The 115,343-nt window shown below is 42.7% G+C and carries 106 protein-coding genes and 1 other RNA gene (2 of these 107 only partly in view); 56 read left to right on the forward strand and 51 right to left on the reverse strand.

What is annotated here, in order from left to right; all coding sequences use genetic code 11:
• Window positions 1-425: the 5' portion of a CHASE2 domain-containing protein gene (locus P2W71_RS25930; protein ID WP_276374336.1), read on the reverse strand. It extends 334 nt beyond the left edge of the window; only the first 425 of its 759 coding nucleotides appear in the window; the start codon lies at window positions 423-425; the stop codon falls past the left edge of the window.
• 228 nt (window positions 426-653) lie between these two features.
• Here P2W71_RS25930 and P2W71_RS25935 point away from each other — a divergent pair, with 228 nt between their 5' ends.
• Both P2W71_RS25935 and P2W71_RS25940 read left to right on the forward strand, forming a co-directional pair.
• Window positions 654-1,499 (forward strand): SOS response-associated peptidase, encoded by an 846-nt coding sequence (locus P2W71_RS25935; RefSeq protein ID WP_276374337.1) that lies wholly within the window; start codon window positions 654-656, stop codon window positions 1,497-1,499.
• A gap of 10 nt (window positions 1,500-1,509) precedes the next feature.
• Entirely contained in the window at window positions 1,510-1,812 is a 303-nt protein-coding gene (locus tag P2W71_RS25940; RefSeq protein ID WP_276374338.1) for a hypothetical protein, read from the forward strand.
• Between the two features lie 85 nt (window positions 1,813-1,897).
• On the opposite strand, the gene P2W71_RS25945 is transcribed toward P2W71_RS25940, so the two are convergent.
• Window positions 1,898-2,908, reverse strand: a complete 1,011-nt coding sequence (locus P2W71_RS25945; RefSeq protein WP_276374339.1) for a WYL domain-containing protein — start codon at window positions 2,906-2,908, stop codon at window positions 1,898-1,900.
• Window positions 2,909-3,175: 267 nt separating this feature from the next.
• Here P2W71_RS25945 and P2W71_RS25950 point away from each other — a divergent pair, with 267 nt between their 5' ends.
• The 3 genes from P2W71_RS25950 (at window position 3,176) to P2W71_RS25960 (ending at window position 6,671) form a co-directional block, all read left to right on the forward strand.
• Window positions 3,176-3,745 (forward strand): hypothetical protein, encoded by a 570-nt coding sequence (locus P2W71_RS25950; RefSeq protein ID WP_276374340.1) that lies wholly within the window; start codon window positions 3,176-3,178, stop codon window positions 3,743-3,745.
• 392 nt (window positions 3,746-4,137) lie between these two features.
• The gene (locus P2W71_RS25955; RefSeq protein WP_276374341.1) at window positions 4,138-5,208 is read left to right on the forward strand and encodes a lipid A deacylase LpxR family protein; all 1,071 of its coding nucleotides are present in this window, start codon (window positions 4,138-4,140) and stop codon (window positions 5,206-5,208) included.
• 29 nt (window positions 5,209-5,237) lie between these two features.
• Window positions 5,238-6,671, forward strand: a complete 1,434-nt coding sequence (locus P2W71_RS25960; protein ID WP_276374342.1) for a membrane dipeptidase — start codon at window positions 5,238-5,240, stop codon at window positions 6,669-6,671.
• A gap of 329 nt (window positions 6,672-7,000) precedes the next feature.
• On the opposite strand, the gene metG is transcribed toward P2W71_RS25960, so the two are convergent.
• Both metG and P2W71_RS25970 read right to left on the reverse strand, forming a co-directional pair.
• A complete protein-coding gene (gene metG, locus P2W71_RS25965) occupies window positions 7,001-9,103 on the reverse strand; it encodes a methionine--tRNA ligase (RefSeq protein ID WP_276374343.1) in 2,103 nt (700 codons plus the stop codon).
• Between the two features lie 66 nt (window positions 9,104-9,169).
• Window positions 9,170-11,197 (reverse strand): tetratricopeptide repeat-containing sensor histidine kinase, encoded by a 2,028-nt coding sequence (locus P2W71_RS25970; protein ID WP_276374344.1) that lies wholly within the window; start codon window positions 11,195-11,197, stop codon window positions 9,170-9,172.
• 219 nt (window positions 11,198-11,416) lie between these two features.
• On the opposite strand from P2W71_RS25970, the gene P2W71_RS25975 reads away from it, so the two are divergent.
• Genes P2W71_RS25975 through P2W71_RS25985 form a run of 3 tightly spaced genes read left to right on the forward strand, consistent with a single transcriptional unit; the run spans window position 11,417 to window position 11,960 of the window.
• A complete protein-coding gene (locus P2W71_RS25975; RefSeq protein ID WP_276374346.1) occupies window positions 11,417-11,548 on the forward strand; it encodes a hypothetical protein in 132 nt (43 codons plus the stop codon).
• 54 nt (window positions 11,549-11,602) lie between these two features.
• Complete coding sequence (locus tag P2W71_RS25980; protein WP_276374347.1) at window positions 11,603-11,737, forward strand: hypothetical protein; 135 nt, start codon at window positions 11,603-11,605, stop codon at window positions 11,735-11,737.
• A 49-nt stretch (window positions 11,738-11,786) separates the two neighbouring features.
• Window positions 11,787-11,960 (forward strand): hypothetical protein, encoded by a 174-nt coding sequence (locus tag P2W71_RS25985; protein WP_276374348.1) that lies wholly within the window; start codon window positions 11,787-11,789, stop codon window positions 11,958-11,960.
• Window positions 11,961-12,383: 423 nt separating this feature from the next.
• Here P2W71_RS25985 and bioB read toward each other — a convergent pair whose 3' ends face one another.
• Entirely contained in the window at window positions 12,384-13,370 is a 987-nt protein-coding gene (gene bioB / locus P2W71_RS25990; protein ID WP_276374349.1) for a biotin synthase BioB, read from the reverse strand.
• A 24-nt stretch (window positions 13,371-13,394) separates the two neighbouring features.
• Entirely contained in the window at window positions 13,395-15,152 is a 1,758-nt protein-coding gene (gene sppA / locus P2W71_RS25995) for a signal peptide peptidase SppA (protein ID WP_276374350.1), read from the reverse strand.
• A 75-nt stretch (window positions 15,153-15,227) separates the two neighbouring features.
• Between sppA and folK the strand changes: the two genes are divergently transcribed.
• A complete protein-coding gene (gene folK / locus P2W71_RS26000; protein ID WP_276374351.1) occupies window positions 15,228-15,716 on the forward strand; it encodes a 2-amino-4-hydroxy-6-hydroxymethyldihydropteridine diphosphokinase in 489 nt (162 codons plus the stop codon).
• 137 nt (window positions 15,717-15,853) lie between these two features.
• Here folK and fabD read toward each other — a convergent pair whose 3' ends face one another.
• The 3 genes from fabD to P2W71_RS26015 form a co-directional block, all read right to left on the reverse strand.
• Window positions 15,854-16,726 carry an ACP S-malonyltransferase gene (gene fabD / locus P2W71_RS26005; protein WP_276374353.1) on the reverse strand — a complete coding sequence of 291 codons (873 nt, stop codon included), beginning with the start codon at window positions 16,724-16,726 and terminating at the stop codon, window positions 15,854-15,856.
• A gap of 103 nt (window positions 16,727-16,829) precedes the next feature.
• Window positions 16,830-17,255: a thiol-disulfide oxidoreductase DCC family protein gene (locus tag P2W71_RS26010; RefSeq protein ID WP_276374354.1), complete on the reverse strand. Its 426-nt coding sequence runs from the start codon at window positions 17,253-17,255 to the stop codon at window positions 16,830-16,832.
• On the reverse strand, window positions 17,234-20,143 hold the full coding sequence (locus P2W71_RS26015; protein WP_276374355.1) for a gliding motility-associated C-terminal domain-containing protein: 2,910 nt from the start codon (window positions 20,141-20,143) through the stop codon (window positions 17,234-17,236). Before P2W71_RS26015 ends, P2W71_RS26010 begins: the two co-directional genes overlap by 22 nt.
• A 325-nt stretch (window positions 20,144-20,468) precedes the next feature.
• On the opposite strand from P2W71_RS26015, the gene P2W71_RS26020 reads away from it, so the two are divergent.
• The 4 genes from P2W71_RS26020 to P2W71_RS26035 all read left to right on the forward strand — a co-directional run bounded on the left by P2W71_RS26020 (window position 20,469) and on the right by P2W71_RS26035 (window position 23,737).
• Entirely contained in the window at window positions 20,469-20,639 is a 171-nt protein-coding gene (locus P2W71_RS26020) for a hypothetical protein (protein WP_276374356.1), read from the forward strand.
• A 69-nt stretch (window positions 20,640-20,708) separates the two neighbouring features.
• Complete coding sequence (locus tag P2W71_RS26025; RefSeq protein WP_276374357.1) at window positions 20,709-20,948, forward strand: hypothetical protein; 240 nt, start codon at window positions 20,709-20,711, stop codon at window positions 20,946-20,948.
• 49 nt (window positions 20,949-20,997) lie between these two features.
• A complete protein-coding gene (locus P2W71_RS26030) occupies window positions 20,998-22,692 on the forward strand; it encodes a 1-acyl-sn-glycerol-3-phosphate acyltransferase (RefSeq protein WP_276374358.1) in 1,695 nt (564 codons plus the stop codon).
• On the forward strand, window positions 22,670-23,737 hold the full coding sequence (locus P2W71_RS26035) for an NAD(P)H-dependent glycerol-3-phosphate dehydrogenase (RefSeq protein ID WP_276374359.1): 1,068 nt from the start codon (window positions 22,670-22,672) through the stop codon (window positions 23,735-23,737). Before P2W71_RS26030 ends, P2W71_RS26035 begins: the two co-directional genes overlap by 23 nt.
• A gap of 12 nt (window positions 23,738-23,749) precedes the next feature.
• Here P2W71_RS26035 and P2W71_RS26040 read toward each other — a convergent pair whose 3' ends face one another.
• The gene (locus P2W71_RS26040) at window positions 23,750-24,631 is read right to left on the reverse strand and encodes a bestrophin family ion channel (protein ID WP_276374360.1); all 882 of its coding nucleotides are present in this window, start codon (window positions 24,629-24,631) and stop codon (window positions 23,750-23,752) included.
• 234 nt (window positions 24,632-24,865) lie between these two features.
• Here P2W71_RS26040 and P2W71_RS26045 point away from each other — a divergent pair, with 234 nt between their 5' ends.
• The gene (locus P2W71_RS26045; protein WP_276374361.1) at window positions 24,866-25,639 is read left to right on the forward strand and encodes a hypothetical protein; all 774 of its coding nucleotides are present in this window, start codon (window positions 24,866-24,868) and stop codon (window positions 25,637-25,639) included.
• On the opposite strand, the gene P2W71_RS26050 is transcribed toward P2W71_RS26045, so the two are convergent.
• Both P2W71_RS26050 and P2W71_RS26055 read right to left on the reverse strand, forming a co-directional pair.
• Window positions 25,599-26,066, reverse strand: coding sequence for a DoxX family membrane protein (locus P2W71_RS26050; RefSeq protein ID WP_276374362.1), 468 nt, complete (start codon window positions 26,064-26,066; stop codon window positions 25,599-25,601). The genes P2W71_RS26045 and P2W71_RS26050 overlap by 41 nt on opposite strands.
• Window positions 26,067-26,134: 68 nt before the next feature.
• Window positions 26,135-27,163: an o-succinylbenzoate synthase gene (locus P2W71_RS26055; RefSeq protein ID WP_276374363.1), complete on the reverse strand. Its 1,029-nt coding sequence runs from the start codon at window positions 27,161-27,163 to the stop codon at window positions 26,135-26,137.
• A 128-nt stretch (window positions 27,164-27,291) separates the two neighbouring features.
• On the opposite strand from P2W71_RS26055, the gene P2W71_RS26060 reads away from it, so the two are divergent.
• Window positions 27,292-28,473 carry an S-adenosylmethionine:tRNA ribosyltransferase-isomerase gene (locus P2W71_RS26060; protein ID WP_276374364.1) on the forward strand — a complete coding sequence of 394 codons (1,182 nt, stop codon included), beginning with the start codon at window positions 27,292-27,294 and terminating at the stop codon, window positions 28,471-28,473.
• A 77-nt stretch (window positions 28,474-28,550) separates the two neighbouring features.
• Here P2W71_RS26060 and P2W71_RS26065 read toward each other — a convergent pair whose 3' ends face one another.
• Window positions 28,551-30,875 carry an OmpA family protein gene (locus P2W71_RS26065; protein WP_276374365.1) on the reverse strand — a complete coding sequence of 775 codons (2,325 nt, stop codon included), beginning with the start codon at window positions 30,873-30,875 and terminating at the stop codon, window positions 28,551-28,553.
• A 299-nt stretch (window positions 30,876-31,174) separates the two neighbouring features.
• Here P2W71_RS26065 and P2W71_RS26070 point away from each other — a divergent pair, with 299 nt between their 5' ends.
• The 6 genes from P2W71_RS26070 (at window position 31,175) to P2W71_RS26095 (ending at window position 36,974) form a co-directional block, all read left to right on the forward strand.
• Complete coding sequence (locus P2W71_RS26070; protein WP_276374366.1) at window positions 31,175-32,614, forward strand: DUF4062 domain-containing protein; 1,440 nt, start codon at window positions 31,175-31,177, stop codon at window positions 32,612-32,614.
• Window positions 32,615-32,825: 211 nt separating this feature from the next.
• A complete protein-coding gene (locus P2W71_RS26075) occupies window positions 32,826-33,581 on the forward strand; it encodes a TerC family protein (RefSeq protein ID WP_276374367.1) in 756 nt (251 codons plus the stop codon).
• Complete coding sequence (locus tag P2W71_RS26080; protein ID WP_276374368.1) at window positions 33,574-34,098, forward strand: YfiT family bacillithiol transferase; 525 nt, start codon at window positions 33,574-33,576, stop codon at window positions 34,096-34,098. The genes P2W71_RS26075 and P2W71_RS26080 overlap by 8 nt, the downstream gene beginning before the upstream one ends.
• A 16-nt stretch (window positions 34,099-34,114) precedes the next feature.
• Window positions 34,115-35,047: an alpha/beta fold hydrolase gene (locus P2W71_RS26085; protein WP_276374369.1), complete on the forward strand. Its 933-nt coding sequence runs from the start codon at window positions 34,115-34,117 to the stop codon at window positions 35,045-35,047.
• A gap of 23 nt (window positions 35,048-35,070) precedes the next feature.
• Window positions 35,071-35,769 (forward strand): SOS response-associated peptidase, encoded by a 699-nt coding sequence (locus P2W71_RS26090; protein ID WP_276374371.1) that lies wholly within the window; start codon window positions 35,071-35,073, stop codon window positions 35,767-35,769.
• A gap of 65 nt (window positions 35,770-35,834) precedes the next feature.
• Window positions 35,835-36,974: a VCBS repeat-containing protein gene (locus P2W71_RS26095; RefSeq protein WP_276374372.1), complete on the forward strand. Its 1,140-nt coding sequence runs from the start codon at window positions 35,835-35,837 to the stop codon at window positions 36,972-36,974.
• Window positions 36,975-36,979: 5 nt separating this feature from the next.
• Here P2W71_RS26095 and P2W71_RS26100 read toward each other — a convergent pair whose 3' ends face one another.
• From P2W71_RS26100 to P2W71_RS26125, 6 genes are all read right to left on the reverse strand, one after another.
• A complete protein-coding gene (locus P2W71_RS26100; RefSeq protein WP_276374373.1) occupies window positions 36,980-37,639 on the reverse strand; it encodes a DedA family protein in 660 nt (219 codons plus the stop codon).
• Between the two features lie 158 nt (window positions 37,640-37,797).
• Window positions 37,798-38,850, reverse strand: a complete 1,053-nt coding sequence (locus P2W71_RS26105) for a hypothetical protein (protein ID WP_276374374.1) — start codon at window positions 38,848-38,850, stop codon at window positions 37,798-37,800.
• A gap of 82 nt (window positions 38,851-38,932) precedes the next feature.
• On the reverse strand, window positions 38,933-39,286 hold the full coding sequence (locus P2W71_RS26110; RefSeq protein WP_276374375.1) for an MmcQ/YjbR family DNA-binding protein: 354 nt from the start codon (window positions 39,284-39,286) through the stop codon (window positions 38,933-38,935).
• 2 nt (window positions 39,287-39,288) lie between these two features.
• Window positions 39,289-39,516, reverse strand: coding sequence for a DUF6728 family protein (locus P2W71_RS26115; RefSeq protein ID WP_276374376.1), 228 nt, complete (start codon window positions 39,514-39,516; stop codon window positions 39,289-39,291).
• A gap of 14 nt (window positions 39,517-39,530) precedes the next feature.
• On the reverse strand, window positions 39,531-41,510 hold the full coding sequence (gene ispG / locus P2W71_RS26120) for a (E)-4-hydroxy-3-methylbut-2-enyl-diphosphate synthase (RefSeq protein ID WP_276374377.1): 1,980 nt from the start codon (window positions 41,508-41,510) through the stop codon (window positions 39,531-39,533).
• Window positions 41,511-41,688: 178 nt separating this feature from the next.
• Window positions 41,689-42,396: an SDR family oxidoreductase gene (locus P2W71_RS26125; protein ID WP_276374378.1), complete on the reverse strand. Its 708-nt coding sequence runs from the start codon at window positions 42,394-42,396 to the stop codon at window positions 41,689-41,691.
• A 69-nt stretch (window positions 42,397-42,465) separates the two neighbouring features.
• Here P2W71_RS26125 and P2W71_RS26130 point away from each other — a divergent pair, with 69 nt between their 5' ends.
• Entirely contained in the window at window positions 42,466-43,200 is a 735-nt protein-coding gene (locus P2W71_RS26130; RefSeq protein ID WP_276374657.1) for an ABC transporter permease, read from the forward strand.
• A complete protein-coding gene (locus P2W71_RS26135) occupies window positions 43,197-43,952 on the forward strand; it encodes an ATP-binding cassette domain-containing protein (RefSeq protein ID WP_276374379.1) in 756 nt (251 codons plus the stop codon). The genes P2W71_RS26130 and P2W71_RS26135 overlap by 4 nt, the downstream gene beginning before the upstream one ends.
• Window positions 43,953-44,050: 98 nt before the next feature.
• Here the strand turns inward: P2W71_RS26135 and fabF are convergent, their stop codons facing one another.
• The 3 genes from fabF to P2W71_RS26150 form a co-directional block, all read right to left on the reverse strand.
• Window positions 44,051-45,298, reverse strand: coding sequence for a beta-ketoacyl-ACP synthase II (gene fabF, locus P2W71_RS26140; RefSeq protein ID WP_276374380.1), 1,248 nt, complete (start codon window positions 45,296-45,298; stop codon window positions 44,051-44,053).
• A 5-nt stretch (window positions 45,299-45,303) separates the two neighbouring features.
• Window positions 45,304-45,894, reverse strand: a complete 591-nt coding sequence (locus P2W71_RS26145) for a TetR/AcrR family transcriptional regulator (protein WP_276374381.1) — start codon at window positions 45,892-45,894, stop codon at window positions 45,304-45,306.
• 147 nt (window positions 45,895-46,041) lie between these two features.
• Window positions 46,042-46,242 carry a helix-turn-helix transcriptional regulator gene (locus tag P2W71_RS26150; RefSeq protein ID WP_276374382.1) on the reverse strand — a complete coding sequence of 67 codons (201 nt, stop codon included), beginning with the start codon at window positions 46,240-46,242 and terminating at the stop codon, window positions 46,042-46,044.
• Between the two features lie 315 nt (window positions 46,243-46,557).
• On the opposite strand from P2W71_RS26150, the gene P2W71_RS26155 reads away from it, so the two are divergent.
• The 3 genes from P2W71_RS26155 to P2W71_RS26165 are packed head-to-tail and all read left to right on the forward strand — an operon-like array spanning window position 46,558 to window position 48,328.
• The gene (locus P2W71_RS26155; protein WP_276374383.1) at window positions 46,558-47,154 is read left to right on the forward strand and encodes a sigma-70 family RNA polymerase sigma factor; all 597 of its coding nucleotides are present in this window, start codon (window positions 46,558-46,560) and stop codon (window positions 47,152-47,154) included.
• Window positions 47,141-47,884, forward strand: coding sequence for a tetratricopeptide repeat protein (locus P2W71_RS26160; protein WP_276374384.1), 744 nt, complete (start codon window positions 47,141-47,143; stop codon window positions 47,882-47,884). Before P2W71_RS26155 ends, P2W71_RS26160 begins: the two co-directional genes overlap by 14 nt.
• A 33-nt stretch (window positions 47,885-47,917) precedes the next feature.
• A complete protein-coding gene (locus P2W71_RS26165; protein ID WP_276374385.1) occupies window positions 47,918-48,328 on the forward strand; it encodes a hypothetical protein in 411 nt (136 codons plus the stop codon).
• Between the two features lie 9 nt (window positions 48,329-48,337).
• Here P2W71_RS26165 and P2W71_RS26170 read toward each other — a convergent pair whose 3' ends face one another.
• The 8 genes from P2W71_RS26170 to tsaD form a co-directional block, all read right to left on the reverse strand.
• Window positions 48,338-51,331, reverse strand: coding sequence for a CHAT domain-containing tetratricopeptide repeat protein (locus P2W71_RS26170; RefSeq protein ID WP_276374387.1), 2,994 nt, complete (start codon window positions 51,329-51,331; stop codon window positions 48,338-48,340).
• A 150-nt stretch (window positions 51,332-51,481) separates the two neighbouring features.
• Window positions 51,482-52,741, reverse strand: a complete 1,260-nt coding sequence (gene fucP / locus P2W71_RS26175) for an L-fucose:H+ symporter permease (RefSeq protein WP_276374388.1) — start codon at window positions 52,739-52,741, stop codon at window positions 51,482-51,484.
• A gap of 41 nt (window positions 52,742-52,782) precedes the next feature.
• Complete coding sequence (locus tag P2W71_RS26180) at window positions 52,783-53,628, reverse strand: fumarylacetoacetate hydrolase family protein (RefSeq protein WP_276374389.1); 846 nt, start codon at window positions 53,626-53,628, stop codon at window positions 52,783-52,785.
• 30 nt (window positions 53,629-53,658) lie between these two features.
• Complete coding sequence (locus P2W71_RS26185) at window positions 53,659-54,432, reverse strand: glucose 1-dehydrogenase (RefSeq protein ID WP_276374390.1); 774 nt, start codon at window positions 54,430-54,432, stop codon at window positions 53,659-53,661.
• A 16-nt stretch (window positions 54,433-54,448) separates the two neighbouring features.
• The gene (locus P2W71_RS26190; RefSeq protein WP_276374391.1) at window positions 54,449-54,955 is read right to left on the reverse strand and encodes an HNH endonuclease; all 507 of its coding nucleotides are present in this window, start codon (window positions 54,953-54,955) and stop codon (window positions 54,449-54,451) included.
• 126 nt (window positions 54,956-55,081) lie between these two features.
• On the reverse strand, window positions 55,082-55,873 hold the full coding sequence (locus P2W71_RS26195) for a C40 family peptidase (RefSeq protein WP_276374392.1): 792 nt from the start codon (window positions 55,871-55,873) through the stop codon (window positions 55,082-55,084).
• A gap of 20 nt (window positions 55,874-55,893) precedes the next feature.
• Complete coding sequence (smpB, locus tag P2W71_RS26200) at window positions 55,894-56,355, reverse strand: SsrA-binding protein SmpB (RefSeq protein WP_276374393.1); 462 nt, start codon at window positions 56,353-56,355, stop codon at window positions 55,894-55,896.
• Between the two features lie 148 nt (window positions 56,356-56,503).
• Window positions 56,504-57,508, reverse strand: coding sequence for a tRNA (adenosine(37)-N6)-threonylcarbamoyltransferase complex transferase subunit TsaD (gene tsaD, locus P2W71_RS26205; protein WP_276374394.1), 1,005 nt, complete (start codon window positions 57,506-57,508; stop codon window positions 56,504-56,506).
• Window positions 57,509-57,518: 10 nt separating this feature from the next.
• Here tsaD and P2W71_RS26210 point away from each other — a divergent pair, with 10 nt between their 5' ends.
• From P2W71_RS26210 to P2W71_RS26220, 3 genes are all read left to right on the forward strand, one after another.
• Window positions 57,519-62,099, forward strand: coding sequence for a translocation/assembly module TamB domain-containing protein (locus tag P2W71_RS26210; protein WP_276374395.1), 4,581 nt, complete (start codon window positions 57,519-57,521; stop codon window positions 62,097-62,099).
• Complete coding sequence (locus P2W71_RS26215) at window positions 62,086-62,964, forward strand: DUF2279 domain-containing protein (RefSeq protein WP_276374396.1); 879 nt, start codon at window positions 62,086-62,088, stop codon at window positions 62,962-62,964. Before P2W71_RS26210 ends, P2W71_RS26215 begins: the two co-directional genes overlap by 14 nt.
• Window positions 62,965-63,041: 77 nt before the next feature.
• On the forward strand, window positions 63,042-63,440 hold the full coding sequence (locus P2W71_RS26220; RefSeq protein WP_276374397.1) for a hypothetical protein: 399 nt from the start codon (window positions 63,042-63,044) through the stop codon (window positions 63,438-63,440).
• 161 nt (window positions 63,441-63,601) lie between these two features.
• Here the strand turns inward: P2W71_RS26220 and P2W71_RS26225 are convergent, their stop codons facing one another.
• Together P2W71_RS26225 and P2W71_RS26230 are read right to left on the reverse strand one after the other, a co-directional pair.
• Window positions 63,602-64,354 (reverse strand): AraC family transcriptional regulator, encoded by a 753-nt coding sequence (locus P2W71_RS26225; RefSeq protein WP_276374398.1) that lies wholly within the window; start codon window positions 64,352-64,354, stop codon window positions 63,602-63,604.
• A gap of 96 nt (window positions 64,355-64,450) precedes the next feature.
• Entirely contained in the window at window positions 64,451-65,431 is a 981-nt protein-coding gene (locus tag P2W71_RS26230) for an aldo/keto reductase (RefSeq protein WP_276374399.1), read from the reverse strand.
• Between the two features lie 249 nt (window positions 65,432-65,680).
• On the opposite strand from P2W71_RS26230, the gene rnpB reads away from it, so the two are divergent.
• From rnpB to P2W71_RS26245, 3 genes are all read left to right on the forward strand, one after another.
• Window positions 65,681-66,087: RNase P RNA component class A (gene rnpB, locus P2W71_RS26235), an RNA gene on the forward strand.
• Window positions 66,088-66,153: 66 nt separating this feature from the next.
• A complete protein-coding gene (locus P2W71_RS26240) occupies window positions 66,154-67,305 on the forward strand; it encodes a sigma-54 dependent transcriptional regulator (protein ID WP_276374400.1) in 1,152 nt (383 codons plus the stop codon).
• 123 nt (window positions 67,306-67,428) lie between these two features.
• Window positions 67,429-67,872, forward strand: a complete 444-nt coding sequence (locus P2W71_RS26245; RefSeq protein WP_276374401.1) for a DMT family transporter — start codon at window positions 67,429-67,431, stop codon at window positions 67,870-67,872.
• Window positions 67,873-67,890: 18 nt separating this feature from the next.
• On the opposite strand, the gene P2W71_RS26250 is transcribed toward P2W71_RS26245, so the two are convergent.
• Window positions 67,891-68,886 carry a bile acid:sodium symporter family protein gene (locus tag P2W71_RS26250; protein WP_346659977.1) on the reverse strand — a complete coding sequence of 332 codons (996 nt, stop codon included), beginning with the start codon at window positions 68,884-68,886 and terminating at the stop codon, window positions 67,891-67,893.
• Between the two features lie 377 nt (window positions 68,887-69,263).
• Between P2W71_RS26250 and P2W71_RS26255 the strand changes: the two genes are divergently transcribed.
• The gene (locus tag P2W71_RS26255) at window positions 69,264-69,842 is read left to right on the forward strand and encodes a hypothetical protein (RefSeq protein WP_276374402.1); all 579 of its coding nucleotides are present in this window, start codon (window positions 69,264-69,266) and stop codon (window positions 69,840-69,842) included.
• 119 nt (window positions 69,843-69,961) lie between these two features.
• On the opposite strand, the gene P2W71_RS26260 is transcribed toward P2W71_RS26255, so the two are convergent.
• Together P2W71_RS26260 and rpoN are read right to left on the reverse strand one after the other, a co-directional pair.
• The gene (locus P2W71_RS26260) at window positions 69,962-70,585 is read right to left on the reverse strand and encodes a hypothetical protein (RefSeq protein ID WP_276374403.1); all 624 of its coding nucleotides are present in this window, start codon (window positions 70,583-70,585) and stop codon (window positions 69,962-69,964) included.
• 2 nt (window positions 70,586-70,587) lie between these two features.
• Complete coding sequence (gene rpoN / locus P2W71_RS26265; RefSeq protein WP_276374404.1) at window positions 70,588-72,057, reverse strand: RNA polymerase factor sigma-54; 1,470 nt, start codon at window positions 72,055-72,057, stop codon at window positions 70,588-70,590.
• A gap of 223 nt (window positions 72,058-72,280) precedes the next feature.
• On the opposite strand from rpoN, the gene asnS reads away from it, so the two are divergent.
• Window positions 72,281-73,717, forward strand: a complete 1,437-nt coding sequence (gene asnS / locus P2W71_RS26270; RefSeq protein ID WP_276374405.1) for an asparagine--tRNA ligase — start codon at window positions 72,281-72,283, stop codon at window positions 73,715-73,717.
• A 59-nt stretch (window positions 73,718-73,776) separates the two neighbouring features.
• The gene (locus P2W71_RS26275) at window positions 73,777-74,334 is read left to right on the forward strand and encodes an NUDIX hydrolase (RefSeq protein WP_276374406.1); all 558 of its coding nucleotides are present in this window, start codon (window positions 73,777-73,779) and stop codon (window positions 74,332-74,334) included.
• Between the two features lie 77 nt (window positions 74,335-74,411).
• Here the strand turns inward: P2W71_RS26275 and P2W71_RS26280 are convergent, their stop codons facing one another.
• Entirely contained in the window at window positions 74,412-74,573 is a 162-nt protein-coding gene (locus P2W71_RS26280; protein ID WP_276374407.1) for a hypothetical protein, read from the reverse strand.
• 75 nt (window positions 74,574-74,648) lie between these two features.
• Window positions 74,649-75,554, reverse strand: coding sequence for a serine hydrolase (locus tag P2W71_RS26285; RefSeq protein WP_276374408.1), 906 nt, complete (start codon window positions 75,552-75,554; stop codon window positions 74,649-74,651).
• A 71-nt stretch (window positions 75,555-75,625) separates the two neighbouring features.
• On the opposite strand from P2W71_RS26285, the gene P2W71_RS26290 reads away from it, so the two are divergent.
• From P2W71_RS26290 to P2W71_RS26300, 3 genes are all read left to right on the forward strand, one after another.
• Complete coding sequence (locus tag P2W71_RS26290; RefSeq protein WP_276374409.1) at window positions 75,626-76,570, forward strand: L-threonylcarbamoyladenylate synthase; 945 nt, start codon at window positions 75,626-75,628, stop codon at window positions 76,568-76,570.
• 201 nt (window positions 76,571-76,771) lie between these two features.
• Complete coding sequence (locus P2W71_RS26295) at window positions 76,772-77,863, forward strand: ATP-dependent 6-phosphofructokinase (protein ID WP_276374410.1); 1,092 nt, start codon at window positions 76,772-76,774, stop codon at window positions 77,861-77,863.
• Between the two features lie 146 nt (window positions 77,864-78,009).
• Entirely contained in the window at window positions 78,010-79,194 is a 1,185-nt protein-coding gene (locus tag P2W71_RS26300) for a phosphoglycerate kinase (protein ID WP_276374411.1), read from the forward strand.
• Window positions 79,195-79,218: 24 nt separating this feature from the next.
• Here P2W71_RS26300 and P2W71_RS26305 read toward each other — a convergent pair whose 3' ends face one another.
• The 6 genes from P2W71_RS26305 to rsmA all read right to left on the reverse strand — a co-directional run bounded on the left by P2W71_RS26305 (window position 79,219) and on the right by rsmA (window position 84,274).
• Window positions 79,219-79,614, reverse strand: a complete 396-nt coding sequence (locus tag P2W71_RS26305) for an HIT family protein (RefSeq protein ID WP_276374413.1) — start codon at window positions 79,612-79,614, stop codon at window positions 79,219-79,221.
• Window positions 79,615-79,626: 12 nt separating this feature from the next.
• Window positions 79,627-80,103, reverse strand: coding sequence for a transcription elongation factor GreA (greA, locus tag P2W71_RS26310; protein WP_276374414.1), 477 nt, complete (start codon window positions 80,101-80,103; stop codon window positions 79,627-79,629).
• Between the two features lie 198 nt (window positions 80,104-80,301).
• Window positions 80,302-81,147, reverse strand: a complete 846-nt coding sequence (locus P2W71_RS26315) for a pentapeptide repeat-containing protein (RefSeq protein WP_276374415.1) — start codon at window positions 81,145-81,147, stop codon at window positions 80,302-80,304.
• Window positions 81,148-81,181: 34 nt separating this feature from the next.
• Window positions 81,182-82,123 (reverse strand): NAD(P)-dependent oxidoreductase, encoded by a 942-nt coding sequence (locus P2W71_RS26320; protein ID WP_276374416.1) that lies wholly within the window; start codon window positions 82,121-82,123, stop codon window positions 81,182-81,184.
• Window positions 82,123-83,481: a magnesium transporter gene (mgtE, locus tag P2W71_RS26325; protein ID WP_276374417.1), complete on the reverse strand. Its 1,359-nt coding sequence runs from the start codon at window positions 83,479-83,481 to the stop codon at window positions 82,123-82,125. The genes P2W71_RS26320 and mgtE overlap by 1 nt, the downstream gene beginning before the upstream one ends.
• A complete protein-coding gene (rsmA, locus tag P2W71_RS26330) occupies window positions 83,462-84,274 on the reverse strand; it encodes a 16S rRNA (adenine(1518)-N(6)/adenine(1519)-N(6))-dimethyltransferase RsmA (protein ID WP_276374660.1) in 813 nt (270 codons plus the stop codon). Before rsmA ends, mgtE begins: the two co-directional genes overlap by 20 nt.
• 62 nt (window positions 84,275-84,336) lie before the next feature.
• Here rsmA and pdxA point away from each other — a divergent pair, with 62 nt between their 5' ends.
• The 16 genes from pdxA to P2W71_RS26410 all read left to right on the forward strand — a co-directional run bounded on the left by pdxA (window position 84,337) and on the right by P2W71_RS26410 (window position 101,444).
• Window positions 84,337-85,359: a 4-hydroxythreonine-4-phosphate dehydrogenase PdxA gene (pdxA, locus tag P2W71_RS26335; protein ID WP_276374418.1), complete on the forward strand. Its 1,023-nt coding sequence runs from the start codon at window positions 84,337-84,339 to the stop codon at window positions 85,357-85,359.
• A 92-nt stretch (window positions 85,360-85,451) separates the two neighbouring features.
• A complete protein-coding gene (locus P2W71_RS26340) occupies window positions 85,452-85,838 on the forward strand; it encodes a TerB family tellurite resistance protein (RefSeq protein WP_276374419.1) in 387 nt (128 codons plus the stop codon).
• 75 nt (window positions 85,839-85,913) lie between these two features.
• Entirely contained in the window at window positions 85,914-86,441 is a 528-nt protein-coding gene (locus P2W71_RS26345) for a DUF177 domain-containing protein (RefSeq protein WP_276374420.1), read from the forward strand.
• Window positions 86,442-86,453: 12 nt separating this feature from the next.
• Entirely contained in the window at window positions 86,454-86,645 is a 192-nt protein-coding gene (gene rpmF / locus P2W71_RS26350) for a 50S ribosomal protein L32 (protein WP_276374421.1), read from the forward strand.
• 178 nt (window positions 86,646-86,823) lie between these two features.
• A complete protein-coding gene (locus P2W71_RS26355) occupies window positions 86,824-87,819 on the forward strand; it encodes a beta-ketoacyl-ACP synthase III (protein ID WP_276374422.1) in 996 nt (331 codons plus the stop codon).
• Between the two features lie 107 nt (window positions 87,820-87,926).
• Window positions 87,927-88,493 carry an elongation factor P gene (gene efp, locus P2W71_RS26360; protein ID WP_276374423.1) on the forward strand — a complete coding sequence of 189 codons (567 nt, stop codon included), beginning with the start codon at window positions 87,927-87,929 and terminating at the stop codon, window positions 88,491-88,493.
• A 97-nt stretch (window positions 88,494-88,590) separates the two neighbouring features.
• On the forward strand, window positions 88,591-89,082 hold the full coding sequence (accB, locus tag P2W71_RS26365; RefSeq protein WP_276374661.1) for an acetyl-CoA carboxylase biotin carboxyl carrier protein: 492 nt from the start codon (window positions 88,591-88,593) through the stop codon (window positions 89,080-89,082).
• Between the two features lie 94 nt (window positions 89,083-89,176).
• On the forward strand, window positions 89,177-90,526 hold the full coding sequence (accC, locus tag P2W71_RS26370; protein WP_276374424.1) for an acetyl-CoA carboxylase biotin carboxylase subunit: 1,350 nt from the start codon (window positions 89,177-89,179) through the stop codon (window positions 90,524-90,526).
• Between the two features lie 302 nt (window positions 90,527-90,828).
• On the forward strand, window positions 90,829-92,463 hold the full coding sequence (locus tag P2W71_RS26375; RefSeq protein ID WP_276374425.1) for a TldD/PmbA family protein: 1,635 nt from the start codon (window positions 90,829-90,831) through the stop codon (window positions 92,461-92,463).
• A gap of 32 nt (window positions 92,464-92,495) precedes the next feature.
• Window positions 92,496-93,830, forward strand: a complete 1,335-nt coding sequence (locus tag P2W71_RS26380) for a TldD/PmbA family protein (RefSeq protein WP_276374426.1) — start codon at window positions 92,496-92,498, stop codon at window positions 93,828-93,830.
• A gap of 21 nt (window positions 93,831-93,851) precedes the next feature.
• A complete protein-coding gene (locus P2W71_RS26385) occupies window positions 93,852-95,489 on the forward strand; it encodes a TldD/PmbA family protein (protein WP_276374427.1) in 1,638 nt (545 codons plus the stop codon).
• 1 nt (window position 95,490) lies between these two features.
• Window positions 95,491-96,825, forward strand: a complete 1,335-nt coding sequence (locus P2W71_RS26390; protein ID WP_276374428.1) for a TldD/PmbA family protein — start codon at window positions 95,491-95,493, stop codon at window positions 96,823-96,825.
• 82 nt (window positions 96,826-96,907) lie between these two features.
• Window positions 96,908-97,531, forward strand: a complete 624-nt coding sequence (locus tag P2W71_RS26395; RefSeq protein WP_276374430.1) for a DUF4159 domain-containing protein — start codon at window positions 96,908-96,910, stop codon at window positions 97,529-97,531.
• Window positions 97,532-97,669: 138 nt separating this feature from the next.
• Window positions 97,670-98,740, forward strand: coding sequence for a membrane dipeptidase (locus P2W71_RS26400; RefSeq protein WP_276374431.1), 1,071 nt, complete (start codon window positions 97,670-97,672; stop codon window positions 98,738-98,740).
• Between the two features lie 151 nt (window positions 98,741-98,891).
• The gene (locus tag P2W71_RS26405) at window positions 98,892-100,538 is read left to right on the forward strand and encodes a S41 family peptidase (RefSeq protein WP_276374432.1); all 1,647 of its coding nucleotides are present in this window, start codon (window positions 98,892-98,894) and stop codon (window positions 100,536-100,538) included.
• Window positions 100,539-101,444 carry an alpha/beta hydrolase gene (locus P2W71_RS26410; RefSeq protein WP_276374433.1) on the forward strand — a complete coding sequence of 302 codons (906 nt, stop codon included), beginning with the start codon at window positions 100,539-100,541 and terminating at the stop codon, window positions 101,442-101,444. It begins immediately after the preceding gene.
• A 45-nt stretch (window positions 101,445-101,489) separates the two neighbouring features.
• Here P2W71_RS26410 and P2W71_RS26415 read toward each other — a convergent pair whose 3' ends face one another.
• From P2W71_RS26415 to P2W71_RS26440, 6 genes are all read right to left on the reverse strand, one after another.
• The gene (locus P2W71_RS26415; RefSeq protein WP_276374435.1) at window positions 101,490-102,968 is read right to left on the reverse strand and encodes a M28 family peptidase; all 1,479 of its coding nucleotides are present in this window, start codon (window positions 102,966-102,968) and stop codon (window positions 101,490-101,492) included.
• Between the two features lie 101 nt (window positions 102,969-103,069).
• A complete protein-coding gene (locus P2W71_RS26420) occupies window positions 103,070-105,232 on the reverse strand; it encodes a glutamine synthetase III (RefSeq protein ID WP_276374436.1) in 2,163 nt (720 codons plus the stop codon).
• 189 nt (window positions 105,233-105,421) lie between these two features.
• On the reverse strand, window positions 105,422-107,812 hold the full coding sequence (locus tag P2W71_RS26425) for a TonB-dependent receptor (protein ID WP_276374437.1): 2,391 nt from the start codon (window positions 107,810-107,812) through the stop codon (window positions 105,422-105,424).
• 96 nt (window positions 107,813-107,908) lie between these two features.
• Window positions 107,909-109,174 carry a HAMP domain-containing sensor histidine kinase gene (locus P2W71_RS26430; RefSeq protein ID WP_276374439.1) on the reverse strand — a complete coding sequence of 422 codons (1,266 nt, stop codon included), beginning with the start codon at window positions 109,172-109,174 and terminating at the stop codon, window positions 107,909-107,911.
• A complete protein-coding gene (locus tag P2W71_RS26435) occupies window positions 109,171-109,854 on the reverse strand; it encodes a response regulator transcription factor (protein WP_276374440.1) in 684 nt (227 codons plus the stop codon). The genes P2W71_RS26430 and P2W71_RS26435 overlap by 4 nt, the downstream gene beginning before the upstream one ends.
• Before the next feature lie 68 nt (window positions 109,855-109,922).
• Window positions 109,923-110,609 carry a head GIN domain-containing protein gene (locus P2W71_RS26440; RefSeq protein WP_276374441.1) on the reverse strand — a complete coding sequence of 229 codons (687 nt, stop codon included), beginning with the start codon at window positions 110,607-110,609 and terminating at the stop codon, window positions 109,923-109,925.
• 158 nt (window positions 110,610-110,767) lie between these two features.
• Here P2W71_RS26440 and P2W71_RS26445 point away from each other — a divergent pair, with 158 nt between their 5' ends.
• Window positions 110,768-111,172: a TerB family tellurite resistance protein gene (locus P2W71_RS26445; protein ID WP_276374442.1), complete on the forward strand. Its 405-nt coding sequence runs from the start codon at window positions 110,768-110,770 to the stop codon at window positions 111,170-111,172.
• Between the two features lie 57 nt (window positions 111,173-111,229).
• On the opposite strand, the gene P2W71_RS26450 is transcribed toward P2W71_RS26445, so the two are convergent.
• Complete coding sequence (locus P2W71_RS26450) at window positions 111,230-112,945, reverse strand: amidohydrolase family protein (protein WP_276374443.1); 1,716 nt, start codon at window positions 112,943-112,945, stop codon at window positions 111,230-111,232.
• Between the two features lie 156 nt (window positions 112,946-113,101).
• Here P2W71_RS26450 and P2W71_RS26455 point away from each other — a divergent pair, with 156 nt between their 5' ends.
• Window positions 113,102-113,581 carry a DUF2062 domain-containing protein gene (locus P2W71_RS26455; protein ID WP_276374444.1) on the forward strand — a complete coding sequence of 160 codons (480 nt, stop codon included), beginning with the start codon at window positions 113,102-113,104 and terminating at the stop codon, window positions 113,579-113,581.
• Here the strand turns inward: P2W71_RS26455 and P2W71_RS26460 are convergent.
• A protein-coding gene (locus P2W71_RS26460) for an alkaline phosphatase family protein (protein ID WP_276374445.1) crosses the window boundary here: on the reverse strand, window positions 113,557-115,343 show its 3' portion. It continues 43 nt past the right edge of the window; the window shows 1,787 of its 1,830 coding nt (coding positions 44-1,830); the start codon falls outside the window, past its right edge; it ends in the stop codon at window positions 113,557-113,559. The genes P2W71_RS26455 and P2W71_RS26460 overlap by 25 nt on opposite strands.

Here is a 115,343-nt window from a genome sequence, read left to right on the forward strand (position 1 = left end):
TCTATTTGTCTATAATAGCTGTTAGTTAGCCCATCGTCACGCTGGCTAAGCCCCATAACACCAACCAAATATGCAGCGTCAGAAAACTTTTTGGCCGTTTCAACATGTTTCCCCTCCACAAAACCTTCAGAAAGAATTACATTATCGGCCTCAATCATGGACTGTGTTAAAATTGAGTCACACATAAAATTGTTTTCATTCCTAAGCATCAGATTAATTCCAATAACCTTTGGCTTACATCTCGATAATGTGGCGACAAGTTCTCCAATCCCACACCGGTCTAATTTTCCAACGTTTATAAGGGCAATTTCGTCGGCGTATACAATCGATGAACCGGGATTAATTTGACTTTTTTCACTTAGCCGTTGCGACTTCCCACATCCAGAGGCGATTACTACGCAAATAACACTTATGCTAAATTTCATTGTATGATTTTTAATATTCAGGTGGCCTCACATTCAGCCGATTTTTTTTTGCATAATTTGTGTACTTGCTTATAATTTTTATAAGAGTATCAAGCCTGAATTAACCGCTCTTTTTTTGAAAACTTTATAATTGTGAGGCGGTTATTTCAAAACAATCATTGTTAAATTTGACGATACGGATTCTCTATGTGTAACCACAAATCCCTAGTAGCTCAATACGATAACTTGATGGATCACTATTCCGCTGCATTTAATTCCATTAACGAAGAATTGAATTTAGTAAAAGAACGGTTTTCAATTCTAATGTCAAGGAATGAAAAAGAAGCACCGTATCAAAAGGAGGAAATCAAGGAATTAAAATGGCTTCAAAAAATAATTAACAGTTTTACGGATACGCACTATAAGCGATATCATGAAAATGCGTTCGACTATTTGCCATCTCCGATAATAACAGCTGGCGCGCCTGATGAGTTTAAATTTTTTAAGTGGGGGCTGGTTCCATTTTACTACAAAGACAAAGCTAAGGCAATGGACCTTAGACGTAGCACCGTTAATTGTAAGTCGGAAGAAATGTATAACGACGATAAACCTTCTTTTCGTGATGCTGCAAAAAATGGCCAACGATGTTTAATTCCGATAACAGGGTTTTATGAGTGGCGATGGTTGGACGAAAAAGGAAAAGTGAAAATTCCCTACTACGTTTCTTTTAAGCAAGGAACCATCATGTCTGCCGCCGGTCTGTATAGTCGATGGAAAGATCCAACCACTGGTGAATACTATTATAGCTACACCGTTATTACTACAGCTGCAAATTCTCTGATGGAATACGTTCACAACAACGGAAAACGAATGCCGGTGTTCATACCGAAGGAGTACGAAAAAGATTGGTTGAATAGAAGTCTTTCAAAAGATGATGTGCTAGCATTGTGTCAGCCATTCAAAGCTGACCTTATGAAAGCTAATACAATATCAAAGTTAATCACCACCAAAGAAGCTGAAACAAACGTCGAAGACGTTCTTAAGCTTCATGAATACGAAAAATTAAATACGGACGAAGTTTTGTCAGAGCTATAAAAGTAACTATATGGGTCGCAATCCAAGTGTTGAAAACGTGCTGCAAGAAAAAGATTTCGACAAAATATGGGATTATCTCGAAACCAAGTTTGGCTACTCTAAGGAATGGCGCATCGCTTGTTACCAATATATTTATGAGCGTTCGCGGCCTATCACTTCCAAACCAAAGCCGGTCACAGATTTTCTATCCTTCTGTACACGCGAAATCGATCCACTTTTAAACGCTGCACACTGTCGACATGAATATCATCCTACGTTCATACGAATGATGTATTTGATGTTCCAGGATAGGATAAAAAATGGAAAACAATAGACCTAACCCTAACCGGCCAATACTTTTCATTTCACATGGCACGTTGGAACCTATGCTAAGCTTAGCAGATTCTACTTGAAATGAATCAACTCTGTTCATACAACCTCAGGCTCTTAGCCAACATCTCTTTCAAATCATCTTTTAAGCTCAACGGCTCAAGTACTTTTACCTCCGGACCAAAAGCCAGTAATGTTTGTAATAACTCGTAGTTCGGGATCAATTGCAGCCTGACGGTCATGCCTTGCGGTGTGTCACTCACTATTTCTTGTGTGGCGTGTAGATGCTGTGTTTTAACGTAATTTCCCTGTGATGGCGAAAACCACAGCATTACTTCTTGCACTGGATTGTTGTTTATCGTTACGCCAATCGTATGATAAAAGTATCGTTCGATATCAGCCCCTTTATAGGGTTTGAACGATACCTTAGCGGAGGTAACATCTTCAACGCGATCCAGGGCAAGGATGAGTTTGCCCCTACGGTTTTCACTATAACCAAGAAGATACCAGCGGAATTTATATTCTTTCAATAAATACGGATGAAACGTATGCTCCTTCCCCGTCAAGTGCTCAAATTTTCTATAGCGTATTGTGACAGGTTTCTGGCGGAGAATCGCCTGGTACAGCTTATCGAAATGTTCTATGCCCTTGCAATATGGAATCCTCTCAAAGACAATTGGGGAATAAGGTAACTTGGTTTTTTTCTCCTTTAGTTGGCCCGCGACTTTTCCAAGTTTGTCAAACATACCCTCAAGTTGGTCGAGCACCTGTGCACCTCTAAACCGTTGGAACGATTCTACGATAAGCCCAAAGGTTTCAATGTCATTATCTGAAAGCGGTAATTTTTCAATGGAGTAATCTGGGTCTGAATAGTAGAATCCTTTGTTCCTTTTGCAATAAAGAATGGGCGCGTGGTAATTCAGCCGTTCGTCATAGCGCATTGCCGCAAAATCCATCTCAAAAGTCCGTTTCGATACGATAATATCACGCTTCTCGGCTTTTTCCATGATCTCCTCGATCGTCCAGTATCGCTTTCTTGGATTAGTAAGACATTCATTAATAAGAAGGTAACGGGTAAGGGCATTTTTTACTAGCGGCATATGGGTTGGTTTAAGGTTAGTGATCGTGAGTATACTGACAGCGGAGCTAAGGCGGAGTTAAGGCGGAGCTAGAGTCAGGTTTTTTATATGGTGCGGTCATAATGTCAGGTCTCAAAAAAAGTAAAAAAAATTTAAATAAAAAATCAGCCCGAAAATAGGCTTCGGGCTGCCCACCTACTTTTGAAATATCAATTCAACGATAACACCGCGGGTTGTCTGAGAGGCGATACTAAAATCTATGTTTAACTATTTAAAATTTAAAAATTTATGGCACTTATTAAAGAAAACGACTTAACCGAAGGCATGAGCGGTAAGTTTGGAAAAAAAATCGTGTTCCGTGTAGTCCAAGGCGTTACTGTGGCAACAAGAAGGTCAACAGCTGAAAGGGTTCAGACCGAAAAACAGCTAGCACAGCGCGAACGCTTTCAACGAGCTTCGCAGTATGCTAAAGCAAGGATGGCCGATCCGGTCGCAAAGGCTGAATACAAGCAACTGGCCGGCAAGGGTCCATTTGCCAATGCATTCGCTGCTGCGGTTAAGGATTACCTGGTACCTCCGAAGGTATTGGACGTCAAGGTAAGCGAATTTACCGGTGCGGCTGGAAGTACAATTCCAATTGCAGTCTCCGACAACTTCAAGACCATCAAAATTAAAGTCACCCTAATGGGCCCTGATGGAATTGTTGTGGAATCGGGTGAAGCTTCCTACAAACAAGGGGAGGTAGAATGGAAATACCTCACGGTACAGGCATTGCCCGTATTAGCTGGTTCGAAGATCGTTGTTACTGCGATCGATCGACCGGGTAATGAAACCACCTTCGAGAAACTATTAACGTAGTTTACTAAGGGGAAACTCTTCGGTAGGCACAGCCGCGGCCATTTGGAAGCTTTGCAAAATCTAATATAGAAGGCATTCTCAAATCGGACTGTTCGGCTGTCCCTCTAAGGGGTTTTAAAATGGGTCAATAGGACTTCGGCGTCAGGTAGAAGCTGTGCCTGGCGCTTTAGTACTATGTGATCATGTCAGAACGATTCTCGGTTACGAGGTATGCGGCTCTCGGTCCTTCGCTTAACTAATAAAAACATTCACGTTCTCTATAATCAAGTCCCCTGAAATGGGGATTGAATGGACGCGGTTTTTATTTGTATTTCGGATACCGATTCTAGCAATGGTGTTTTCTATCATCGATCAATACGGCACACGCCGTGGTCTTCAAATAAATATTATTTATGAAACTGATTTTAATCCTGTTACTTTTCTTTCTAACCCAAGTCGCCTATCCGCAGGGTCACTTTAGGCTATATGTTGAAAACGATGTCTTTGCCTGGAAAGAAAAAGGAGATCGCTACTATACTAACGGCATCAAACTCGAGTGGATTAACCCGAAGTATCATATACGATTTCTGGATAAGATATTTCCCGATGTTAAAGAACTTACCTCTGAAACGTATGGTTGGGCGCTCGGGCAAAACATTTACACGTCCAGTGACATTACGGTCTCCGATATCATTCCGGGCGACAGACCGTATGCAGGATGGCTATACATTAATCTAAAGAAATTTTCCAACAGCACCACTGCACGCAGACGCATCAGCTCAGACCTTAGTCTCGGCGTTATTGGCCCAGCCGCTTTGGCTTGCCCGGTTCAAAAGGGGTTCCATCAACTGATCAACTCCGATCGCCCCGAGGGATGGTCTCATCAAATCAAAAATAATCCCGGCATCAATTACAGCATCGAACTAGAACAGGAGTTGTACGACAGTGACAATAAACACATGGACATGATTTGGTTTACCAATGTCGAAGTAGGTACCGTCTTCGATAATTTCGGTATGGGTACCCTGGTGCGCCTTGCACCCTTCCGGGTATTGGATTCATATTTTGAAAGCACCTTCAGCAAGCATACTACCATTCGGAAAATGCGAGAAGGTGTCGAAGGCAAGCATCAAAAAGAAAATGACAGTATTGGCTATCTCATGTCAGAGCAGATTCCTATGAAGGAAAAGAAGAAAGCAGGCATCTATTTCTTTGTGAAGCCCTCTGTTCGATTTGTTGCCTACAACGCCTTACTACAGGGCGGTATCTTCAATGGATCTGGTAATGACTATACAATATCTCCCAACGAACTGGAGCGAATGTATCTAAACTTCGATATGGGGGTGGTCATACCGTTGGGTTACCGTTGGGATGTAGTCTATGGTCAAACGTTCCGTACTACCGAATTCCGGGGCGCTCCTGTGCATTACTGGGGTTTCATTAATATAATCTACAACTCAAAGACTTCAAGACAATCCCGTTAAATAATCCTTTTACTTAACCCACTACCGCTATGTCATACAGTTACATCGACCTCCATTGCCACCCAAGCCTGAAACCTTACGGTAAGAGTTTTAGCATTGAACCAGGTTTAAACAGTCATAACCGTCGCGATAAGCACAGCATCTGGTTTTACGATTCTCCGAACTTCTTTGAAAAAGTAATTCAGCTCTTATGCGGCGTATGCAAATTCACACAAGCTGATTGCACCACGCTCGCCCATGGCAATGTTCGTGTAGTTTGCGCTTCGTTATATCCTATCGAGCGCGGCTTCTTTCGCAACGACTTTGGTACAGGCCTGATTAGCGATCTCGCTGCTTCCTTTGCCACAAGCGTGGGCGATGCGCGCGTAGATTTTATTCAGAATATCAAAAATTACTTTGAAGACCTGGAACGAGAATACAATTATTATGTGCAAGGGGCGGGAAGGACGGCAACTACCGACAGCGGGAAATTTAAATATGTTCTTGCTAAGGATTTTAGTACCATCGAGCAACATCTTGAATCGGAAGAGAAAACTATAATCATTGTTTTCTCAATTGAAGGTCTTCATGTCTTACATAATGATTGGGACAATCCGGATGAGAACATCGCCTTGGCAAACGTAAGAAAAATCAAGGCGTGGGAGCACGCACCATTCTTCGTTACGTTCGCCCACCATTTCAACAATCACCTGTGTGGTCACGCAAAAAGTCTGTTTGACTTGGTAGGCAAAAAAACGGATCAGAGTCATAACATCAATACTTCCTTTTCTGAAATGGGTAAAAAGGTATTGCGTGAGTTGCTTAGTAAGCAGAATGGCCGCCGCATTTATATTGACATGAAACACATGAGTGCTCTCGCACGACGCGATTACATTCAATTGGTAACAACCGGCGAGTTCGCTGGTCAGGAAATTCCCATCATCATCAGTCACGGTGCATCAAATGGTATGCGGTCCATGGACGAAAAAGTGGTCGACATCATGGAAACAGGGAACACCTTCATGAAAGAAGACATCAACTTCTATGACGATGAGATCATCGCTGTAGCAAAATCAAAAGGAATAATAGGCTTGCAGTTGGATGAACGCCGCATTGCCGACAAAGAAACCATCAAGCGATTGAAAAATTCCGCCTGGATCGGCAAGCTTCGGCACTATCGTGCATCACTAGTCTGGAACCAGATCCAGCACATCGTCGAACTACTGGATAAAAACAATCTATTCGCATGGGACTGCATTGCAATAGGAAGTGATTACGATGGCATCATCGATCCTTTGAACGGTTACCTCACGCACGAGACCATCGTGCATTTGGAGGAATACATAGAACGTCATGCCTACAATTACATGCAGGGACGCGCACCAAGCACCATAAAACCCTTCAATCGCATTGAGTCCGATGAAATTGTACAGCGGATTTTTCATTCCAATGCGATGGGATTTATGCGGAGATATTTTAAATGACACAATCATTACACAGATCTATTTAAGCAGTTCGACGTGCAAAAAATGGGTACGCAGCCAATCAGGAAAAAAGATCCATTTTACCACCTTCAAAATTCTCCGAGTCATTATCTTTGAGAATGCATCCGAAGGATAAGGTGATATTGGAACTTCGAAAAATCTATCAAAAGTTAGATCGTCAGACCACAATTCTGAAAATAGTGATCGGTGTATTAGTTCTTATATTGGTATTTTTGATTTTCGTTTCAGTGACAGGTTTGTTAATTACCTAGTAGACAAGTATGCATCGACAGCATCGGCCGTCGATCATTATTAAGCTTGTAAAGCGCTCAACTCACCACCGAGCCCGGAAAAACAGCTTCCGAGGGCTGCAACAATTTCAATTTTCCATCGGCATCCTCCGCCATCAGCACCATGCCTTGCGATTCAATACCCATCATCTTTCTAGGAGCCAGGTTGGCAATCAGCGTTACTTGCTTTCCAATCATTTCCTCCGGAGAGAAATGCTGCGCAATGCCGCTTAACACGGTGCGCTTATCCACCCCGGTATCAATGGTAAGTTTCAACAGCTTGTTTGACTTCTCCATCTTTTCCGCTGCCAAAACTTTCCCGACACGGATGTCGAGTTTTGAGAAATCATCAAAGGTAACCTCTGGTTTTAAAGGTGCTACGTCGACTGTAACAGGTTCCATACTTTTTTTCTTATCGTGAAGCTTTTGCAATTGTTTCGCAATGACGTCGTCTTCAATTTTTTCGAAGAGCAGTGCCGCGGCACCCAGGGGATGCGTGGGATTCAACAAGGCATCCGACCCAGCATCACTCCAGCCTTTAGTCTCCAGGTTCAACATTGCATTGATTTTCTTCGCGCTGAAGGGAAGAAAGACTTCGCCGACAATCGCCAGGTTTGCGGCAATCTGCAAGGCAATGTTTAGAATGGTACCTACCCGTGCCGGGTCTGTTTTATAAACTTTCCAGGGCTCTGTTTCCGCCAGGTATTTATTTCCCAACCGCGCTAGGTCCATCAGCCCTGCCGTTGCTTCACGGAATCTGTATTGTTCTATCGACGCAGCAATAGTTCTTGGATGTTCTTTCAATGCTCTGATAACCTCTTCATCTACAGGCTGCAATGTTCCGCGTGCAGGCACTTTGTTGTCAAAATACTTTTGCGTAAGCACCAACGCCCGGTTAATGAAGTTACCGAGGATAGCAACGAGCTCGTTATTATTTCGCGACTGGAAATCTTTCCAGGTAAATTCGCTGTCTTTGGATTCCGGTAAGTTGGCGAGCAGGCAATAGCGAAGCACATCTGGCTTGTCTGGAAAATCTTCAATGTATTCGTGCATTTCAATCGACCATCCCCTGCTGGTTGACATCTTATCGCCCTCCAGGTTCATAAACTCATTGGCCGGTACATTGTCGGGAAGAATAAATTCACCATGCGCTTTCAGGATGATGGGAAAGATGATACAATGGAAAACGATATTATCCTTGCCAATGAAATGCACCAGTTTTGTTTCGGGATCTTGCCAGTAGGTTTTCCAGTCGTCCGCTTTCGCATTTTTAAACTCGCGCTGGGGCTGTGCGTATTTTATTTTGCCAGACGTGATCTCCTGGAAGAAAGCGCGTGTAGCCGAAACGTAACCAATGGGCGCATCAAACCAGACGTACAATACTTTTCCCTCTGCATCGGGAAGCGGTACTTTTATACCCCAGTCGAGGTCGCGTGTCATGGCGCGGGCTTGAAGGCCTGCATCGATCCATGACTTGCATTGACCATAAACGTTGGCTTTCCAGTCGTCGGCATGCTCTTTCAATATCCACTCCTGCAACCAGCCCTCATAATTTTGCAATGGCAGATACCAGTGCTTCGTTTCGCGCAGCACGGGTGCTTTTCCTGTTAGGGTAGATTTGGGGTTGATCAATTCACGCGGACTTAACGTCGACCCGCACTTTTCACATTGGTCGCCATAGGCGTTGGGGTTGCCACACTTCGGACACGTTCCCACAATATAGCGGTCAGCCAAAAACACATTGGCTTCATCGTCATAGTATTGTTCGGACACTTCTTCCGTTAACAATCCTTTATTATACAGGGTGAGGAAAATTTCCTGGGACGTTTCATGATGAATTTGCTCGCTGGTACGGTGATAAATGTCAAAGGCGATCCCCAGTTTTTTGAAGCAATCGTAAATCAGCTTGTGATATTTATCGATGATGGCCTGAGACGTTGTATTTTCCTTTAAGGCTTGGTTGGGAATGGCCGTGCCATGTTCATCGCTTCCGCAGACGAACAAAACATCTTTGCCCGCGGAACGGAGGTAGCGAACATAAACATCGGAAGGAATGTAGGCCCCGGCCAGGTGACCAATGTGTTTGGGACCATTGGCGTACGGCAGCGCTGCCGTAACGGTATATCGTTTGAAATTCTTCATAAATAAAAACAGACGCTTAATCAGCGCCCAAATATGATAAGAGAAACGGAGGTAAAAAAATTCCGGTTAGAAGGAAGAAGCTCTCAACAGCCTTTCCGATTCATTGTAAGGCGAAGGGGGAAAAATAACATAGAATTCGGTATAGCCTTCGGGGGTGGTCAGCAAGCCTACTTTACCCCCAATTTTTTCAGTAGCAGTTTTCGTGATGTATAAGCCAATGCCGCCAGTCTCCGAACGTTCGGACAACCGGGAAAACATCTGGAACAATTTACCAGGACTGGATTCACTGATACCAATGCCATTGTCGATCACGCGGACTTTGGCGCCAGCGTTTGGCGTGGTTGTGATATGAATCTTAACAAATGATTTTACACGATCCGAGTCGTTATAGAATTTAATGGCATTATCGATCAGGTTTTCTAATACGATACGCACGAGCTCCTTATCTGATTCAACGCTCACGTCCTCGTCAATTTGAGGAATGATAAGCAACTCCTGGGGTACACCTTTTTTTCGTTCCAGTAACAACACATCGCTAACGATACTTTTAAAATCGATGCGTTCAATAGAAAGTTTTGAGTTGTTGATTTGATTGATGATCACCAGTCGTGTAAGGATCGTGTTCAGGCGTTCCGCAGTCGCATCGAGTTTTTTTAAGTAGTCTAATGCAACTTCATCTTTCACATCCATCAGGGCCACGTTGCACATGCCTTTTAAACTCGCCAACGGTCCGCGGATATCGTGAGAGGTTTTGTAAATAAAATTGTCCAGCTCGTCATTAACTTGTTTCAACGATGTATTTGCGCGGGCAAGGTCCGCCGTTTTCTTTTCGACCTGGTAGTCAAGTTCTTTATTCTTGTTTGCAAGCTCCAAGTTCTTTTCCTGGATCACTTCTTTGGCTTCTGAAAGTTTTGCATTAACTCTTTTGATGTTTCGATTACCGAACTGCAACACCAAAACAAGAAGACCTGCAAGAAGCGCGATAACAGCTACCGCAATGTTCAGATTGTGCTGTTGTTTGATTAGAACTTCGTTGGAAGCAATTGTCGCTATGTTTTTTCTCTCTTCATATTGAGTTTGGACCTTTGCAATATTTTTAACAAGGTCTTCTCTGAATAAACTGTCTGTTAACCTAATATATTTGTCCTGGTAAATTGTAGCATTTCTGAAATCATTCGTCTGGCTATACACGAAGGAAAATTGTTTGTATACATCTACTAATAGCTGATTATAACCCGAACGTGAAGCAATGGAGTCAGCTTTGTTTAAATGATTAATTGCCTCATCATATTTCTTTTTTTGAATATCAATCAGTCCAAGGTAAATCAAGTTTTCAGCCTGGAATCTTTTATCGTTAGTCCGTAGTGCTAGATTTAGTGATTCTTTAAACTGATTCTCAGCACGGTCGATTTCTCCCAACCAAAACGAAGATTCTCCTAGACCGAATTTTCCCTGTATTTTGATTTGATCATCACACCTGTCACCGCACAATGACAATCCTTTATTAATATCCTGAATCGCTTCTTCAAACTTTTTTAGATGAACAAAGCATAGGGCTCTGTTTATATAAATCTTTTCTAGTTCGAGCTCGTCACCAACCTGCGCCTTCAAATCCAAGGTTTGGTTATAGTATTTTAACGCTGATTCATAATTTTTTAGTTTGTAATAGATCAAACCAATATTATTCATTGCAATACTCATCTCCGCTTTATCTCCCTCGTTCTCTCTGACGACCAAAGATTGAAAATTATACTCCAATGCTTTGTCATAATTAGCCTGGAACGTGTAAGCCAAAGCAAGTGCATTTAGAATTTTCTTATAGTGTTCGTCATATTTATTTCGCTTAGCAATCGGAAGAATATCAGTGAGAATATCTATTGATTCTTGAAGTCTATCAAATCTTCTTAGCATTTGACCCTTGATCCTTCCTGCCATTACGATTTGTGCCGAATCACCTAACTGTTTCGCAAGAACATATGCCTCGCTAGAATATTCAAGCGATCGAACTTTATCTGTGTCAAAAAACTCATATGCTAATGACACTTTAGCATCTAACTCTTCCTTGTCACTACCTGCATTGTCAAGTGCCTGCATTAAGGAATCTATTCTTCTTTTATCTTGAGATTTCGCATCAAAAAAAATTGATGCGCAAAAGACAAAAGTGACTATAAGTTTCGCGGCATTAAAAAATTTATAATACACGAGTGATTAAGAAAATTTTATTTCTACAAAAAGCTTGATGCAATGCTCCAACTTTGACATATCAATTTAGTTCGAAAAAAAACGAATTCAAAAAACCTAAATATACGAGCCATGAAAAAAACTATCTACTGTCTACTATTCGCTATCGCCGCCTCTCTAACTTTTTCAGCTTGCACTGAAGAAGAAGTATCTCCATCTCCAATTGAAATGAATGGCGGTGGTGGTGGAATCGATCCCAAATAATCAAGCAGACACTTAACTAGCATCTTCAATAAGCCACATCAAAAAACTAAACCTATGAAAAAAATTATTTACCTATTACTGTTCGCAATCGCTGGATCATTGACAATCACTTCATGCACCGAAGAAGAAGTTACTCCAACAACAGAACTTAGTCGAAACGGTGGTGGTGGTGGAATCGATCCTAAATAATTGATCTCAAATAGTTTAAACAAGTTTAAAAATTCTTAAAAACGATAATATGAAAACTAAATCATTAATCCTTATAGCATTCGCGGCCATCATCACTTTATCATTTTCTTTTGCTGCCACAACTCGTTCTGAAAAACTTAGCTCAAAATCAACAACAACTTCTACTGTCAATCAACATGCTGATGCGCCAGCTGGTGGCTTCATCGCTGAAGATAAATTCTGATTCGAAGGTAGGAGCTAATCCATTGACAATCTACTCGTAGCCAAAAGTTTTGGTACTTGAACAAAAGCGTTTTGCAATTGCCTCGAATAGGTTGGAGTTCAAAAAAATACTGCTGTAAAGCGATCGTTTGTGCTACACTAACGACTGATAGTTAAAGTTATCCGAAAGGACCTAAAGTAACACTTTAACTTTTTACAGAATGGATGGAAATCTGATCCTTGCGTTAAAAACGGGGTTACCTGCCCACATTTCAGGGTTACCCCCTAAATTCAGCCTATGAATCGACATAGGCTACCGTTAGCCGGAAAGTTCAAGCGATAAATGAACGTTACCCCCCAAAAAATCCCAATTCGAAAATGTAATAGGGTATGACTTTTGTCAGGTTTGGGGGTAAAAAGTACACATTTTGAGGAAAACCTTACATCAAAAAATCGCTGTTTTCGGGGATTTTTCTTTATAAGCAGCGCGGGGTTTTAGCTCCAATTTTTGGAACATTTCGCGGTCCTGGAGGGTTCCAGGATTGGGTGTAGTAAGCAGTTTATCGCCTGCAAAAATGCTGTTGGCGCCTGCCAAAAAACAGAGGGCCTGCTCTTCTAAATTCATTCGAACACGGCCTGCAGATAACCGTATCATCGTCTTCGGCATAATGATTCTCGCCGTTGCAATCATTCGCACCATCTCCCATACAGAAACCTTTGGCTGATCTTCCAGCGGCGTTCCTTCAACAGGAACCAACGCATTTACCGGCACGGATTCAGGATGCTCTTTCAACGTAGCCAATACCTGCAGCATGCCAATACGATCTTCTTCCTGCTCTCCCATTCCGATAATTCCTCCGGAGCACACGGAGATCTTGGCTTCACGCACGTTCTCCAGCGTCTCCAGGCGATCATCGTAAGTTCGTGTGGAAATGATATCGTTATAAAATTCTTTGCTTGTATCGAGGTTATGATTGTATGCGTATAGCCCGGCGTCTTTTAGCTTCTGTGCCTGCTCCGGTGTAAGCATGCCCAGCGTGCAGCATACTTCCATGCCCATGGTGCTCACACCTTTTACCATCTCAATCACTTTATCGAAGTCACGGTTGTCGCGCACTTCGCGCCATGCTGCACCCATGCAGAAACGTGTGCTGCCACTTTCTTTTGCCTCCATCGCTTTGCTCAGCACTTCTTTTACTTCCATCAGCTTCTCCACCTTTACGTCGGTGTGATAACGGGCGGCCTGTGGGCAGTACGAACAATCTTCCGGACATCCTCCTGTCTTTACCGAAAGCAAGGTGCATACCTGCACTTCCTGCGGGTCATGGAACTCACGGTGCACGGTGGCACCCTGGTAAATTAAATTCAGGATGGGTTGATTGTATATTTCGCTGATCTCTTCACGGGTCCAGTTATTCCGAATGGTGGTCATGTCTAGTGCTCTTGCTGTTAATGATTAATGAATGGTTAATTCGTATGGCATGCGCGCCTGTGTTCCCTGGTAAGTTTTCACCTGGTTCCAGTACTCATACAAATGATAGTGCTCGCCAAGCGTTTCTTTTAAGGTGCTCCCTTTTTCTTCTTCTACTTGGGTGATGATTTGCTCTACCAGGGAAGGGGTGTACTGCGGGTAGTAACGCACTTTATAGTCGTCGGTGAGGCCCGCGCTTTTGGCAGCGATGTTCAAGGCATCATCAAAGTTACCCACTACATCCACGAGCTTTCGCTGCATCGCTTGCGAGCCGGTCCACACTCTTCCTGATGCAACTTTCTTGATGCTGTCGATGGGAATGTCGCGGCCCTCTGCTGCTTTGCCTGTAAAGGTTTCGTATACTTCATTGGTGCGTATCTGCCAGATTTCTTTTTCGAGCGGTGTCAGTGGTCTGGTCACAGTGATGAGTTCGCCGACGTCTCCTGTTTTAATTTCTTCGGTGGTGATGCCGATCTTATTGTTCAAAAATCCGCTGGCATCGAACAGCACACTGAAGACGCCGATCGAGCCGGTGATGGTATGCGGCTGCGCTACGATGGTATCGCATGCCATGGCTAGAAAATATCCGCCGGAGGCTGCGTAGTCGGACATCGAAGCAATCACCGGTTTCTTCTGCGCGGTGAGTTTTATCTCGCGCCACATCGCATCGGAAGCCTGGAAACTGCCGCCAGGAGAATTGATGCGTACAACTACGGCTTTTACTTCGTCATCATCACGCACGCGTTTCATTTCTTTAGTGAAAGATTCTGCGCCTATGATGTTATCTCCTTTCTCTGATTTACCGGGGATAATGGTTCCTTCTGCAACAACAACGGCTACTTCATTCTTCGAAGATTTGTAGGCCGAGAAGCTGCGTTTGTATTTCGAATATTTGATAAACTCAAGCTTCTTATCAGAGTCAATACCCACGCGTTTTTTCAATTCCTGTTCCACCTGGTCTACATACAACAGCGAATCCACCAGGCCATGTTCCATTGCCTGCCTGGCATTTCGCACCAGCATCTTATCGGCAATCTCTTTCAGTTTGTCTCTCGGAATTTTTCTCGCCTCCGATACGCGATCCAAAATATGATTGTAGATAGAATTGATCATTTCATTCAACTGCAACCGGTTCTCGGCGCTCATCTTCTCTAAGAGGAACGGTTCTACTGCACTCTTAAACTCTCCCACGCGAAATACTTCGGGCTTGACTTCAAGCTTGTCAAACAATCGTTTAAAAAAAGCTACCTCTGCTGACAGTCCGTTGAATTCCAGTTCACCTTCGGGATTTAAATAAATTTTGTCTGCAGCCGAAGCGAGATAATAAGCCGACTCTGAAAACATTTCGCTGTATACCACTACCCATTTGCCACTCGTTCTGAAATCGATTAATGCCTGGCGGATTTCCTCCAGCACGGTGTAGCCCGTTTGGGGAAGTGTAACAGTCAGGTAAATGCCTTTGATATTGTCATCATCTTTTGCATGCGCGATAGTTTGCCGGAGTTGTGCCAGGCCGATAGGATGCGGCGCTGATGTGCCGCCCATCAATGACACCATCAGGGGTAATTCCTTCTCAATTTCATTTACCGGTGCATCCAGATCAAGTTGAAGGATACTGCTTTCCTGAACCTTTACTTCGTCGCCGCCTGAGGCCGAAATGATAACGACAATAATGACGCACAATAAAATCATAGCTACCAGTGCACCCAGGCAAGAAGCGAAAAATGCTTTCCAGAAATTCATGTTGCAATTATTTAAGTTTCAAAAGTAAGCAATACTGATTCGAATAAAAAAGTATGTTTGCCGTCAAGTACAAGAATGAAGAACATAAGTTTTCTATTGTTGGGAACTAATCTCGGAGATCGAAAAAAAAATCTCGCGTTAGCACGAACAGCCATCGAAGTTTCCATCGGCCGGGTTGTAAAAGCTTCATCCATTTATCAAACAGCAGCGTGGGGAAAAAAAGATCAACCGGATTTTTTCAACCAGGCATTGGAGGTTGAAACGGAAATGTCTCCTGAAAAGATGCTTGGCGAAATTCTTGACATCGAACATCAACTGGGTCGGAAACGCGAAGAACGATGGGGTGAGCGAACGATGGACATTGATATTTTGCTGTTTGGTGATCTCATATTGAATTCGGCTGATCTTACCATTCCGCATCCGCGGCTCGCGCTGCGGAGATTTGTATTAGCGCCTTTGGCGGAAATCGCCGGGGGTGTTCACCATCCTGTTCTTAATGCCACCATTCGCCAAATACTGGAAGCATGTGACGATGAATTGGCAGTCCATAAAATTGCTGACTAGTGCAGCGAACCATCTTTTAGTTCGTCCGTAATGATGGACACGCACCTGAAGCGTCTATTGCCCTCTAAACAGGAGTTATTCCATGGCTGTCATGGCAGTCTTCAAAATCTCTTTGACAACAGTAAAATACAGGATACCTAAAGGCTCGACACTTCCGCTGCCGGCACGATTTTCTTTACGAGACCTTGCAATACTTTTCCTGGGCCGCACTCAATGAAGATGGTGGCACCATCTTTTGCCATGTTTTGAACCGATTGCGTCCAGCGTACAGGCGCAGTAAGCTGGGCGATCAGGTTCTTTTTTATTTCTTCTACGTCGACCGAAGGCAAAGCATTTACATTTTGATACACCGGACAAATGGGTTTGCTGAACGTGGTTTGTTTAATGGCAGCAGCCAGCTCCTCGCGCGCTGGTTCCATTAAAGGAGAGTGGAAGGCACCGCCTACCTGCAAAGGTAGTGCACGTTTAGCGCCGGCAGCTTTTAGTTTTTCACAGGCCACTTCAATGCCTTTCATCGATCCTGAAATGACGAGTTGGCCGGGGCAGTTATAGTTTGCCGCTACAACAACGTCATCAATAGACGCACAGACCTCCTCGACAGCTTTATCTTCAAGTCCGATGATAGCCGCCATGGTAGACGGGTTGATTTCACACGCATGCTGCATAGCAAGGGCTCGCTTGGAAACCAATTTCAATCCATCTTCAAAGGAAAGTGTTTTATTAGCCACGAGGGCAGAAAATTCTCCCAGCGAATGTCCTGCTACCATGTCTGGTTTGAACGAATCGGAAGTGAGCGCAATGGCCACAGAGTGTAGAAAGATGGCTGGCTGTGTTACGCTCGTTTGCTTTTGTTCATCAGCCGTTCCGTTGAACATCACATCGGTTAATTTAAAACCGAGGATGTCGTCTGCTTGCCTGAACAAGGATGCAGCTTTTGTATTGGCATCAAAAATATCTTTACCCATTCCGGTAAACTGAGCACCTTGCCCGGGAAACACATATGCTTTCATTGGAGCAGCGTTTAAAATGATGCTGCAAAATTAAAGGAAAAGTTGAGATTGTATAGTGAATTGCCCTGCGCTCAATTGCCCTACGCTTCAGCGCAGGTATGGATCAGCCAAGAAACCTTGCCTTCAGATCAGGCGTAGGGATCATGCATTGATCTTGTTTTCCGAAAAGCCGATAACGGTTTTTAGCGATCAGGTTATAACAAGCATCGCGAAAAGATTTCGGGAGGACTTTAAATATCGTAAATGCCTTCCACGGTAGGGCTAAATGTTCAGCGATGAATAGCGCAGCATCGCTTCGTTCATACATCCGGTGGGCATCGATAACAATAAAACTGTAGAGTACATCGGGGTTTAAATTAAACCGGGTAAGCTGTGTTCTGCCTGTCTCCGACTGAAGGGATGCAAATTTAAAGCGTCCTTGAGGATCTCGCTTGATAATGAACTGAACAGTACCGTTACAAAGATTACAAACACCATCAAAGAGAACGAGTATAGGGCTGGCGTTATCTAGCGGATCAGGTGAACCCATCCTTTGATGATTTTAGTTTTATCAGGAGAAACAATATCAAATGTTACTTCCGCTACATAGTAATATACGCCGGTTGACAACTGGTTACCGTTCTTGTCTTTTCCATCCCAATCCACATAGATCGAATTGTCATCGTCGTTGATGGAGCCTTCATAGGCATAAACTTCCTGCCCCCAGCGGTTATAAATTTTTACGTTTACCGCTTCAACAAAGCGTGCACACTTGGTCAATGCTTCCTCGGATATGTTGCAGCCACCTTCTTCTCCGCCGGTATTCCTGTCGCTGTAAGCGCTGAACAAATCGTTGCAACCATCGCCGTTCGGTGTAAATACATTGGGGAGCTCATAATAGGGACAGTTGTCATTACAAATCGGATCACTGAGTTCGCTTTCATTCAACGATCTGTCAACGGCTGAAATTCTATAACAATAAGCAAAGGACGTAACACTTTTGTCAATGAAGAAAGTATCTGCAACAATACCAACATCCTGCAGCAAGGTAAACTCGCCATCGGCGCTTAGTCCCCGATAAATACGGTATCCCAATATGTCTGTATCGCAGTCGTCTTCATTTCTGTTCCAATAAATTGTGTTCTCAAAAATATTTGTTCCGCAGTTATCGGGGTTCTGTAAAAAATCCTCACAATTCAAAGACTGCACCAACAGTGTAGGCTTGCAGGGAGGAATTGTGTCGCCGATCTGCGCACATATAATCTGCGAAAAATTTTCCAGGGGCTCGTCAATGGCAGGATTACCATAGCCACCCCGTGTCATGATGCGGTAGCAGTATGTTTGATCATCGGCCAGTTCACCGTGTTGTCCTTCATCAACGAACATAAATCCATTGGCCAAAACATCTACTTCATCTATGAGTACCAATTCGCTTTCCGTTGCTCCTTCAGGGCCCCGATAAATTAGGTGTTTATTGGGGACTGTCTGAATTTGATTTGACCAGGGCACAAAGGCGCTCCAGTTCAGTTGAATTCGTCCTACCTGCGACTGAGCGGTTAAGCGCACTGAAGAGGCCGGAAATGCTGAGCCAATCAGCGCATCGTTCGCTGCATACGCGGTAACACTATAGTTGTATACATTGTCTTCTGTATTAAGACCTGTGTCCAGAAACGTTGTATCATCGTCATTGATTGTCGCTACCAACACAGAATCCTGGCCACGGGCAAAACCAACAGCGCGATACAAATCATACCGGTAGGGTCGCGGAAAATCGGTGACATTTGCATCAAAAGGACTTCGCCAGCTAACGCGGATTTCACCTGTGGACACATCCGTCTTATCGACTGTAACATGTGTCATGATGGGAACGTCCGCCGGCAGCGGTGCAATACAAGTATCCTTGGAGACATAACTTTCACCACCACCTTGCAGCGGAAAGATGGCCACTAACCGGTAGCAATACTTAGCGCCCGGCGCCAGTCCCATTCCATTATTTGTATCTACATAGCTGGTTACAGGAACCTGGTTATCATCCTTGATAGGCACCTCCCCTAACAATTCATATCCTAAATTGTCGGGCATACCTGTCTCGCAGTTGTCAGGTTCAAAGGGTGATCCATCAACCTTTCGCCAGATCTGCATTCGTTCTGCATTCTGGCAGAAGTATGGATCCCACTCAAGCGAAGTAGAACGATTCGAAGTATTGATCTGGATGTCTTCCCAAACCGGCGGAGGTCCGACGACAGTGATCAGCCACGTTTTGAAAGTAACCAACTTTGGTCCGTTCTCCGGGTTGTCCGTGATTTTAAAAACAACCTGATAGGGCTGTTGCTTCACGTGGATACATTCGGTGTTCCATTGAAATTTTAATTCAGCAGGAGGAACAGAAGGTTGAAAATCATTTACACCTGGAACGGGAGAATACGTAGCCGGCGATTGGCCTGCAGGAAAATTAAAGATCTCTGAGAATGCTTCGATTTTTACATCATCGTTATCAGGATCGATACCCAGGATGGTTTCATTTAAAACAGTTCCGGCTACCACACAAGTATCAGGTGGCAAAATCAAGTCAGGCCGTTCGTTATCACAATCGTCGACAAGGATCTGCATATCACGCCGCACATAACCCAGCTGATAATACTTTCCTCCTCTTTTTCTCCATTCAATAACGTGAAAGGCAATGTTGTACTCACCGACCGCACCAGGCGCGTCCCAGGTAATTGTTCCATCCACCGGGTCGATGGAAAAGGTTGGCTTGCCAGTGCCTTCTTCATTGGCGTTGTTATAATTATTATAGAATTTAGGATCATTAGGATCTCTGTAGTTCAATACTTCTGTTCTTCTGTCACTGAAAGGGACAACTAACGCATAGGATAGGCTGTCCTTGTCGGGATCATATGCCCCCGGATTATGTGTCCAGGCAACGCCGGGGCAGGCATGGTCGATGGGTGGTACCAGCAGCACCGGTGTATCGTTACATCCCAGGAAGGCATCCATTTTTATCACGGTCTCCAGGTAGAAAGTAGTCTGCACTGAAATATCCATGTTCAAAACGCCCTCGTTACGATTGGGCTCGCGGTAGCTGATAACATAAGTTCCCGTTGTGGGATACGTATGAAAAACAGTGTAAGAGGCGGTTGCTACGGTACCCTCTGCATCGAGATCGGGCCGCGGGTTATTTTCGGTTTGAGGAACGAATTCCCAGCTACCATCCCCAAAATTTATGATATCCTGTTCGCCACCGAATCTTACGGTTGAACCAGTGTTGGTATAAACGGTGATTGTTATTTTAAAGGTACGACCGCAATTCACTCTCTCGGCTACGATATCACCGGCTCTTAAGTGGGTCGCCTGAGATTCAGTAAGAACAAAAAAAATGAACAACGTCATGACGGAAATTATACGCCACACATTGCTCACTGCTGTGAAGGGGTTCATGCCGGTGCGGTAAAATCTTTAATAATCAACATTCAAAGGTCGATAAAGTTACAATATATAACCTTGTTTTGTATCCATAAAATTCCATCAAGTAAACGTACAACATCTCGCATTAGTCTTGAAATGACAGAAACTTTTTAGTTTTCCGTGGTATCCCGCAGCGTTCAAGCAAAACGTTATCTTGGTTCTCGTTTTTTTGTAATCATCAATTCGTTACTGAAGACAGAAGCCGTTCAAATAAAATATTTCTTTTAGGCAGTAATGAAGCGTTTCTCATTTCGTTTAATTTCGCAGGGACCCGACCTATACTTTTAACCATCGTTACATGATTCATTCGGACACTAAACTCGATCGTTTTGCCCTTCAAAAAAGGGAGATGGAAATTCAACAACTGCTTCGGCAAATGAAGGCAGATAAACTTCACGATAGTCCCGTTTATCAAAAGCTTAAACAAGAGCTTTCCGATTTAAAAAACAAACTCATTCAATTTCAATAACCCCTCCTCAAATAGTATCAGACTTAACCTCCGGATGCGTACATTTGGTATTTAAATAACCAAAAACGTATGCGTGTTGTAGGGGAAATTCCTCACGAGGTTTGTAAGATTACGCTATTTGCATGGAATAATCGCTATTTAATCAAGTTGGAGCACGGACTCTTAGAGCAAACATATAAAGTCAATCAGTTTGATATAACTTCGGAGGCCGACCTATATAAAATTGTGGACAAGTCCTTCATTGATGACGCCCTGAACCGTTTTGGCGAAATGGATAAGACCCTTCAATTGGCCCTGGAAAGGGTATAAATCATTAGGTTTTCCAGCATGATGGAATTTGTTTTATTTTGCAGCCCCCATGGAAGTAGTAGAGAAGAAAAATAAGAATAAAAGATATAAGCCTATTCTGGAGGGTATACCCGACTGGCCGGTGTATCAATTAAGTAAGAACCGAAAGGAATTTATCGAAGAAGTTGCCCAAAAGACTTTTTCCCAAATAAAAAAAAACCGTCCGACTACCAAGCAGCTGATTGACGAAATTCAGGCTACGGTTTACCGTGAGCAGCAACGGATGAAAAGAAACCGCTGGCGTGTAGACGCAGCAGACGAGCCTAAGTTCTGGGCCACGATAAAAGATGAATTGGTAGCATTGTCCAGCAAGACACCCGAAGAGTCACAGGCAAAAGCGGATGAACTTCTTTATCGCATTGTCTTTCGCTACGCTAACGAGATCGCAGGAAACTTTAAAGCTTCTTCATATCGTGTTACCCGTGAGATTGTAAAATTCTGGTTTGCCCGTCTATTGAATGGCGCACGTGTGAAAAAATTCGGAGCTTTCTTTCGCAATCGATACTCGTTACGCGATAAAATTCACATCGTTGGTAAAGTTGGTCAGCTTCGTAAGTTGGCTAAAGAAGGAACTGTCGTTATGGTTCCAACGCACTTTAGTAATCTCGACTCTATCCTCATCGGATGGATCATTCATTCCCTGGGATTGCCTGCATTTATTTATGGTGCCGGCTTGAATCTTTTTAACATCAAGATATTCGCGTATTTCATGAATAGCCTTGGTGCTTATAAGGTTGACCGCAGGAAAAAAAATGTTCCATACCTCGAGACTCTGAAGTTTTATTCCATGTTGGCCGTACAAAAAGGTGCCCATAGCATTTTTTTCCCTGGCGGTACCCGTTCGCGGTCAGGAAAACTGGAGACCCAGCTGAAGCTGGGGTTACTCAGCTCTACCATCGAGGCGCAACGTAATCTCTACCTGGATACTCCGGAAGGACAACCGGTGAGAAAGATTTTTATCGTACCTGTCACGTTAAATTATCATTTCGTGCTGGAAGCTCCGGACTTGATCGATGAATATCTTTCATCCAAAGGACAAGATCGCTACCTGCCGGAGCAAGACAAATACGGCAGCTTTCAGTTGCTGCGATTCCTTTTTAAATTTTTCACCAAAGGTTCTAACATATCGGTATCGATCGGTCCCGGACTTGATGTCATCGGAAATTATGTAGATGATGGAGGGAACAGTCTCGATGCACACCAAAGGGTCATTGATACACGTGATTATTTTATTTCAGATGGCGCCGTAACGATCGATAAACAGCGTGAGGATGAGTACACCCGCATGTTGAGTCAAAAGATCGTTTCCGAATATCATCGCATCAACAGGGTTTTCGGTAGCCATCTCGTTGCATTTGTTGCGTTCGAACTCTGGCAAAAGAAACATCCGAACCTTGACCTGTTCGGACTCTTGCGTCTCCCTGAAGAAGACCAGGAATTAAGTTATGAAGAATTCCGTGCGTCGTGTAAGCGGGTAAGAAAAGAGATCTACAGGCTGCGGGAGGAAAACAAAATTTACTATGCGACACATTTGACCGGAAAAATTGACCTGGTTATCCGGCATGGATTGGACAACGTTGGCATATTTCACCTGAATCGGCCGTTACTCATGAACAAGGAAGGAAATATCATTACAAAAGATTTCAGTACCCTTTATTATTATCATAACCGGCTTGCAGGCTATGACCTCGAGAAGTTTGTCTGACAAAGATAAACCGGTTGGTGTGATCGGTGCAGGGAACTTCGGTAGCGTTATTGCTAACCTGCTGGCACAGCATCGTAAAGTACTACTCTACGCTCGCGATCCTAAAGTTGTAGCTCACATTCTTGAGAAGAAAGAAAATCGTGGATATAAAATGCACGAGCATATTGTACCGACGAATGATCTTGCATCGGTCGCTGAAGCGTGTGATATCATTTTTCCGATTGTTCCTTCGGCCCACTTTCGCTCCATGATGCGGGAGCTTTCACCCTATCTGCATCCTTACCACCTGCTGATTCATGGTACGAAGGGATTTGACTTAACACTTCCCCAGAACGAAACCATTGCTACTATAAAAGAGCTTAACCGCAGCATGGTTAAAACCATGAGCGAAGTAATATCTGAAGAAAGCGTTGTGGCGCGCGTTGGCTGCCTGGCCGGGCCCAACCTGGCGCGGGAACTTGCCGAAGGTCACCCGGCCGCTACTGTAATTGCCAGTCACTTTAATGAAGTTATCAACGTAGGAAAAAAGCTTTTGCGCAGTGATCATTTCCAGGTGTATGGTAATAATGATCTTGTTGGCGTTGAATTGGCAGGTGTATTGAAGAATGTTATCGCGATTGCCGCTGGCGCACTTAGCGGAATGGGTTATGGTGAAAATGCCAAAGGCTTGCTGATCAGTAGGGGTATGGTTGAGATGGTTTATCTGGGCAGGGCGCTGGGAGGTAATACCAAAGCGTTTTTAGGAATCGCTGGTATCGGCGACTTGGCTACCACCTGTAACAGCTCCCTAAGTCGTAACTTTCATGTAGGCTACCGGTTGGCACAAGGAGAAACACTTCAAGATATCACCTCAAGTATGGATGAAATTGCTGAAGGGATTAACACCGTGCAAATCGCAAAAAAATGCGCCGATTATTATAAGGTGCGGGCCCCGATCACAAAAACACTGTACCATGTTTTGTTTGAGGAAATGACTGTAAAAAAGGCTTTGGAGTATTTAATGCGTTATCCATTAAATGTAGACATTGATTTCCTGGTAGAATAATCAGGGCAACCTCTACAGCAGAATTTCACGAACATTATCTCTTATTTTTCCTGCCAGTTCATCCAAAGGCAAATCATTTATATCTCTGCCGAAAGGGTCTTCAATTTCTTCGGCAATAAGTTCCACGCTAAGGAGGACAAACGAAACAAGTACCACGATTGGAATAGTCATGTATCCGGATTGTGTTACAAATCCAAAAGGCAATGTGATGATGTAAATGAAAATAAATTTTTTAACGTACATCATATACGAATATGGAATAGGTGTATACTTGATGCGTTCGCAGGCACCCAGTATATCAATAAAATCTTTTAACTCTTTATCAAGATTGATCAGGTGATCGCCGCTGAGTTTCTTTTGAATATAAAGCTCATTGACTTTTTGATACATCAATGCTGCAATGCGGTTAGGCTTATGTTTGTATTTTTTTAAGTCGTTAATTAAAGACTCATCCGGTGGCGGATCCAGTTCAGCAAACTGTACGCCACCCCGAAGGCTTTCCTTGGCAGCAAACACAAAATTGGAAATCATTTTAAAGAACCAGTCCCGTTCCTCGTGATTTTCTTTGCTGATATAGGCACTGATCTTCAACGCAAAGTTTCTTGTACTGTTAACCATCCCACCCCATAACCGTCTTCCCTCCCACCAACGGTCATAGGCTGTATTGGTCCGGAACACCAAAAACAAACCCAATACAATCCCAAGCAGGGAGTGCATTGAGACCGTAGGCTGAAATTCAGATTTATGCAACTCGAGATAGTCTATAAAAATATAGCAGGTAATGGAAGTATAAACCGCCATAAATATCAAAGCCGGCATCAGTGTACGCATCACGCGCCGGCTGTAGGCATGAAAAATCAGGGAAAACCACTGCTTGGGGTTATACATTACCATATTTCAGAGTATTTGATGCAATAACTCTATTCATCTAAATATTTGCAATATTAAATGCAGGAAAGCGGTTTTAGGATGATGCCTGACTATTTTATAAGTCATAATTTATTTCTTGATGAATTGAAAATTTTTATCGCTTATCTTTAAACGTCTTTTCCTAAAACCGAATAATGTACTAAGGAAAGCTGATTTAACATGGCGCACCATAATTTAAGCACCTCAACTATACCACCGATGATTAAAAATAGTTTAACTCTATTGTTCGTACTGTCAATAATATTTTCAACAAGTTGTTTAGCGCAGGATTTTCTTGTAACGGTGCAAGGTGACACACTCCGGGGCGATGTAAAAGCGCTGGATTTTGGTGTTGATAAAAAAGTTCAGATTACAGAAACCGGTAAGAAGAAAACCGTTTATCCTTTTTTCAAGGTTAAAGGTTTCTCCATCAACAACGAAGTATATCAGCCCGTCAAAGGACCAAACGGATATGCCTTTATGAAAGTCGTGAAAACCGGTTACTTATCCCTCTATGCTTTTAAGGCTCAGAATCAAACCACGTATGGTGGGTTGTATCTCCTTAAAAAAGACGGCGAGGGTATTGAAGTACCGAATCTGACGTTCAAGAAGAACATGCGAAAGTTTTTAGATGATTGTCCAGTCGTAGCCGATAAAATTGACAGGGATCTTTTAAACAAAAAAGACATTCATAAAATTGTAGACGAATATAATGCATGCGTGGAAAACCGAACCAGCGCTGCGCAGAGCGTTGTAGCAACTGCCACACCCAAAGTAAAAGTCAGCGACGCCTGGGATGTTCTTGAAAACAAAGTGAAAGCGCATGAGGATTTTGAAGGAAAAGCCAATGCGCTGGAAATGATCAGTGAAATAAAATCGAAGATTTCTTCCTCACAAAAGATACCGAACTTTTTGATCGAAGGACTTAAAAGCTCTTTAGCGCAAGAAGAATTTAAAGCAGAACTCGAAAATGCCCTGAAGGAAATCCAATAGTCAATGCCCAGGCGTTAGACTTTTTTTTTTCTTTCTTGAAATACTGTAGCAGTGAAAATATTTTTTCCCTCGTTCGAAGCATTATAAATGCACTGCATAAGGCAACCGTTACGGCAAGAGAGAATAAATAACCACCATCTCCCTGAACTGAAATGCCCAGCAATGTGAGATGCATACCGATTGCACCAATCATTAAACCGAAAGCCAGTGAAGCCCCCAGCCATGCGGTTGCATTAAGAAGCAGCAGTATAGCAGCCGTCAACTCCATAATACCAACACCAATTCTTCCCCACGGTTCCATCCCAACGGTAGTGAAAATGTAAACCGATTCTTCTGATCCAGAAAATTTGAAATATAAGGTTTGCGCTAAGATGATCGCAGCCAATATCCGGGCAAACCAGTAGACAACTCGTGAGACTTTTTCCATGACTTTTTTTTACAAGTCCAAAAGTCGCAATGTTGTCGACGAGAAAATGTCATGTAATTGACAACTGCTTATTTTTCATGAATAAGGTTTTGCACATCCCAACCTTTGTTGGAATTCAGGTAAATATTTCCGTTTTCAACCGTGAGCGGAGAAACAATATTATTTTGATAGATCGCGCCCGTACCTAAGCCGTGCGGCAAATTGATTGGGTAATTAGCGGTAAATTGGCAAATTGCATTCAATCCAATATTTGACTCCAACGCAGAAGTAATCCACCACCCTATTCCTTGTTTTTCCGCAGTAGCAATCCATTCGCGACATCCGGTTAAACCTCCATGAAGTGTAGGTTTGAGGATGATATACTGTGGTCGTAGTCTCCTTAATAACTCGGTTTTTCTTTCTCCTGATTCGTATCCGATCAGCTCTTCATCCAAGGCCACAGGTATCGGTGAATGTCTGCAAATATCCACCATTTCTTCCTGCCCTTGCTTAATGGGCTGTTCAATGGAGTGTATGGCAAATTGATTTAAACGTGTCAGCTTCTCCAACGCTTCATTAGGATGGAAAGCGCCATTTGCATCCAGCCTTAAGGTAATTTGCTCCGGGCCATACTGTCGCCGAATATCTTTCAACACTTGACATTCCTTATCGAAATCAAGTCCGCCAACTTTCAACTTAATACATTTGAATCCCTGTTGAATTTTCTGGTGCACTTGCTGGATCATAAAGTCCACATCTCCCATCCATACCAATCCATTGATGGGAATCGCTTTACCCTCTAAAAAGCTATTCTTAAAAACAATTCGCTTGCCTCCATTGAGGAGATCTAGCCATGCCGTTTCCAATCCAAAGGAGATTGCCGGACAATCTGTCGGAACCATCCGGGCAATATGAGCAAGCATCGCATCCCCGTGTTGGTGAAGGTCACCCGGAAGCTTAATATTCTGAATCTCTTTCAGAACGTCCGCTAAGATATTTTCAAAATCCGGTTTTGCATCGGTGCTTAGTCCTGGCAGCGGTCCACATTCTCCAAGTCCGACAATTTCCGGATTTGATTCGTCCCATAGCTTGATGAACCACGACGTTTTATCTTCCATTAGACCCCGCGACGTTCGGGCATTAAAGTTGAACCGGAAGATTTTCTTTAAAAAAGATGCTTTAATCGTCATAAAAATATCCGCGACGAAAATAATGTTTTAAACTTAACTTTGTTTTTTTATCAGCCATGAAGCTTGACGTTAATGACTACACCTACGACCTGCCGCAAGAGAAAATTGCGTTATACCCGCTGGCACAACGTGATCAATCCAGGCTTCTTGTCTATCATAAAGGTGCCGTAACGCATGAAAAATTTACCAACATCGCCGCGTTCTTACCGCCGGACGCATCTTTGTTTTTTAATGAAACAAAAGTTATTCCTGCCCGTCTGCTTTTTCAAAAAGAAACCGGCGCTGAGATAGAGATATTTCTTCTTCATCCAATCAGACCTTCAACATTGCTTCTGGAAGCTATGCAGGTCACAGGAAGCTGCACGTGGAAATGTGCCATCGGTAATTTAAAACGCTGGACTGATAACATTACGCTAGTAAAAAAAATAAATAATCTCACACTCCAGGCCTCACTTGAAAACAAACAAGAAGGCATTGTCACTTTTACCTGGACCAACAACGTTTCATTTGCCGAAATAATCCAACGTGCGGGTGATACGCCGCTGCCGCCTTACCTCAAAAGGAATTCAGAAGAACTCGACAAAGAACGTTATCAAACGGTTTACTCCAACCAGGAAGGAGCCGTTGCGGCGCCAACGGCTGGCCTGCACTTTACAGCTACCGTATTCGAATCTCTCAAACAAAGAAATGTTGCTGTCGACTTTCTAACGCTGCATGTCAGTGCCGGAACATTTCAACCCATAAAAGTACAAGATCCATTGGACCATGTGATGCACCAGGAGCAAGTGGTTGTAAGCCGTGAGAATATTGAAAATCTTTTGAAAGGAAAAAACATTGTTGCCGTGGGGACCACTTCCCTGAGAACATTGGAGAGCCTTTACTGGTTTGGCGCAAAACTTTTGGTTAACCCTGGCGCAAATTTCACTATATCCCAACAGGATGCCTATACGTACAATGAACCCCCGACATCAACAGCAGCACTTCAAGCTGTATTAAAGTATATGGATGAAAGTGAAAAGCAGAAAATTGTTGGAGAAACTTCAATCTATATTGTTCCCGGCTACACGTTTAGAATCGTCAATGCCCTTATCACAAATTTTCACCAGCCATCCTCAACGTTGATTCTACTGGTGGCAGCTTTAATTGGCGATGACTGGAAAAAAGTATATCACGAAGCTCTTTTAAATGATTATCGATTTTTGAGCTATGGAGATAGTTCACTTTTAATCCCTAAGTGAAAGTACGGCTATGCCAGATTTCTGAAGTCCCAACCCTAATTAGAAGACCTACAAACTTGTTGATTTAGTAGCAATGATTATGGCTTCGCCGCTATTAAGGCACTTAAATCCACAATGTTTACTTCAACACGTCTACCTTCTTCCTTGGAAGCCGACTGATCTTTCGTTGCACCGTACCCTTTTGCTACGATTCTCCGGCGAACGATACCTTTGTGATTGATATAATCGAGTACGGCAATAGCACGTTTATTAGAAAGTTCCCGATTTAACTCCTCTGTTCCTTCGATGGAAGCAAAGCCTAGAATTTCCACGCCGAGTCCTGGGTATTTTTTAAGTTCAGCGAGAATGGCATCGAGCTGACTATTGTATTGGACCTTTAAGTCACTCTTACCGGCATCGAAATAAATTTTTGCTGACTTGGTTAGTGCAGCCCTATCGAATTCCGTTGCCTTGGCTTGCAATTTTTGCTTTTGCACCTCCTCTTTCATTATAAAAGTTGGAAGGGAAAAAATTGTTTTTCCACCAACATTCTTTTGTTCAAATTTGCTCTCGTCACTTTCGTCATAGTAGTAAGTACGAGACGCTACCTCAATGCGCGAATTTTGCTTTTCATCAAAGTTAACATCCTCAATCGGATCTTTCATTTGAATTAAATCCGTCAGGTAAGTCATCCCTTCTTTATCCTGCGATGCAATAAGGTCCAGCATCATATCATAAACGTCCAGGGTACCCCCTTGTACCAATTTAGCCTCGTGTGTTTTGCGTAAGTCCGCTTTCACATCCTGGTCGGTATCGTAAAATGCATTCTTCACCTGAACCTCCTGGCCGACGACAACATCAAACTGGCGAATGGTTTTCAGATTGATCATCTGATACAGTTCATAAAAATAGGTTTGATTTGGAATGTTAATGTTTAAGGTGTATGGTAGAAATCCTTCGGATTCAATAACCATATCATAATCCTTTGCCGGTGGCAGAATAACGAGGTAGTTACCCGTCACTGGATCCGGATTGTAGACGAAGTCAAGTTTTTTATCCGTCTTATTATCGATCAGATAAATTTTTGTTGGCATTGGTTTTCCTGTCTCTGCGTTTAAAATTTTTCCTTTTATCATCGTGAGCGGGATGTCAGCAGATTCAGCAGGCATATCAATATAATAAATGTCTTGGCCACCCATACCTCCTTTGCGGTCCGACGAAAAATAACCACGTGTACCGTCTGCGATCAAAGTAAAATAGTTATCGTTGACGGTAGTGTTGATTGGGTATCCCATGTTCTCCGGATTGCTCCATTTGTTACCGACTAGTCTTGACACGAAGATATCGCGACCACCCATGGTATTGTGACCATCTGAAGTAAAGAATAAGGTTTTTTGATCGGGGTGAATGAATGGCGCATCTTCATTGGCCTTCGTATTCACTTCAGGACCAAGATTCACAGGTGTACTCCAGGACCCGTTAGCCTGCATCGTTGTTTTATAAATATCCAGTCCACCTTGCCCGTTGATACGGTCGCTCGCAAAATAAATTGTTTTACCATCCGGAGTTATACTCGCTGTTGATTCAAGAAACTTTGGTGTATTGATCGTGGGGGTAATTAAGCTTGGTCTGGACCATTCATCTCCTGATTTATTGATCTGGAATAAACTTCCCGGATCTGTGGAGCCGCCCATAAAAATAAGCATTTTCTGACCGTCCGCCGAAAGGCCAGCAGTCCCTACGTTGTAATCATGAGCGATGGGAACAAGTTTTGGTTCAGACCACGCGCCTGAGTTATTAAACGTGATATAAATTTCTTCAATAAACTTATCACCTGTACGGGTCTTGCCGGTATTGGGTCTTAGTGCTGTAAAAGCCATCACACTCTCGTCAGCCGACAACACAGGATTATACTCTGTGTATTTGCTGTTGATGATGGAATTAAAATGATGTACTGTAAAATCGCGCGGCACCGACATTAAAGCTACTGCGTTGTGGCACGTTTGAATGGCTTCATCCGCCATCGCCATAGCTTTCTTATCGGCTTTGCTGCTGGTCTCGCGAAACTTATTAAAATATTCCAGTGCTTTTTGAATGTTTTCATCCTTGAGATAGATCGTGCCCAGGTCATAATTTAATATCGCCGGCATGTCTTTACCATTGGCTAATGCAAATTCGAAATAGGGTATAGCTTTTATTTGTTGATCGGTCTCCGGAGATTTTTGGTAGCAGACGCCGGTCTTATAATGGACCATTGGATCTTTTTCGCCGGCTGCTATGGCTTCCAGATATTTTGCCAACGCCATATCATAGCTTCTCACACTAAAAGACCGGTCCGCATCGGCCAAGGCCTTGCTGCTTTGCGCAAATCCCGAGGTCAGTGAAAAAAGGAATATAAAACACAGTATATGAGCCTTTTTCATTATAGTTTTTGAATTTTAATTCAATACTACAAAAAGATGGGCCATACGAATGTTGAGATTCGCTCCTAAACTTACAAGCGCTTTATGGATTTGAAATTTTGCTCTAGCTTCAAGGTTTATTACTAGATATATTATGCATTTGTGCATTCAATACTGAATTAAGCGGCTTTTTATGACCTGTTTTGATATTTGAACTTTGAACGTCTTTAACTTTTAATTGCCACCATGTTATATCTGTTACGAATGTGACAGATGAGCAGTAAATATTTCTACTATCCTTCTCAACACCATAGTGATTCATGTCTCTCGATATTGATATTTTAATCGTTTTTGCTGACTCTGACAATGCACCCTCAGATGAAAGTAGCGTGGAATGGGTATCACAATTCAAAAAGTTTTTGGAGTTCATGCTTACCCAGGTGACGAATGAGAAACTTAAAATTATGCTCAAAGGTGAGTATGACACGCTAACGTCGCCCCGACTGGATAATGTGGGTGTGCTTGTACCAGTCCTCTCCAAAGATTTTATCAGGTCGACCGCGTGTATGCAACATGTCGAGACTTTTTATAATGCCGTAAATAAAAATTCCAACCGCATTTTTAAAGTAACAAAATCGCCACTGACACAACAGGATCAACCTGACTTTTTGCGCCCATTAATTGGTTACAACATGTATCAGCTTGATCCCGATTCAGGCGAAATCCGCGAGTACTCGGACTATTTCAGTACAGACGCAGAACGCCAATATTGGATGGAACTCGTCGATTTAAGCTATGATCTGGTGGGTGCCCTGCATCGACTGAAAAATGGAACCCCAGAGCCTGCTGTAAAAAATCTTTTCAATCGTAAAATTGTCTACGTCGCTGAAACAAGCCACGATCTGTCGGTCGAACGAAACATTATCACAAGAGAATTACAACGGCATGGATATGCTGTACTTCCCGACAGGGCGCTTTCCTACGACACGCCTAACATCGATGAGATTGTCCGCAAAGATCTGGATGAATGTGCTTTGTCAATTCATATGATCGGAAATTCCTATGGCGAAATTCCAGATGGAAGCGCGCGCTCGTTTGTTGACCTTCAACATAAAATCGCGTCGGATAAAGGTGTGGATGCAAAGCGAAAGAATGAATCGTTTACGCGATTGATCTGGATAGCTCCGAATCTGAAACACATCAATGAACGTCAGAAAAAATTTATTGAAACTATCAAGCGCGACGTAGAAATGCAGGAAGGCGCAGAGTTACTGGAAACACCTCTGGAGGATTTTAAAAACATCATTCGTGAAGAGTTGTTGGAGGCCATCGAACGAAAAGCTGTCAAAGAGACGGGTGGACGCGCCATCTATCTTTTGCATGATCGCGAAGATCAGCAGGTAGTAAAACCGTACATTGATTTAATAGAAAGATGTGGCTACCGTGTGCTGATCCCCATGTTTGAAGGAGAGCTGTTAGAGCAGCGGCAAAAACATATTGAAAACTTACGTGCGCTGGATGCAGCGATTATCTTTAAGGGCAAAGGCCACGACCAATGGGTGCACATGAAAGCATTGGATCTGATGAAAGCTCCTGGATTTGGGCGAAAAAAACCAATAGTCGCTAAAGCAATTTTTGCTGCCCCTGGCGAAATCCCTAATCGAGAATCTTTAAAAAGTCAAAATTTCCGGCTGATTGAAGGTGATCTGCAACACTTTATGGAAGCTCTAAAATTATGGTTGCTTGAATTTGACAATTAGCACTTGCTTCGGCAAAATAAAAATAACAACCGTTTTAAACTTAAACTCCATCCTGACCGTTAGCATTGGGATAACTTGAAAATACCTTGCTTTTAGTCCATCTCCTTCACTCTTTCAGATACGCTGTTAAATACAGATCTGTTATAATTACCGTGAGCTTTGGAGGATAGTATTTCTTATTTTATTTTTAGAGCTTAATCTTCAATGTTTAATGGAAATTTTCCTTCATCCGGAGGCCTGGATCGCTTTACTTACCCTTACGTTTTTTGAAGTAGTTTTAGGTATCGACAATATTATTTTTATTTCCATTGTCTCAAACCGGTTACCCGTCGAGATTCGTTCAAAGACACGCAACTTAGGCTTGTTGCTGGCGATGGTGGTCAGAATTCTTTTGCTGCTCACCATCACATGGGTGATGCGGTTTAAAGAAACACTTTTTACAATTCCTGCTACGCTGATTTTTCAGGAACCATTGCCAATCAGTGGCAGAGATCTGATTTTAATTTTCGGCGGCCTTTTTCTGATTGCTAAAAGTACACGCGAGATCAATCACGAAATGGAAGGTGAAGAGGAAGAAATGGAAGCGGGCAGTGGGAAAGCCAACGTAGTCGGAATAATTGTGCAGATCATTTTACTCGACATTATTTTCTCGTTCGATTCAATACTCACAGCAGTCGGTCTAACGGACCAGGTAATCATCATGATCATTGCGGTAATTCTCTCTATTGCCATCATGATCATTTTCTCAGGCGCAATCAGCCGATTTATCCACAAGCATCCTTCCATGGAAGTGCTGGCGCTGGGATTTTTAATCCTGATAGGATTTATGCTCTTCCTGGAAGGCCTCCACAAGGAAGTCCCGAAAGGTTACATTTATTTTGCTATCGTTTTCTCGATGCTTATCGAAATGGTTAACATTCGCGTTAGAAGTAGACGAAAAAAAGCTAAAGAACAATTCCATGAATAACGAAGAACTCCGTTATCCTATCGGCAAATTTGCCCCGAAAAAAACATATACCGCCGAGGAAGTAAAATCCAATATTTTAAGGATTGAAAAATTACCGGCTGCTCTTGAAAAAGTGATCAGCACCCTGAATGCCAAACAATGGGATACACCTTATCGCGACGGTGGCTGGACCGCCAGGCAGGTCGTGCATCACATGGCTGATAGTCATATGAACGCTTATATCCGTTTTAAATGGACGCTTACAGAGCCAACACCTTTGATCAAAGTCTATGATGAAAAAGCATGGGCAGAGACACCAGAAACAAAGCTTGATCCCATCATCTCCGTGTCTTTGTTAAAAACACTTCATGTGAAATGGACCGCCTTGCTGACTCTTCTGACGGAAAGTGATCTTGACAAAGAATACACCCGCCCCGATAAGAAGGATCCTGTATCACTTGCTAACCTCATTGCGTTGTATGCCTGGCATGGAGAACACCATGTAGGTCATCTTAAGATTGTGGCCGGCAAGTCATAGTGTTAATCTTCTTACGTTGAACTATAAGCGGCCATCGTTTCTTTTTTCCGGACACCTGGAGACAATATACCCTGCCCTCTTACGATCCATAAACATTGCGTACCGACGGGAAAGGATTGCTACTCCAGATGATGATTTTCTAGACCTTGATTGGGTACAAAATAACAACAGCAAGCTTGTTATTATCTCTCACGGGTTAGAAGGAAATTCAACTCGCGCCTATATCAAAGGCATGGCCCGTGCATTGGCTGAGAAAGGATTCGATATACTGGCGTGGAATTTCAGAGGATGCAGTGAAGAAATGAACCGGCAACTTCGTTTTTATCACAGCGGCGCCACAGATGATCTTCATTGCGTAATTGCACATGCCATATCAAAAGGTTATAGTGATATAAACCTGATCGGTTTTAGCCTGGGTGGGAATTTGACATTAAAGTATTTAGGTGAGCGGCCTCCCTACCCGGAACTCAGAAAGGCTGTCGCTTTTTCAACGCCACTGGACCTATATACGAGCTGTGTTAAAATTTCTAAACCCGCGAATCGAATCTACTCAAACCGTTTTCTTACAAGCCTGAAGGACAAGATTATTCGCAAATCGAAAAACGTTTCGGGGCTCGATGTAAAAGACATGGACAAGATCAATAACCTGATTTTGTTTGACGATCGGTACACCGCGCCTTTACATGGATTTAAAAATGCGATAGACTATTACAATAAATGCAGTTCTCTTCAATTTCTGGAGACTATTACTGTTCCTACACTAATCATTAATGCCCAAAACGATCCTTTTTTAAGTGAGCACTGTTATCCTGCTGCCAAACTCCGAAATCATCCCTTAATAAAATTCGAGAATCCTTTGCACGGTGGCCATGTGGGCTTCGCTCAATTCAACAAAAATGGATTATATTGGTCAGAAGAGCGGGCGCTTTCATTTTTAATTTCAGAATAGAGCGAACGCGCTATATTTGCGCTATGATTGAACGCTACAGTATCACAGCATCACCCAAAAAACTCGAACAACGATTTGGCATCGATGTGCTGGATACTTATGCTCCAAATTTTAATGCGGCTCCGACACATTTGCTTCCTGTCATAACCTCGACGTCATCGGAAGGCATCTCGACATTTTATTGGGGCACGTCTCCCGAATGGTCGAAGAACAAAACACTCAGTGAAAAAATCATTAACATTCGTGTTGAATCCATACCAGAGAAACCGGTACTGAGAAAAGGGCTTATGAAGGGCCGGTGCCTGATTCCTGCTGACGGGTTTTATGCATGGAAAAAAGTAGGAAAGAAAACTGCAATCCCCTATCGGCTTGTTACCAATGATCAGGAATTATTTTCCTTCGCGGGAATGTGGGAGGAATTTGAAGACACCGATGGCAATGAGTTTCATACCTTTTCAATCATCACCACACCTTCCGATGGGATTGTTGCAACGATTCACGAGCGAATGCCTGTGATTCTCACACAAGACAACGAAAAAATCTGGTTGGATAATCACAGCAACGAAGGTGACTTAATGCAAGCGTTGATACCTTATCCCTCGGAAAAAATGAATCATTATCCGGTGTCGCCTAGAATCAACAACGCAAGTACCAATGTTCCGTCACTCATCATACCCACTCCTCCTGCCGACCAATTCGGCAATCTGACTTTATTTGACTGATCACCTATCCAAAATTTTCATGAAGTTTAAACTTTCACCATCACGAAAGGTTAATCCATACGATTATGAATATTTCGTTATTCCTGCTTTTGATTAGTGTCATTTTCTTTCAACCTGAAAATGAACCGAAATTTAAACCGCATACCATCGATGACAATGTTGCTATTGGCTACGGTCTTGCTATAGGGGATGTTGATGGAGATCGTAAACCTGATATCCTGCTGGCAGATAAAAAGCAATTTGTATGGTATCGGAATGGTGATTGGAAAAGATTTGTAATGGTCGAAAATCTGACAGCAGCTGATAACGTATGCATTGCAGCCCGGGATATTAATAACGATGGCAAAGTTGAAGTAGCGGTCGGCGCTCAATGGAATCCCGGGGAAACAAGTGACACTGCAAAGTCAGGATCCGTTCACTATCTTATTCGTCCTGAAGATCCCACCAAGTTATGGAAACCAGTAAAGCTGCACCACGAGCCGACTATTCATAGAATGCGCTGGGTAAAAGCGGCAGACAATAATTTTCATTTGATTGTATTGCCCCTGCATGGCGTTGGCAATAAAAACGGAGAAGGAAATCCTGTGAATGTTCTTTGCTATGAAGTGCCAAAGAGCCCTAACACGGCGTGGAAATATTCCGTGATTGATCATTCTATGCATCTAACCCATAACCTTGATGTAGTGGAGAGCGATAACCGGGAATTAATTTATATCGGTGGCAAAGAAGGACTAAAAATAATGGGATTTGAAAATGGTAACTGGTCAGTAAGAGATTGGTTCGTTCAGGGTGAAAGCTTTGGAGAAGTGAGTGTAAACGCAACTGCCAGCCTTGTCGCTGGAGTCCAACCGATGCACGGAAACCAGCTGGCTGTTTATAGTAAAATCAATGATCAGGTCACGCGCAACGTACTGACTACAGCATTAAATCAAGGTCATGCATTAAAATTTGTTGACTTATTAGGCATGGGTCATAGCCAGATTATCGTGGGATGGAGGGAACCTGATGCTTCCAAAAAAACAGGTATTAAAATGTATAGACCCGACAGCACCAATCCCAATTCATGGAAAGAATATTGGATTGATGATAATGGCATAGCCTGTGAAGATTTACAAGTTGCCGATTTGGATGGTGATGGCAAAAAAGAAATCATTGCCGCAGGGCGCGCTACCCACAATTTAAAGATTTATTGGAATAAGAATTAAAAAAATCAGACCTCCGTCTTAACAGATTTTTTCTTTCTGTTCCTAAGCACTTCAATAATTGGAGGCAGAATCGAAACGAGTATGATTCCAAAAATAACGTAAGTAAAATTATCCTTGATGATTGGAATACTTCCAAAGAAATACCCTAGCAAAAGAAAACTGATCACCCATGTCACTCCACCGACTACGTTGTAAGTAGCAAATCGCAGGTAGCTCATCGTTCCTATCCCAGCCACAAAAGGTGCAAAAGTTCTGATGATCGGGATAAAGCGCGCATAAATAATCGTTTTTCCGCCGTGCTTGTAATAAAATTGTTGCGTTCTTTCCAGGTATTCCTTTTTCAATAGCTTGTATTTACCACTAAAAGCTTTCGGTCCGATGTACTTACCTACATGATAATTCACGAGATCGCCCAGGATTGCAGCAACGACAAGGAGAACACAAGCAAGCACAATATTCAGGTTGCTTTCAGGTTTTGCAATGATGGCACCCGCTGCAAATAATAGTGAGTCACCAGGTAAAAATGGGGTGACGACCAAGCCGGTTTCCGCAAAAATGATGAGAAAGAGAATCAGATACGTCCAGGTTTTATAGTTGCTGACAATCTCCACCAGGTGTTGATCGATGTGAAGAATGAAGTCTATGAGCGATTTAATGAGTTCCAAAGTCTAGGGTTCGAGTTATAGTTTGAATTAATTTAAAAACCTGAACGAATTGCGAAAGTTTAAAAAAATTCAGGAAGCTAAAAGCAAACACTGATTTAATTCGATTTTCTGCTGCTAAATAAGATCATGTGATGAACGCTCCTCTTTTGCTGATACGATCAGAAGCCACTATCTGCGTCCGGCTCTTCCTCCACAATTGCGTCATCGACCGGTTCATCTGTAGCTTCCGTTTTAGGTTTCTTTTCTTTTCTTTTTCTTTTGGGCTTTTCTTGAGGAACTGCAACTTCTTCCTCAGCATCATCCGCATCATCTTTATTCTTCTTTTTCAGGAACGATAGGGTTCCTTTTTTCTCAGCAGGTTGGGATGCTTTGATAGAATCTTGCTGAGCCTGTTTGACTGAATCATCTTCAACGAAGTCAAAATCATCTGCAGGTTTAGGCTTGATTTGCTGTTCGGTGGTATCCACAGCTTCTTTCTCTTTCTTCTTGAATAGATTTTTGAAGAATCCAAAAAATCCTTTTTTCTCTTTTGTCTTTTTAGAAGCTTTTGCCTCAGCTTGTTGCTGTGCGTTTTGTTGCAGCTGAGATAACCTCACGTCAGGTAGTACCAGGTTATTCCGAAGATACCACATGTAATTATCCTGTTCTACATTGTACCGAATATCGGTGACAACATATTCAGGAGTTTCAGGAACGTACTTGCCGGTCGCTTCATCAAATTTCAGGCTATCAGGAAAGTTATACTTCAATAACCGGAGTTCTTTGTCTTTAGAAATAACGTAGACGCTATCTGCATAGGTTTGGGTTGTATCTACCGGTACGTCTTCGATGTAAGTGCTATCGATAACAGACCGCGCTGCAAGGTCTAGCTCGGCGCCCGGCACGACACCATCTTCTCCATCCTTTCCTTCTTCAAGATCTTCATCACCGGTGGTAAGTGAATCCGGCAATATAGGGTTCACGGGTTTCATCGCGACCGTCTGCATGAGCCTGATTTTTTTGCGATACGATTTGGGTTCGGCAATCAGGTACTTGTTCTTACTCGCCATCAATATTTTGGGAGTGGAATCCTCCTGGAAATAACTAAACTTCTTTCGAAGCTCATTTTTATCATAGATAAACGCACTTTGATATGCAGGGCATATCATACGCTGTGTGCAGGCGCTAAGGAGCAGGCTAAGGGTTAGTAGAGCAAAAAATGGCCTGGCCATGAAATGGGTAAATCAATCAAAAATAGAGATTAAATAAGAATTAATTCAAAAACGGCGATTTTGTAACCACCTGAATGTCAAATTACATGGATTCTAACGTTCTTTTTGCCGTTTTAGTGAGTCCAGCGGCTACTAAATCATACGAATGGTCAATCCACTGCCGTAAAAGCTTGTCAGGAATAGAGCCATCCATTATCACTGTAATCCAATGCTTTTTATTCATATGATATCCAGGTTGCACCGCCGGGTACTTTTCACGCAATTCTACGCCAATTTCGGGGTCGACCTTTAAATTAATGCTCTCAAAACGCTCAATATCCGTCAAAGCGAACATTTTGCCCATTACTTTGTAAACGAGCACTTCTTTTCCAAAAGGAAATTCTTCTGTAACGCCTTTGTGGGAAAGGCAATAGGTTCTACAGGATTCAATATCCACGCTTAAAAGAATCTACGAAGGATGATGTAAAGAATGCCTAAAATGAAAACAATAATAGAAATTTTATTGATGCCGTGCATCATTCTGATATTGACATCCGAAAAGCGAGAAGGGTCTTTTTTTCGAAAGAAATATCCTCCCACCTCGCCCAACTGAAAAAACTGTTTTACACCAGGCTTTTGTTCAGCACTTTCATTTTGGTCATTTGATGTTTTCTTGTTCTCTTCCATAACTCAACTTCGCTTTACACCACATTATTTTTAGATTCATTTGATGGAGGTTCTATCCAATCTCCATGCTCTCGAATCAGATTGATCAACTCATCCACTGCTTTTGCAGTCGGAACGTTTTTGCGCACCACTTCTTTGCCTTTGTATAAAGTGATGCGTCCGGGGCCTGAACCAACATAGCCATAGTCGGCATCAGCCATTTCACCCGGGCCGTTGACAATACAACCCATAATTCCGATTTTAATTCCTTTTAGGTGACTCGTTCTCGAACGAATTTTTCCAGTGGTTTCCTGCAAGTCAAAAAGGGTTCTTCCGCACGACGGACACGAAATATATTCTGTCTTAGATATCCGCGTCCGGGTCGCCTGCAAAATATTAAACGCTGTTTCGTTAACCATTTTGTCAGCACCACAATTTTCTGCTGCAATAAAAACGCCGTCACCAAGTCCGTCCACCAGTAATCCCCCCATGTCAGTAGCTGCATAAAGCTGGAGCTGCTCCTGGCTGATATCTTTATAGGTCCTTCCAATAATTACAGGTACATCGCACCCATTATTCATCAGCTCTACAAAAAGTCTTCGTTGTTCCGCCATACCATGACGATTGTTGGTGCTGATAAACAAAACAGCTGTCTTATCCTCTTTCAGTTTTTGAATCAGATTGTCAGTTACATTCACCAGCAATGCGTAAACAAAATTTAAAACATTAGATTGTTCAATGCCTTTCAAATATTTGTCAGCGTGAATAAAAGGATATGCTCGCTCCTGGTTTCGCTTTTGCAGCCACGTGCTGTGATTATAAATCAGGCTAAGGGTACCTGGTATCTCAAAGTCAAGATTTCTATCTCCTAAAAAAATATAATCACAAGCAAGATCAGAAATATTCCATTTGTCCAACGGAATTGAATACTGATATCCCAAAGCAAAAAGCGATGCAGGTGTAATTTTTTCCTTTGCTGAAAAGTCTGCGATAACACGTGGTATGTGATGCTCACCCCCGATATTCAATACCTGTCTTGTCTTCCGTCGATTGTATTCAAATGGGTTTATCGGGTAATGCTCGATCGCGGGAATGGGATCGTGTGGTATTCTGTTTTCATACCGTTTCACGAGTTCTTGTGCCACTGGAATTTCCGCTTCCGGTTCTTCAGTCAGGGATACCCGGATGGTATCACCCAATCCATCCTCCAGCAAAGTTCCGATGCCAACGGAAGATTTTATCCTACCATCCTCACCATCGCCTGCTTCCGTCACGCCAAGATGCAGTGGGTAGGGTTTCAATCCCTCTTCATCTAGCTTTTGCACCAACAGTCGGTATGCCTGAACCATAACTTGCGGATTGCTCGACTTCATCGACAACACAATGTTATAATAACCTTCGTCTTCACATATCCTCAAAAACTCTAATGCCGATTCAACCATACCCACTGGGTTATCACCATAACGGCTCATGATTCGGTCGGAAAGTGATCCATGGTTGGTACCAACACGCATGGCCGTACCGTATTCTTTGCAAATTTTTATTAACGGAAGAAATTTTTCACGGATGCGATCCAATTCTGCCTGATAAGACGCCTCCGTGTAGTCAATGGTTTCAAATCTTTTTTTGTCTGCGTAATTGCCTGGATTGATCCGGACTTTTTCCACCAACCTCGCGGCTAGCTCCGCTGCATTTGGCGTGAAGTGGATGTCAGCTATCAACGGAGCATAGTACCCCCGTTTTCTCATCTCTTTTTTTATAACCTCAAGGTTTTGTGCTTCTTTTATGCTGGGCGCTGTTATCCTTACATATTCACATCCAGCTTCGATCATTCTGATAGATTGTTCAACTGATCCGATAGTATCCATTGTATCAATGGTGGTCATGGACTGGATGCGGATAGGATTATCTCCGCCCATGGCAACATCACCGATTTTTACTTCTACCGTTTTCCGGCGGCTATAACTTACCAGACTATTGCAATATTGCTTAACCGAGGCGATTTGAGAGTTCACTGTTTCCAATTTGGCTACAAAATTACGTGAAAAAGTCCACAGTCCGCGGACCACCAGTCGACAGTTTTCTGGATCGTTTTAAGTGCTAAGAATTAGATTTTAAAGGATTAACGGCCAATCAGCGCTATTCATAGTTGACCTGCGTGTCATCAATTTAAGCCTTTATCGCAGACCATAGTTAAATATCGCCAAGCTGCGGCCTGATAATAATTTCTTCAACGACGCTTCGAGGTGATAACACATAGGCAGCGTAAATGGTGTCCGCAACATCTTCAGGTTTCATGAAACGTTCGTCGGGAATATCCACGCCTTCCCAACTGGCTGTCTTGGTGGCACCTGGAAGAACGGCTGTAACGCGTATTCCAAATGCTTTGAGCTCTTCGCGAAGGCACTTGGAGAAACCAAGCAACGCGAATTTCGAAATAGCATAGGAACCACCATTGGGGTATGCTTCAATGCTTGCAATTGAACACATATTGAAGATATGTCCCGATTTTTTTTCCTTCATCGAAGGTACCAATCCTCGGGTAGTGTAGTAGGCGCTGTACATGTTCGCATTGATCATGCTTTCCAATGTCCCTTCGGGTTCAGATATAATTTCTCCCGGTAAAAAATATCCAGCGTTGTTGACAAGAACATCCACCGGGCGGTTAAGTTTGTTTACAAAATCACAAAACGTTTTAACCTGATGTTTTTCGGAAAGGTCAGCTTGTTGTCCAAACACGTTTATCGACGGATTTGATTTCTGTATGTCAGTTTTTAATAATTCAAGATCGCGTTGAGAACGTGAGCAGGTTATGACATCGAAATTATCAGACGAAAATTTTTCTATGATAGCACGTCCAATACCCTTAGTCCCCCCTGTTACGACAATGAGTTTGTTCATGAACTTTATTTGTAAAATTTTTGGGTATCTTTCGCAAGGTAATCATTGCACTCGTTTAATGCATCTATGATCAAGGAGATTGGTAAGTATTTCATATTTCTCGGTAATCTGTTCATCAACCGCGAAACATTCAAAACCTATTACAAACTAATTTTAGATGAATGCCTGAGCATTGGATTGGGTTCGCTTTTTTTAGTTGCCCTTGTTTCTACTTTTATGGGCGCAGTAACAACGGTTCAGACAGCCTATAACATGGTGAGTGATTTCATTCCCAATTATGTGATCTCTCAGGTTGTTCGTGAAATGATCGTCCTTGAACTGGCCCCGACAATCATCGCCGTGATCTACGCAGGTAAAGTTGGTTCCAGCATGGCCGGTGGGTTGGGTACCATGAGAATAACCGAACAAATTGATGCACTGGAAGTGATGGGTATTAATTCAATTTCATATTTGGTGTTGCCTAAGATTGTTGCCTCCATATTGATGTATCCGTTGCTGGTGATCATCGCAGGGGTATGTGGTATGTTGGGTGGCTATCTTGCGGGAACCCTCACCGGTATCATTACACCAAACGACTACGTGTATGGCCTCCGTTCCAGCTATAATGAGTTTACTGTGATCTTTGCGCTCATCAAATCCGTTGTGTTTGCATTTTTGGTGGCGTCCATTTCCTCCTACAGGGGGTACTATACACAAGGTGGTGCACTTGAAGTCGGTGTTTCCACAACGCAGGCGGTAACCACCAGTGTGATTGCTGTGTTGATCGCAGACTATTTATTGGCCCAACTTCTTCTTGCGAAATGATAGAAATTCGGAACATAACAAAATCATTCGGCGACAAGCTGGTATTAAGCGAGGTCAGTGGTGTCTTCGAAAAAGGGAAACCAAATCTTATCATCGGTGCCAGCGGTACTGGAAAAAGTGTTTTACTTAAATGTATTGTAGGTTTGATAAAGCCTGACCATGGACAGGTTTTTTACGACGGCAGGGATTTTTATGAAAGCGATCGGGATACAAAAACTGAAGTGAGGCGTGAGATGGGAATGCTTTTTCAAGGCGGTGCACTTTTCGATTCAAAAACAGTAGAAGAAAATGTACGATTTCCTTTGGATGTTCTCACCAGAATGTCAAGGTCGGAAAAAATGGAGCGTGTAAACTTCTGTTTGAAACGCGTTGGACTTGAAAACGCCAATAAAAAGATGCCCTCGGAAATTAGTGGCGGTATGAAAAAACGTGTAGGCATTGCGAGAGCAATCGTTAATAAACCCAACTACTTGTTTTGCGACGAGCCAAATTCAGGTCTTGATCCGCAAACTTCTATATTGATCGATGAACTTATTCAGGACATTTCTGAGGACTTGGATATCACCACCATTGTTGTTACTCACGACATGAATTCCGTGATGGGTATCGGGGAAAAAATCATGTTTATCTACAAAGGACAAAATGTTTGGGTTGGTAACAACAAAGACATCACGCATTCAGGTGTAAAGGAACTGGATGACTTTGTTTTTGCTAATAAAGTGATGAATAGTTTAAGGGAAAATAATGCCTAGAAGAAAGAGAAATTCTGGTTAACTCCATTCAACATTCTTTTTTAATTCAGCTTTCCGCTATCGGAATAGCGAACGATGGCTGAATAGCTGCTTCGCCATCAAACCTTGACAAAGACGGCTGAAGCATTGTGGCCTCCAAAACCAAAAGTATTGCTCAATGCAACGTTGACGCTATGCTTTCTACTTTCTCCTAAAACAATGTTCAATCCTTCTGGCAGGCCAGGATCAATATGCTGTGTATTAATGGTTGGCGGAATTATTTCTTCACTAATGGATTTGATACTGATGATTGCTTCAATAGCACCGGCTCCTCCTAACAAGTGACCGGTGGCAGACTTCGTTGCACTGATCAATAGTTTCCTTTTATGTTCCCCAAAGAATTTGGAGACAGCTTTCATCTCGCTTTCGTCGCCAACAGGAGTTGATGTGGCGTGAGGATTTAGATAATCCACATCCTCTGGCTTTAAATTGGCGTCTTCCAACGCCCACTTCATTCCCAACATAGCACCGAGCCCTTCCGGATGTGTGGCGGTCAAATGGTATGCATCTGCTGACATTCCTCCACCCGCTACTTCAGCATATATTTTCGCACCCCTCCTTTTTGCATGCTCGTATTCTTCGAGTATCAGGGAACCTGCGCCCTCCCCCATGACAAACCCATCGCGGTCGACATCAAATGGACGAGACGCCGTTTGTGGACTGTCATTCCTGGTCGATAAAGCTTTTAATGCCCCGAAACCACCTACGCCTGCTTCATTAACGGCCGCTTCAGATCCACCGGCAACAATGATATCTGCCTTGTTCCAGCGAATATAATTCATAGCGTCGATGATCGCTGTTGTTGAGGTAGCGCATGCAGACACCGTTGTAAAGTTCAATCCCATGAAACCGTGCTTCATGGCAATCCATCCGGAAGCGATGTCTACGATAACTTTGGGAATAAAGTAAGGATTGATGCGCGGCGTTCCATCACCTCGCGCGTAATCCATGATTTCTTGTTGAAAGGTATAGAATCCGCCGTTTCCTGATCCCCAAATGACCCCTACTCGTGTTTTGTCGATTTGATCCAATTCCAGTCCGGCATCTTTCAAAGCTTCTTCAGTAGAGACAAGCGCATACTGGGTAAAAGGGTCCATTTTTCGTATCTCGGCTTTTTCGAAATAATTTAACGGATTATAGTTTTTTACTTCGCAAGCGAACTTCGTTTTAAACTTAGTGGTATCGAACTTGGTGATCGGCGCGGCACCGCTTTTACCTGCAATGAGATTATTCCAAAATTCAGGAATCGAATTTCCTAATGGCGAAACGGTACCTAATCCTGTTACGACTACTTTGCGTTGTTGCATAAAATTTACTTACTGATTTGGTCTATAATCTTTTTACAATGTTTAATAATAATATCCATGGGCTCTCTTGAGCGTTCGACGCGCGAAAACATCAATGCACCTTCGATTGAACAAAATATGGTGTACGCTATTTCTGCGGGCTGAATATCGGCACGAAACTCTTTTTTTTCTATACCATCTTGAATCAAATCGCGGATAAAGTTAACGGTATTCAAAAGCTCTTTAGTGACTACCCGGCGCATAGATGTACGGTGATCATCAGCCTCAATGGCGGTATTGAGCAACGGACATCCGCCCGGTATGGGTGGCGCAAGAACATAAGTCGAATAAAAATCAAGAAGTGCGAGAAGCTGATTTTTGTACGATGACACTCCTAGCAGTTTCCCGCGCACCATTTCTCTAACCCTCTCAATAGAATACCGAAAGGCTTCCAGCGCAATTTCATCTTTACTAACAAAGTTGCCGTACAGGGCTCCCTTTGTAAGGCCCGTTGCCTCCGTAAGATCAACAAGAGAGGTGCCGTCGAAGCCTTTTCGATTAAATAAAGGCGCAGTGCGCTCAATAATGTGCTGACGGGTCCTGTCTGATTTAGTCACGCACAAAGGTAAACAAAATATACCGATTGGTATATTTTAGCTGGTGATATTTAAAATAAAAAAGACAGACTCGACTTACAGCTCGAGCCTGTCTACCCAACCAAACTATAGACGTATATTAACCTACAACGAAGAGATACTTGAAATTTAAACGGTGATCAATTGCTGCATCAACGCTTTTTGAACTAATTCAACAGAATTTTTCGCTTCGCATTTGCGGAGAAGATTTTTACGATGAGTTTCCACGGTGTGGTGACTGATGTTCAGCCTGGACGCAATTTCTTTTGTCGTTAGCCCGGAAGATACAAGGGCTAGCACTTCTTTTTCTTTAAATGTGAAGGTGTTCATGGGATAGAGGTTATTTTATCTCGCTAATAATTTTGACGTTCTTTATGGATAAGATGGCAGGATGTAACCCATCGTCTAGAATTTTTTTTATTTTTTTTTATGACGACAAAATCAAAGAAGAATTTTACGAATACCTTAAACCGCGGCATGCAAATCTTCAGATTTAAAAAAACAATCAATTCGCTCTTTCTATTTTTCTGATAATTCCCCGTTTTCTATAAAAAAAACTAACTTTAACCGTCTATTGCAGTGGCTTGCAAAAAATAGAAAATCATTGGGTTACAAATCCTGCCCATTTACATTAAGGTCGTTATCATGATAGGTGGTGAAGCCATACAAAGTGAAATCATACAAAGAATTCGGTCAGGCGGACAAACTGAGCTTGGAATGATCTATGAAGAGTACCGTTCAGAATTTCTGCAATGGATAACTAAAGAGTATGATTGCTCGATGGATGATGGTAAGGACATGTATCAGTTAGCGATACTAATCTTTTACGATAACATTCGACAGGGGAAGCTGGAGTATCTGGTAAGTAGTGTAAAAACTTATCTTTTTGGAATCGGAAAAAATCTTGCGAAAGATAATATGCGTAAAGAAAAGAAATTTACACCGATCAACCAGGAAAAGTGGCTTAAGGAGTACCTCATCGATGAACCTGATCAACCTCTTGATGATGGAATTTTTGCATTGGCAAAACGTGCTCTTGAAAAGTTAGGCCAGCCTTGCAAACGGTTGATTGAGCTGTTTTATTATGAAAACAAAAACATGCAGGAGATAACGGAAGCAATGCAATACAAAAATTCGGAGACTGCTAAAAATCAAAAATGTAAGTGCATGGCCCGCTTGCGAAAACTTGTTGACCAGGAAATTGAAAGAAACTCAAACGTTGTAAACCATGAAACCTACTGAACACGATATTACCTTAATGGAAAGATATTTTGATTCGGAATTAAGTGTCACTGAATTGGAACATTTCCATTCGCGCGTAGCAACCGATGCTACGTTCAAGGCTTTGGTTCAACGTGAAAAAATACTCATTGGAGCAATTCGCAACCAAGGATTATTGGACAACCTGCAATATTTAAAGGCCATTGAAGATAAGATTCAGGGAAACCAGGCACATCCTGCATCACCCAAAATACAACGTTGGTATTATTATGCTGCTGCAGCCGTTGTTACCATTCTTCTTTCAGTGACATTTTTGCTGCCAACTCAGAAAAGTTCAGATGAATTGTTTGCGGAATATTTCACCACGTATCCAAATTTCGTCGAACCGACGACAAGGGGTAGCAATGAAGCCACCAACAGAGCAGAAGCATTCCAGGCCTACGAGCAAAAAGACTATCAAAAAGCTGCCGCGTTATTTACAAAAATGCTAAATGAAAACAGAGAGTCAGGTGTGCTGCTTTTGTTGGGCAATTCAAACTTAATGCTCGGCAAGACCAAGGAAGCAAAGGAAAATTTTGTTACTTTAATCGAGGAATTTGATGAACTTGATATCCAGGCTAAATGGTATTTGAGTCTTTGTTACCTTAAAAGTGGTGATACGGAAAATGCACGAAAAATATTGAAAGAATTGGGGGAGACAGAAGTTTCGTATGCATCGAAAGCGAAAGAGTTACTTGAACAAGTAGATTAGCCCAATTTCTAAACTTAATATTTTACATCTCCCATGGCAAATGCGAAAACCCCCTCTACAAAACCTGAAAAAAACGATGTTATTAATTTTGTTTTAAAAGTCAAAGCAAGCAAGAAAAAGCGAGGACCGGTCGAACTCTCTCTTGATTTAAATCCTGAATCACGGTTGATTCACATTGAAGAGACGTTTTCAAGCTACGAACGATTGTCCGAGATCGTAAGCTTTCTTCAAGAAGTGCTTAAGGAAGTAAATGACCGCACCCGTAAGTACAATGAAGTGCTCCAAATTGATCAAAAAAGCAAGCGTGCTTTTTTCAGTGAAGGATATGACCAGAACTTTAAACCGGAGTTTGGAAAGATTGATAAGATCATCCACCGACACAATAGCCCGGGTGAGTCTACTGTGAGTTATGCGCGCAGTTACAACGGCGACAAACGACCATAATAGTTGTTTCTATCGGATAAATCGTTGATAGGCCTTTCGCGATAGAAGCAGGAAAACAAGGAGAGCGATTCCAACTCCAATGTAAATAAACGTCCTGCTCCTATCTTTCTTAAATACTGGTTCTAAATTACCATACGCGACCAGAGGCGACCATGCCTTGGGGTCCGCAGTTAGCTCGTCCGCAGTTTTCAGGTAATCAAGCTTAGCTTCGCGCAATGCATCGTCAATCGAATTACCTTCTAAAAGATGTTTGTAAAAATTATCCATTAACGCTGTAGAAGCCTGATCATTTACTTTCCATAAACTCATCAAAATGTTTTCGCATCCTGAATAAATAAATGCACTTGCCATACTAATCATACCTTCTCCCCTGTAATCCTTTCCTACCCCGGATTCGCAGGAACTTAACACAGCCATTAATGCTTTTAGCCTCAGCCCATATAATTCATATGCGTGAAGTTCCCCGTCATCCTTGTTATCACTTTTTCCAAAATAAAGGCTCGCTGCAAAGTCGCGTTTTACATCTCCCACTCCATGAATTGCCAAATGAAGAATGTCAAAGGCTGGCGCCAACGTTTTGAAATTAGATTCGGTTGCGTCATTGTCTGTCAAAAATCTTCCATCAGCAAATCGCTTCTCTAATGATTTTAATTCTTCCTGCGCGCCCGCAAGCATCTCCAGATCTGAACCACCAGCACGGAAAGATTCACCTCCTGTGAACCCAATAGCTAACAAAGACGGCGTAGTCACTGACCTAACATCTTTACGAACTAGCATGGATGAAGCGTACGCATATCCGATCGTGAATGATTTTATCAAATACTTTAAAGATTGATAATTGACTTGATTATTAATAGGTTGCTCTTCGATCAAAACTTCAAAAGGAATTTGACCGATTAAACCATCAGGAATAATTTGCAGTCGGTTACCACCACCTATCATTTGGTAAAAAGGCTGCACTAAGGTGTGGTACAATTGATAAGAGTTATTTATGAAAGACAAAAACATGTCTGAGTCCATCGTTGCATGTTTATCGGCTAAGTGCAACATCAATTTATTGATCGCGGTCCTAATACTGTCTGATGAGCCGATTCTTCTGAATTGAATTTTATCGCCAGAAATGCCAAGACCATAGACCGCTTTATTTCCCCAGAAATATTCCAATACCACCTTATTGTCATTTCTCAGAACTTGTTGGATTTCATGAACTGGTATTGTTTGATAACCATACTTTACATTAAAATAACCGGGATATTTTTGCTCTATCGCAAGCTTACACGCTTGAATGCTTTGATCAAGATTTACTATGTCGGCCCGGATAGTGCTTATTTTACCTGAATTTTTCCGGTTGTCAAGTTCTTTGTTAATAGCATCTTGAGCCATAAACAATTGCCGCTTTAAGTCAGCATGTAATCTAAAAAGGCTATCCTCATTACTGATTTGTTTTATCTGCTCCGCTTCAGCTAACGCATCGGCTAGGGATCTGGATTTACTTTGTTCAAAATACCGGAAAGCTAGTTCATGAATACTATCCGCGGGAAGATTTTTTAATCCCTGGCAAAGGCTTGAAATTATATTTTCGTAGAGATCGTAATTTTGATCAAGGAATTGCCATTTGGACGCATCCATATCCAGTGTGTTTCGTTGTTTGGATATTAACTTTTCGGCTAGTCTAAGACAAAACAAGGAATTGTTAAAAAAGCCAACGTCTCTTGAGACTGAAAATTTCGAAGTCATGGAGGCAGCCTTCATTGCAAGAATTTCACTCACATAGTATTGATAGCCAATCTGCTCCTCTGTGGGATTATCCAAGACGTTCATGGAATGGAATCCCGTAGAAGAGGCAATCAACGCTTTCTGATAATAAAATAATGCAGAATCATATTTAGCATTCCTCGTATGGTGACCACCTAAAACAAACCAAGTCTGAGCGGCTTCTCTACTATGCAATCTGTCGAGCGACTTCAATTCTCTAAAAAGTTCTGCGATCGTTTTATAAAAATTTTTATGATCGCCGACAATCGAATACGCATCAATCAAATCAATAAGAAGATTCACGAATAAATCCTGATCTCTTACTTCAGGTCTTTTATATAATTCGTAGGCCTTTTTAAAATAGATAAGTGCTTCATTGTTCAAAGAATCAATTCTATAAGTTTCTCCGAGGGATAAGTAGTACCATGCGCGGTTAGACAGATCTTTCGTGCGTTCATTTAATTCAAGTGCCTTTAAATAAAAAACCTTAGCTTCTTCCGTGTTACCCATATCACGATAAATATTGGCGACCATGCCATTGCTTTTTTCGACATCTGTCGGCGTCAATTTACTCGCCATCTCCAATGTTTTACTCCCATAAGAAATCGCTTTTTCAAAATCTCTTTGTGATCTATTGGTAGCTGCAAGGCTGTAATAATTTTTATAAACCACTTTCACATCTTCAAGGTGTATTTGTTCGCGGATCTGTAATGCTTTTTCATAGCATTTTTCAGCTTCATGGAAATCAAACTTATTGTACTTGTATACATCACCCAGCCCATGGAAGCAGTCAGCCACATTTTTATTTAAGTCGCCATGTAAGGCAATCCAAATTGCCTTTGCTTTTTCATAATGTTTGATGGGAAGGTCGATCTCATACGCCAGATTGTATAACTCTGCAATGTTGTAATGGAGTGTAGCGAGTTGATCCGAATTCTTCAAAGTAGTCGTAAGATTAACCGCCTCCTCTAACCACGCTAAAACTTGGTCTTTTTTTTCCGCCTGATCGTCCAGATTAAGAGATGTCAATTTATTTATAGCAGCCAGATAAATTTCCCATTCGCTCTTTTGCCGGGAAAGGTTCATCGCTTGTGCGAACAATCGAAAAGCCCGATCGGGATCTTTTTCTATAACCGCATTTCCAGAGTTATATAGTTGACGCGCAGACGATTGTTCCTGCGAAAATGCATGGACATGCAAAATCGCGGTAAAAAATATTACCAGCAGAAATTTTAAGGTGAGGGTCATTTATCCCTGAATATAGGGAGGTAATCTGAAATGCGGTACTTTCAAATGCTAAGTGATTGTCTTAAAGGGAAATTGATTTAACATCTTGAACTGCCATTCATCTTGAGTTAAGTAGACTCTGTTCGTGTCAATAACTACGTTGGGTCTTAGCTAATGCTTTACAGGATCTGCATTATACCCCTTCCATCCGTAAAAGAACACGGCTAAAAAGCAGATGCAGGGAAGAATAAAAGACTGTTGTATTCCTATCGCTTGCGCCATGTACCCCATCACCGGTGGCAAAATAGCGCCTCCAACAATCGCCATAATAATAAAAGATGATCCCAGTTTAGTGAACTCACCCAAACCTTTCACGCCTAGGGCAAAGATTGTCGGGAACATAATTGACATAAAAAAATTAATGGCTAAAACCGAATACACGGCCGTCAATCCATCTGCGAAAACACCCGCCAGACAAAGCAGTGCCGCAGCGGCTGCGTAAGTGGTTAGAATCTTGTGGTCTTTTACTACCGTCATAAGCATCGTACCCAAAATTCTACCGGCGACAAACAATGAGGTACCGATGACTAAAAATTTCTGTGATGCTACTTCCTTGGAAGTACCAGGCAATATATCGGTTACATAATCTATGGTAATGCCCCAAATTCCAGCTTGAGCACCTACATAAAATAACTGCGCAATAACGGCAAAGGTCAGGTGCCTGTTTTTGAAAATAGCTTTGTCAAATTTTAAAGCTGCACTCTTTGCCGGTTCAGGCATGCGCGTTAAATAAAAGAAAAATGCCACGAGTAACACTACGCCTGCAATCATGGCATAAGGAAGAATTACGGCATCCGCTGCCTGTTGCTTTTCCGCTATTGTCGTCATCGCTCCTTCGTTGCCTGAAAAAATAAAATGTCCGGCGATATAAGGACCAACGACCAATGCGAGGCCATTAAACGATTGAGAGAAATTCAACCGCAGTACAGAAGTCTCCGGCTTACCTAAAATAGTAACGTATGGGTTAGCGGCCGTCTCTAAAAAAGCCAGTCCGCTGGCAATGATATACAAAGCGACAAGAAAGAAACCGAAAGTCAGGAGTTTAGCCGCAGGGATAAACAACAACGCACCGATAGCGTATAAGACCAGTCCCAAAAGAATTCCTTTTTTATAACTATACTTTTCCATGAAAAGTCCTGCCGGTATGGCAATGGTGAAATATCCAAAATAGAATGCCGTTTCCACAAACATTGCTTGTGCCCTGCTGATGGTAAATACAGGTTGGAAATGGGAGATTAACGCGGAGTTCAAAATGTTTGCCATCCCCCACAAGAAGAATAAACTCGTTACCAAAATAAAAGGTACTAAATACGATTTGTTGGTATCGATACTTTCAGATGAACGTACCGCTTCTGTGGTAGGGATAGGCATGATATTAAAATTTGGAAATGCTAAAGTATTGAAATTATTGATTACCGTTTGGCCACTTGCTTTTGTTGACCAAGTCCCTCAATTCCCAACTCTACAATATCTCCGGCTTTTAAATAAATGGGTGGTTTGAAACCAAGGCCTACACCTGCCGGAGTTCCCGTTGAAATAACATCCCCCGGCAGCAACGTCATGAACTGGCTGATGTAACTAACCAGCGTTGGCACTTCGAATATCATGTCATCGGTGTTGTTGTCTTGCATCATTTTGCCATTGACTTTAAGCCACATGTGAAGACTATTATAGTTTGTCAGTTCATCTTTTGTAACAAGGTATGGCCCCATGGGAGCGAATGTATCACAACTTTTGCCCTTTACCCACTGACCATTTCGTTCTAACTGAAACTCACGCTCACTGTAATCATTATGCAGACAAAATCCAGCGACATAATTCATCGCATCTTTTTCTTCCACGTAAGAAGCTTTCTTCCCAATCACAACGGCAAGCTCCACTTCCCAGTCGGTCTTGACGCTATTTTTGGGTATCATCAAATCGTCATTCGGTCCACACAACGCTGTGGTAGCCTTAAAAAATAAAATCGGTTCTTTTGGCAAAGGCATATTTGATTCCAAGGCATGCTTCGTATAGTTCAGTCCCACACAAATGATCTTAGATGGCCTCGTGAACGGGGCGCCTAAGCGTACGCCGGGTTTTACTTTTGGAAGCGTGTTGGCATTTGTCGCAAGCCACTTGTTTAACCTTTGCAACCCATCGGTTTCCAAAAACTTTTCACCAAAGTCTTCACCAAAGGTAGAGACATCCAAAATTTCATCATTCATTAAGACACCTGGTTTTTCTTTGTCAGGCTCACCAAATCGTAGTAGTTTCATAGTTTACTTTTGTTGACACGGCCGAGGCGTTTACCTTAGCTTTATATAACCCCCATCAATGGGATAATCCGTTCCGGTAACAAAGGACGCTTCGTCTGAACACAGGTACAACGCCAAAGCGGCTACCTCGTCAGGTTTACCCATTCGTCCAATAGGTTGTGCGTTAGATAATTTCTCGAACATCTCTTTCTCCCTGCCTGGATAGTTTTTGCTCAGAAATCCATCTACAAACGCGGTATGGATCCGGGCCGGCGAGATACAATTGCATCGGATATTATCCTTCATGTAATCCTGTGCTACAGAGTAAGTCATTGAAAGTATAGCGCCCTTGCTCATGGAATATGCAAAACGATCGGCAATGCCCATGCTCCCAGCGATGGATGCTAAATTCAAAATGACACCTCCACCTTGTTTTTTCATTTGATCAACTACACCAGCCATGGCGTTGTAAACACCTTTTACATTCACCGTGAAGATCCGGTCAAAATCCTGCTCGCTGGTGTTTTCCAGGCGGCCAATATGTGAAATTCCCGCGCAGTTTACTAAAATATCTAATCGGCCCGCATGCTGCACGATGGCAGCCAGCACATTTTTTACCTGTGCCTGGTCCGCTACATTGCACGAATATGATTTTGCTTTTCCACCCTTTGACGTGATCTTATTGACGGTTTCCTCGCCTGTGGTGGCATTTAATTCAAGGATGTGAATTTCCGCACCCTGATCAGCAAAAACTTCAGCAATAGCTTTTCCTATGCCGCTACCACCTCCTGTAATTGCCGCAATTTTCCTATCGAGATTAAACATGAATGAAAGATAAGGATTAGTATGAATGGCTACTTAAGAAACTATCCCACTCGCCTGCCTGACCATTTAAATGGTCTTTTAAAAAAATGGCATACGATGGCTTATATGGTTTTTTTCGAAGCGGCATATTTGCTTCCTCTGGTGTGTAGTCACCTTTTTTTGCATTGCATTTTTTACAAGCGGCAACCAGGTTGATCCAGGTATCCTTACCGCCCTTTGCCCTAGGCACTACGTGGTCGATGGTGAGTTCCCGACGCGTACCGCAATACTGGCATTCAAAATTATCACGCTTAAAAATATTTTGCCTGGTAAGATTAACGCCCTTGTAAGGGGCGTTAACATATCGATTCAGTCGGATGACAGATGGCATCGGAAAGCTTTGGGTCACAGAATGCAATTTGTGACCATTAGCAGACCTTACCAATTCACTTTTCTTTAGGAACACAAGAATGAAGGCACGTTCCACTGAGCAGACCATCAGTGGACTATTATCTTGATTAAGAACCAAAACCCTGCTGTTCATAATGGTAAGATATAACCAATCTTGCTAACTACAAAAAGGTTTCAGATTGAAGGTAGCAGGTTTGGAAATTGGACAAGTACTCGCCAACTTTTACATCCTTTTGACCTCCGTTATGTTTTCTTCGAACTACTCCGTTAGAACCCTTCGGAGATGTGAGAACTGATGCGTGTAACTTTTAGTTTCCTGGTTAAGGATTCCTTGTTCATTCAGGTTATCAACTCTTACACGTCCGGAAGCATGTATGACTTTGTCCTGCTCCAGCAATATTCCAACATGGTGAATTTTTCCTTCCTTATTTTTGAAAAATGCTAAATCACCCGGCTTGGCGTCATGTAAGGAATTGACCGGTTTTCCTTGCGTCGCTTGTTGCGTTGAATCACGTAGCAGTCGATATCCGCAAATCTTGAAGACCATTTGGGTAAGTCCTGAACAGTCAACACCGAAAGTGCTTTTACCGCCCCACATGTAGGGAGAGTTCAGATATTTTATCACCGTGTTCCTCAAGAATTCAAACTCTCTTTTCTGACCCAGGTTTTTTGCTTCACCAATGAATGCAAACTGTTCTTCCATTTTAAAAAGTTCCGAACTGGAAATGGGTATCATACTTCCCATCAAAATTATCTGGCGGCTCTTGTTGTATAAGATGCTGGAAGTAACATCGGTGGTGATTTTAAACTCTGCCTGATTTAAGTATTCGAAGTACTCCCTGGAAATGCCGTGATGTTGTTTTTCATCTATCCAACCTTCGTAGTTGTCAAAATTACTTCTTATGCGGAGCCATTTACGATCGGTTGCCTGGTCGGTTACTTCGTAGTGATCACCAAAAAGAAGCTGTGTTACTTGCTCGGCTTTATCTGATGTTTCCGCACGTACGGGTACAACGCTGAGGCGGCAAACACCATATTCCAAAATTTCCATGTAGGGGAGAAAATTAATAATTATTTCAATTTTAAACGACTAAGTTCTCGTTTCGCGTCTCGGTCTTTAATTGTATTTCTTTTGTCAAAAACCTTCTTTCCCCTCGCAACGGCTATTTCCAATTTTGCTAAACCTCTGTCATTAATAAATAATCTAAGTGGCACCAGCGTCAGACCTTTCTCTTCCACCTTGCCTTCCAGCTTTTTGATCTCCGATCGTTTCAAAAGTAATTTTCTTTCGCGTGTCGCTTCGTGATTATAATGCGTGCCCTGGGCATAGGGTGTAATATTTATTCCCTTTACAAACAATTCACAGTTGTTTAAGTAACAATATCCATCCTGCAGGTTGGCCTTTCCTTCTCTGATAGACTTTATTTCCGTACCTGTCAGCACCATTCCAGCTACATATTTATCCAGCAATTCATACTCAAACCCAGCCTGCCGGTTTTTTATGTTAATGTCATTTGAAAATCGTGGTTTCATTAAAGTGTTGACATGTTGAGAGTTCTGACGTTTAGGTTTTGTTGGCAGGTTTAAGTTTTAAATATCTTATTAATCAAGTCATCCGTCAAACCTTTTGTCATTTTCTATTCTCAGTTCTTTTGTTAAGGCGTTTAAAATCCAGACATTTTTATATGGGCATCCGTGCCAACGGGACCACATCCAAGGAGCAGAAATCCCCTTTGAGAAACTTATGATGTGCTGCAATGGCGATCATAGCAGCGTTGTCGGTGCAGTATTCAAATGCAGGTATAAAAATTTTCCATCCGCGTTTTTCTCCCATCATTTTTAAATTCTTTCGCAGCCCTGAATTTGCAGAAACACCGCCGGCAATAGCAATGTTTTTTATTCCCGTTTTAGCGCTGGCTTCAGCGAGGCGATGGAGTAACATATTCACCAAATGGTGCTGAAGACTTGCACAGATATCCCGAAGGTTATCCTCTACAAAGGTGGGGTTTTTCGCTTTTTCATCACGCAGAAAATACAGGAAAGCGGTCTTGATACCACTAAAGGAAAAATCGAACCCTGGCATGACTGTTTCGGGAAACTTAAAAGCTTGTGGGTTCCCTTCCTGGGCATATTTATCTATTAACGGTCCCCCGGGGTATGGAAGTCCCATAATCTTTGCAGCCTTGTCAAAAGCCTCACCTACTGCATCATCTTGCGTTTGGCCGATGACTTCCATATCTAAATAGTCCCTCACCAGTACGATTTGAGTGTGGCCACCACTGACTGTCAAACATAAAAATGGAAAATCAGGCTTAGGATCTTCAATGAAGTTGGAAAGCACGTGCGCCTGCATATGGTTCACTTCAATGAGCGGTATCTTCAATCCCAAAGCCAGGCCTTTTGCAAACGAGACTCCCACCAACAGGGCGCCCATCAGTCCTGGACCTCGGGTGAACGCAACCGCATTCAAATCTGTTTTTGAGATGCCAGAACTTTCAATGGCTTCGTGCACGGTAGCGACGATATTTTGTTGATGCGCCCTGGAGGCCAACTCAGGGACAACACCCCCGTATTTTCGGTGTATGGCCTGGGTGGCGATAATATTATTAAGTACCTTGCCGTTTGTAATAACAGAAGCAGACGTCTCATCGCACGAAGACTCAATGGCAAGTATAATGGGACCCATGTGTTGACAAATGAACTTGCAAGTTATTAAAAATAGGATACAGAAAGTACTGGCATACACCATTACAGCTGTCCTTTTCCTATTGATATCTGCGTTTCTGTTCCTGCAAATCCCACCGGTCCAAAACTATCTCATCGGCAAATTCCTGAAAGATTTTACGCAAGTCACCGGTTTTCGAACCACTGTAGAAAGTTTTCAGATGTTATGGTTCGACCGCCTCGAACTCCAGAATGTATCGGTTTATGACCCGGCCAATAACCAAATGATCCGGGCCAGAGAGATCCTGGTCAACTTCAAACTCTCCCAACTGTGGGAAAATAAAAACGTGAATATTGACGGTGTATTCCTCGATAGTGCCCATGTATTTGTAACCAAGATCGATGAGTCAGATACCTCCAGGGATCTGAACATGAACGTCTTCATCTACAACATCAACCACGGTTACTCCTCAGGCAAGGGAAGCAAAGGAAACCCACCACGGATCAACATTGGTGAAGCATTTGTCAACCGCAGTCAGTTTACATACGTCAATCAGGATCGCGATTCCGTGTCTTCTGGTTTTGATTATAATCACTTCTCTCTTTCTGTTGATGAAGGACAGTTAAGCAGTTTTGTTATTCTTGGCGATACCACTGAATTCAACGTCAGCACACTGATCGCTCAAGATTTAAAATCTCAATTCAAGGTTAAACAGATTTCAACTTTTTTCCGTGTATGCCAGAAGTCCATGGAGTTTGTCGGCCTCAACGTAGAGGCTGGTGAAAGCACGGTTTCCGACACCGTTATCTTCACTTACGATCGCCTGCCGGATCTGAATGATTTTGTAAACAAGGTAAATATTCATGCAAACCTGAAACGGACATTGATTTATCCTAAAGATCTGTCTTTTTTTATCGACGGGGTTGATGCCATTGAACAACCATTTCGCGTCGATGGAATTTTTAATGGTGGCGTAAACAATTTCAAGTTCACCGAGATGACTGTAGACATCGGTAAAACACACCTTTTAGGATCATTGGCTATGGATGGGCTACCCAACATCACGGAGACGTTCATGAATATCAATTTGAAAAACTCTACGGTGGATCCAAATGACCTTTCGTTCTTGTTCAATGAAAATACCATGACACGGTTACGACCGATGGGCATGCTGTCGATGGATGGACAGTTTTTAGGATACACTACTGACTTTGTAGCTAACGGAAAGTTTACCGGAAAACTCGGCCAGATAGATTCGGATATAAATTTTAAAGTAAATGAAAAGAATTTTGATCGTTCAGAATATAGCGGACGCCTTTCTCTCACCAATTTTGACTTAGGCAGATATTTAAAGGACACCGTTACTTTTCAACATGTGAGCATGGATGGCAGAGTGAAAGGTTTTGGGCTTACCCAACACACCGCCGATTTCCAGTTGAACGGTAAAGTCACTTCGATCGGTATCAAAGGATATAACTACAAGAACATCAATACCAACGCACGCCTGGCATTGGAACGGGTAAATGGGTTTGTTGAAATTGATGATCCAAACCTGCAGTTCAGAGGAAACGGCTTTGTCGATTTGCGCGAGGGAAAAAGTATCATCCAGGTTCAGGCTTCCCTGGATACCGCATACTTGCACAATCTCAAACTTACCCGCGATAACATTTTTATATCGACACAGCTGAACGCAGATATCAAAGGCTTGTCGTTGGATTCCTTAATCGGAACGGCGGATCTCAAAAATTTTAGAATTGATTACAATGATAAATCTCTGAGCCTGGAGACAGTAAGTTTAAATTCACAACACAGACTCAATAACAGGCGACTGCTGCTGGAGACGTCGCTGGCCGACTTCGAAGTAACCGGCGACTATTATTTCTCTGACTTGTTTAATGATATCGGAATGCTGTCGGAAGAAATTTCCTTAAATCTCGAAAATGATGATCGCAAAACTGAATATTATTACAAGAACAAAACTTATAAACCAAAATCATATCAGGCGGCGATCAATGTTACTATAAAAGATATCGAGCCGTTAATGCCCTTGTTGGGACTTGACCTTAAACTGTCTCCTAATATTCAAATCGAAGGAAATTTTACCAGCGGACCAACATCAATCTTTCAAGCTTTTACAGAATTCGATTCTCTGCAATATCAAAATACGTTGTTTTTACAAAGCGAAGTTGAACTCACGGCTTCTAAACTTTCAGATAGCGCCAGTGTACTGGGAATGTTGTCATTTCGTTCGCAAAACCAGTCGGTCGGGCCACATTTGAAAACTGAAAACCTCCTTGCCGAGGGTATTTGGAACCGGAGCCACATTGACTTTGGTCTGGACGCCAACCAGGTAAATCAAACCAATAACGTTCGGCTTAAGGGAACAGTTGACTTTTTATCCGACAGCACAAAAATTACCATGGCGCCGTCAGCCCTGACGTTGTTGGAGCGGGAGTGGAAGTTCCGGGAAGGTAATTTTATAAAAATGAAAAATAGCGGTTGGCGGTTTCACGACCTGGCACTGATCAACAACGAACAATCCATAACTGTCTCGGGTATTATTTCCGAAAACCCGGCCCATCTCATTTCCCTGGACGTCAATGCGCTCGACTTATCGCTACTAAATGTTCTTACCAATAAAAAATTCGTCGGTACAATGGACGCCGCCTTGAAATTGAGCAATTTTTACGGTGACCCCTCTTTAGAAAATGATATTGCTATCCGTAATCTTAACATTAACGAATTCCTGATCGGTGATGTAACCGGTAAAAATCGTTGGGATACCGCTCAAAATAAATTTAACATCAACCTTTTCATTGACCGCACCCAAGAACGCATTTTGGATTTAAGTGGTGACTATATGCCCAGCAGGGAAGAAAGCCCGCTTGATATTACAGCCAATTTAAAGAATGCCAATCTCAAAATTGCTGAACCGTTTCTTGCCGACATCTTTAGTGAGATAGAGGGAACCATTTCAGGCGAATTCAAAATTGCCGGACATTTAGTCGCACCCGATATCAGCGGTGAAGGGAATGTAAAAGAAGCGCAGATCATGATCAATTATCTGCGAACAATGTACAGGTTCACGGGAAGTATCGGTTTGACGCCACAGTCTATTTATTTCAAAGATATCGAACTAACGGATGCTTACCGGAATAAAGGAAAATTGAATGGCATGATTTCGCATCAAAACTTTGGCAGTATGGCCATAACGTTAGATGCGACATTTAGAAACCTCCAGGTATTGAACACAACCATCAAAGACAATGATCTCTTCTATGGACAAGCGTACGCGACGGGAGATGTGAAGTTGAGTGGGCCCTTATCCAATCTGAGAATAACATCCAATGCCCGCACGGAACGAAATACCAGGGTCTATATTCCAATCGGCGGATTGTCGTCCGTGGACCGCAAGGACTTCATCTCGTTTGTTAATTTCACAGACACTACCTTTATTAAAAAGGTTGAAAAAAGTGTTGACAAGAAAGTAAGCCTGACGGGGATTACCTTTGATCTTAATCTTGACGTAACCCCTGATGCATATTGTGAAATTATTCTAGATGTAAAATCGGGTGATATCATCCGCGGGCGCGGAACGGGAGATTTAAAACTCCAAATCGATACCAAAGGCGAATTCAATATGTTTGGTCCTGTGGAATTTACCGAAGGCTGGTATAATTTTACGTTGTACAACATCATCAATAAGGAATTTGAAATTCAGAAAGGCAGCCGCATAACCTGGTACGGCGATCCCTACCAGGCGGTCGTCGATATCAATGCATCCTACAATCAACTTGCATCGTTGCTACCGATCATTACCAATCCCGACATTATAGCAAATCCACCACCACCCGTACGACGCAAGTATCCTGTGCAGGTATTAATGAAGATGGATGGTCAAATGCTCGCTCCCAACATTAATTTCGAAATTGTCGCGCGGGATCTTCCACAAAATATCGCATCAGAATCCGGACCGGTAAACCTTGATTTAACATTTACGGCTTTCAAGAACCGGCTGGATGAACAGGAATTAAAGCGCCAGGTTTTTAGTTTGATCATCCTCAGAAGATTTACATCACTCGACCAATCTATTCAAGCGTCAGGCTCTGTGGTCAGCAGTCTGAGTGAACTGCTGTCCAACCAACTGAGTGCCTGGATGAGCCAGGTAGACGAGAACCTTGAAATTGATGTGGACGTAGCATCGATGGACCAGGAGTCGTTTAATACCTTTCAGCTACGGTTCTCCTATACGTTTATGAATGGTCGTTTGCGTGTAACGGGAGATGGTACATTTAACAATACCAGCCAGAACCCCTCCGGAACACAGCCTAATCCTACGACCGTCGCGGGCGATTGGACGGTTGAGTACAAACTAACAGCGGATGGAAAACTTCGTGTTAAAATGTATAGCCGTACCAATGTAAACCCAATATTAAGTTCGATCAATCAGCAAACAGCGATTACAACCGGCGCCAGCATTATCCACACGCAATCCTTCAACGAACTTCGCGATTTATTCCGTTCATCAAGAGAACGTAATAAAAACAAAAACGAGCCTGCCAAAGTCGATGTCAATGCTGAGGCTTTAAAAGAAGAAGATGGGGGCGAGTAAGCGGTTCCTGATATTGATTTTTTTTCCACTGCTTGGTTACAGTCAGGCTTTCGACTCCACCCTAACGATTAATAAAAAAAGACTTAGGGCCTTTACCATTGGCGGCACCGTTGCCTATGGCGCAACACTCGCAGGACTAAGCTACCTTTGGTACTCCGATGCCGAGCGTCAATCTTTTCAATTCTTTAACGACAACCCGGAATGGAAGCAAGTCGATAAAGTCGGACATTTCTTTTCAAGTTTTTATTTCAGCTATGGAACATCACGGGCATTGCAGTGGTGCAGGGTGCCTCCTGCGAAATCCGACTTGATCGGATCTTTGGTCGGATTTGGTGTTATGCTTCCAATAGAAATACTGGACGGATTTTCCGATGCATATGGCGCGTCGACTGGTGACCTCATTGCGAATGCTGCAGGTTCCGCTTTTTTCTTTGGACAATCGCGGCTTTGGAATGAGATTCGCATCTATCCGAGATTTTCTTTTCACAGGACTAAATACGCGGAATTGCGTTCAGATCTATTGGGTAATGATTTAACCAGTGAAATTCTCAAGGATTACAACGGTCAGACGTTCTGGCTATCTGTTGACATGGATAAGTTTCTTAAGTTTCCCAAATGGCTGAATTTTGCTGTGGGATATGGTGCCGAAGGTATGGTCTATGCACGAGATTATCAGAATACAAATGCAGGTTACCTCAGCCCCTATCGGCAGTATTACTTTTCAGTGGATTTTGATCTCAGTGGAATCAAAACAAAATCAAAAGCTGTAAAAACTTTATTGTTTCTTGCCAACATGATTAAGATCCCTGCGCCTACCATTGAGTTCTCAAACAACTCCGTAAAATTCCGGGCCTTGTATTTTTAAACAAAAATTAAAACAATCCATAGTAACCACAGATACATGTAAATGCTTAAATTCCATTCCCTTAAACCAATTTTTTTATGGACGTCATGCAGTACCTCGAGCAATATGCACAACAAATCGGAGGACAATTTACAGATTACGATAGCGGCAAATCTGTTGTGGTAATACCTATCAGTGGTAGCCGATATCAGACGGTACTTGCTGTGAAACAAACAAGTCCGGTTTCAGGGAGAGATCAAGCCATTTTTACTTCCAAAGTTTGTGAATATACACCAGCCCTTGACCTTAAAGCCCTGCTGGAAAAAAATGCAGACTTCGATTACAGCAAATTTGTTCTGGTCGAAGGATATCTGAAAGTAGAAGCCTCTTGCCTGACCTCAACTGCCTCACAAGATCAGGTTAAAGAAATGGTGCAGGAAGTAGCAAAGCTTGCAGACTTTTATGAGTTGAAGCTCACTGGAAAGGATATCCATTAATAATCAGTACGTTCTTCAGTGCAAAGCTTACGAATCAGCATCGCCTGCGCGCCGCTTTTCCTTCGCCCGAATAAAATCAAAAATTTGTTCTCTACGCTGCCGAATAAATACAGATTGTTGGTGGCGTGCGGGTATGATCAATAAAAAACCTTCGCTCGCTACTATAATGATTCGGTGGGTGTCTTGCCGAACCTTTTCTTAAAAGAATGTGAGAAATGAGAGAGGCTTTCAAATCCTAAGTCCAGATAGATTGCGGATGGCTTCTTATTCTTTTTTTCAATTAGATAGTGCGCCTCCGTTAGTCGTTTTTCCTGCAGCCATTGCCTTGGTGATACACCAAATTTTTTTTGAAAGTCACGCTTAAACCCCGCAAGGCTTCTCCCCGTGAGGTACGCAAATTTTTCGACCGGAATATTGAAATGAAAATTGCTGAGCATGAATCTTTCCAAATCTATTTTGTAGGGATCTGAGAAATCGAATAAAACTTCCTTGAGTGCGGGCATTGTATTGAGGAGTAATTGTACCACCTCTTTTACTTTCAGCATGCCTAGCGCATCCGTTATTTTTCCTTCGGGATGTTGCACATAGGGAATGATGGATTGAAAAAAGCCACGCAGAAAATCGTTTCCTGGAATAAGTATATTGGGGGGACCGCTGTATTTTCCCGCTGTTTCTATTTTCTCCTCCAAGGCAATTGTTCTGAGCATGTCTTCTTGCAGGCAAATGACAATCGTTTGGTAATCCTCACCATCAAGAGGCGTCTTGGTGATTTCTCCTAATTGATTTTTTCGGATCAGCAACATCTCACCCTGCTTCATGGAAATATGTTGGTTCGCTGTCTCCAGTGTAAAACAACCGGACACCTGTAGTACCAGGGTATTATGATTAAAAAATCCCACTTTCTCTTTTCGCATAGACGAGAAATAAGAGTAAAAGAGCACACCGGGGATTATTTCAGTTGGATTCGTCACCGCGTAAAGTTATAAAAAACTTAGTTCAACAAATATCCATTATCTCTGAAGATACGTGCTGCCAACTATTGCACCAGGCGAAAAATGAGAAGTTAAGGCATTCATCTCCTCAGCAGTGAAGACGATTTCCATAGCTTGAATATTTTCTGGCAGCCGTGATCTTTTGCTCATGCTTACCAATGGCATGATATCATCCCCCTGTGAATTTACCCAGGCAATCGCAAGTTGTGCTGGAGTATATCCTTTTTCCTTTGCCATTTTCTTGAGCACTTCAACTTTCTCCAGGTTCTTTATCAGATTCGCTCCCTGAAAACGCGAGAAGTGATTTTGGTAGTCATCTGCCGCAAGGGGAGCTTTCATCTCACCAGTCAATAATCCTTCTGCAGTATTGGCAAAGGCTACAACTCCAATACCCAGTTCTTTTGCCGTCGGCAGCAGGTCGGTTTCGATCTGTCGGTCGGCCAACGAATAGCCTATCTCCAATGCTGTTACAGGATGAACGCTATGGGCTTTGCGAAGTTGGTCTGCGGTAACCTCCGACACGCCAAGGTATCGTACCTTCCCTTCCTGGACGAGGTCAGCAACAGTTCCAATCACATCTTCAACGGGAACACTGTTATCCAGTCTGCACGGTTGATAAAGGTCAATGGTGTCTATACCCAACCTAACTAAGGAATAGCTGATAAAATTCTTAATCGCTATCGGACGAAGGTCCAAACCAACCCATTGACCATTGTAAAAAATCCCACCAAATTTCACACTAATGAATGCATCTTTTCTCCTGTCTTTGATCGCTTTACCTACAAGAAGTTCGTTATGACCGTTACCATAAAAGTCCCCTGTGTTCAGGAAGTTGATGCCATGATCCAGTGCCATCTGAATGGTAGCGACACTTTCATTTTCGTCCTTGCCTGGCCCTCCCCACACGGACGACATGCGCATACAGCCTAATCCTAGTTTGGAAACGAGTGGGCCATTTTTGCCAAGTGATATGTTTGTTATTCCTGTTATTGTTTTCATAGCTGTTATTTGTTGAATTAACAGCACAAAGAACAGGGATTGTGCCCCGTGGCAGATTTCTTCAATAGCTCAATTTGCTTGTCTGCACAGCTCAGTCCACGCGGAGAAAAATTGATTCAACGTTTAGCAACGTGAACTCAGTTTGGTTACGAACGGTTTCTATGTCAATGGTGGCGAATGCCAATGAAGCCTGTTTTTTGAATCTGCAAAATCACTTATTACATATTGCTCATTAACGGTTAACTTTGCAATGCAAGCCGCCTTATCGCTCTGCCGCTCTTCACCGGGCACAGGGAGGAAAGTCCGGGCAACATAGGGCAGCGTACTTCCTAACGGGAAGGTAGTCACGCCTCAAGGCACGGCTAACAGAAAGTGCCACAGAAAACAAACTACCAATCCGCCAACGGCGGATGGAAAAGGTGAAAAGGTGAGGTAAGAGCTCACCGCCCTGGTAGCGATATCAGGGGCATGGTAAACCTTACGCGTTGAAAGGTCAAATAGGTTACGTCCACGAAAGTGGTTAGCGGCTCGTTAACAAAAAAGGCGTAACGGGTAGACTGATTGAGTCAGGTCAGTGATGGCTTGACCAGATAAATGATAAGGGTTGTCCGCCTTGGCGGACAAAACAGAACCCGGCTTATAAGCTTGCATTTTTATTAAAAGCCTGTCAGCTTTAGAAAGCTGGCAGGTTTATTTATTTTTAGCGATTAACCAATAAATACATGTCAAAAATTCTCATCATCGAAGATGATAACAAGATACGGTCTATTCTGAAAGAGATACTGGAAGAGAAGAACCACGAAGTGGATGATGCTGCTGACGGCGTTGAAGGGTTGAAGAAGCTTGAACAAGGAATGTTTGACCTTTGTCTTTGCGACATCAAGATGCCCAAAATGGATGGCATGGAAGTTCTTGAAAAATCAAAAGACGCCGAGATAGGAACAAACTTCATCATGATCTCAGCGCACGGCACCATTGATGTGGCTGTCGAGGCTGTAAAAAAAGGAGCCTTCGATTTCCTTCAGAAACCATTTGATTTAGGACGACTTGAAATAACCCTTCGTAATGCGCTCGACAAATCGATCCTGCAACGCGAAACCAAAACCTTAAAGAAGAAGATCTCGAAAAAGAATGAAATGGTAGGTGAGTCGGAGGCAATCAGTCAAGTGAAAGAGATGATTGAGAAGGTTGCACCCACAGATGCCCGTGTTTTGGTGACGGGCCCCAACGGTTCTGGCAAGGAACTGGTAGCACGGTGGATTCATGAAAGCAGCAAACGTGCGAACGGCCCATTGGTTGAAGTCAACTGTGCGGCTATACCTTCGGAACTGATAGAAAGCGAACTCTTTGGACACGAGAAAGGCTCGTTCACCTCTGCCATAAAACAACGGCTCGGAAAGTTTGAATTGGCGGAAGGCGGTACGCTTTTTCTTGATGAAATAGGAGACATGAGTTTGTCTGCACAAGCAAAAGTGTTGCGGGCTTTACAGGAAAACAAAATTACGCGCGTAGGCGGCGACAAAGAAATTCCGGTTCACGTACGCATCGTGGCGGCGACAAATAAAGACCTTCGAAAAGAAATAGAAGAAAATAAATTTCGCGAAGATTTATATCACCGCTTAAGTGTCATTGTTATTAAAGTACCATCCCTCAACGATCGCAAAGAAGATATTCCATTATTAACCGAAAAGTTCCTTGAGGATATCGCTGAAGAATATGGCGCAAAGAAAAAAAGCATCGCGCCCAAAGCCCTTGAGGCATTAAAGAATTACAACTGGACGGGTAACATTCGTGAATTAAGAAATGTGATTGAGCGTCTCGTGATCATGAGCGCAGGGGATATTACCGAAGAAGACGTGAAGAAATATCTGTAAACTCGTTTCTAAATTATGTTCAAAGCGACAGGCAAACTCAGCGTTTCGAAGCGCTGGATTGTCATGTGCATGAACGTTAACATTAACTCGCCGCTATTTTTTTAAAACTTTTACATATCAACTATGGATAAAATAATTTGGATTGCTTTAGCACTTCTCTCGGGGGCATTTCTACCCATTCAGGCAGGCCTAAATACGAAATTAGGAAAAGCACTGGCAAGTCCTGTTTACGCTTCGATGTTCTCTTTCATCGTTGGAGCAGCAGGATTGATCACTTATATTATATTAACACGCCAAACCATTTCATGGGCGGGCATAAAAGACGCTCCTGGTTATGTTTGGATCGGTGGTTTGTTAGGCGCGTTTTATGTTACCGTCATTATTTTAGCTTTTCCGAAATTAGGACCAGGATTAACTTTTGGTTTGGTGGTAGCCGGACAAATGACAGTTTCAATTTTGCTGGAACATTTCAATATACTGGTTGCTCAGCAAAATTCAATTAGCTTCATGAAAGTATTAGGCGTATTGCTTGTCGTTGCCGGGGTAATAATTATCAGGCAATTCTGAAAGGGATTTTTAAAAACGTTAAGATACATTCCGTGCGAGCCGTTGTGCGAGTATACTTCCTGCAAGCAGCTGAAGTGCATGGTATAACATGAGCGGTAAAAGCACAATTCCAAATGCCGCTGCTCCAGGAAAAAGAACTTGTCCCATAACAGCGCCTTGCACGAGTGACTTTTTCGAGCCGCAGAAAATCACTGTAATGCGGTCTTCGCGACTAAGCCCTAACCAAACCGCAAGTAGCTGCATGAGCAACAGCATGATAAAGAAAAGTCCGAGCATGAACGCAGCGAGGATTGCCACCTCCGCAAACGAATATCCTTCAAACATGCGATTTAAAAAAGAATCACAAAATGCCCGGAATACAATCAACAAGATGATGGCCTGATCAAAGTAGCGCAATTGATTTTTAAAACGTTCTGCCAGAAACCCCATACGACGATGGAGTAAAAGGCCAGCGATAACAGGAAGCAAAACCTGGAGACAAAGGTTTACAATTACACCGGAGAGGTCGCTGATGGGAAGAGCGCTACTGCTCACAAAGAGATTCATCCATAGTGGCGTGAGGAATATTCCAAGAAGGCTTGACACACTCGCATTAAAAATTGCTGCTGAGATATTCCCACCGGAAATCGAAACCATTACAACAGAAGAAGAAACTGTAGAAGGCAGCACAGCGAGATAAAACACACCAAGCCACAATAAGTCGGACTCTGCAGTGTAAAATATGCCGCGAAGAAAAAGAATCAAAAGCGGAAAGATCAGAAACGTCGTAGCTTGAATAAGGATATGCATTTTCCAGTGGCCAAGACTGCTGCGCAATTTCGCTGGATCAAGCTTGAGACCATAAAAGAAAAAAATTAAGGTTACGCCAATGTTGCCAACTTGCCTGAGGTGCAACGGGCTGCTGGTACTCCCGGCTTCAGGATAGAGCCATGCAAGACCAACCATAGCAACCATCAATATAAAGAAACCATTTATGCCGGCGCGGCCTAACAATGAGATCAGTTTGTGCATCATCCGGCCGGCAAACTATGACTGTTGCAATCAGTTTCCAAGTTTCTTTTCGCAGTTGATCGACACCTCTGAAGAAGTTATCATAAGCCATCCCTTGGGATAACTAGGGCCCGTTTCGTACGGCAAATCAAACAATGCACTTTACAAGCCCTGAACAATTCTACCACGAATGTATAACGGGTAGGAAACCTATTCGATTAAATAATGATTGAAAAAACCGATCGGTAGAAACCGTAAAAAGAACGTCGCTGACAGCATTTTTGCATCAGATGACGGTAAAAGTTCCTACACTCTTATTACACATTCTTTATTACCTTCTTATTGATTTTGATGCGAACGGCGGGCTTACTATATTAGACAACCATTATAAAAACACGTTTATGGCCGAAGCTACAAGCACGCTACACAAAAACATCAGAGGTGCTGTCGGAGACCTTATCTTTCGCAACTACAATGGTAAAACCATTGTATCCGCTCGCCCTGTTTATAAAAACGAAACCAATACAGAGGCACGCAGGCAAGCGCGCGCCCGTTTCAGCGACGCCGCCCTTTTTGCTAGCCACGCTATGCAAAATCCAAAGCAGAAAGCGTACTATCAGCAAAAAGCGAGGCAACTAAAGCTTCCGAATGCCTATACGGCAGCGATAACAGATTACCTGCGAAAAGCAAAGGCCACAGTGATTACCCCCTCCAGCTTTAGTGCACGAAAGGGAGATATCATCGTCATCAGGGTGTCTAAATCGGTTTTTAAGATTGCCAGCATCAAGGTCATGGCATGTGATCAGCAGGGTAAAGTACTAAGCGAACAGGCGCTGACCGGAACACAAGATCAGAAGATATTTCATTTCACATTCGCGGAGGACTTCCCCGATTTCGACAAGCTTAAGATCACAACGGATGAGCCAGGCGACCAGGAGTACACCATTCATCGTTCAGCATTCCGTCGAAGTTTAATTTGATAACCAACTGACGAAAGAAGCCTGGATTTCTGAACTTGGTGCAGTAGAAAAATTGCTCTGAACGGAAGCACAAAATCCGGTGCTGTAATTTTGCTGTGAAACTTTGCTTGGTAGGTCGCTTAAAACAAAAAAAACATGAGCGCAAAACTCGTTGAAAATCCGAGCACGCTCCCGATCATTACTTCCCTGGGCGTGTGTACGTTCAGTTGTAATCGCGCGGACATCACTACGCCTGCCAGCACAATCGTCGCGATTGTAGGGTAGAAAATCGCGCCGTCTTCCGAGATTTTATTCAACGGTAATAGGATTCCGATCAATCCACATATTCCCAGGCTATGCATGCTGACTCTGTAAAAGTAAGTCACCACCGTTCCAACCAGCACCAGTGCGTCGATAATAATTAAGAATTTCAAAAGATTGTCATTCAATCCAATCCGCGTACGGGTATAAAACAAATAAGTGATGACGATGTAGAGTATTGTAATAAAAGAAAAGGGGATGATCCTTTCCTGCCGTTCCTTCATGGCGAAAGTTTTGATCGATCCGAAGGTCTTAAAGATGCCGATGTTCAATGCGGGGAACAAAAATGTAACGCAGAAAATCAAAAAAATAAAATTGAGATGCCCTTCCTCCTTAAGCGGGTCAAGTGCTGCAGGTAGGGTATACGTTAGCAAGGCAAAGAGATATGTAGCTAACAATAACGGATGAAAAATTACCGAAATAATCCGAGCCGCAAGTGTCACCGCTAAATCTCCTTTCTTAGTCGTGCCACTGGAATATTAAGTTGCTCGCGGTATTTAGCAACCGTTCGTCTCGCGATATTATATCCTTTGTCATTCAGAATTTTTTCAAGCTTATCATCCGAATACGGTTTATCCTTGTCTTCGCTTTCAATGATATCTTTGATGATTTGTTTCACTTCACGGCTGCTCACTTCCTCTCCTGAGTCGGTAGAGATTCCTTCGGAGAAAAAATATTTCAACGGAAAAATTCCGAAATCAGTTTGTATAGCCTTGCTGCTCGCCACCCGCGATACCGTCGAAATATCCATGTTAATCATCGTAGCGATATCTTTCAGAATCATTGGTTTGAGTTTTGTCTCATCCCCTTCCAGGAAGAAGTCATACTGAAAATCGATGATCGCTTTCATCGTACGAAGCAAGGTATGTTGTCTTTGTTTGATTGCGTCTATAAACCATTTAGCCGCATCCAGTTTTTGCTTGACGAACGTTACAGCTTCCTTTAATTTTTTATCCTTCTTGTTACTCTTGTCGTAAGCTTTAAACATATCCGTATACGACCGGCTGATTCTTAATTCAGGGGCATTTCTGCTGTTCAGTGCAAGCTCGAGCTTGCCATTATTGTTCGTCAGAATAAAATCAGGAATGATGTACTGATTTTTCGTTGCTGTTGGTCCTCCTCCACCTCCTGGTTTTGGATTCAACTTGATGATAACCTCCATCGCATCGCGCACGAAATTCTCATCTTCGGTATCGAGCTTCTTTTGTATTTTCTGATAATGTTTCTTTGTGAATTCTTCGAAACACTCAGAGATTATTTTCTTAGCCACGGCTACATCGATATCATGGCCATTGTCCATGCGATCGAGCTGAATGTATAAACACTCCTGAAGGTTTCGCGCAGCGATTCCCGGAGGATCAAAAGTTTGAATTTTTTTCAGAACAGCTTCAACTTCTTCGGCTGTTGTTTCAATACCTTGTGAGAAAGCCAGGTCATTCACAATGGCTTCCAGGTCACGTCGTATATAGCCGTCACTTTCAATACTTCCCACCAGTTGTTTTCCTATCGCAAGTTCCTTCTCACCCAACCCCAGGAAATCCAGTTGATTCATCAGCTGTTCATGAAGGGATGATGCCATTGGAATGGGCATCTCCCGGTTATCTTCATCCTCATCACCATCGCCTTGCATCTTATAACCGCTGTAATCATCATCGCGCAAATAATCCTTAATATCAACATCTTCGTCACTGCTGGCAGTGGTCGATTCAGGAAATTCATCAGGCTCATTTTCAGCAGCCGGCTGCTCTTCGGGTTTCTCTTGCTCCTCGCCTTCCTCCAGGGCAGGATTTATTTCGAGTTCTTCCTCAATTCTACCCTCAAGCTCGGCAGTAGGCACCTGCAACAGCTTTATAAACTGAATCTGTTGCGGGGATAATTTCTGTTGTAATGACTGGCTTAAACCAAGCTTTTGCATGTATCGAAATCTTTATTAATCAATTAAGTAGTTACAAAGTTAAAAAAATACTCCACAGGTTCATGGGCTGGTTAACCGCCCGTATAACATTTCATGGGCCTTTTTAATATCCCGCACTAAGAACCATTAACTCCTGATGAAGTTATGAAAATCTCTAAGTTTTTTCGTTTTTTGCGAACCCTTATCAAAGGGGTAAATAATCAGACTAAACTATTTTACGGAAATGAAGCGGACTAAAATTAAAGCGTTACTGGCGACTTCACCCTCAAATCAATTGGTTACTGTTAATGGCTGGGTCAGAACGTTCCGCAATAATCAATTCATTTCTATTAACGATGGTTCCACCATTCAAAATCTCCAGGCTGTAGTGGAACTGAACAGCGTTGATGAGAGCCTGTTGAAACGGTTGACGCCAGGGGCATGCTTGTCTGTGATTGGCGAATTGGTTGCATCCCTGGGAAAGGGTCAGGCAGTTGAAGTAAAGGTTAAGCAGTTGGAAATTCTTGGAGATTGTGATGCTGAAAAGTATCCGCTTCAATTAAAAAATCGGCCAAGTCTCGAATATTTGCGGGAGGTGGCACACCTTCGGTCACGCACCAATACCTTCAGCGCAGTGATGCGTGTTCGTCACGCTATGGCTTTTGCCGTCCATAACTTTTTTAACGAACGTGGTTTCTTTTACATCCATACCCCGGTCATCACTGGATCGGATGCGGAAGGAGCCGGAGCCATGTTCAGGGTCACGACATTAGATCCAAACAATCCTCCACGTAACGAACAAGGTCATATAGATTTTAAAGAAGATTTTTTTGGGCGCGAAACCAACCTGACGGTTTCCGGACAACTGGAAGGCGAAACTTACGCATTAGCCTTGAGTGAAATCTATACTTTCGGTCCTACGTTTCGAGCTGAAAACTCGAACACCACACGACATCTCGCCGAGTTCTGGATGATAGAACCGGAGATGGCTTTCTATGATATTCAGGACAACATGCAACTGGCACAGGATTTCCTGCAATACCTGGTGCGGTACGCCTTGAAAAACTGTACAGAAGATCTGGAGTTTTTAAACAAACGCGCGCAGGAAGAAGAGGACGCCAAACCAAAAGAGCAGCGGAGTGAATTAGGCCTAATGGATCGCCTCAAGTTTGTTTCTGAAAATGACTTCCAACGTCTATCCTATACGGAGGCTATTGATATATTAAAAAACTCTAACCCGAATAAGAAAAAGAAATTTCAATATCTGATTGATGAGTGGGGCGTGGATCTCCAATCGGAACACGAAAGATTTTTAGTGGAAAAACATTTTAAAAAACCCGTCATTCTTTACAACTATCCCGCCGAAATTAAAGCATTTTACATGCGGCAAAATGAAGACGGAAAAACAGTTGCGGCAATGGATGTTTTGTTTCCTGGCATCGGAGAAATTATCGGTGGATCTCAGCGTGAAGAACGTTATGATCGAATATTAAAACGGATACACGAACTAAAGCTACCCGAAAAAGACCTGTGGTGGTATCTTGAACTGCGCAAGTTTGGTTCCGCTCCTCATAGTGGCTTTGGGTTAGGGTTCGAACGGCTTATCCAGTTTGTTACAGGCATGACCAACATCCGGGATGTTATTCCTTTCCCAAGGTATCCGGGAAATGCGGAGTTTTAATGAATGAATGCAAACGGCTTGACCGGCGAAGACGTCGAAGCTAAACGTTTACAAAATAAATGATCGTGAATCGTGATTGGGTAATCAGTGCCCTTACAAATTACTCTTCAGCGTTTAACGAGGAGCAAGTATTCGTTAAACAGTTCCTGAATTTATTAGAGCATCCGGATGCATTTCAACGGCATCATTTACCCGGACATATCACAGGCTCATCCTGGATACTCGATTCGTCTAGAAAGTTTGTGCTACTCGTTCATCACGGTACGTTGAACAAATGGTTACAGCCTGGTGGCCATGCCGACGGCGAAGAAAATATACTGAACGTTGCTTTAAGAGAAGCACAGGAAGAGACGGGTGTAAATCATTTCCAACTATTGTATCCAACTATTTTTGATTTGGATATCCACCCGATCCCGGCACGCGCCAATTTTCCCGATCACTTGCATTATGATATTCGATTTCTTTTGGAAGCCGATAAGCACGAAAAAATAATTGTATCAGAAGAATCGCACGATGTTGCCTGGATGCCGATTGATGAGTTGAAAAAATTGACGGAAGATAATCGATCGGTTATGAGAATGGCAGAGAAAGCGAGAAGATTAACAGCAAAAAGTTAAAGACATACTTGCCAGCGCGATGCCGCGAGAACTGTGATCAATGAAAATGAGTTGCAATTCCTATTAGACCTTCATGATCATTTGGAGCTGATCAACAACATGCCAAACGCAATCACTACGAACCAAAATTTGTAAACAGAAATGCTGGGGATGATAACCCAACCTAACTGCATGACTACAGCAAGCAGCACCAGCACGACTGCAATTCCCTTTAGAATAGATCTAGTTTTATTACTCATGCGACGTTATCTTTAATCGTTACCAGTTAATCATAAAAGCTTGCAATTCGTAACCAAGACCAAACTGGAATTCAATCATCGCCATGCTTCCATACCAGCCGCGGGTTTCCACTTTGAATCCGGTTCAAAATGTTGCCACAATATCCTGGAAACATTTCTTAGCAACACATACCCTTCATTTTCTCTTACCCATCTTTGGTCTTCTTGATTTTTTGTGATCACGCAAAAGACGTAATCACCATGAGGCGCATTTACCAGCACGACCTCTGACTTCGAACGATCGACGGCCCCTTGCTTGGAAGCAGCTTGTATGTAAGGAGGAATTTGTGACAATGATTCACCATCCCAGTAGATCCTGATAAGATTTCGATAGATGCGTTCGCTGGCGCGTGCACTGACAACTTTTCCCTCGCGAATACTAACCAGTAATTCACCCATCTCTCTCGGCGTCGTTTGTCCCCAACCATAATTGGATCGATTCGTCTCCCTCCCGGGTGTCCTCGAATTAACACGGGTGTGATGATAGCCGTTTTTCTCCAGCCATGCATTTATATCAGCACCTGTTCCTGCTAACTGTTGGCACCATAAGCTAGCGGTATTGTCACTGGTGGTGATCATTAACATCAGCGTCTTTGACAATGAGATTTTTTCACCATTCTTAAAAGAACCCAGAATGTCCTCTCCCGGATACAACAAAGAATCATAGTACGTCAGAATGGAGTCATAGGCCAACAAACCGTTTTCAATTTTCTCGAATACGCCGATCGTTATCGGAATCTTAACCATGCTCGCTGTTGGGAAAATGCTATCGGCGTTTATTGTAACCGTCTTTCCCGTCTTCAGATTCCGGACGTAAATACCAACGTCGCCTTTGAAACCAGAGACCAACGACTGCAGTTTTTGTGTTAAAACTTTATCCTCGCGTTGTGCTTGCAACTGAATTTGAAGGAAAAGAGAAAAGACAATAAAACAAGTTCGCATGAAAGTTATCTCCTCACGCAACTTAAGGCCTTTACTTGTAGGTGACAAATAAATTTTAGCTTTGCAGCCACATGGCACAAACGGGAACTGATATTGAAAAAGCAAAAGCGCTGCTGATAAAAGGTGAACTTGTCGCTATCCCTACAGAAACGGTTTATGGCTTAGCCGGTAATGCTCTTGAGCCTTCCAGCGTGGCAAAAATTTTTGAAGTAAAAGGCCGCCCACAATTCGATCCCCTTATAGTTCATGTTCCTGATTTTGAATCGGCACAAAAATATGCTTTAGATATTCCGGAACAGGCAGCAATATTAGCGCAACATTTCTGGCCTGGTCCCCTTACTTTATTATTACCGAAGAAAGATATTATTCCAGATCTCGTAACCTCGGGCTTGGATACGGTTGGATTACGCTGTCCGGATCATCCATTAACCCACAAACTTTTAGAGACACTCCCCTTTCCCCTTGCTGCGCCGAGCGCCAATCCATTTGGATACGTAAGCCCTACCTGCGCAGAACATGTGGAAGAACAGCTGGGTGATAAGATAGCGTATATCCTGGACGGTGGACCGTGCAAGATCGGTGTTGAATCTACGATAGCAGGTTTTGAAAATTCGCTGCCCATTATATACAGACTTGGCGGTATTACGCAGGAACAAATTGAATTGGTAGTCGGAAAAGTTAATGTAAGAACACACTCGACCTCCAACCCAAAAGCACCTGGCCAATTGCAAAGTCATTATGCCCCGCGCAAGAAAGTTATTTTGGGAAACATCGATGACCTTCTCAAGCAATATGGAACGAAAGAAACGGGTATTCTTTCATTCCAGCACGACTTTAATTCATCGCTGCAATTTATACTTTCGCCATCGGGCCAACTTACCGAAGCTGCACAAAACTTATTCCTGGCGTTACGCATGCTTGATAAAATGCCTATCAAATATATCCTTGCAGAACCCGTTCCTGATGTTGGTCTGGGCAAAGCAATTAATGATCGGCTGAGGAGAGCAGCAGGCTGAGGGGAGTGTTGAAGTGTTGGGGTTCGAAGTGTTGAAGTGAGAGACCGAGCGTGTGCGACGTGAAGATGTTTTGTAATGCATAATACCTGATCTGATTGACACTAAAATTGTGAAGGCAACTTCAACACTTAGAACTTCAACACCCCAACACTTCGCCACTCCAACACTTTTTTCCTATCTTCAAACCCTTAATCGATACAGATGAAAAAAATTTTAATTCTAACAGGAGGTGGTGATTGTCCTGGCCTTAATGCGGTGATTCGTGGCGTAGCAAAGCGTGCCCGTAAAGAGAAAGACTGGGAAGTTTTTGGTTGTATTGAAGGTTTTAATGGCGTGTACAATACCCCGCATGAATTTATCAGATTGACCAGAAGCAAGACAGCAGGAATTCATGTGAAGGGTGGGACTATATTAAGAACCACTAACAAATCAAACCCAATTAACTTTCCAGTTCTACAACCCGACGGCACCACGAAGTTCGTTGACCGGTCGGACGAGTTGGTGGCACGTCTAAAAGAATTGAAGTTCGACGCCATCATCAACATTGGTGGAGATGGTTCACAACGTATCTCTAAAGTTTTATGTGATAAAGGTGTTCCAATTATTGGCGTACCGAAGACGATCGACAATGATCTGTCTGCGACTGATATGACCTTTGGATTTTCTACAGCAGTACAGATTGCAACAGATAGTTTTGATAAACTGGTAACTACTGCTGAAAGCCATAACCGTGTTATCATCATGGAAGTGATGGGCCGTGATGCAGGTTGGATTGCACTGCATTCTGCTATAGCAGGGGGTGCAGAAATTTGTCTTATTCCCGAGATACCTTATGACGTAAAAAAATTAGTAAAGCGAATTGAGCTACGTTATAAAAAGGGACGAGGATTTGTGAACATTGTTGTAGCAGAAGGTGCGAAGCCAAAAGCCGGAACTGTTACTGCCACAAAAGGAGAAATGGGATCTGAACATGTTCGTTTAGGAGGCATAGCATTTCAACTTTCAAAGGAATTAAAAGATGCCGGCTGTAAAGCAGAGATACGCGAAACGGTATTAGGTCACGTTCAACGTGGTGGTAGTCCTGTGGCATTTGACAGAATATTGGCAACCCTCTTTGGCGTTAAAGCATTCGAGTTGGCGCTGGAGAAAAAATTCGGGCGAATGGTAGCCTTCAGGAATAATGAAATCACATCTGTTACATTGGAGGAGGCTACTAAAAAACCAAACCTTGTAAACAAGAATTCTTATCTGGTACAGGCGGCCAAAGGCTTGAATATTAGTTTTGGAGATTGAACATAACCACTACGAAATCAGAGCCTGGCGATTGAACCAAAAAGTGTATAAAGACGCAATCGTTTTCTGAAAAATACGCTTTGGAGCTGCTCAAGACAGTAGACTTTTCCTAAATTCGCCCCCATTACATTTTTACCAGACTTCCCATGAAAACTATCAACGACATCAATTTTAAAGGAAAGCGCGCACTGATCCGTGTAGACTTTAATGTTCCATTAGATAAAAGTTTTAATGTTACAGATGATAACCGTATTCGAGCTACTATTCCAACGTTAAAAAAAATACTGAACGATGGTGGAAGTTGCATCCTGATGTCACATCTGGGACGTCCGAAAGAAGGACCCGAAGATAAATTCTCGCTCCGTCATACCATTAAGACAACAGAAGAACTTTTAGGCAAGAAGGTGCAATTTGGTGGCGATTGTATTGGTGAGGAAGCTTTCAAACTTTCTGCCGGCCTGAAACCTGGTGAAGTGCTTTTACTTGAGAATCTCCGGTTCTATAAACAAGAAGAAAAAGGTGATGTTGGTTTCGCTGAAAAATTATCCAAACACGGTGATATTTATGTTAATGATGCGTTTGGTACTGCGCATCGTGCACACGCCTCAACAACTATTGTAGCACAATTCTTTAAAGACAAATGCGCCGGCTTTGTTATGGCAGCGGAACTCGACAACGCTAAAAAAGTAACGGAGAAAGCAGCGAAACCATTCACTGCAATTATGGGTGGTGCAAAGATCAGTGATAAAATTTTAATCATTGAGAATCTTCTCGACAAAGTAAACAATCTTATCATTGGTGGTGGTATGGCCTATACTTTCTTTAAAGCGTTAGGAGGTTCCATCGGCAATTCGCTTGTTGAAGAAGATAAGTTGGATCTTGCGAAAGAACTTATCCAAAAAGCAAAAACGAAGGGTGTCGAATTGATTTTGCCTATCGATTCCGTTGTGGCAGACAAATTTGCGCCTGATGCGAATGCCCAGGTAACAAACAACAACGCCATTCCCAACGGATGGATGGGGTTGGATATCGGGCCCCAGGCAATTAGTGTGTTTAAGAAGGCCATTGAAGGATCAAAAACCATTTTGTGGAATGGACCGATGGGTGTTTTTGAAATGGAGAAGTTTGCAGACGGTACAAAAGCTGTAGCGCAAGCCGTGGTAAATGCAACGGAAAAAGGCGCATTCTCTCTCATCGGTGGCGGAGATTCAGCCGCTGCCGTTGCTCAACTAGGTTTTAGTGAAAAAGTAAGTTATGTATCAACCGGCGGTGGTGCGTTGTTGGAATATTTTGAAGGGAAGGTACTCCCCGGTGTAAAAGCGCTGGAATAAGATATTTTTCAAATGCCCTAGGCTTCAGCCCAGGGCTTCTTGTATTTTCTTTGCCACACCTTCCAATTCAGGCTTAGAAGGAGACAATTTCGTTCGCGTAAAATTCAAATCTCCCATGGAATTCATCGGCACGAGGTGCACATGGGTATGAGGCACTTCCAAACCTATAACCGCTACACCAATTCTTTTACAAGGGACCGCTTTCCTGATGGCATGGGCTACCCTTTTAGCAAAAACATGTAAGCCTGCAAGGGTATCATCATCCAAATCAAAAATAAAATCCACTTCCTGTTTGGGTACAACCAACGTATGGCCTAGTACCAAAGGATTAATATCCAGGAACGCAATGTAGCGGTCATCTTCCGCTACAATATAACCCGGAATTTCGCGATTGATAATCTTCGTAAAAATGCTTGGCATAGGGACAAAACGTTAGCAGGTAATTTCCACGATCTCAAATGACATTTGACCCGCCGGTGTAGTGATGTTGGCAACTTCACCAATCTTTTTTCCTAAAAGCCCTTTCCCTATCGGTGACATGGTCGAGATTTTTCCTGCCTTTAAATCAGCTTCTTCTTCAGACACTAAAGTATACGTTACTGAAGCGCCATTCTTTTTATTCTTGATGGTGACCCTGGAGAGTATCGACACTTTAGAAGTATCAATATTATTTTCATCCAATAACCTCGCATTGGACACAAGGTCTTCAAGTTGTGCAATTTTTGCTTCAAGATGTCCTTGTGCATCTTTTGCTGCATCGTACTCCGCATTTTCACTTAGATCGCCTTTATCACGTGCCTCTGCTATCTGGCGCGCAATATCCTGACGTCCTTTCGACTTGAGCGTACTCAATTCACTCTGCAATTTTTCCAGACCCTCTTTCGTGTAGTATGAAATTTTTTTACTCATAACAATCATTTGCTTCAACCTCATAAAACCCATGTTGACCCAAGTGGTTCATGAGCTGCGTTGTTTATTTTTTTAAAATTAAATGTGGCACTTATTTAGATCGACAGCAGTCGCTTCGCCGTGATCAAAAAAAGAAACAACGGCCTCGTCGGAGACCGTTGCTTTAACAAAGGTAATATTTTATTGGTCAATCCAAAATCACGCTCCTACCAGTTCGGGGACATTTGTTTTGAGCTGTTCGAGGATTTCATCGTCAAAGCGCGCTAAATAGAGTGTTTTAACTTTTGAAAGTTGTTCGACGGTAAGTCCTTTGGCGCCGCGCAAATCTGCTTTGTATAAACTTGCATTTTCAAAATCGGCACCCATCAGATAACAACCCTTGAGATCGGCCTCCATTAAAAAAGCGTTACAAAAATTCGCTTTAATCAAAAAAGCATTTTCGAAATAAGCTTTGATTAAAAAAGCATCTTTAAAGTTTGCACCACTAGCGTAGGCACTTCTCAGGTTGGCCTGGTTAAGATTAGAGTTTTCAAAATTCGTTTGATTCAAACGTGCACTTTCAAGATTCGATTCAATAAGAGATGATTGTGATATGTTGGCCGAATTTAAATTCGAACCGGTAAGATTTACATAGTTAAGATTTGTACGGGGCAAATAGCAATTCACAAGATTAATCTCATGAATCTTATGCCTGTTAAGTCGTTTTATATTACCGACCGTACGGAAGGCCGCTTCTTCAGATTCCCACAACCGGAAGTCGTCAATTTCATCTTTGTACGTTCTGATTCTCTGACGTGTCTCCCCATTCTTATTAAGCCAGAAAATCAAAATACCAATAACCGCGATATCGAAGATCATTCCGTGTGCTTCAGCAAGGACTTGAGGAATGAAGGAATCAAAATCCTTCACGTAGTAAGGCATACTCAGGGCCAACACAAGTATGGTTACAAACACCAAAACGATCGTTGAGGTCAGAAGCGGCTTTTCAATAATAGAATTGAAAAACTCGCTCGCTTTTTTTAATCGCTTTTGTAGAATACCCATGAAACGGTTGGACTACTATTATTTTTAGATTGATTTAAGCAAATGTCAAGGTGCTTATTTTACGCACCAAAGCTACATTTATTTTCACATGCGATTCAAACGTCCAGCCCGCAATGTGGGGGGTGAATATTACATTTGACCTTTCACGCAACGAATTGAATGCCTCCTTCTGAGAATCCGTTAATTTATTCAACTTTTCATTCTCAAGGACATCCAGGGCAGCTCCTTTCAAGTAACCTTCAACCAATGCCTGATATACATCGGCAAGGCTAACTATCTCACCTCTTGCCGTATTTAAAAGTATAATAGGTTTTTTAAACTTTCTAAAGTAGTTGATATCTACCAACATCCTTGTTTCGCCTGTGAGTGGAATATGGAGGCTTACAATATCCGCTTCTTCGAAGATGGATTCCATTTTGACTTCTTTACAAAAGGCATCCGAAAAATTGCTTTTATACTTATCGTACCCTAAAACATTACATCCAAAACCCGATAAACGTTTGGCAAAGGCCTGGCCCGTATTTCCATATCCTATGATCCCTACCGTCTTGCCCATGATCTCACTTCCACGGTTTTCTTCCCTCGCCCATACGAAATTTTTAACCTCTTCATTCGCTCTGGGGATGTTACGCATCAACGAAAGCAAAAGTCCTACGGCATGCTCGCCAACTGCATCCCTGTTTCCCTCAGAAGCATGGACGACTTGAATATTCTTTTCTAACAAATAAGGAAGGTCAAGGTTATCAAGTCCCGCGCCTGCACGTCCGATAACTTTAATGGTGGGATTTGGTCCCAACAGTTCGCGGTCGATCGTTGTCTTACTTCTTACGATCAACCCCTGGTAGCCAATGTGCTTTGATTTAATTTCCTCACGAGTGATCTCCGGCTGGTAATCAGCTTCCCATCCAATGTCTTTCAGCATGGAGAAAAGGCTATTATGCATGGGATCAATTATTAAACATTTGGGTGCAGCCATCAGAGCAAAAGATGAACAGTGAAAAAATAAATTGTCAGTCCCAGTAAATCATTCATGGTGGTAATAAAGGGACCTGCTGCGAGCGCAGGGTTATAGTCAAATCGATTTAGCACAAGAGGCGTTATCGTTCCTATAAAAGACGCGAACACTACTACGCTAAACAATGCGAGCGACACCACCATGGATAACTGGTATTCGCCGAACAGCAAAACATTCGCACCAAAAACCAAAACCGCCAACACAACGCCATTGAGGATGGCTACGAAAAATACTTTAACCAAACGCGTCCATAAGCCTTCGTCTACAAAATCGGGATTAGCAAGACTTTGAACAATAAGGGACGATGATTGAATTCCAACATTTCCCCCGGTTGCCTGAATCAGCGGCGTAAAAAACGCGATAGCAGTTACACGGGCGAGCTCAGCTTCGAACAGTCCCATGAATTTTGCATTCATCAGGCCACCAAAAATTCCGATTAACAACCATGGCAGACGTGCCCGCGTATTGCGCCATACGCTGTCATCTTCTTCCACATCTTCGCTGATACCGGCCATGATTTGACGTTCTTCGTCAGCCTGTTCAGTGATCACATCCACAACGTCATCGATAGTAATTCTTCCAACCAGCTGTCCCTGCACGTTAACGACAGGTACAGACTCGAGGTCATACTTCTTCATCATCTCAGCAACCTCCCAGTCCTCCAAGTAAGTTTCAACGGAGACAATATCTTTTTCACAAATATCAGCCACGATGGTGCGCGCATCTGATACAATAAGGTCTTGCAGTGCGACCCGCCCTAAAAGTTTATCGTAATCATCAACAACGTATACCGTATAAAACTTATTAACCGTTTCAGCCTGTTTACGAATCTCGTCGACGCATTGGACTACCGTCCAGTTATAACGTGCCTTAATGAGTTCTTTAGCCATTAAACCGCCCGCCACGTTTTCTTCATAGCGAAGCAGCTCTGTCACCTGCGCCTTAAGCTCTGCCTCCAACCCCGATAAAACTTCTTCCCGTTCTTTAATGGGAAGCTCATTCAAGATATCGGCGGTATCGTCGGAAGGAAGTTGGTTGAGGAAGTTAGTAATCTCGGAAGGCGGGTATACCTTTAAAAATTTCTTGCGTGTATCCCGGTCGAGATCACTGATAATTTCAGCTTGTATTTCGATGTCGAGAAGATCCATGACATACTTGGACTCTTCTGCTGTAAACTCGTATAAAAGCGAAGCTATATCGGCTGCCTTAACGTGCGATAAGGAGGTGCGAACAAATTGTTCATCACGCGCGTCCAACGCTTGTTGAAAGCGATCACGAAATTCCTTCGTCAACTCAAAATCAACTGCCAACTGCTCCACGGCTCTTTTCGATTAATAAAGTAAGATTTTCAAAATCCTTAACCGACAATTGTTCAGCGCGCTTGTCAAGCAGCGGAAGGGCTACAATTTCGGCTGCCAAATTTAGATTTTTTAATGCGTTGCGCAAGGTCTTGCGTCTCGTATTGAAACCTTGCTTTACCACTTGTACAAAAAGTTTTTCATCACATGCTAAGGATGCGACCTGATTGCGTTCGAGCCTGATAACACCAGATATCACTTTCGGCGGCGGGGTAAATACTCCGGGAGGCACCTTGAATAAAAAATGAATATCATAGTAAGCCTGGAGCAGCACGCTTAGGATTCCGTACGTTTTACTTCCAGGTGGCGCTGCAATCCGATCGGCTACTTCTTTCTGAAGCATACAAACAACCTGGTCCACCCGGTCGTGGTTTTCTAAAACTTTAAAAAATATTTGTGAAGAAATATTGTATGGAAAATTGCCGATGATTGAAAAAATCCCATCAAAGATTTCTGCCGGCTGAATCGCCAAAAAATCTCCTTCAATAATTTTTCCATGCAGCATGGAGAAGTTGGTCTTTAAGTAAGCAACGGAGTCGCGGTCAATCTCAATAACCTTCAAATTGGTATGATTACGGTTGATTAAGAATTGTGTGAGCACCCCCATGCCGGGTCCAATCTCAAGGACGTTTTGTTGAGACGAACCACTTTTCAATGCATCAACTATGCGTTTAGCAATGCCCAAATCATGCAAGAAATGTTGACCTAAAGATTTCTTTGGTCTTACTTTATTCGTTTTTCTAAAAGCACACATCCGCCAATCTACAAGGAACAAATAGATATTTTTGTTAAATCGCAAAGAATTGAACGCTATCCATGACCCAAATACAGAAACCTCGTATCGGAATAACCCTCGGTGATTATAATGGTGTCGGCCCTGAAGTAGTTATAAAAGCTTTAGCTGATAATCGGTTACTAAACCTTGTTACGCCGGTACTCTATGGATCCGGGAAAGTTATTTCATTTTATAAAAAACTTCTCAACGTTGATGAGTTTAACTTTAGCCAGGTACGGAACAAAGGACAGTTTGCACCCAAGAGCATTAATGTGGTAAATAGCTGGGGCGACGATGCAGGCGAAATTATCCCGGGGAAAGCTTCAAAAGAAAGTGGTAAAGCTTCGTTTATAGCATTAAAGCAAGCATCAGAAGAATTAAAGGAAGGAATAATTGATGCTCTGGTAACAGCTCCCATCGACAAACACACCATCCATAGTGATGAGTTTCCATTTAAGGGTCACACGGAATTTTTGACTCAGTTCTTTGAGGCATCCGAAAGCCTGATGTTTATGATCAGTGAAAAACTGCGTGTAGGCCTCGTTACTGAACATATTCCAGTGAAAGACATCGCCGCAGCAATCACCAAGGAAAAGATCGAGGCAAAGTTGAAAGTGATGGACGCCTCGTTGCGAAAAGACTTTGGGATTATCAAGCCGAAGATCGCTGTACTGGGACTAAATCCGCATGCCGGCGACAATGGATTGCTGGGTCTTGAGGAAGAACAAATTATCCGGCCTTTGATCAGTGACCAAAAAAATAAGGGCCGATTGGTATTTGGACCGTTTCCCGCCGACGGATTTTTTGCTGCCGGCACATATTTAAAGTATGATGGTGTTCTGGCGATGTATCATGACCAGGGTCTGGTCCCTTTTAAATCTGTAGCGTTTGAAGATGGGGTCAACTTTACGGCTGGACTACCGGTTGTCCGTACCTCCCCCGACCATGGCACCGGTTATGCCATTGCAGGTAAAAACCAGGCTCACGAAGGGTCGATGCGGGAGGCAATCTACAAGGCTGCTGAAATATTTAAACACCGTAACGAACCATCTAAAGAAAAATAACATTATTTAAGTCCTTCATTTCCACCTTTTAACCGGAGGGTAGCGGTAATTTTTTTTTATTACATATATTTGGCCTTGAAGTATCAGTTGAAATGGACATAGTCACTAAGAAGCAGTTGAACATACTTATCCAATTGGCGGAAGCGGATAAACATTTTGCCAAAATCGAGCGCGATTTAATCTTTAAAATTGCCCGGGAACGCAACTTTTCAGACGAGGAAGTCAATGAGCTCATCCGCAATCCGCAACCTATTGATTCGTTAGGAGCGCTTTCGCTGGAACAGAAGTTCGACTACCTCATGTCGGCCATCGACCTGGTATTTGTGGACCAGAATGTTTTTGAGAGTGAGATCATTTTTTGCAAAAACATTGCCATTAAACTGGGCTTTAAGAAGGGCGTAATCGATTATTTTATTGAAAATTACGAATTGAAGACCCGCCAGGAATTTAGGGAAATAGCCCTAAATGATTACATTTAGCCATTATCGAGGCTAATTTTTACTTTTCTCATTAATTGTTCTAAATTTGCCGACTAATTTTTAAACGACACGGCTTTGGGGGTTGCGGCGTACAACATTAACATTGTTGGCCTGAGCAATAAAGAGCATCGGTTTCAATTTGAAATTGGTGACGAATTCTTCAGGAGATTTGGAACGGATATCGTTTCAGAGGGAACATTTCAGGTAGAATTGTTGCTTGACAAGCACGAGACCTTCATTGAAGTCGCGTTTAAAATTGATGGTAAAGCCCATTTGATTTGTGATCGAAGCCTGGAACCCTTTGATTTCCCGATTAACAGCAATAACAAAATTGTTTTTAAGTACGGGGACGCATACCAGGAAATGACGGATGAGATTGTAATCATCCCCAGGGAGACGGCTACCCTTGAACTTGGACAGTATATTTATGAGTTCATTGCATTAGGTATACCGTTAAAGAAGCTCCATCCACGCTTTCAGGATGAAGTGAACGATGAAGATGATTCTGAAGGAAAAATTGTTTATTCCTCCGAAACATCAGAAGAAAAGAAAGACGACGAGGAAATAGATCCTCGATGGGATATTCTAAAGAAATTAAAATAAACTTGATACGCCATGCCGAATCCAAAACGAAAAACCTCGAAAACCCGCAGAGATAAAAGAAGAACACATTATAAGGCGCATGCCAAACAGTTAACTGTATGCCCAACAACAGGTGAACATCACCTCCCTCATCGCGGTTTCTGGCATGAAGGAAAACTCTACTACAATGGCAAAGTAGTAATGGAAAAAGAAGTTCTGGCTTAGTTCATGAGTTCCATCAGCCTCGCCAACATTCGGTTGACAAAGACCATTAAGAATAGCATAATCGAGGAAGCGAATTCTAAAAAACTTTTTTAAAGTAAAATACTTTATATGCTCGGCCTATGCCGGGCTTTTTCTTTTTATAGGATAATGATCAACACACCGTTGAAAAATAAATAGTATGACCAATATCAGAGCTGCCATTACAGGTGTAGGTGGATACGTTCCAGATTATATTCTGACCAACCAGGAACTTGAAACCATGGTAGACACCAGCGATGAGTGGATAACATCAAGAACGGGAATTAAGGAACGCAGAATTTTAAAAGGCGAAGGGCGAGGAGTTTCAGTTTTAGGGATAGAAGCCGTAAAAGATCTGATTGCTAAAACCAAGATCGACCCAAAAGAAATTGACTTGGTAATTTTCGCCACCGTTACCGCCGATATGACATTTCCGGCTACCGCTAACCTGGTAGCTACTGCCGTGGGAGCCACCAATGCATTTAGTTTTGACATGAGTGCGGCGTGCTCGGGATTTATCTTCGCCCTCACAACAGGTGCCAGTTACATTCAATCGGGTATGTATAAGAAAGTAGTTGTTATCGGTGGGGATAAAATGTCGGCCATTATGGACTACACAGACCGCACGACCTGTATTATTTTTGGTGATGGCGCAGGCTGTGTTCTCCTGGAACCTGCTACGGAAGATGTCGGGGTGATCGATTATATTTTAAAAAGTGATGGATCGGGTGAATCATACCTTCACATGAAGGCAGGGGGAAGCCGTTACCCGGCCAGCCTGGAGACAATAAACGCGCGTCATCATTTTGTTTACCAGGAGGGCGCGGCAGTTTTTAAGTTTGCTGTTACCCACATGGCTGAAGTCTCAGCACAACTTGCCGAGCGTAATCATTTAAAAGCAGACGATATAGCCTGGCTTGTACCCCACCAGGCCAATAAACGAATCATCGATGCGACTGCCCAACGTGTAGGCATTACTGAAGATAAAGTGATGATGAACATTGAGCGGTATGGAAATACAACAGGCGGTACTATTCCGCTGCTTTTATGGGATTATGAGAAGAAACTCAAAAAAGGTGATAACCTGATCATCTCAGCCTTTGGTGGTGGCTTTACCTGGGGAGCAGTATATGTGAAGTGGGCTTATAACAGTTAACCACGATTATTCTTCCGGAATTGCATACAACAGGAATTAAAATCCGGCAGATGCTGATTTCTTGCAATTATTCAATTCATTTGTAAATTAAAGTTTTTAAATTTTTTATGGCTACCGTTTCGGATCTAAGTAAAGGTAATTTTATACGTCACAATGGCGAAGTGATGCAAATCGAAGAGCTACAACATCGGACTCCAGGAAATCTTCGGGCATTTTATCAGGTAAAGATGCGTAATGTACGCAACGGTAAAGTGGCTGAAAATCGTTTCCGCCCCGGTGATGAAGTCGAGATCCTTCGCGTCGAAACAAAAGAGTATCAGTATTTGTACAATGATGGTGACAGCCTGGTATGCATGGATAATGTGACTTTCGATCAGGTGTACATTGATAAAAAATTGTTGGGCAATGCCGTAAACTACATCAAAGAAGGTGTGACTTTGTTAATCGCTTTCGAAAATGGAGACAGTGCAATTACTGCTGAGCCACCAACCCATGTAGTGATGGAGGTGCAATATACTGAACCCGGCATGCAAGGCGATACGGCTACACGCACGCTGAAGCCTGCTACGTTAGAGAATGGCACTGAAATACGCGTACCGCTTTTTGTTAACACAGGCGACAAGATTAAAATACACACCGGCACCGGTGACTATGTTGAACGTGTAAAAGAATAAATATCATTCCATGAGTAAAACCCGAGCATCAAAACCTGCTGCCAAAAAACAAGAATCTTCAACACGAGCCACAGCCGATTCTGCCAGCTCACCTTCAATGAAGACCTCTGAAATACGCGACCTGATCGACTTCATCTCTAAATCAGGCTTAAATGAAGTAAACATTGAAACAAAGGAGCTGAAACTCAGTGTTAAAAGAGAACCCGATCAAAAAATATTTAAATCTTCTCCTGCTCTCTCAGCGCCTGTTCAGACCGTTGCCTCTCCTGTTTCCGCTCCGGTAGCGCCTCCCGTGATCGCAGCTGTTAAACCCGACACACCTCCTGCTAGTGCGGGTTCTGGAAAGAAGACAATCGATATTAAATCTCCAATGATTGGCACTTTCTACAGATCTTCGACCCCCGATACACCTCCGTTTGTTTCTGTCGGCGATAAGATCACCAAAGGACAAACCGTATGTATCATTGAAGCGATGAAGCTTTTTAATGAAATTGAATCGGAAGTATCAGGCACTATTGTCAAAATACCGATAGAAAATTCTACTCCGGTAGAATATGATCAAGTACTCTTTGTAGTAGAACCTGATTAACAAACATTTTTTCAAATCATAAGCAAACCAAATTTCCTGTATCAAACGGCAACGCTGTTGTAATTTGATATTGGTCAATCCATAAGTGGAAATTATGTTCAAGAAAATATTGATTGCTAACCGCGGGGAAATTGCCTTACGAGTAATTCGTACGTGCCGCGAGATGGACATTAAAACAGTAGCCATCTATTCAACGGCCGATCGTGAAAGTCTTCATGTACGCTTTGCCGATGAAGCTGTTTGCATTGGTGATGCGCCGAGCAAAGATTCGTATCTCAATATTCCGCGCATCATCTCTGCTGCTGAAATAACCAATGCGGACTCAATTCATCCCGGTTATGGTTTTCTTTCAGAACGTGCCGAGTTTTCTGCCATCTGTCATGAATACGGTATTAAATTTATCGGGCCAACGCCTGCCATGATTGAAGCGATGGGCGATAAGTCAACCGCTAAGGATACCATGAAGAAAGCAGGTGTTCCTACTATTCCGGGCTCCGAAGGTTTATTAGAGTCAATCGAAGAGGGTATTAAGCTGGCGAAGGGAATTGGCTACCCGGTGATTGTCAAAGCAACCGCCGGTGGTGGCGGAAAAGGCATGCGGATCATTAACAACGAATCAGAATTTAAGAAAGCCTGGGATGATGCAAAACGGGAAGCTGCTGCTTCGTTTGGTAATGATGGCCTGTACCTTGAAAAGTTTATTGAAGAACCGCGTCACATTGAAATTCAATTGGTAGGCGATCAATATGGGAAAGTATGCCACCTTTCAGAACGCGACTGTTCCATTCAACGCAGGCATCAGAAACTGGTCGAAGAAACTCCTTCTCCCATCATCAATCAGGAACTTCGTGAAAAAATGGGCGAGGCTGCCGTTCGTGGTGCCAAAGCCATAAATTACGAAGGTGCCGGAACTATTGAATTTTTGGTAGACAAACACGGCAACTTTTATTTCATGGAAATGAACACCCGGATACAGGTGGAACATCCCATCACAGAAGAAGTTACCGACTACGATTTGATAAAAGAACAAATAAAAGTTGCTGCAGGTGTACCAATCTCTGGTACAAACTATTTCCCCAAGATGTTCGCGATGGAATGCCGCATCAATGCAGAAGATCCTGCGAATGGTTTTCGCCCATCACCAGGAAAGATTACAAACCTTCACATGCCTGGCGGGCACGGCGTAAGAATCGATAGCCATGTGTATGCTGGTTATACCATTCCTCCGAATTACGATTCCATGATTGCCAAACTTATTACAACAGGGCAATCGAGAGAAGAAGTGATTACACGGATGAAACGGGCATTGCAGGAATTTGTGATCGAAGGAATCAAAACAACCATTCCGTTTCACATTAAGCTGATGGACAATCCCACGTTCCGTTCAGGAAAATTTAATACCAAGTTTTTAGAAACTTCATTCGATTTCAGCTCGCTAAAGTAAGGAGCAGCTTTTGATGTTGCGTGAGCTTTCATGTCTCTATTGAAGTGACCTACCAAAATCATGAATCAAACATTCACACATGACAACACAAGGCACACCAAAAGAGACAACGACGAAGGTTAAGCCATTCATATAATATTCAAACTGTATAGGACACATAAGCCTGTGTCCTTTTTTTATTTTTAAGTATTTTACAAATAAGCATTCAGATGAATTGCTTGTTATCTGTTAATCACAGATGAAAACATGAGAACCTGCATGACGTTTTAACATTAAAAAAAACTTTTCAAAAACCCAATATTTTGAAACGAAGAGAATTTATTCAACTGAGCGGACTAGGCATCGGAGGCATGCTTATTCCGGTGATGGGTAATAGCATACCCATACCGTTATCTCTCGAGGAACGGCTCGATATTACACAAAAAAAGAAACTGGCAGATGTTGCGCTCAATACTGCCAGGTCGATGGGTGCCACCTATACCGATGTGCGGATTGGCCGATACCTGAATCAGTTTTTAACGACGCGGGAAAACAAAGTTCAAAACATAGTCAATACAGAATCTTTCGGCGTGGGGATACGTGTAATTGTGAATAATACGTGGGGATTTGCATCAACGAATATTGTGACTGAGGATGGAATAAAAAAATCTGCCGAAAAAGCTGTCGCCATTGCAAAAGCGAATTCAAAATTTCAAAGCGAACCCGTAAAACTTGCGCCAGTTAAAGCCTACGGTGAAGTGGTGTGGAAAACACCCATTGAAAAAAACCCATTCGCTGTTCCTGTATCAGAGAAAGTTGATTTGTTGCTGCGGGCTAATGCAGCGGCACTGGAAAACGGTGCCAATTTTATCAGCTCAAATCTGTTCCAGGTTAACGAGCAAAAGTATTTTGCCTCAACAGATGGTTCTTATATCGACCAGGATGTTCACCGCATATGGCCGACGTTCACCGTAACGACTACTGATAAAACTACTGGCATGTTTAAAACACGCCAGGCGCTCAGTGCGCCGATGGGCATGGGCTACGAATACATGATACCGAAAGCAGAAGACAAAGTGCAGGGGCCCGAAGGTATTATTTTATACAGGAACAGTTATGATATCATTGAAGACGCGATGGCTGCAGCGCGTCAAACGAAGGAGATGCTGCGTGCCAAATCAATAGAACCTGGGAAATATGATCTTGTGCTTGAACCCAACCACCTCGGCCTGACGATACACGAATCCGTGGGCCATCCACTTGAACTGGACAGGGTACTCGGTTATGAGGCAAATTATGCGGGAACAAGCTTCGCGACCATGGAGAAATGGAAGTCCGGACATTTCAATTATGGCAGTAACATCGTAAACATCTTTGCCGATAAAATTCAACCGGGGTCTCTAGGCGCCGTTGGTTATGACGATGAAGGTGTCAAGTGTAAACAGTGGGATCTTATCAAAGACGGTGTACTGGTAAACTATCAGGCAATTCGTGATCAGGCTCATATCTTAAATCAAAACGAATCGCATGGATGCTGTTATGCACAAAGCTGGAGCGATGTACAGTTTCAGCGCATGCCGAATGTATCGCTTTCACCGGGTAAAGATCCTTATAGCATCAATGAAATGATCAGGGATGTGGAAAAGGGAATTTACATCGCGGGACGTGGCTCCTACTCCATCGATCAGCAACGGTACAATTTTCAATTTGGTGGAACCGTATTTTATGAGATAAAAAATGGCGCCATTGCCGGGATGGTTAATGATGTCGCTTATCAATCCAATACCCAGGAGTTCTGGAATAGTTGTGTTAAAATATGCGATGAAAAGGACTATAGGCTTTTCGGATCCTTCTTCGATGGAAAAGGACAACCTTCGCAGGTAAGTGCAGTTTCTCACGGCAGTTCGACCGCGAGATTTAATGGTATCAACGTGATCAATACTGGCCGCACACTTTAATAAAATTGTCCAACCTACAATTGTCAATCACCATGTCTTTATATTCAGAAGAAGAAGCAAAAAAAATACTAGAGAAAGTTGTTCGGTTCTCAAAAGCAGATGGTTGCGAGGTAAATCTTACCGGCGCTGAGGGCGGAAATATCCGTTACGCACGAAACAGCGTGTCCACCGCCGGCGAAAACAGCGATGCGATTCTGGTAGTTCAATCGTATTTTGGAAAAAAAGCAGGAACCGCCACGATCAACGAATTTGATGATGCTTCCTTAGAAAAGGTGGTGCGACGTTCCGAGGAGCTGGCTCAACTTGCACCTGAAAACCCAGAATTCATGGAGCCATTACCTCCACAATCGTATGGAGAATCCCGAACGTTTTCAGAAGCAACAGCTAAAATAAATCCTGACTTCAGGGCCCAAGCCGCCGCCAACAGTATCAGGCTGGCAAAAGAAAAAGAAGTTACCTCTGCGGGATTTCTAGAAGATAGTAATACCGTTGCCGCGATGATGAATAGTAAGGGGCTGTTCGCCTACAATCGGGCAACCAATGTAACCTACACGGTAACGATGCGAACCAATGATGGCACAGGTTCAGGATGGGTTACCCGTGATTTTAATGACGTCAGCAAACTCGATACCTCTGAAGCGTCGAAGGTTGCTATTGATAAAGCTTTACAATCGAAAAACGCAAAGGCGATAGAACCAGGGAAGTATACGGTTATTCTTGAACCCGCGGCATCCGCTGAGTTATTGCGAAATATGCTTTTCAACATGAACGCCCGACCCGCAGATGAAGGGAGAAGTTTTCTTTCAAAAAAAGGAGGCGGCACCAGGCTGGGCGACAAGTTATTCGATGAGCGGATCAATTTTTACACAGATCCCTGGCATAAAGAAGTTCCAGCAGCCCCCTGGACACCGGACGGCCAGGCCAGAAAAAAAATGGATATCATCCGAAATGGGGTAGTGAAAAATATCTTCTATGACCGATATTGGGCTTCACAAAAAAACGTGGAGTCAGTGCCGTTTCCCGGAAATGCAATTCTGGACGGTGGAACGGCTTCCATAGAAGACATGATCAGAGACACGAAAAAAGGAATTCTGGTGACCCGATTTTGGTATATCCGTACCGTTGATCCCCAGACATTGCTGTATACCGGATTAACGCGCGATGGAACATTCTATATTGAGAACGGAAAAATCAAACACCCGATCAAGAACTTCCGTTTTAATGAAAGCCCTGTGATTATGCTCAATAATGTAGAGACACTTGGCAGGCAAGTTCGCGTTAGCGCCGGTGGCGGAGGTGTGAATTTCTTTTTACCTTATATGAAAATACGAGATTTCACATTCACCAGTTTGTCAGACGCAGTTTAAAAAAACCAAAACTCATACAACTTGAAAAGGCGAGATTTTATTTACCTCACGGGGCTTGGAGCAACAGCAGCGATGTTGCCGGGGATTCCGGTTATGGGTCACGATATCCATCCGGAACGCGCGCTGGAAAAAGTCGACACGACGACGAAAAAAAGAATGGCCGATGTAGCCTTAAACGCCGCGCGCTCCAAAGGTGCCACCTATACCGATGTCAGAATAGGCCGATATCTCAATCAATATGTCATCACGCGTGAAGACAAGGTAGAGAACATCGTAAACACCGAATCTTACGGCATGGGTATACGCGTTATTGCCAATGGCGGCTGGGGATTTGCTGCTACCGACAAAACAGATAATGACAGCATAGCCAAAGCTGCAGATTTAGCAGTTGCTATCGCAAAAGAAAACTCGCGACTTCTTACCGAGCCGGTAAGATTGGCACCGCAGAAAGGATACGGCGAGGTGGCATGGAAAGCACCTATCGAAAAAAATGCTTTTGAAGTTCCCATCAAAGAAAAGGTGGATTTGCTTTTGAGTGTAAATGATGCCGCCATGAAAGGGGGAGCAAACTTCATCAACTCCTATTTGTTCATGGTGAACGAACAAAAATATTTTGCCTCAACCGACGGCTCTTATATTGACCAGGACGTTCACCGGATATGGCCTACATTTTTTATCACGAAAATAGACGCCACCAGCGGCAAGTTTGAAACGCGAAATGCCTTAAGTGCGCCTATGGGTATGGGATATGAATATTTGTATGCGCGGCCACAAGATAAGATTCAAGGTATAACAACCCTTTACAAAAACAGGTATGACATGCTGGAGGATGCTAAAGCTGCTGCCGGTCAAGCCACTGAAAAACTTACTGCCAAATCGGTTGAGCCAGGAAAATACGATCTTATCCTAGATCCCTCGCACCTGTGGTTGACAATACATGAGTCTACCGGCCATCCTACCGAATTGGATCGTGTTCTTGGTTATGAGGCTAACTTCGCCGGCACAAGTTTCCTGACGCTCGACAAATGGGAATCAAAGAAATTCAACTATGGAAGCAAGCTTGTCAATATTTTTGCTGATAAAACCCAAGTCGGCTCATTGGGCGCAGTGGGTTATGATGATGAAGGCGTGAAGTGCGGCCAGTGGGATATTATCAAAGACGGCGTGTTGGTGAACTATCAGGCTACACGCGACCAGGCACACATTGTTGGACTCAACGCATCTCAGGGTTGTTGTTATGCCGACAATTGGAGCAGCGTCCAGTTCCAGCGGATGCCGAATATTTCACTCATGGCAGGTAAAGAGAAAAAGAGCATCGATGATCTAATCAAGGGTGTAGAAAAAGGAATCTACATCATCGGCGATGGATCGTTTTCTATTGACCAGCAACGCTACAATTTTCAATTTGGCGGACAGTTATATTATGAGATTAAGAATGGAAAAATTGCTGGTATGCTGAAAGATGTAGCTTATCAATCCAACACCCAGGAGTTTTGGAATTCCTGCGTAGGTATCGCCGATGAAAGTGATTATCGACTGGGTGGATCTTTCTTTGATGGCAAAGGTCAGCCGATGCAAACGAGCTCTGTATCCCACGGATCGTCTACTGCACGGTTTAACGGAGTCAATGTAATTAATACAGCGAGAAAATTAGGTTAATATGGCTATACTTACCAAAGATGAAGCCCAGGCTTTACTAAAAAAGGTGTTGAGCTATTCAAAAGCCGACGAATGTGAGGTGAATCTTAACGGATCGAATAACGGAAACATTCGTTACGCCCGCAACGCGGTGTCTACCAGCGGCGGCGTGAGCCAGACCAATCTTGTCGTTTCTTCTGCTTTTGGAAAAAAACTTGGCGTTGCGACCATCAATGAATTAGATGATGCTTCTCTGGAAAAAGTAGTTCGAAGATCGGAGGAGCTTGCACAATTAGCGCCAGAAAATCCAGAGTTCGTTTCATTCCTCGGACCGCAAAAATATGCAGAATCTGTTACGTTCGTTCCTGCAACAGCCGCAATAACGCCAAAGCTACGCGCCGATGCCGTAGCCCAAAGTTTACAGGTTGCAAAAGAAGGCAAATTGGTGGCCGCAGGATACCTGGAAGATAACAACGGTTTTGCCGCCATGATGAATTCGAAGGGGCTGTTCGCCTACAATACTTCTACAAATGTAAACTTCTCGGTCACCATGCGTACCACCGATGGCAAAGGCTCGGGGTATGCAACGCGTGGATATAACGATATCACAAAACTTGATACAAAAGCTGTAACGAAAATCGCTGCCGAGAAAGGATTGAAGTCGGCCGCAGCGCAAGCCATAGAACCCGGCAAATACACCGTCATCCTTGAACCAGCAGCAGCGGCCGTACTTATAGAAAATATTTTCTTCGGGTTAGACGCAAGACAAGCTGATGAAGGAAGAAGTTTTTTAAGTAAACCTGGCGGAAAAACGAGCTTAGGTGAAAAACTAGTGGATGAACGTGTTACCATGTATTCGGATCCATTAAATCCAGAACTTCCCACAAGCCCATGGGCTGGCGATGGCCGGCCACAGGAGAAGGTAACATGGATCGACAAAGGGGTGGTTAAGAACTTAACGTATTCAAGGTATTGGGCAGCAAAAAAAGGCGTGAAGGCAATTCCTTCACCCGACGGCGTCATTATGGAAGGCGGAACCAAGTCGCTGGATGAACTTATCAAAAGCACCAAAAAAGGAATCCTGGTTACAAGATTGTGGTACATCCGAAATGTGGATCCTCAAACATTATTACTTACTGGCTTAACCCGCGACGGTACCTTTTACATCGAAAATGGTGTCATCAAGTACCCGATTAAGAATTTCAGGTTTAATGAAAGTCCTGTGATCATGTTGAACAACCTAGAAGAATTGGGTAGGCCGGAACGCACGGTGAGTGTTGAAACAAACACCAACTATTTATTGCCGCCCATGAAGATCCGGGATTTTAATTTCACAAGTTTATCCGACGCGGTATAAAATTTCAGCGGCACAAAAAAAATAAGTCCCCGGTAAATCGTCGGGGATTTTTATTTTAGCATAACATCTGATTGCAAGCTTATTGGTGGCCTCAAACAAATTCTTCTTCACACGACTTCAGTATGAATCCGGCGATTGGGACGTTGATCAGCGCATGCCCTCCAACGTACTTAATTCGCTCATCGAGTACACTACCCTACCCGTTGATACACAGGAAAATATTGTCGCTCTCAGCAGCAATGATATTTTTCGTTGTCCGTTTTGCTACCTCAGTGGCCATAAGCTGGTAGAGTTCACACAACAGGAGCGCGACAACTTTGAAAAATATGTCCGGAACGGAGGTTTTGTGTTTGTTGATGATTGCAACCATGATATTGATGGCCTCTTCGCAAAATCATTCGAGGAGCAAATGAAAAAAATCTTTGGCAGTGAAGCATTAAAAAAAATTTCCTCCAGTCATCCGTTATACTCATCGTTTTTCAAATTCGACGGCCCGCCAACAACCGCACAAGAGCTGAATGGATGGGGCGACGACATTGTTCATGAATATCTCAAAGCGATTGAAATAAACAATAAGATCGGTGTACTCTACAGCAACAAAGATTATGGATGCGAGTGGGATTACGATTTCCGAAACAAACGATTTTATAAAATTGACAATACAAGGTTCAGTATAAATATTGTGATGTATGCATTGACAAGATAAAACAAGAATCGTCCGTCTTACGTGGCGTTTCAGTTGTCGATTCTCGATTCGAAGTAAAATGTATATTTGCCATAACTTAAAAACTGCGGGCGCAGCCTTCAAACCGTAAACCTTCTCTAACTTTTTGTAACAACCACCATGTTTACTATCGACGCACACCTGGACCTTAGCATGAATGCGATGGAATGGAATCGTGACTTACGAAGACCCATTCAAGAAATCAGAGATCGCGAAAAAGGAATGAGCGATAAACCTGATCGAGGCAATGGCGTTGTTAGTTTTCCTGAATTGCGGAAAGGTGATGTAGGACTTGTGGTTGCAACACAAATTGCCAGGTATGTTGCGCCTGATAATCCGTTGCCCGGGTGGCATTCACCTGAGCAAGCATGGGCACATACTCAAGCACAACTTGCTTGGTACCAAGCTATGGTGGAAGCCGGCGAGTTGACTCAAGTTGTGGATCTTAAGACGTTAGAAACACAGGTTCAACGATGGAATGATGATCAACCTAAAACGTCAAAAGCCATTGGTTATATTTTAAGCCTGGAAGGTGCTGATTCCATTGTTTCCATAAAGTACCTTGAAAAAGCGTATGCCTATGGACTTAGGGCACTCGGGCCGGCGCACTATGGACCGGGGCGATATGCGCAAGGAACAAATGCAACGGGGGGTTTAGGCAAAGATGGCAAAGCTTTGCTGCAGGAGATGGAGAGATTAAATATTATCCTGGATGCAACCCATTTATGCGACGATAGTTTCTGGGAGGCGATGGAAAACTTCCACGGACATGTATGGGCAAGTCATCATAATTGCCGGGCATTGGTTAACCACAATCGGCAGTTTAGCGATGATCAATTGAAAGAATTGATCAGCAGAGGTGCGGTTATTGGCGGCGTATTCGATGCGTGGATGGTTGTACCAAACTGGGTAAGAAAAGAATCCACTCCACAAGGCATGAACTGCAATCTGGAAAAAGTAATTGATCACATGGATCACATTTGCCAGCTGGCAGGAAATGCCCTGCATATTGGAATTGGCTCAGACCTCGACGGTGCTTTCGGTAAGGAACAAAGTCCTTATGACCTGGAAACCATTGCCGACCTGCAAAAACTGCCGGGTTTACTTTTAAAAAGAGGATACAAAAAAGAAGATATTGAGAACGTTATGCACGGAAATTGGCTGCGATTTCTTCGAAAAGCCTGGATTTAAAGGGTTTTTATGGCCGCCACATTGCTTTTGAGCAGTTCAACCCCAGGTGCTTTCTTCTATAAAATTTAATCTAAAAATTTGTCCTTTTACGGTAAATTGCTTTTTCAAACTATTTGTGGTGTTGTTTCGTTTTCTTCTGAGATCCTACGGTATGAACAAGAAATTTTTTTGGTTTGCATCAATCGTCGCACTTGTTGCCACGCTTTCCTATACAAAACCGGCAGAACGTTATTTCGAAATTGCCAAGAACCTTGACATCTTCGCAACCCTATTTAAGGAAGTTAATGCGTTGTACGTAGAGGAAGTTAATCCCAATAAACTTGTGCGTACGGGCATTGATGCCATGCTCAGCTCTTTGGATCCTTACACCAATTACATACCTGAAGATGAAGTAGAAGATTTCAGAACGGTTAATACAGGTCAATACGGGGGAATTGGTGCGATTACCCGCGAAATTGGAAACAGAACCGTTGTGACGATGCTAATGGAGGGTTATGGCGCGCAGAAAGGCGGACTAAAAATTGGCGATGAAATTATTAAGATCGATGACATCAGCCTGGCCAAACTAACGCGGGAAGAGTCAAGCCAGATTATGAAAGGCCAGGTAGGCACACCCGTTTCTTTAACCGTGAAACGTGTTGGTGTTGAGGAACCCATAAAGCTTGAATTTAAAAGAGAACGGATTAAACTGACTAATGTCCCTTATTCGGGAATGGTCGACAAGGATATTGCTTATATACAACTTTCTGATTTTACACCTGATGCTGCGAAAGAAGTAAAAAATGCTTTGGTCCAATTAAAAGAAAAAGGTGCAAAAGCAGTTATCCTTGACCTTCGCGGAAATCCAGGTGGGCTGCTTATCGAAGCTGTAAACATTACAAACCTTTTCATTCCAAAAGGGAAGTTGGTTGTGAGTACCAAGGGTAAAATCCCTGAAAACAATTTAAGTTATGAAACACTGAATCTCCCTATTGACACCGAGATACCTGTAACCGTTCTCATCAACCGTGGCAGTGCGTCGGCTTCTGAAATTGTAGCCGGTACATTGCAGGATTATGACAGGGCTATTGTCATCGGTGAAAAATCTTATGGGAAGGGACTTGTACAGGTAAGCCGCCCGTTGTCTTACAATTCTCAACTGAAGGTAACGACGGCCAAATACTATACCCCAACCGGTCGATGCATTCAAGTTTTGGATTATGGACATCGTCGCGACGACGGAAGTGTAGGCTCTATTCCTGATTCGTTGAAGAAAGCTTTTAAAACAACCAATGGCCGTCAGGTATTTGACGGTGGTGGTATTGACCCTGATATTAAAACTGAAAATCCTGAAGCACACATGCTAACACAAGTGCTTTTTGAAAAAGGCTTTCTATTTGATTATGCCACCCAATATGTCCTTAAACATCCTGAACCAGTCGATCCGAAGACTTTTTCGTTGGACGATGAAGCGTATCAACAATTCTTGAGTTGGATGAAGACCAAAAATTATTCCTATAAGTCTTACATGGAATACCAGTTACAACAGTTCACTGAAGAAGCTAAGAAAGAAAAGTACTATGCTGATCTGAAGAGCCAGCTCGATTTGGTTTCCGCGCGAATAGCTGAGAGCAAAAAGAATGAGTTGGTTTTGCACAAAGATGAAATCAAAATGTTGTTAGAAGAAGATATCGTTTCCCGATATCACCTTGAAAAAGGAAGTGTCGAATCCGGTTTTAAATACGATAAGGATATAAAAACGGCGACTGAAATTCTCCGGAATACGACGCAATACAAAAAGCTGCTCAATATTCAATAAATGACTTTCAGGATCGGAAGGAAGATCCGTTGGACCATGCTTTCTTTCATTCCTATCACAGGAATATTGCTGCACTCATGCATTTCCTTCCGCATGAACCCGAGGCAAATTGACGATTTCTTTAGAAAGAATAACGTCACGGCGACACAGCATAGCTACCAGGTTGGCTTTCGCGAACTGCACTATGTAAAGGCTGGGGATCCATCAAAACCCTTGATCCTTTTTCTTCACGGCTCACCAGGGTCTTTAAGCGCTTTCATTGGCTTTCTTACCGACAGTACCTTGTTAAAAAACGCTCTTTTGGTCACAGCAGACCGACCCGGTTTTGGATATTCAAACTTTGGTAATGGCGAGCCTTCTTTAAAGAAGCAGGGCGAAATATTGAAACCTATTCTGGAACGGTATAAGATGAATCGCCCGATAATACTGGTAGGCCATTCGTTGGCGGGAGCTTTAATAGTTCGTATGGCAGCTGAATACCCTGAGTTGGTGGATGGTTTGATCATTGTTGCTGGCTCGGTGGATCCTGAACTGGAGCCGAATGAAACGTGGTTTCGCGCTCCACTGGCAACGCCCTTCCTAAGCTGGCTTCTTCCCAATTCGTTCCGCGCCTCCAATGAAGAAATTTATCAACTTAAACCTGAGTTGGAGAGAATGCTTCCACTATGGAAAAATGTACGATGTCCGGTCATTGTAATCCAGGGAAAAAAAGATGTGCTCGTTCCTGCAGCAAACGCCGACTTCGCGAAGAAGATGTTGGTAAATGCGCCTGTCTTCTTAAAGCTGGAAGAAGACATGAATCATTTTGTCCCATGGAGTCACCCTCATCTTATCGATAATGCTATTCTGGAAATGATTCAGCGAATTGCTGAAACTGATACTTCTAAGGAATTATCAGCTCATTGAGTTCCGCATACCGCCTTCTCCGGCTTCAGCGCATGTGTGGTAGTTTTATTTAGTTCCGTATAGTTTCTTTCCGACCTCTTCAAACTTATCACCCTTCACCCATGTAGGTCGTTCTTTTTCGTTGGCAATTAAATATCCACCATAAACAAATGATCGATGGAACTTTTCGATATAGCTCATGTCAAGAGAATGCACTTCATCTGATGGTTGATGATAGTATTTAAAAAGTTCCTTATCAAATGTTTTGATTCCGGGGGCAATGTCAACGGCAGGAACGCCTTTCGCCGCAAAATTTAGATTGTCTGATCGCTCGTATAGATTCTGTTCAGGCGCGGGGTCGCCCTTTAATTCTAGGCCAAACGTTGCACAGGCTTTCTTCAACAGCTCATCAACTGAAGTTCTTTTCAAATCTATCAGCGTTGCAATAGTCTTATCGTTATATCCAGCGCCATCGCAGTTGTAATTAAAGACTGTTTGGTTCAGAGGGATTAAAGGATGAGTTGAATACCATTCACTTCCTAACAATCCTTTCTCCTCTCCTGTTACTGCCAAAAATAATATGGATCGTTTAGGAGAATGTTGACCAAAAAATTTCGCAGCCTGCAGCAATGCTACTGTACCGACAGCATTATCGCGTGCGCCGTTAAATATTGAATCAGGGCTTGCATTTTTCTTTACGCCGACGTGATCATAATGCGCAGAAATAACGATCCATTCTTTTTTTAAAACGGGATCTTTACCTTCAATCATTCCCGCAACATTTTTTGCTGGGATTGATTCAGGTGCCTTTGCTTCTACCTGAAGCCTTCCAATACCTTTTTTGCTTTCGATAAATGCCGAAATACTTGCCGCGTCACTTTTTTTCATATATAAATGCGGCATCGTGGTTTGAGATTGTTTCTGTGTCATCATCCGCTCAGCGGAAAGAAAGTTGACCAAGGATTGCCACGGCAATCCCGGTAGCATCATGATCTCTATAAATGCAGCGGCGCCATGCGATGCTGCAACTTTTCCTTTTGCGGGCGAGTCGGTGAGCAGCGCCTGAACGGCATTTGTGGTTGCATTACTTCCTGCTAATGCCACCACTATTTTTCCTTTTACATCGGCTTTTTCAAAGTCGGAAGGTAATCCATATCCGACGTAAACCATTTCTCCATTCAGCGAGGTACTGCCTCCACTAATGTATAGCAGATCGTCCTTCAGCTTAAAAACATCCGCTCCTATCGTCAGCGATGCTGCTGAAGCTGCCACAATTTTTTCAAGCTGCACGGGTTGAAAATAGGTTGTGTCGCCTGGAACGGGTTTGGCACCATAAATCTTCAATTGCGTCTTAATGTAATTTGCAGCAATGTCGATTTCGGGCGAGCCGGTATCACGGCCTCTCATTTCATCGGAGGCAAGAAAAGAAAGATGCGCTTCTGATTCCCTTGCCGTAACGGAGGACTGTATACTTTCAACAATTTTTCGTTGGGCTATCGTGCTTCCTGCACTAATGATTAGCAATATCAGAAAGATGCTTCGCATGTTAAATGGAGATGTTTTATGCAAGATAAAAATTGTATAAAATAAAAGCGGATTCCCGGTTAAAGGAACCCGCTTTTATTTACAGGGTTGGATACGTCAGATTAACGCAGGAATAAAAGTTCTCTATATTTCACCAATGGCCAGTCTTCGTTGTCTACCAATAATTCCAGTTTATCGACAGAATCACGGATAACTTCAAAATACTTTTCTTTGATATCGTCGCAATATCCAATCGCACGCTTATGTGTATCAGTCAATTTATTGAGTCGTTTACGCTCTTCAATCATTGCGCGGACATTTGTCTTGATTGCTTCAATGTGTCCGGAAATTTCCTTGATAGTTTGTACTACTGCATTGTTATCAACCCCCAGGCCCTTTAATCCATTTGCATTAACAATCAATTTGTTCTGGTATGCAATGGCTGTTGGCACGATATGATTCATAGCTAGATCACCCATTACTCTGGCTTCTATCTGAACACGTTTAATGTAAGATTCGAGTTTGATCTCTACGCGTGCTTCCACTTCTTTCTCAGACATCACTTCGTGCTTAGCAAAAAGCGCTTTCGATTCTTTTGTGAGATAAGCATCTAATGCACGAACCATGTTCTTTACATTTCCAAGCTTGCGTTTCTCAGCTTCTTTTACCCACTCTTCAGAATAACCATCACCTTCGAATCTAACATCTTTAGATTCTTTGATATATTTCCTTAACACGTTAACAATGGCAAGGCGTTTTTCTTCACCTTTTTCAACTTCCTTATTAACCGCATCGTAGAATTGTTCGAGTTGTTCAGCTACAATCGTGTTAAGCGCGGCCATTGCTCCGGCACAATTATCGCTGCCTCCCACTGCCCGGAACTCAAATTTATTTCCAGTAAATGCAAAAGGAGAAGTACGGTTACGATCAGTAGCATCCAAAATGATTTCGGGAATTTGATCAATTCCTAATTTCATGTACATGTTATCACCTTTCTCTATTTTAACATTTCCTTTTTTCTCCAGCTCATCCAATACTGCAGTCATCTGAGACCCGATGAACACAGACATGATTGCAGGAGGTGCCTCATTAGCACCCAGACGGAAATCATTTCCAGGTGTAGCAATGCTCGCCCGTAAAAGATCTGCGTAGGAATGAACAGCTTTAATGGTGGTAACAAAAAATGTTAAGAACATCAGGTTATCACGAGCGCTGCTGGTTGGTGCATAAAGGTTCACACCGGTATCTGTAATTAACGACCAGTTATTGTGTTTACCAGTACCATTCAATCCCGCAAAAGGTTTTTCATGGAATATCACTTGAAGGTTATGGCGGTCCGCTACGCGGCTCATTACATCCATCATCAACTGATTATGATCGTTTGCCACGTTCACTTCTTCAAAAAGCGGCGCTACTTCAAATTGACTTGGGGCCACTTCATTGTGACGTGTACGAACGGGTATACCCAACTTCCACGCTTCGATTTCAAAGTCCTTCATAAAGTCATATACCCGTGGAGGAATAGACCCAAAGTAGTGATCTTCCATTTGTTGTCCACGTGCAGGAGCATGGCCAAACACAGTGCGTCCTGCCATTACCAAATCTGGTCTTGCGTTAAACAACGCTTTGTCGACAACGAAATATTCCTGTTCAGGGCCGAGCGATGCAACTACATGCTGAATGTCTTTATCGAAAAGCTGGCAAACCTGGGTTGCTGCTTTATCAACAGCTTTTAAAGCTTTCAATAATGGTGCTTTTGTATCTAGGGTTTCGCCAGTATAGGAAACGAAAATAGTAGGAATACAAAGTGTTTTGCCATAAAGGAACATGGGAGACGTAGGATCCCATGCCGTATATCCACGCGCTTCAAATGTGCTGCGAATACCTCCACTTGGAAATGACGATGCATCCGGCTCTTGCTGTACTAATTCACTTCCTTTAAACTTTTCAATTCCTGAGAGTGCATCAAAAAATGAGTCATGTTTTTCTGCAGTACCACCTGTCATTGGTTGAAACCAGTGCGTGAAATGTGATGCACCTTTTGCCATGGCCCACGATTTTGCGGCAGATGCAACAGCATCAGCAGTAGTTTCATCAATTTTCTCGTGATTTTTAATTGACTGGCTTACTTTTTTATAGACAGCCGGTGCGAGGGTACCGCGCATCTGTTCCATTCCAAAGACATTTTCTCCGAAAAATTTGGAGACATTTGGGCTGGGCAGATCGACATGTACTCGGGAACGTTCGCTCAATTTTTTTAGAGCTTCAAATCGTAGGTGGGCCATAGATGATTTTGATTTAGACTTATTTTGCGCCCAAATCTATTAGAATTTTCGAAACGCCCTTAAAAATTAATCTACAATTTTAATTTTTTATTAAGAATACGTTTGCGATGGGTAGATTTTACACGACTGGCTATAAATTTCGTTTAAAAACACAGCAACGATAGAGGCTTTCGGAAACGAATGAAGTCACTATTCTTCCTCTTCTCCCCGTTCCTCCTGGTTGTTGCGCTGTCTTTCTTTTGCCTTATTTAAGCGGTAAGTGAAAGTAACCGTGAATTGCCTTGATCTCCACTGAAACTCAGAATTAGAATAGTATCCATCGCGATCAATGATTGCACGCCGCTTACGCGAGTTCATCAGGTCACGCACATTCGCCGTAATGGTACCCTTGCCTTTTAACACATCACGGGATAATCCAAGATCAATTGAATAAATAGATAGATCTTTTCCCTGCGTGGTCAGACGAGGTGCGCGATAATTAAACGAAGCCTGAAAATCCCATTTTTCAAAAAGCGTCATTTTGGATGTTGTGCGTGTTGTCCATGTGTAGGTATCGCTTTCAAGAACCTCGCCTTCGTAAACTCCCTTCATAATAGACCGATAAAAGTTGGCACTGGTATTTACACGCCACCAATCTTGAATATTCAATGAAAGGTTAAATTCCACACCATAAGAATTTTCGTCGGCCAAGTTTATAGGCATAACTCTTGAACGGCCCGCAGAATCGGGCTCCGTAATGATTCGCTGTATCACATTCTTTCTGTGCCGATAATAAACATTTGAAAGAATGGAGCCATAGTCCCAATCCAACAGATAGCCGGTCTCAATAGAGTTGGTGAAAACGGGGCGCAAATTTGGATTTCCTCCGAAGAGCACGCGTGGATCCCGAAAATCAGAGAATGGTAATAAGTTACGAAAGTCCGGGCGGTTGATACGATAACTGTAGCTGAGTTGAAGCGTCTTATTCTCCTGAACTTTGTACGACAAGCTGGCACTTGGGAAAAGGTTAAAATAGTTTTGAGGTATTGATGTAAATGGTTCTTTCAGCTCGGTTGAAATGTCTGTTAGTTCTGCGCGAAGACCTCCTTGCATCGATAATCTTCCGAATGTATTACTACCCATCATATATGCGGCGTGGATGCGTTCTGTGTAAACCAATTCGTTAGTATACTGCGGAATATTGATCCATTCCATTGAATTATCCAGTGCATCTAAGCCATAGTCATTATTGATGATGCGGGTTGCTGTTTTTACCCCGGCTTCCAATTTACCTTGCTTGCCGAAAGGGTGAATATAATCAGCTTGGAAAAGCCAATTGATTTCGTCGGCAAAATTGATTGAGTTTTGAAGGGAATCCAGTCCGTCGTTAACTGACTCGTTGTAGTCTGTACTTTCGTCGTCTACACTTTTTATCCATTTAAAATCAGCAGTAAAGATTTGGCCCTTTCTTTCAAAATTCTTTTTTAGGCTGAGCGAAGTTTCAATATTCTCTTCATCTTCTTTCTCTCGTTCATTCCTTCGTACGGTACGGGCTATCAAACCAGCTTCATCGAAGTCTTCGTATACGGTTTCAGCTTTGCTCAGGCCATCGCCGGTGTTATACAAGATTGACGCCGTCAATGTAGTGTTATCATTAAGAAAGTAATCCGCGCCAACCGTAAAATTGTGCGAGAACTCACTTTGCGTCCGGTCGTTCCGTTGCGTGTAGCTGAAACTTGTGTCTGCACTCGTATATTGCTGAAACGAATTTCCATATCCGGGCCGCTTATCGTACTCAATGCCATAACTGGAAAAGAGATTGACCTTCTTCCTTCGTATATTGATGCTGTATGAACCGCCGTACTGGGCAGGATAACCTACATTGGCGGAGAAACTTCCGTTTACGCCTTTCTCCTGATTTTTCTTTAATATAATGTTGATGATTCCCACTTCTCCCGCCGCATCGTATCTTGACGAAGGATTGGTGATTACTTCAATACTTTCAATCAGGTTGCCTTGAAGCATCCTCAGCGCTTCTGGATCACGCGAAGTGAGACCTGAAGGCTTGCCATCGATTAGTATTCTAACGTTATCACTACCGCGCAAACTTACCGTGCCATCAACATCGACAGTAACAGAAGGTAAGTTTCCAAGAATATCGGAAGCATTGCGTCCCACATTGCTCAAATCTTTTTGAATGTTAAAAACGCGCTTATCCAATTGAAGCTCCATAGAAGCTTTTTCACCCTGGACGATAACTTCCTCCAACACCTGGCTGCTTTCATTTAATGTTACAACGCCAAGGTTAAAGGTTGCATTGGATACGGCTACGTCAGGAATTATCTTATCCTGGTAAGACAAAAAACTAATCTTGACATAATATTTCCCCGGCTTTACAGGAACGTGAAATTTTCCCTCTGCATCTGACACGCCACCGGTAATCAAAGCGGAATCAGCAGGATTGTGAACTGCCACATTTCCATATGGCACAGGATTTTTTTGATTGTCCACAATAGATCCGATTATAACCGGTTCTTGCGGATTGTCCTGGCCGAATGCAGTGTAACTTATCAAAACAAACAGTAAAAAATGATATTTCATCGGGTCAAAATATTATTTACAACTTTCTCTCATCGGTAAAGATCTAACCTTTACCAGGTGCTAAAGTTCTAAAAACACTTTGAGGAGAATTTGAAGTTATTTGGCCGGTAAAAAACTTATGCTAAGGCAATGTTTGCTATCGAGGTATTCATATTCGACTGTAAAATTGCTTAGTTCACAAATTTGCTTTACTATAGAAAGCCCCAGTCCTGTGGATTCAGCGTTTTGCTTATCCTTTTTGAATCTTTTAAATAATTCGTGGGGAGGGCTTTTAGGGGCCTCTCCAGAATTTTTAACTACCAAGCCAGATGAAGTGAGCATAATTGAAATGTTGCCATTGGCAGTGTTATGTCTGATGGCGTTGCTCAACAAATTTGTAAACAACATATCCGCCAAAACTGGATTGATGCTGAGATAAACTTCTTTATCAATTTTGGTGGTTAGCATTAATGATTTCATCTCGATCAACTCTTTGAAGGATTCAATCACTTTTTCCACAACACCGCTGAAATTGATTTTTTGATCAACAGGGTATTCCTGATTCTCCAAGCGGGTCAATAATATTAAGGACTGATTGACAGATGAAAGCTTTTGCACAGCATTATGTATGCCCTCAATGAGGAGAGCCTGCTTTTCATTGATGTCTGTGTCTAACAATAATTCTAGTTTTCCCCGAATGATCGCCAAAGGTGTTTGCAACTCATGCGAAGCATTTTCTGAAAATTCCTTTAAGGACCGATAGTCATCCAACGCTTTGTTGGTCATTTTTTCAAGAAACTGATTTAGTTCTTTAAATTCATGCGTGTGGGTCTCTTCCAATTTCATTCGATGTTTCTGCTTGAGCGAAAAACTTTGAATGGTTTTCAATGTTCGGTTGAAGTTGGACAGAATTCTCTTTGATATTTGGCGGCTTGTGATTCCAACAATGCTAAGCAGAATTACAAGTGTAACGGCTAATGACGCTATGATTCCTTCTAGAATTTCATCAGGTTCGGCAATAAAATTATAGGCCGAAATGTAATAGTGTTTACCATTTATCTTGAATGATGAAGCTACGCTAAATTTTCTGTCTACGGCCCTGCTTGGGAGAGAGAACATACCCATGGAATCAGTAGTTTGAAGGTGAATCTCAGGAGAATCAAAGGCCAACTCTTTTACATCAATCTGTTTAGTCTTTATTGAACTAACAGGAATTCCCTCGCCAAGCATTTCAGCAGCTTGATGAAGGTCACGTTTCAGCCGTTGTGTAACTTCTTTCTCTATTTCTGCCTGAACCCGATAAAAGACGATAACACCGCCGGCTAGTAGGACCAACGTTGTGATGGCAAGATACCAAAGGGTGAGTTTGTTGATGAGCTTCATGTGATGTTGGTATCGAACTTGTAACCTATGCCGTAGACCGTACCGATATAGTCTTTACCATTAGCTGCGCTGATTTTCTTTCTTAGATTCTTAACATGCTGATAAACGAAATCGAAATTGGAAAGATTATCGGTGTAGTCGCCCCATAGGTGTTCTGCAAGGGATTGCCTCGTTAAAATCCTGTTTTTATTGATTAAAAAATAGAGTAGAAGATCAAATTCTTTTTTTGTGAGGTCTAACAAGACATCGTTAACACTCGCCTCCATAGAAGTTGTGTTGAGAACGATTTCATTATAACTAACTGTATGATCACCTTCCAATGCATTTCTGCGATAAATCGCTTTAAGACGGGCATTTAATTCTGAAAGGTGAAATGGCTTGGTCAGATAGTCATCTGCACCAAGGTCAAGCCCATGAATTTTATCATCCAGGGAATTTTTTGCAGAAATGATTAAGACGTTACTTTTTATCTTTTCGGCCTTGATAAAATTAAGGAGATCGAGTCCATTGCCATCGGGCAGCATGATATCCAGCACAATGCAATCGTAATGAAAGGAAATTAGTTTTTCCTGCGACTTTTCAAAAGTTGGGCTCCATTCGCAAACATATCCTTCGTGAAGCAAGTATTCCTGAATATTACGCGCTAAATCTGCATTATCTTCAACGACGAGAACTTTCATAATCATCTAAAATAAAGATGATTTTTTGAAGTAATCTTGAAGTACAATGCATACCTGTTTAATCGATATTAATTAGACTTTTTTACAGAACCACCACTTGTTGAATTGGTGATCGACTTATCAGGATTGCCATGGTAACGGATGCTTCCCCCGCTGCTTGCGTGGGCTTTTAGATCTTCGGTAACGGTCAATTTTATAGAGCCAGCACTGGCAGCTTCAGCGGATACTTTTTGGGCTTCCAGATCGTATGCATCAATTTGTCCGGCAGTAGCGGCGTCAATTTCCAGAAACCGGGTTTTACCCTGTAACTCAATCTCACCAGCACTCGAGGCACTTGCTTCCACTGAGCCGGCGTTAACAGCTATTTCGATCGACCCTGCACTCGAAGCATTTACCTCCATTTCATCGGCTGTCATCGTATCTTCTGAAAAAATGCTCCCCGCTGAACTTGCAGAAAGCTTATCTACTTTGATGTAGGTCACGTAAACCTTTACACTAATTCTGCCTCTGTACCCTCCATCCCTCATATGAACTCGTAGATACGAGCCTGATACATCCGTCATTACGTTTTCTAACTTCGTCCCTTCAACTTCCACACGCACACTTTCCTTATCACCTTTCTGAAGGTATACATCAATCCCTTCCGTCACTTTAACCCCCGAAAAAGAGCCTACGTTGCGTGTTTCTGTTTCTTGACCGAACGAGAAACTGCAAGCAGTAACAAGGAGGAATGCTATAAGCAATAAATTCTTCATAAGACGCTTAAATTTGACCTAAAGACAGCCGGCAAATATAAGGGTTGCACACCCAAAGCACATACCAACTATTTTTGCTGATGTACGAAAACACTCAATTTTGCACGAAATTTCAAAGTACATTTATTGACATTTGTATTCCATAAAAAGTGTTACATATGATTTTTGATAAGAAATCGGAATTGAATGTGTTGATTAATCTAGCTGCGAGCGATAGAAACGTAGCTTCACGGGAATCAAAACTTATTCATACCATCGGCAAGGCTAACGGAATTGCAAAGGATGAGGTTGATATTATGTTAAAAAATCCTCAACCTATCGGCAACATTGATACCCTCACATCCGATGAAAAGTTTGAACATTTATATCATCTGATTCAATTGATGAAAATGGACGGACAGGTGTTTCGCAGTGAAATCGTTTTTTGCGAACAAATCGCCGACAAACTTGGATTCAAGAAATCGGTTGTTGGTGAAGTATCACAGCACGTCTACAGCGATCCCACCATTACAGCGGATCGCGATATGGTGAAAACCAAAGCGATGAAATTTTTAAAAGCCTAAGAAGAAGCTAAACGATAGAATATAAGGGAAGGAATCAAACACCTTCCCTTTTTTTTATCATGGCTTCTCGTAAACAACTTTTCCGTCGATGATGGTCATCGCTACGTCCGTTGTCAAAAGTTCATTTTCCGGAATCTCCATAAGGTCGTTAGTGAAGATGGTAAAGTCAGCCAGTTTTCCTGGTTCTATAGATCCTTTGATCGTTTCTTCAAATGCCCCATACGCCGCATCAATGGTGTAGGAACGCAATGCTTGCACCCGTGTCATTCTTTGTTCAGGTTCATAACCACCTTCGGGAAGATCTTGAAGTGTCTTTCGTGTAACAGCGGCATAAAATGACGGAATTGGATTAAGTGGCTCAACAGGTGCATCTGTTCCGTTGATGATCCTCGCTCCAGAAGTTAATAACGATTGCCACACATAAGCGCCTTCTTTTATTCTTTGTTCTCCCAAACGATCTATAGCCCACGGCCTGTCGGATGACATGTGGATGGCTTGCATAGCAGGAATTACACCGAGCGTGGCAAACCTTGGAATGTCGTCGGGATGAAGGTGTTGCGCATGTTCTATTCTAAAACGATGATCGTTCATTTTATCAGGATGTTCTGCTAAAGCAGTTTCATATCGATTTAGTATTTCTCTGTTCGCCCGATCACCTATTGCATGCGAACATACCTGGAATCCATACTTCAGGGCTTCGCGGGATATCTTCACAACGGTATCCATAGGTAATGTCGGCATCCCCGAAAAATCAGGACGATCAGAGTAAGGTTCCAGAAGCCATGCTCCTCTGGATCCCAAAGCTCCATCACAGTTTAGTTTTATCGAACGAATGGTAAGCCATCCAGAGGAATCAATCTCCGGCCCCCTCCGTAACCACTCATACACCAGTGGACTGTCGCCACCCGTAATCATCACGTATAACCGCACCGCTAGCTTTCGGGTTTCTTTAAATTGATGGAATAGCCTGATATTTTCGCGGCTAGCACCAGCATCATGAAAACTTGTAATACCATTTCTAAGACATGCTTGCATCGCTAGGTCTAGTGCACGCATGTTCGTTTCCAATGTCCTTGCGGGAATGTGTTTATCGATTAATTGCATGGCCCGCTCATTAAACAATCCCGTGGGGTTGCCCATTTGATCACGCACGACTTCACCACCCTCACTTTCTTCCAATTTATTTTTTTCAACCGAAAGCAACTTAACACCAGCTCCCTGCATCGCTTTTTCGTTAGCAAAACCTGCATGGCCACTGGCATGGCGGAGAAACACAGGATTGTCTGGTGATACTTCGCTAAGTTTTTTATGAATGGGAAATCCTTTTATCACAACATCCGGCTTTACATCCCATTTGTCTTGATGCCAGCCTCGCCCAAGGATCCACTCACCAGGTGAAGCTTTACTTACGGCGTCTCTAACTTTTTGAACCATCTCATCGTAGCTTTTGATTTGCGAGAGGTCAAGTTCGAGTTCATTGTAGCCAACCCCCATGATATGGCCATGCCCTTCGATGAATCCAGGCGTAAGAATCTTTCCTTGCAGGTCAATTTTTTTCGTCTCTGCTCCGATGTACTTTTTTACATCGGCTTCGGAACCTGCAAATGTTATTGTATTACCATTGACAGCCACCGCCTCGACAACTTGATTTGCATTATTTACGGTGTAAATCTTTCCACCCGAAATGACGAGGTCGGCAGGTTTATTTGAAGTGCAACCAAAAACAAAAATTAAACAAGTGAGCGAGATATTATATATAAGCCGATTATTCATATTGTATCCGTATTGTGACGTTCTAATGTTGCGGGTTGCAAGGATGCTCAACAATTTAACCAAACCTTCTCTCACCGAATATAAGAAACAAACATTCATCTCTTATCTTTGAATGCTGTCGCCAGAAAAAATCTTATGTCGACCTAGGCAACTTTCATGAAGTTAAGTACAAAGCATGTAAAAAAAGTTTTTTATGACGCTTTCCGCCAGGGACTGACGCCCCATAAACTTGCAATGACGTGTGCCTTGGGAGTGGTCATTGGTATTTTCCCCATTTTTGGAACAACGACCATGCTTTGCTTTGCGATAGCAATTGCCTTCCGGTTAAACATTGCAATCATCCAATTGGTTAATTACCTGGTCGCGCCGCTCCAAGTGCTTTTCATCGTTCCCTTTATCAAGATCGGGACAATATTATTTCGGATGAATCCATTTCCCTATAACGCGGATCAATTAACCGAGCTTTTCCAGAATGACTTTTTTCTTTTGTTAAAGGAAGTAGGGCTTGCGTTACTTTTAGGAACAGCCGTTTGGGCTACGTTTTCGCTGCCGCTTTTCTTCGTTTTGTACTACTTGTTTTTTCTACTCTTCAGCAGGTGGCTGAGAGGTCCTCAGCGCGAATTAAAATCCCAGTAAAGTTTTTGTATGTAGGCTTTACCTTCCAGCAGATGATCGTCTTTGTAATCGCCCTTTTGCTGGATCACGGCATTAGATACGTTATCATAAACAAAAAGGCCATTCTCGCGGATCATTCCGAATCCATTATTAAAAACATAGACGGCAAATGGATTGTAAGACGACCCTAAAATATTCTGACCAAATTTAAATTCGTCGGCGCTTAAGTTAAACTGAGCGAGTACCGTGTTAGGTATATCAGTTTGTGTTGCAACAGCGTGAATAACGGTATCCCTAACATTTAATGCCCCGCCTAACCATAACATCGGAACCCGGAATTTCGTCGGGTTGGAAACGCCTGGATTGTCAGGATATGGATGGCCATGATCAGCCGTAACAATAATCAGTGTATTTTCCCACCAGGAACTCTTTTTCGCTTTGTCGATAAATTCTCCAAATTCTTTGTCTGTATAGTATACCGAATTCAGAAACTGGTGAACTTCATCCTTGCCCTTAATAACCGTTTCCATGGGCACTTCGAATGGTTCATGACTACTTTGCGTCATCATGATTTTAAAGAAGGGCGTAGCTGCGGCTTGCGTCTCTTCAAAAAACTTATCAAAAACAAATTCATCATGCACACCCCACTTGCTCGTATTCAGTTCTTCCGGAAAATCCGCACTGTGCGTTATATGATCGAATTCTGCATGGATAAGGTAAGAATTAAAGTTAGCGTAGTTGATGTTGTATCCGTAGGTAAATTCGGTCCGATACCCAAGCTGTTTAAAAATCTTGTTAAGATAGGGCAGGCTTTTAGTTTTCTTCGGCTCCTTGATAATGGACGTGAGCGGTTGCGAAGGATAACCGTTTAAGATCGCTACAATACCTTTGTCCGTACGATCGCCACTGCAATGAAAATGATCGAAAAGAATTCCTTCTTTCACAAGTTCGTTAAAACGCGGCGTGATCCCCGGACGTCCACCCAATGGTTCAATGACGCTTGATGTGAAACTCTCTAAGACAATAATGAGAATGTTTGGTTTTTCACTTTTCAAAACAATCGTAGTGCTGTCAGACTTCGGAAAAAGTTTTTGATAATATTGCTCTGTCAATGTCTTATCAAAGTAATTGTCTGCATACTTCAGCCTATTCATTTTCTGTACAGCATAGAGAAAGTTCCAAACAACATTTACTGCGGAGTGATTGGCAAAAATTTTACTTTCATGAAAATAAACAAAACCTGAATTCATCGGCGCGACGCCGAAACTACCACGAATTGGAATGATGAAAAGCGTTGTCGAAAATAAGACTGTAGGAATCGCCTTCCAGTCAGCAGCAGGAAGCTGGAGAATTCTATTTTTAAAATATCTATAGAAAGAAAAAAGACCTGCGCTAAAAATCACAAGCCAATAGACCAGCAAAAATATAGTTTGCCAGAAGTCACCCGAGCCAGCTGCTTCTTTTCCCATATACATCAATGGCGTCGCATCTAATCTAAAGCCCCAGTGCTTGTATAATTCAAAATCAAGAACGATGATAAAACTCGATACAAACAAAATGATCGCGTGATAAACAATCCAGATGGGCCAAATATTTCTTCCGGTAAGAAACGATCCTATTGAAAATAATAATCCTGGGAACAGTGAAAAATATCCAGCCATGGAGAAGTCCATTCGGATTCCATTCGTAAAAACACGAATCATTTCGAAGATGGAAAGCTCATTGGCAAGGTTGCTATGATAAAGCATGAACAACCCCCGTGCGATGAGAAAGAAAATCGTCC

The sequence above is a fragment of the Chryseolinea sp. H1M3-3 genome (assembly GCF_029360725.1).
GTDB lineage: Bacteria > Bacteroidota > Bacteroidia > Cytophagales > Cyclobacteriaceae > Chryseolinea.

Coding starts and splice junctions, on each gene's coding strand:
- P2W71_RS25935 (WP_276374337.1), top strand. CDS start 654: ATGGATCACTATTCCGCTGCATTTAATTCCATTAACGAAGAATTGAAT.
- P2W71_RS25940 (WP_276374338.1), top strand. CDS start 1,510: ATGGGTCGCAATCCAAGTGTTGAAAACGTGCTGCAAGAAAAAGATTTC.
- P2W71_RS25945 (WP_276374339.1), bottom strand. CDS start 2,908: ATGCCGCTAGTAAAAAATGCCCTTACCCGTTACCTTCTTATTAATGAA.
- P2W71_RS25950 (WP_276374340.1), top strand. CDS start 3,176: ATGGCACTTATTAAAGAAAACGACTTAACCGAAGGCATGAGCGGTAAG.
- P2W71_RS25955 (WP_276374341.1), top strand. CDS start 4,138: ATGAAACTGATTTTAATCCTGTTACTTTTCTTTCTAACCCAAGTCGCC.
- P2W71_RS25960 (WP_276374342.1), top strand. CDS start 5,238: ATGTCATACAGTTACATCGACCTCCATTGCCACCCAAGCCTGAAACCT.
- metG (WP_276374343.1), bottom strand. CDS start 9,103: ATGAAGAATTTCAAACGATATACCGTTACGGCAGCGCTGCCGTACGCC.
- P2W71_RS25970 (WP_276374344.1), bottom strand. CDS start 11,197: ATGCAGGCACTTGACAATGCAGGTAGTGACAAGGAAGAGTTAGATGCT.
- P2W71_RS25975 (WP_276374346.1), top strand. CDS start 11,417: ATGAAAAAAACTATCTACTGTCTACTATTCGCTATCGCCGCCTCTCTA.
- P2W71_RS25980 (WP_276374347.1), top strand. CDS start 11,603: ATGAAAAAAATTATTTACCTATTACTGTTCGCAATCGCTGGATCATTG.
- P2W71_RS25985 (WP_276374348.1), top strand. CDS start 11,787: ATGAAAACTAAATCATTAATCCTTATAGCATTCGCGGCCATCATCACT.
- bioB (WP_276374349.1), bottom strand. CDS start 13,370: ATGACCACCATTCGGAATAACTGGACCCGTGAAGAGATCAGCGAAATA.
- sppA (WP_276374350.1), bottom strand. CDS start 15,152: ATGAATTTCTGGAAAGCATTTTTCGCTTCTTGCCTGGGTGCACTGGTA.
- folK (WP_276374351.1), top strand. CDS start 15,228: ATGAAGAACATAAGTTTTCTATTGTTGGGAACTAATCTCGGAGATCGA.
- fabD (WP_276374353.1), bottom strand. CDS start 16,726: ATGAAAGCATATGTGTTTCCCGGGCAAGGTGCTCAGTTTACCGGAATG.
- P2W71_RS26010 (WP_276374354.1), bottom strand. CDS start 17,255: ATGGGTTCACCTGATCCGCTAGATAACGCCAGCCCTATACTCGTTCTC.
- P2W71_RS26015 (WP_276374355.1), bottom strand. CDS start 20,143: ATGAACCCCTTCACAGCAGTGAGCAATGTGTGGCGTATAATTTCCGTC.
- P2W71_RS26020 (WP_276374356.1), top strand. CDS start 20,469: ATGATTCATTCGGACACTAAACTCGATCGTTTTGCCCTTCAAAAAAGG.
- P2W71_RS26025 (WP_276374357.1), top strand. CDS start 20,709: ATGCGTGTTGTAGGGGAAATTCCTCACGAGGTTTGTAAGATTACGCTA.
- P2W71_RS26030 (WP_276374358.1), top strand. CDS start 20,998: ATGGAAGTAGTAGAGAAGAAAAATAAGAATAAAAGATATAAGCCTATT.
- P2W71_RS26035 (WP_276374359.1), top strand. CDS start 22,670: ATGACCTCGAGAAGTTTGTCTGACAAAGATAAACCGGTTGGTGTGATC.
- P2W71_RS26040 (WP_276374360.1), bottom strand. CDS start 24,631: ATGGTAATGTATAACCCCAAGCAGTGGTTTTCCCTGATTTTTCATGCC.
- P2W71_RS26045 (WP_276374361.1), top strand. CDS start 24,866: ATGATTAAAAATAGTTTAACTCTATTGTTCGTACTGTCAATAATATTT.
- P2W71_RS26050 (WP_276374362.1), bottom strand. CDS start 26,066: ATGGAAAAAGTCTCACGAGTTGTCTACTGGTTTGCCCGGATATTGGCT.
- P2W71_RS26055 (WP_276374363.1), bottom strand. CDS start 27,163: ATGGAAGATAAAACGTCGTGGTTCATCAAGCTATGGGACGAATCAAAT.
- P2W71_RS26060 (WP_276374364.1), top strand. CDS start 27,292: ATGAAGCTTGACGTTAATGACTACACCTACGACCTGCCGCAAGAGAAA.
- P2W71_RS26065 (WP_276374365.1), bottom strand. CDS start 30,875: ATGAAAAAGGCTCATATACTGTGTTTTATATTCCTTTTTTCACTGACC.
- P2W71_RS26070 (WP_276374366.1), top strand. CDS start 31,175: ATGTCTCTCGATATTGATATTTTAATCGTTTTTGCTGACTCTGACAAT.
- P2W71_RS26075 (WP_276374367.1), top strand. CDS start 32,826: ATGGAAATTTTCCTTCATCCGGAGGCCTGGATCGCTTTACTTACCCTT.
- P2W71_RS26080 (WP_276374368.1), top strand. CDS start 33,574: ATGAATAACGAAGAACTCCGTTATCCTATCGGCAAATTTGCCCCGAAA.
- P2W71_RS26090 (WP_276374371.1), top strand. CDS start 35,071: ATGATTGAACGCTACAGTATCACAGCATCACCCAAAAAACTCGAACAA.
- P2W71_RS26095 (WP_276374372.1), top strand. CDS start 35,835: ATGAATATTTCGTTATTCCTGCTTTTGATTAGTGTCATTTTCTTTCAA.
- P2W71_RS26105 (WP_276374374.1), bottom strand. CDS start 38,850: ATGGCCAGGCCATTTTTTGCTCTACTAACCCTTAGCCTGCTCCTTAGC.
- P2W71_RS26115 (WP_276374376.1), bottom strand. CDS start 39,516: ATGGAAGAGAACAAGAAAACATCAAATGACCAAAATGAAAGTGCTGAA.
- P2W71_RS26125 (WP_276374378.1), bottom strand. CDS start 42,396: ATGAACAAACTCATTGTCGTAACAGGGGGGACTAAGGGTATTGGACGT.
- P2W71_RS26135 (WP_276374379.1), top strand. CDS start 43,197: ATGATAGAAATTCGGAACATAACAAAATCATTCGGCGACAAGCTGGTA.
- fabF (WP_276374380.1), bottom strand. CDS start 45,298: ATGCAACAACGCAAAGTAGTCGTAACAGGATTAGGTACCGTTTCGCCA.
- P2W71_RS26150 (WP_276374382.1), bottom strand. CDS start 46,242: ATGAACACCTTCACATTTAAAGAAAAAGAAGTGCTAGCCCTTGTATCT.
- P2W71_RS26155 (WP_276374383.1), top strand. CDS start 46,558: ATGATAGGTGGTGAAGCCATACAAAGTGAAATCATACAAAGAATTCGG.
- P2W71_RS26160 (WP_276374384.1), top strand. CDS start 47,141: ATGAAACCTACTGAACACGATATTACCTTAATGGAAAGATATTTTGAT.
- P2W71_RS26165 (WP_276374385.1), top strand. CDS start 47,918: ATGGCAAATGCGAAAACCCCCTCTACAAAACCTGAAAAAAACGATGTT.
- P2W71_RS26170 (WP_276374387.1), bottom strand. CDS start 51,331: ATGACCCTCACCTTAAAATTTCTGCTGGTAATATTTTTTACCGCGATT.
- fucP (WP_276374388.1), bottom strand. CDS start 52,741: ATGCCTATCCCTACCACAGAAGCGGTACGTTCATCTGAAAGTATCGAT.
- P2W71_RS26180 (WP_276374389.1), bottom strand. CDS start 53,628: ATGAAACTACTACGATTTGGTGAGCCTGACAAAGAAAAACCAGGTGTC.
- P2W71_RS26185 (WP_276374390.1), bottom strand. CDS start 54,432: ATGTTTAATCTCGATAGGAAAATTGCGGCAATTACAGGAGGTGGTAGC.
- P2W71_RS26190 (WP_276374391.1), bottom strand. CDS start 54,955: ATGAACAGCAGGGTTTTGGTTCTTAATCAAGATAATAGTCCACTGATG.
- P2W71_RS26195 (WP_276374392.1), bottom strand. CDS start 55,873: ATGGAAATTTTGGAATATGGTGTTTGCCGCCTCAGCGTTGTACCCGTA.
- smpB (WP_276374393.1), bottom strand. CDS start 56,355: ATGAAACCACGATTTTCAAATGACATTAACATAAAAAACCGGCAGGCT.
- tsaD (WP_276374394.1), bottom strand. CDS start 57,508: ATGGGTCCCATTATACTTGCCATTGAGTCTTCGTGCGATGAGACGTCT.
- P2W71_RS26210 (WP_276374395.1), top strand. CDS start 57,519: ATGAACTTGCAAGTTATTAAAAATAGGATACAGAAAGTACTGGCATAC.
- P2W71_RS26215 (WP_276374396.1), top strand. CDS start 62,086: ATGGGGGCGAGTAAGCGGTTCCTGATATTGATTTTTTTTCCACTGCTT.
- P2W71_RS26220 (WP_276374397.1), top strand. CDS start 63,042: ATGGACGTCATGCAGTACCTCGAGCAATATGCACAACAAATCGGAGGA.
- P2W71_RS26225 (WP_276374398.1), bottom strand. CDS start 64,354: ATGCGAAAAGAGAAAGTGGGATTTTTTAATCATAATACCCTGGTACTA.
- P2W71_RS26230 (WP_276374399.1), bottom strand. CDS start 65,431: ATGAAAACAATAACAGGAATAACAAACATATCACTTGGCAAAAATGGC.
- P2W71_RS26240 (WP_276374400.1), top strand. CDS start 66,154: ATGTCAAAAATTCTCATCATCGAAGATGATAACAAGATACGGTCTATT.
- P2W71_RS26245 (WP_276374401.1), top strand. CDS start 67,429: ATGGATAAAATAATTTGGATTGCTTTAGCACTTCTCTCGGGGGCATTT.
- P2W71_RS26250 (WP_346659977.1), bottom strand. CDS start 68,886: ATGATGCACAAACTGATCTCATTGTTAGGCCGCGCCGGCATAAATGGT.
- P2W71_RS26255 (WP_276374402.1), top strand. CDS start 69,264: ATGGCCGAAGCTACAAGCACGCTACACAAAAACATCAGAGGTGCTGTC.
- rpoN (WP_276374404.1), bottom strand. CDS start 72,057: ATGCAAAAGCTTGGTTTAAGCCAGTCATTACAACAGAAATTATCCCCG.
- asnS (WP_276374405.1), top strand. CDS start 72,281: ATGAAGCGGACTAAAATTAAAGCGTTACTGGCGACTTCACCCTCAAAT.
- P2W71_RS26275 (WP_276374406.1), top strand. CDS start 73,777: ATGATCGTGAATCGTGATTGGGTAATCAGTGCCCTTACAAATTACTCT.
- P2W71_RS26280 (WP_276374407.1), bottom strand. CDS start 74,573: ATGAGTAATAAAACTAGATCTATTCTAAAGGGAATTGCAGTCGTGCTG.
- P2W71_RS26285 (WP_276374408.1), bottom strand. CDS start 75,554: ATGCGAACTTGTTTTATTGTCTTTTCTCTTTTCCTTCAAATTCAGTTG.
- P2W71_RS26290 (WP_276374409.1), top strand. CDS start 75,626: ATGGCACAAACGGGAACTGATATTGAAAAAGCAAAAGCGCTGCTGATA.
- P2W71_RS26295 (WP_276374410.1), top strand. CDS start 76,772: ATGAAAAAAATTTTAATTCTAACAGGAGGTGGTGATTGTCCTGGCCTT.
- P2W71_RS26300 (WP_276374411.1), top strand. CDS start 78,010: ATGAAAACTATCAACGACATCAATTTTAAAGGAAAGCGCGCACTGATC.
- P2W71_RS26305 (WP_276374413.1), bottom strand. CDS start 79,614: ATGCCAAGCATTTTTACGAAGATTATCAATCGCGAAATTCCGGGTTAT.
- greA (WP_276374414.1), bottom strand. CDS start 80,103: ATGAGTAAAAAAATTTCATACTACACGAAAGAGGGTCTGGAAAAATTG.
- P2W71_RS26315 (WP_276374415.1), bottom strand. CDS start 81,147: ATGGGTATTCTACAAAAGCGATTAAAAAAAGCGAGCGAGTTTTTCAAT.
- P2W71_RS26320 (WP_276374416.1), bottom strand. CDS start 82,123: ATGGCTGCACCCAAATGTTTAATAATTGATCCCATGCATAATAGCCTT.
- rsmA (WP_276374660.1), bottom strand. CDS start 84,274: ATGTGTGCTTTTAGAAAAACGAATAAAGTAAGACCAAAGAAATCTTTA.
- pdxA (WP_276374418.1), top strand. CDS start 84,337: ATGACCCAAATACAGAAACCTCGTATCGGAATAACCCTCGGTGATTAT.
- P2W71_RS26340 (WP_276374419.1), top strand. CDS start 85,452: ATGGACATAGTCACTAAGAAGCAGTTGAACATACTTATCCAATTGGCG.
- rpmF (WP_276374421.1), top strand. CDS start 86,454: ATGCCGAATCCAAAACGAAAAACCTCGAAAACCCGCAGAGATAAAAGA.
- P2W71_RS26355 (WP_276374422.1), top strand. CDS start 86,824: ATGACCAATATCAGAGCTGCCATTACAGGTGTAGGTGGATACGTTCCA.
- efp (WP_276374423.1), top strand. CDS start 87,927: ATGGCTACCGTTTCGGATCTAAGTAAAGGTAATTTTATACGTCACAAT.
- accB (WP_276374661.1), top strand. CDS start 88,591: ATGAAGACCTCTGAAATACGCGACCTGATCGACTTCATCTCTAAATCA.
- accC (WP_276374424.1), top strand. CDS start 89,177: ATGTTCAAGAAAATATTGATTGCTAACCGCGGGGAAATTGCCTTACGA.
- P2W71_RS26380 (WP_276374426.1), top strand. CDS start 92,496: ATGTCTTTATATTCAGAAGAAGAAGCAAAAAAAATACTAGAGAAAGTT.
- P2W71_RS26390 (WP_276374428.1), top strand. CDS start 95,491: ATGGCTATACTTACCAAAGATGAAGCCCAGGCTTTACTAAAAAAGGTG.
- P2W71_RS26400 (WP_276374431.1), top strand. CDS start 97,670: ATGTTTACTATCGACGCACACCTGGACCTTAGCATGAATGCGATGGAA.
- P2W71_RS26405 (WP_276374432.1), top strand. CDS start 98,892: ATGAACAAGAAATTTTTTTGGTTTGCATCAATCGTCGCACTTGTTGCC.
- P2W71_RS26410 (WP_276374433.1), top strand. CDS start 100,539: ATGACTTTCAGGATCGGAAGGAAGATCCGTTGGACCATGCTTTCTTTC.
- P2W71_RS26415 (WP_276374435.1), bottom strand. CDS start 102,968: ATGCGAAGCATCTTTCTGATATTGCTAATCATTAGTGCAGGAAGCACG.
- P2W71_RS26420 (WP_276374436.1), bottom strand. CDS start 105,232: ATGGCCCACCTACGATTTGAAGCTCTAAAAAAATTGAGCGAACGTTCC.
- P2W71_RS26425 (WP_276374437.1), bottom strand. CDS start 107,812: ATGAAATATCATTTTTTACTGTTTGTTTTGATAAGTTACACTGCATTC.
- P2W71_RS26430 (WP_276374439.1), bottom strand. CDS start 109,174: ATGAAGCTCATCAACAAACTCACCCTTTGGTATCTTGCCATCACAACG.
- P2W71_RS26435 (WP_276374440.1), bottom strand. CDS start 109,854: ATGAAAGTTCTCGTCGTTGAAGATAATGCAGATTTAGCGCGTAATATT.
- P2W71_RS26440 (WP_276374441.1), bottom strand. CDS start 110,609: ATGAAGAATTTATTGCTTATAGCATTCCTCCTTGTTACTGCTTGCAGT.
- P2W71_RS26445 (WP_276374442.1), top strand. CDS start 110,768: ATGATTTTTGATAAGAAATCGGAATTGAATGTGTTGATTAATCTAGCT.
- P2W71_RS26450 (WP_276374443.1), bottom strand. CDS start 112,945: ATGAATAATCGGCTTATATATAATATCTCGCTCACTTGTTTAATTTTT.
- P2W71_RS26455 (WP_276374444.1), top strand. CDS start 113,102: ATGAAGTTAAGTACAAAGCATGTAAAAAAAGTTTTTTATGACGCTTTC.